118 protein-coding genes, 4 tRNA genes and 1 pseudogene (2 of these 123 running past the window's edge) are annotated in these 111,623 nt (G+C 58.7%); 49 read left to right on the top strand and 74 right to left on the bottom strand.

Going from position 1 to position 111,623, the window contains the following annotated elements; genetic code table 11:
* Positions 1–250: the start of a phosphoribosylformylglycinamidine cyclo-ligase gene (purM, locus tag OKB87_RS04405; RefSeq protein ID WP_102988372.1), read on the bottom strand. The gene continues 788 nt to the left of window position 1, outside the view; only the first 250 of its 1,038 coding nucleotides appear in the window; it begins with the start codon at positions 248–250; its stop codon lies beyond the left edge, outside the window.
* A 175-nt stretch (positions 251–425) separates the two neighbouring features.
* Between purM and upp the strand changes: the two genes are divergently transcribed.
* The 3 genes from upp to hda all read left to right on the top strand — a co-directional run bounded on the left by upp (position 426) and on the right by hda (position 3,132).
* Positions 426–1,052 (top strand): uracil phosphoribosyltransferase, encoded by a 627-nt coding sequence (gene upp / locus OKB87_RS04400; RefSeq protein ID WP_005302745.1) that lies wholly within the window; start codon positions 426–428, stop codon positions 1,050–1,052.
* 143 nt (positions 1,053–1,195) lie between these two features.
* Complete coding sequence (locus OKB87_RS04395; protein ID WP_226031497.1) at positions 1,196–2,215, top strand: DUF2066 domain-containing protein; 1,020 nt, start codon at positions 1,196–1,198, stop codon at positions 2,213–2,215.
* A gap of 215 nt (positions 2,216–2,430) precedes the next feature.
* Positions 2,431–3,132: a DnaA inactivator Hda gene (hda, locus tag OKB87_RS04390; RefSeq protein ID WP_016351307.1), complete on the top strand. Its 702-nt coding sequence runs from the start codon at positions 2,431–2,433 to the stop codon at positions 3,130–3,132.
* Between the two features lie 249 nt (positions 3,133–3,381).
* Here the strand turns inward: hda and aceA are convergent, their stop codons facing one another.
* From aceA to OKB87_RS04370, 4 genes are all read right to left on the bottom strand, one after another.
* Positions 3,382–4,695 carry an isocitrate lyase gene (aceA, locus tag OKB87_RS04385; protein ID WP_011706620.1) on the bottom strand — a complete coding sequence of 438 codons (1,314 nt, stop codon included), beginning with the start codon at positions 4,693–4,695 and terminating at the stop codon, positions 3,382–3,384.
* Between the two features lie 75 nt (positions 4,696–4,770).
* Positions 4,771–6,378, bottom strand: coding sequence for a malate synthase A (aceB, locus tag OKB87_RS04380; RefSeq protein WP_226031498.1), 1,608 nt, complete (start codon positions 6,376–6,378; stop codon positions 4,771–4,773).
* Positions 6,379–7,094: 716 nt separating this feature from the next.
* Positions 7,095–7,241, bottom strand: coding sequence for a hypothetical protein (locus OKB87_RS04375; RefSeq protein WP_165444133.1), 147 nt, complete (start codon positions 7,239–7,241; stop codon positions 7,095–7,097).
* A gap of 287 nt (positions 7,242–7,528) precedes the next feature.
* Positions 7,529–7,605, bottom strand: a tRNA-Pro gene (locus OKB87_RS04370).
* Positions 7,606–7,878: 273 nt separating this feature from the next.
* Between OKB87_RS04370 and tadA the strand changes: the two genes are divergently transcribed.
* The 9 genes from tadA to OKB87_RS04325 all read left to right on the top strand — a co-directional run bounded on the left by tadA (position 7,879) and on the right by OKB87_RS04325 (position 18,927).
* Positions 7,879–8,418 carry a tRNA adenosine(34) deaminase TadA gene (tadA, locus tag OKB87_RS04365; protein ID WP_270826604.1) on the top strand — a complete coding sequence of 180 codons (540 nt, stop codon included), beginning with the start codon at positions 7,879–7,881 and terminating at the stop codon, positions 8,416–8,418.
* Between the two features lie 206 nt (positions 8,419–8,624).
* Positions 8,625–10,862, top strand: coding sequence for an ABC transporter permease subunit (locus tag OKB87_RS04360; RefSeq protein WP_101615482.1), 2,238 nt, complete (start codon positions 8,625–8,627; stop codon positions 10,860–10,862).
* 32 nt (positions 10,863–10,894) lie between these two features.
* Positions 10,895–12,544 carry a phosphate ABC transporter permease PstA gene (gene pstA / locus OKB87_RS04355; RefSeq protein ID WP_029303969.1) on the top strand — a complete coding sequence of 550 codons (1,650 nt, stop codon included), beginning with the start codon at positions 10,895–10,897 and terminating at the stop codon, positions 12,542–12,544.
* Positions 12,545–12,653: 109 nt separating this feature from the next.
* Positions 12,654–13,472 carry a phosphate ABC transporter ATP-binding protein PstB gene (gene pstB / locus OKB87_RS04350; protein WP_011706615.1) on the top strand — a complete coding sequence of 273 codons (819 nt, stop codon included), beginning with the start codon at positions 12,654–12,656 and terminating at the stop codon, positions 13,470–13,472.
* A 90-nt stretch (positions 13,473–13,562) separates the two neighbouring features.
* Positions 13,563–14,273: a phosphate signaling complex protein PhoU gene (phoU, locus tag OKB87_RS04345; protein WP_005334097.1), complete on the top strand. Its 711-nt coding sequence runs from the start codon at positions 13,563–13,565 to the stop codon at positions 14,271–14,273.
* Positions 14,274–14,465: 192 nt separating this feature from the next.
* Positions 14,466–15,785, top strand: coding sequence for a hemolysin family protein (locus OKB87_RS04340; protein ID WP_011706614.1), 1,320 nt, complete (start codon positions 14,466–14,468; stop codon positions 15,783–15,785).
* A 19-nt stretch (positions 15,786–15,804) separates the two neighbouring features.
* Positions 15,805–16,347, top strand: coding sequence for a hypothetical protein (locus OKB87_RS04335; RefSeq protein ID WP_167297472.1), 543 nt, complete (start codon positions 15,805–15,807; stop codon positions 16,345–16,347).
* A gap of 267 nt (positions 16,348–16,614) precedes the next feature.
* On the top strand, positions 16,615–17,517 hold the full coding sequence (locus OKB87_RS04330; RefSeq protein WP_101148972.1) for a homocysteine S-methyltransferase family protein: 903 nt from the start codon (positions 16,615–16,617) through the stop codon (positions 17,515–17,517).
* A 9-nt stretch (positions 17,518–17,526) separates the two neighbouring features.
* Entirely contained in the window at positions 17,527–18,927 is a 1,401-nt protein-coding gene (locus OKB87_RS04325; protein WP_101148971.1) for a basic amino acid/polyamine antiporter, read from the top strand.
* A gap of 85 nt (positions 18,928–19,012) precedes the next feature.
* On the opposite strand, the gene OKB87_RS04320 is transcribed toward OKB87_RS04325, so the two are convergent.
* Positions 19,013–19,852 (bottom strand): sterol desaturase family protein, encoded by an 840-nt coding sequence (locus tag OKB87_RS04320; RefSeq protein WP_045527431.1) that lies wholly within the window; start codon positions 19,850–19,852, stop codon positions 19,013–19,015.
* Between the two features lie 229 nt (positions 19,853–20,081).
* On the opposite strand from OKB87_RS04320, the gene OKB87_RS04315 reads away from it, so the two are divergent.
* Together OKB87_RS04315 and OKB87_RS04310 are read left to right on the top strand one after the other, a co-directional pair.
* Positions 20,082–20,849, top strand: coding sequence for a substrate-binding periplasmic protein (locus OKB87_RS04315; protein WP_101148970.1), 768 nt, complete (start codon positions 20,082–20,084; stop codon positions 20,847–20,849).
* A 250-nt stretch (positions 20,850–21,099) separates the two neighbouring features.
* Positions 21,100–21,561 (top strand): DUF2059 domain-containing protein, encoded by a 462-nt coding sequence (locus OKB87_RS04310; protein WP_101148969.1) that lies wholly within the window; start codon positions 21,100–21,102, stop codon positions 21,559–21,561.
* A gap of 71 nt (positions 21,562–21,632) precedes the next feature.
* Here the strand turns inward: OKB87_RS04310 and OKB87_RS04305 are convergent, their stop codons facing one another.
* The 3 genes from OKB87_RS04305 to OKB87_RS04295 all read right to left on the bottom strand — a co-directional run bounded on the left by OKB87_RS04305 (position 21,633) and on the right by OKB87_RS04295 (position 24,198).
* On the bottom strand, positions 21,633–22,376 hold the full coding sequence (locus tag OKB87_RS04305; RefSeq protein WP_011706607.1) for an amino acid ABC transporter ATP-binding protein: 744 nt from the start codon (positions 22,374–22,376) through the stop codon (positions 21,633–21,635).
* Positions 22,360–23,319: an amino acid ABC transporter permease gene (locus tag OKB87_RS04300; RefSeq protein ID WP_041213497.1), complete on the bottom strand. Its 960-nt coding sequence runs from the start codon at positions 23,317–23,319 to the stop codon at positions 22,360–22,362. The genes OKB87_RS04305 and OKB87_RS04300 overlap by 17 nt, the downstream gene beginning before the upstream one ends.
* A gap of 90 nt (positions 23,320–23,409) precedes the next feature.
* Positions 23,410–24,198 carry a transporter substrate-binding domain-containing protein gene (locus tag OKB87_RS04295; protein WP_016351298.1) on the bottom strand — a complete coding sequence of 263 codons (789 nt, stop codon included), beginning with the start codon at positions 24,196–24,198 and terminating at the stop codon, positions 23,410–23,412.
* A 501-nt stretch (positions 24,199–24,699) separates the two neighbouring features.
* On the opposite strand from OKB87_RS04295, the gene OKB87_RS04290 reads away from it, so the two are divergent.
* A complete protein-coding gene (locus tag OKB87_RS04290) occupies positions 24,700–25,839 on the top strand; it encodes a GGDEF domain-containing protein (RefSeq protein WP_101148968.1) in 1,140 nt (379 codons plus the stop codon).
* Positions 25,840–25,843: 4 nt separating this feature from the next.
* Here OKB87_RS04290 and OKB87_RS04285 read toward each other — a convergent pair whose 3' ends face one another.
* The 8 genes from OKB87_RS04285 to OKB87_RS04250 form a co-directional block, all read right to left on the bottom strand.
* Positions 25,844–27,172, bottom strand: a complete 1,329-nt coding sequence (locus OKB87_RS04285) for an MFS transporter (protein WP_045527424.1) — start codon at positions 27,170–27,172, stop codon at positions 25,844–25,846.
* 27 nt (positions 27,173–27,199) lie between these two features.
* On the bottom strand, positions 27,200–28,720 hold the full coding sequence (uhpB, locus tag OKB87_RS04280) for a signal transduction histidine-protein kinase/phosphatase UhpB (protein ID WP_029303961.1): 1,521 nt from the start codon (positions 28,718–28,720) through the stop codon (positions 27,200–27,202).
* A complete protein-coding gene (gene uhpA / locus OKB87_RS04275) occupies positions 28,717–29,307 on the bottom strand; it encodes a transcriptional regulator UhpA (RefSeq protein WP_011706601.1) in 591 nt (196 codons plus the stop codon). The genes uhpB and uhpA overlap by 4 nt, the downstream gene beginning before the upstream one ends.
* Before the next feature lie 189 nt (positions 29,308–29,496).
* The gene (gene rnk / locus OKB87_RS04270; RefSeq protein ID WP_011706600.1) at positions 29,497–29,892 is read right to left on the bottom strand and encodes a nucleoside diphosphate kinase regulator; all 396 of its coding nucleotides are present in this window, start codon (positions 29,890–29,892) and stop codon (positions 29,497–29,499) included.
* 231 nt (positions 29,893–30,123) lie between these two features.
* Positions 30,124–30,894, bottom strand: a complete 771-nt coding sequence (locus OKB87_RS04265) for a substrate-binding periplasmic protein (RefSeq protein WP_180807328.1) — start codon at positions 30,892–30,894, stop codon at positions 30,124–30,126.
* Positions 30,895–30,935: 41 nt separating this feature from the next.
* The gene (locus tag OKB87_RS04260; protein WP_101148966.1) at positions 30,936–31,619 is read right to left on the bottom strand and encodes a hypothetical protein; all 684 of its coding nucleotides are present in this window, start codon (positions 31,617–31,619) and stop codon (positions 30,936–30,938) included.
* A gap of 50 nt (positions 31,620–31,669) precedes the next feature.
* Positions 31,670–33,076 (bottom strand): alkaline phosphatase, encoded by a 1,407-nt coding sequence (locus OKB87_RS04255; protein WP_101148965.1) that lies wholly within the window; start codon positions 33,074–33,076, stop codon positions 31,670–31,672.
* 11 nt (positions 33,077–33,087) lie between these two features.
* The gene (locus tag OKB87_RS04250; RefSeq protein ID WP_101148964.1) at positions 33,088–34,479 is read right to left on the bottom strand and encodes an alkaline phosphatase; all 1,392 of its coding nucleotides are present in this window, start codon (positions 34,477–34,479) and stop codon (positions 33,088–33,090) included.
* 332 nt (positions 34,480–34,811) lie between these two features.
* Here OKB87_RS04250 and ylqF point away from each other — a divergent pair, with 332 nt between their 5' ends.
* Positions 34,812–35,762, top strand: coding sequence for a ribosome biogenesis GTPase YlqF (gene ylqF, locus OKB87_RS04245; RefSeq protein WP_016351290.1), 951 nt, complete (start codon positions 34,812–34,814; stop codon positions 35,760–35,762).
* Positions 35,763–36,136: 374 nt separating this feature from the next.
* Positions 36,137–37,285, top strand: coding sequence for an MFS transporter (locus OKB87_RS04240; protein ID WP_270826601.1), 1,149 nt, complete (start codon positions 36,137–36,139; stop codon positions 37,283–37,285).
* Positions 37,286–37,466: 181 nt separating this feature from the next.
* Here the strand turns inward: OKB87_RS04240 and OKB87_RS04235 are convergent, their stop codons facing one another.
* The 3 genes from OKB87_RS04235 to dinG form a co-directional block, all read right to left on the bottom strand.
* Positions 37,467–38,363 (bottom strand): histone deacetylase family protein, encoded by an 897-nt coding sequence (locus OKB87_RS04235; RefSeq protein WP_270826600.1) that lies wholly within the window; start codon positions 38,361–38,363, stop codon positions 37,467–37,469.
* A gap of 84 nt (positions 38,364–38,447) precedes the next feature.
* Complete coding sequence (locus OKB87_RS04230) at positions 38,448–39,107, bottom strand: YccT family protein (protein WP_270826599.1); 660 nt, start codon at positions 39,105–39,107, stop codon at positions 38,448–38,450.
* Positions 39,108–39,280: 173 nt separating this feature from the next.
* The gene (gene dinG, locus OKB87_RS04225; protein WP_270826598.1) at positions 39,281–41,353 is read right to left on the bottom strand and encodes an ATP-dependent DNA helicase DinG; all 2,073 of its coding nucleotides are present in this window, start codon (positions 41,351–41,353) and stop codon (positions 39,281–39,283) included.
* 383 nt (positions 41,354–41,736) lie between these two features.
* Here dinG and OKB87_RS04220 point away from each other — a divergent pair, with 383 nt between their 5' ends.
* The 3 genes from OKB87_RS04220 (at position 41,737) to OKB87_RS04210 (ending at position 45,331) form a co-directional block, all read left to right on the top strand.
* On the top strand, positions 41,737–42,810 hold the full coding sequence (locus OKB87_RS04220) for a porin (protein ID WP_077095399.1): 1,074 nt from the start codon (positions 41,737–41,739) through the stop codon (positions 42,808–42,810).
* Between the two features lie 213 nt (positions 42,811–43,023).
* Complete coding sequence (locus OKB87_RS04215; RefSeq protein WP_270826596.1) at positions 43,024–43,965, top strand: hypothetical protein; 942 nt, start codon at positions 43,024–43,026, stop codon at positions 43,963–43,965.
* Positions 43,966–44,140: 175 nt separating this feature from the next.
* Complete coding sequence (locus tag OKB87_RS04210) at positions 44,141–45,331, top strand: amino acid aminotransferase (protein ID WP_044799700.1); 1,191 nt, start codon at positions 44,141–44,143, stop codon at positions 45,329–45,331.
* A gap of 77 nt (positions 45,332–45,408) precedes the next feature.
* On the opposite strand, the gene OKB87_RS04205 is transcribed toward OKB87_RS04210, so the two are convergent.
* From OKB87_RS04205 to OKB87_RS04195, 3 genes are all read right to left on the bottom strand, one after another.
* Positions 45,409–46,917, bottom strand: a complete 1,509-nt coding sequence (locus OKB87_RS04205) for a helicase HerA-like domain-containing protein (RefSeq protein WP_101148959.1) — start codon at positions 46,915–46,917, stop codon at positions 45,409–45,411.
* Between the two features lie 122 nt (positions 46,918–47,039).
* Positions 47,040–47,534 carry a DUF2062 domain-containing protein gene (locus tag OKB87_RS04200; protein WP_011706586.1) on the bottom strand — a complete coding sequence of 165 codons (495 nt, stop codon included), beginning with the start codon at positions 47,532–47,534 and terminating at the stop codon, positions 47,040–47,042.
* Complete coding sequence (locus OKB87_RS04195; RefSeq protein ID WP_011706585.1) at positions 47,528–48,046, bottom strand: DUF2062 domain-containing protein; 519 nt, start codon at positions 48,044–48,046, stop codon at positions 47,528–47,530. Before OKB87_RS04195 ends, OKB87_RS04200 begins: the two co-directional genes overlap by 7 nt.
* Here OKB87_RS04195 and OKB87_RS04190 point away from each other — a divergent pair.
* From OKB87_RS04190 to OKB87_RS04140, 11 genes and pseudogenes are all read left to right on the top strand, one after another.
* Positions 47,984–50,276 (top strand): annotated as a pseudogene (locus tag OKB87_RS04190) (DNA internalization-related competence protein ComEC/Rec2). The gene OKB87_RS04195 and the pseudogene OKB87_RS04190 sit on opposite strands and share 63 nt — an antisense overlap.
* A 232-nt stretch (positions 50,277–50,508) precedes the next feature.
* Entirely contained in the window at positions 50,509–52,278 is a 1,770-nt protein-coding gene (msbA, locus tag OKB87_RS04185) for a lipid A ABC transporter ATP-binding protein/permease MsbA (RefSeq protein WP_017410454.1), read from the top strand.
* Entirely contained in the window at positions 52,278–53,279 is a 1,002-nt protein-coding gene (lpxK, locus tag OKB87_RS04180; RefSeq protein ID WP_270826595.1) for a tetraacyldisaccharide 4'-kinase, read from the top strand. Before msbA ends, lpxK begins: the two co-directional genes overlap by 1 nt.
* Positions 53,280–53,400: 121 nt before the next feature.
* Complete coding sequence (locus OKB87_RS04175; protein WP_011706581.1) at positions 53,401–53,589, top strand: Trm112 family protein; 189 nt, start codon at positions 53,401–53,403, stop codon at positions 53,587–53,589.
* Positions 53,586–54,347 carry a 3-deoxy-manno-octulosonate cytidylyltransferase gene (gene kdsB, locus OKB87_RS04170; protein WP_017410456.1) on the top strand — a complete coding sequence of 254 codons (762 nt, stop codon included), beginning with the start codon at positions 53,586–53,588 and terminating at the stop codon, positions 54,345–54,347. The genes OKB87_RS04175 and kdsB overlap by 4 nt, the downstream gene beginning before the upstream one ends.
* A 212-nt stretch (positions 54,348–54,559) precedes the next feature.
* Positions 54,560–55,204 (top strand): UvrY/SirA/GacA family response regulator transcription factor, encoded by a 645-nt coding sequence (uvrY, locus tag OKB87_RS04165; protein WP_011706579.1) that lies wholly within the window; start codon positions 54,560–54,562, stop codon positions 55,202–55,204.
* A gap of 188 nt (positions 55,205–55,392) precedes the next feature.
* On the top strand, positions 55,393–57,243 hold the full coding sequence (gene uvrC, locus OKB87_RS04160) for an excinuclease ABC subunit UvrC (protein WP_011706578.1): 1,851 nt from the start codon (positions 55,393–55,395) through the stop codon (positions 57,241–57,243).
* A 304-nt stretch (positions 57,244–57,547) separates the two neighbouring features.
* Positions 57,548–58,102 (top strand): CDP-diacylglycerol--glycerol-3-phosphate 3-phosphatidyltransferase, encoded by a 555-nt coding sequence (gene pgsA / locus OKB87_RS04155; protein WP_011706577.1) that lies wholly within the window; start codon positions 57,548–57,550, stop codon positions 58,100–58,102.
* Positions 58,103–58,283: 181 nt separating this feature from the next.
* Positions 58,284–58,359, top strand: a tRNA-Gly gene (locus OKB87_RS04150).
* A 34-nt stretch (positions 58,360–58,393) separates the two neighbouring features.
* Positions 58,394–58,467: transfer RNA gene (locus tag OKB87_RS04145), tRNA-Cys, on the top strand.
* Between the two features lie 41 nt (positions 58,468–58,508).
* Positions 58,509–58,595: transfer RNA gene (locus OKB87_RS04140), tRNA-Leu, on the top strand.
* Positions 58,596–58,851: 256 nt separating this feature from the next.
* On the opposite strand, the gene OKB87_RS04135 is transcribed toward OKB87_RS04140, so the two are convergent.
* The 29 genes from OKB87_RS04135 to OKB87_RS03995 all read right to left on the bottom strand — a co-directional run bounded on the left by OKB87_RS04135 (position 58,852) and on the right by OKB87_RS03995 (position 79,267).
* Positions 58,852–60,012: a phage late control D family protein gene (locus OKB87_RS04135; protein ID WP_041218504.1), complete on the bottom strand. Its 1,161-nt coding sequence runs from the start codon at positions 60,010–60,012 to the stop codon at positions 58,852–58,854.
* Complete coding sequence (locus OKB87_RS04130; RefSeq protein WP_017411157.1) at positions 60,012–60,503, bottom strand: phage tail protein; 492 nt, start codon at positions 60,501–60,503, stop codon at positions 60,012–60,014. Before OKB87_RS04130 ends, OKB87_RS04135 begins: the two co-directional genes overlap by 1 nt.
* Positions 60,504–60,515: 12 nt before the next feature.
* Positions 60,516–62,975 (bottom strand): phage tail tape measure protein, encoded by a 2,460-nt coding sequence (locus tag OKB87_RS04125; protein WP_041218505.1) that lies wholly within the window; start codon positions 62,973–62,975, stop codon positions 60,516–60,518.
* On the bottom strand, positions 62,972–63,103 hold the full coding sequence (locus OKB87_RS04120) for a GpE family phage tail protein (protein ID WP_041218506.1): 132 nt from the start codon (positions 63,101–63,103) through the stop codon (positions 62,972–62,974). The genes OKB87_RS04125 and OKB87_RS04120 overlap by 4 nt, the downstream gene beginning before the upstream one ends.
* 8 nt (positions 63,104–63,111) lie before the next feature.
* On the bottom strand, positions 63,112–63,396 hold the full coding sequence (locus OKB87_RS04115; protein ID WP_041218507.1) for a phage tail assembly protein: 285 nt from the start codon (positions 63,394–63,396) through the stop codon (positions 63,112–63,114).
* Positions 63,397–63,462: 66 nt separating this feature from the next.
* Complete coding sequence (locus tag OKB87_RS04110; protein WP_041218508.1) at positions 63,463–63,981, bottom strand: phage major tail tube protein; 519 nt, start codon at positions 63,979–63,981, stop codon at positions 63,463–63,465.
* A 9-nt stretch (positions 63,982–63,990) separates the two neighbouring features.
* The gene (locus tag OKB87_RS04105) at positions 63,991–65,169 is read right to left on the bottom strand and encodes a phage tail sheath protein (RefSeq protein ID WP_041218509.1); all 1,179 of its coding nucleotides are present in this window, start codon (positions 65,167–65,169) and stop codon (positions 63,991–63,993) included.
* A gap of 192 nt (positions 65,170–65,361) precedes the next feature.
* On the bottom strand, positions 65,362–65,781 hold the full coding sequence (locus OKB87_RS04100) for a tail fiber assembly protein (protein WP_080756481.1): 420 nt from the start codon (positions 65,779–65,781) through the stop codon (positions 65,362–65,364).
* Between the two features lie 2 nt (positions 65,782–65,783).
* Entirely contained in the window at positions 65,784–66,992 is a 1,209-nt protein-coding gene (locus OKB87_RS04095; protein WP_080756482.1) for a phage tail protein, read from the bottom strand.
* 1 nt (position 66,993) lies between these two features.
* Complete coding sequence (locus tag OKB87_RS04090; RefSeq protein ID WP_270826590.1) at positions 66,994–68,409, bottom strand: phage tail protein I; 1,416 nt, start codon at positions 68,407–68,409, stop codon at positions 66,994–66,996.
* The gene (locus tag OKB87_RS04085; RefSeq protein ID WP_215783712.1) at positions 68,409–68,810 is read right to left on the bottom strand and encodes a hypothetical protein; all 402 of its coding nucleotides are present in this window, start codon (positions 68,808–68,810) and stop codon (positions 68,409–68,411) included. The genes OKB87_RS04090 and OKB87_RS04085 overlap by 1 nt, the downstream gene beginning before the upstream one ends.
* Positions 68,811–68,821: 11 nt before the next feature.
* A complete protein-coding gene (locus tag OKB87_RS04080; RefSeq protein WP_270826626.1) occupies positions 68,822–69,694 on the bottom strand; it encodes a baseplate assembly protein in 873 nt (290 codons plus the stop codon).
* Between the two features lie 5 nt (positions 69,695–69,699).
* Positions 69,700–70,071: a GPW/gp25 family protein gene (locus OKB87_RS04075; protein WP_270826588.1), complete on the bottom strand. Its 372-nt coding sequence runs from the start codon at positions 70,069–70,071 to the stop codon at positions 69,700–69,702.
* Positions 70,068–70,640 (bottom strand): phage baseplate assembly protein V, encoded by a 573-nt coding sequence (locus OKB87_RS04070; RefSeq protein WP_270826586.1) that lies wholly within the window; start codon positions 70,638–70,640, stop codon positions 70,068–70,070. The genes OKB87_RS04075 and OKB87_RS04070 overlap by 4 nt, the downstream gene beginning before the upstream one ends.
* 106 nt (positions 70,641–70,746) lie before the next feature.
* Positions 70,747–71,262: a hypothetical protein gene (locus OKB87_RS04065; RefSeq protein ID WP_270826585.1), complete on the bottom strand. Its 516-nt coding sequence runs from the start codon at positions 71,260–71,262 to the stop codon at positions 70,747–70,749.
* Between the two features lie 316 nt (positions 71,263–71,578).
* Entirely contained in the window at positions 71,579–72,388 is an 810-nt protein-coding gene (locus tag OKB87_RS04060) for a hypothetical protein (protein ID WP_270826584.1), read from the bottom strand.
* 63 nt (positions 72,389–72,451) lie between these two features.
* Positions 72,452–72,904, bottom strand: coding sequence for a phage virion morphogenesis protein (locus tag OKB87_RS04055; protein ID WP_270826583.1), 453 nt, complete (start codon positions 72,902–72,904; stop codon positions 72,452–72,454).
* On the bottom strand, positions 72,886–73,356 hold the full coding sequence (locus tag OKB87_RS04050; RefSeq protein WP_270826581.1) for a phage tail protein: 471 nt from the start codon (positions 73,354–73,356) through the stop codon (positions 72,886–72,888). Before OKB87_RS04050 ends, OKB87_RS04055 begins: the two co-directional genes overlap by 19 nt.
* Positions 73,331–73,573 (bottom strand): Rz1-like lysis system protein LysC, encoded by a 243-nt coding sequence (gene lysC, locus OKB87_RS04045; protein WP_270826580.1) that lies wholly within the window; start codon positions 73,571–73,573, stop codon positions 73,331–73,333. The genes OKB87_RS04050 and lysC overlap by 26 nt, the downstream gene beginning before the upstream one ends.
* Positions 73,467–73,940: an Rz-like lysis system protein LysB gene (gene lysB / locus OKB87_RS04040; RefSeq protein ID WP_270826579.1), complete on the bottom strand. Its 474-nt coding sequence runs from the start codon at positions 73,938–73,940 to the stop codon at positions 73,467–73,469. Before lysB ends, lysC begins: the two co-directional genes overlap by 107 nt.
* Positions 73,930–74,751 (bottom strand): N-acetylmuramidase family protein, encoded by an 822-nt coding sequence (locus tag OKB87_RS04035; protein ID WP_270826578.1) that lies wholly within the window; start codon positions 74,749–74,751, stop codon positions 73,930–73,932. Before OKB87_RS04035 ends, lysB begins: the two co-directional genes overlap by 11 nt.
* Positions 74,748–75,056 carry a phage holin family protein gene (locus OKB87_RS04030; protein WP_270826577.1) on the bottom strand — a complete coding sequence of 103 codons (309 nt, stop codon included), beginning with the start codon at positions 75,054–75,056 and terminating at the stop codon, positions 74,748–74,750. Before OKB87_RS04030 ends, OKB87_RS04035 begins: the two co-directional genes overlap by 4 nt.
* Positions 75,057–75,331: 275 nt before the next feature.
* The gene (locus OKB87_RS04025) at positions 75,332–75,694 is read right to left on the bottom strand and encodes a putative holin (RefSeq protein ID WP_270826575.1); all 363 of its coding nucleotides are present in this window, start codon (positions 75,692–75,694) and stop codon (positions 75,332–75,334) included.
* Positions 75,695–75,703: 9 nt separating this feature from the next.
* The gene (locus OKB87_RS04020) at positions 75,704–75,934 is read right to left on the bottom strand and encodes a TraR/DksA C4-type zinc finger protein (RefSeq protein ID WP_319858997.1); all 231 of its coding nucleotides are present in this window, start codon (positions 75,932–75,934) and stop codon (positions 75,704–75,706) included.
* Positions 75,935–75,936: 2 nt separating this feature from the next.
* On the bottom strand, positions 75,937–76,140 hold the full coding sequence (locus OKB87_RS04015; protein WP_025327452.1) for a tail protein X: 204 nt from the start codon (positions 76,138–76,140) through the stop codon (positions 75,937–75,939).
* Entirely contained in the window at positions 76,140–76,610 is a 471-nt protein-coding gene (locus OKB87_RS04010) for a head completion/stabilization protein (protein WP_270826572.1), read from the bottom strand. The genes OKB87_RS04015 and OKB87_RS04010 overlap by 1 nt, the downstream gene beginning before the upstream one ends.
* Before the next feature lie 97 nt (positions 76,611–76,707).
* Positions 76,708–77,388, bottom strand: coding sequence for a phage terminase small subunit (gene gpM, locus OKB87_RS04005; RefSeq protein ID WP_270826571.1), 681 nt, complete (start codon positions 77,386–77,388; stop codon positions 76,708–76,710).
* A gap of 10 nt (positions 77,389–77,398) precedes the next feature.
* Complete coding sequence (locus OKB87_RS04000; protein WP_270826569.1) at positions 77,399–78,430, bottom strand: phage major capsid protein, P2 family; 1,032 nt, start codon at positions 78,428–78,430, stop codon at positions 77,399–77,401.
* Between the two features lie 12 nt (positions 78,431–78,442).
* Entirely contained in the window at positions 78,443–79,267 is an 825-nt protein-coding gene (locus OKB87_RS03995; RefSeq protein ID WP_270826568.1) for a GPO family capsid scaffolding protein, read from the bottom strand.
* Positions 79,268–79,416: 149 nt separating this feature from the next.
* Between OKB87_RS03995 and OKB87_RS03990 the strand changes: the two genes are divergently transcribed.
* Both OKB87_RS03990 and OKB87_RS03985 read left to right on the top strand, forming a co-directional pair.
* A complete protein-coding gene (locus OKB87_RS03990; protein WP_270826566.1) occupies positions 79,417–81,183 on the top strand; it encodes a terminase ATPase subunit family protein in 1,767 nt (588 codons plus the stop codon).
* Entirely contained in the window at positions 81,180–82,223 is a 1,044-nt protein-coding gene (locus OKB87_RS03985; protein ID WP_152608390.1) for a phage portal protein, read from the top strand. The genes OKB87_RS03990 and OKB87_RS03985 overlap by 4 nt, the downstream gene beginning before the upstream one ends.
* 386 nt (positions 82,224–82,609) lie before the next feature.
* Here OKB87_RS03985 and OKB87_RS03980 read toward each other — a convergent pair whose 3' ends face one another.
* The 6 genes from OKB87_RS03980 to OKB87_RS03955 all read right to left on the bottom strand — a co-directional run bounded on the left by OKB87_RS03980 (position 82,610) and on the right by OKB87_RS03955 (position 85,877).
* Positions 82,610–82,942: a hypothetical protein gene (locus tag OKB87_RS03980; protein WP_270826564.1), complete on the bottom strand. Its 333-nt coding sequence runs from the start codon at positions 82,940–82,942 to the stop codon at positions 82,610–82,612.
* The gene (locus OKB87_RS03975; RefSeq protein ID WP_270826563.1) at positions 82,935–83,285 is read right to left on the bottom strand and encodes a DUF6864 domain-containing function; all 351 of its coding nucleotides are present in this window, start codon (positions 83,283–83,285) and stop codon (positions 82,935–82,937) included. The genes OKB87_RS03980 and OKB87_RS03975 overlap by 8 nt, the downstream gene beginning before the upstream one ends.
* Before the next feature lie 274 nt (positions 83,286–83,559).
* Entirely contained in the window at positions 83,560–84,192 is a 633-nt protein-coding gene (locus OKB87_RS03970) for a P22AR C-terminal domain-containing protein (protein WP_270826562.1), read from the bottom strand.
* A gap of 458 nt (positions 84,193–84,650) precedes the next feature.
* Entirely contained in the window at positions 84,651–85,076 is a 426-nt protein-coding gene (locus tag OKB87_RS03965) for a hypothetical protein (protein ID WP_270826561.1), read from the bottom strand.
* Complete coding sequence (locus OKB87_RS03960; RefSeq protein ID WP_270826560.1) at positions 85,076–85,633, bottom strand: Panacea domain-containing protein; 558 nt, start codon at positions 85,631–85,633, stop codon at positions 85,076–85,078. Before OKB87_RS03960 ends, OKB87_RS03965 begins: the two co-directional genes overlap by 1 nt.
* A gap of 97 nt (positions 85,634–85,730) precedes the next feature.
* A complete protein-coding gene (locus OKB87_RS03955; protein WP_270826558.1) occupies positions 85,731–85,877 on the bottom strand; it encodes a hypothetical protein in 147 nt (48 codons plus the stop codon).
* A gap of 183 nt (positions 85,878–86,060) precedes the next feature.
* Here OKB87_RS03955 and OKB87_RS03950 point away from each other — a divergent pair, with 183 nt between their 5' ends.
* Positions 86,061–86,255, top strand: coding sequence for a DUF4113 domain-containing protein (locus OKB87_RS03950; protein WP_270826557.1), 195 nt, complete (start codon positions 86,061–86,063; stop codon positions 86,253–86,255).
* A 1-nt stretch (position 86,256) separates the two neighbouring features.
* Here OKB87_RS03950 and OKB87_RS03945 read toward each other — a convergent pair whose 3' ends face one another.
* The 12 genes from OKB87_RS03945 to OKB87_RS03890 form a co-directional block, all read right to left on the bottom strand.
* Entirely contained in the window at positions 86,257–87,321 is a 1,065-nt protein-coding gene (locus OKB87_RS03945; RefSeq protein ID WP_270826556.1) for a hypothetical protein, read from the bottom strand.
* A 206-nt stretch (positions 87,322–87,527) separates the two neighbouring features.
* Positions 87,528–87,848: a hypothetical protein gene (locus OKB87_RS03940; protein WP_270826555.1), complete on the bottom strand. Its 321-nt coding sequence runs from the start codon at positions 87,846–87,848 to the stop codon at positions 87,528–87,530.
* Positions 87,838–90,234, bottom strand: a complete 2,397-nt coding sequence (locus OKB87_RS03935) for a replication endonuclease (RefSeq protein WP_270826554.1) — start codon at positions 90,232–90,234, stop codon at positions 87,838–87,840. The genes OKB87_RS03940 and OKB87_RS03935 overlap by 11 nt, the downstream gene beginning before the upstream one ends.
* Positions 90,216–90,548, bottom strand: coding sequence for a hypothetical protein (locus OKB87_RS03930; protein WP_270826552.1), 333 nt, complete (start codon positions 90,546–90,548; stop codon positions 90,216–90,218). The genes OKB87_RS03935 and OKB87_RS03930 overlap by 19 nt, the downstream gene beginning before the upstream one ends.
* 113 nt (positions 90,549–90,661) lie before the next feature.
* Entirely contained in the window at positions 90,662–90,883 is a 222-nt protein-coding gene (locus tag OKB87_RS03925; protein WP_268030452.1) for a hypothetical protein, read from the bottom strand.
* Positions 90,880–91,197 (bottom strand): hypothetical protein, encoded by a 318-nt coding sequence (locus OKB87_RS03920; RefSeq protein ID WP_270826550.1) that lies wholly within the window; start codon positions 91,195–91,197, stop codon positions 90,880–90,882. Before OKB87_RS03920 ends, OKB87_RS03925 begins: the two co-directional genes overlap by 4 nt.
* Before the next feature lie 243 nt (positions 91,198–91,440).
* Positions 91,441–91,881 (bottom strand): hypothetical protein, encoded by a 441-nt coding sequence (locus OKB87_RS03915; RefSeq protein WP_270826549.1) that lies wholly within the window; start codon positions 91,879–91,881, stop codon positions 91,441–91,443.
* A 15-nt stretch (positions 91,882–91,896) separates the two neighbouring features.
* Positions 91,897–92,118: a hypothetical protein gene (locus tag OKB87_RS03910; protein ID WP_270826548.1), complete on the bottom strand. Its 222-nt coding sequence runs from the start codon at positions 92,116–92,118 to the stop codon at positions 91,897–91,899.
* On the bottom strand, positions 92,115–92,339 hold the full coding sequence (locus OKB87_RS03905) for an ogr/Delta-like zinc finger family protein (protein ID WP_017411195.1): 225 nt from the start codon (positions 92,337–92,339) through the stop codon (positions 92,115–92,117). The genes OKB87_RS03910 and OKB87_RS03905 overlap by 4 nt, the downstream gene beginning before the upstream one ends.
* Positions 92,340–92,350: 11 nt before the next feature.
* Positions 92,351–92,863 (bottom strand): phage regulatory CII family protein, encoded by a 513-nt coding sequence (locus OKB87_RS03900; RefSeq protein ID WP_270826546.1) that lies wholly within the window; start codon positions 92,861–92,863, stop codon positions 92,351–92,353.
* Entirely contained in the window at positions 92,856–93,125 is a 270-nt protein-coding gene (locus OKB87_RS03895) for a hypothetical protein (RefSeq protein ID WP_017411197.1), read from the bottom strand. The genes OKB87_RS03900 and OKB87_RS03895 overlap by 8 nt, the downstream gene beginning before the upstream one ends.
* 24 nt (positions 93,126–93,149) lie before the next feature.
* On the bottom strand, positions 93,150–93,338 hold the full coding sequence (locus tag OKB87_RS03890) for a Cro/CI family transcriptional regulator (RefSeq protein ID WP_270826544.1): 189 nt from the start codon (positions 93,336–93,338) through the stop codon (positions 93,150–93,152).
* 119 nt (positions 93,339–93,457) lie between these two features.
* Here OKB87_RS03890 and OKB87_RS03885 point away from each other — a divergent pair, with 119 nt between their 5' ends.
* Positions 93,458–94,144, top strand: a complete 687-nt coding sequence (locus tag OKB87_RS03885) for a LexA family protein (protein ID WP_270826543.1) — start codon at positions 93,458–93,460, stop codon at positions 94,142–94,144.
* A 48-nt stretch (positions 94,145–94,192) separates the two neighbouring features.
* On the opposite strand, the gene OKB87_RS03880 is transcribed toward OKB87_RS03885, so the two are convergent.
* A complete protein-coding gene (locus OKB87_RS03880; RefSeq protein WP_152608356.1) occupies positions 94,193–95,473 on the bottom strand; it encodes a hypothetical protein in 1,281 nt (426 codons plus the stop codon).
* Positions 95,474–95,710: 237 nt separating this feature from the next.
* On the opposite strand from OKB87_RS03880, the gene OKB87_RS03875 reads away from it, so the two are divergent.
* The 14 genes from OKB87_RS03875 (at position 95,711) to OKB87_RS03810 (ending at position 107,829) form a co-directional block, all read left to right on the top strand.
* The gene (locus OKB87_RS03875) at positions 95,711–96,766 is read left to right on the top strand and encodes a phage integrase (RefSeq protein ID WP_041216763.1); all 1,056 of its coding nucleotides are present in this window, start codon (positions 95,711–95,713) and stop codon (positions 96,764–96,766) included.
* Positions 96,767–96,793: 27 nt separating this feature from the next.
* On the top strand, positions 96,794–97,156 hold the full coding sequence (locus tag OKB87_RS03870) for a DUF7079 family protein (protein ID WP_026080498.1): 363 nt from the start codon (positions 96,794–96,796) through the stop codon (positions 97,154–97,156).
* 522 nt (positions 97,157–97,678) lie between these two features.
* Positions 97,679–98,884, top strand: coding sequence for a tyrosine-type recombinase/integrase (locus OKB87_RS03865; protein WP_270826541.1), 1,206 nt, complete (start codon positions 97,679–97,681; stop codon positions 98,882–98,884).
* A gap of 147 nt (positions 98,885–99,031) precedes the next feature.
* A complete protein-coding gene (locus OKB87_RS03860; protein WP_270826540.1) occupies positions 99,032–99,388 on the top strand; it encodes a hypothetical protein in 357 nt (118 codons plus the stop codon).
* The gene (locus OKB87_RS03855) at positions 99,381–99,683 is read left to right on the top strand and encodes a YkvA family protein (protein ID WP_270826539.1); all 303 of its coding nucleotides are present in this window, start codon (positions 99,381–99,383) and stop codon (positions 99,681–99,683) included. Before OKB87_RS03860 ends, OKB87_RS03855 begins: the two co-directional genes overlap by 8 nt.
* Positions 99,684–99,806: 123 nt before the next feature.
* The gene (locus OKB87_RS03850) at positions 99,807–100,499 is read left to right on the top strand and encodes a hypothetical protein (RefSeq protein ID WP_270826538.1); all 693 of its coding nucleotides are present in this window, start codon (positions 99,807–99,809) and stop codon (positions 100,497–100,499) included.
* A gap of 61 nt (positions 100,500–100,560) precedes the next feature.
* Positions 100,561–100,980 (top strand): DUF2787 family protein, encoded by a 420-nt coding sequence (locus OKB87_RS03845; protein WP_270826537.1) that lies wholly within the window; start codon positions 100,561–100,563, stop codon positions 100,978–100,980.
* 793 nt (positions 100,981–101,773) lie between these two features.
* Positions 101,774–102,151: a hypothetical protein gene (locus tag OKB87_RS03840; protein WP_270826536.1), complete on the top strand. Its 378-nt coding sequence runs from the start codon at positions 101,774–101,776 to the stop codon at positions 102,149–102,151.
* Between the two features lie 122 nt (positions 102,152–102,273).
* On the top strand, positions 102,274–102,627 hold the full coding sequence (locus OKB87_RS03835) for a hypothetical protein (protein WP_266136661.1): 354 nt from the start codon (positions 102,274–102,276) through the stop codon (positions 102,625–102,627).
* 295 nt (positions 102,628–102,922) lie between these two features.
* A complete protein-coding gene (locus OKB87_RS03830) occupies positions 102,923–103,255 on the top strand; it encodes a hypothetical protein (RefSeq protein WP_270826535.1) in 333 nt (110 codons plus the stop codon).
* Positions 103,256–103,303: 48 nt separating this feature from the next.
* Positions 103,304–103,822 (top strand): hypothetical protein, encoded by a 519-nt coding sequence (locus OKB87_RS03825; RefSeq protein ID WP_270826534.1) that lies wholly within the window; start codon positions 103,304–103,306, stop codon positions 103,820–103,822.
* Between the two features lie 149 nt (positions 103,823–103,971).
* Positions 103,972–104,985 (top strand): SIR2 family protein, encoded by a 1,014-nt coding sequence (locus OKB87_RS03820; RefSeq protein WP_266136663.1) that lies wholly within the window; start codon positions 103,972–103,974, stop codon positions 104,983–104,985.
* Positions 104,986–104,994: 9 nt separating this feature from the next.
* Positions 104,995–106,728, top strand: coding sequence for an ATP-binding protein (locus OKB87_RS03815; protein WP_266136664.1), 1,734 nt, complete (start codon positions 104,995–104,997; stop codon positions 106,726–106,728).
* Positions 106,729–106,839: 111 nt separating this feature from the next.
* Positions 106,840–107,829, top strand: coding sequence for a DUF4365 domain-containing protein (locus OKB87_RS03810; protein ID WP_270826533.1), 990 nt, complete (start codon positions 106,840–106,842; stop codon positions 107,827–107,829).
* Between the two features lie 98 nt (positions 107,830–107,927).
* Here OKB87_RS03810 and OKB87_RS03805 read toward each other — a convergent pair whose 3' ends face one another.
* The 3 genes from OKB87_RS03805 to OKB87_RS03795 form a co-directional block, all read right to left on the bottom strand.
* Positions 107,928–108,335 (bottom strand): hypothetical protein, encoded by a 408-nt coding sequence (locus tag OKB87_RS03805; RefSeq protein ID WP_266136666.1) that lies wholly within the window; start codon positions 108,333–108,335, stop codon positions 107,928–107,930.
* A 466-nt stretch (positions 108,336–108,801) separates the two neighbouring features.
* A complete protein-coding gene (locus OKB87_RS03800) occupies positions 108,802–110,313 on the bottom strand; it encodes a hypothetical protein (RefSeq protein WP_270826531.1) in 1,512 nt (503 codons plus the stop codon).
* Positions 110,310–111,623, bottom strand: the 3' portion of a protein-coding gene (locus OKB87_RS03795; protein ID WP_270826530.1) for a hypothetical protein. Its footprint extends 66 nt past the window's final position; the window shows 1,314 of its 1,380 coding nt (coding positions 67–1,380); its start codon lies off the right edge, out of view — the gene reads right to left on this strand; the stop codon is at positions 110,310–110,312. The genes OKB87_RS03800 and OKB87_RS03795 overlap by 4 nt, the downstream gene beginning before the upstream one ends.

The raw sequence follows: 111,623 nt of genomic DNA, 5'->3' as shown, positions 1-111,623 counted from the left end.
CGACGGTGTCGTGCTTCTTCAGGTCGATGGCGAGGCGCAGCTTGGTGCCCACCCCGTCGGTGCCGGAGACCAGCACCGGCTCCTTGTAGCCCGCAGGGATTTGACACAAGGCCCCAAAGCCGCCAAGACCACCAAGGACTTCAGGACGACGAGTGCGCTTTGACACGCCCTTGATACGTTCAACCAGTGCATTGCCGGCATCGATATCCACGCCAGCATCCTTGTAGCTCAGTGAGGTTTTGTCAGTCACGCGTATTCCCCGTCATATAAAGAAGTGGAGGGTAAAATTCGGGGCGTATTCTAACAGTGGCGGTGAAAAACCAGAAAGGAAATCGTTTGCGCGTTTTTGCGCGGAAATGCTCTACAAGCGGCGGCTTTTGTTGTATGATTCCGCGATTTTTTTGCGGCAGTTAGAGGAGATAATAATGAAAGTCGTTGAAGTCAAACACCCCCTGGTCAAGCACAAGATCGGTCTGATGCGTGAAGGCGATATCAGCACCAAGCGTTTCCGTGAACTGGCCAAGGAAGTGGGCAGTTTGTTGACCTACGAAGCGACCTCTGACTTCGAAACCGAGAAGGTTACCATCGATGGCTGGAATGGGCCAGTGGAAGTTGACCAGATCAAGGGCAAGAAGGTCACCGTCGTGCCCATCCTGCGTGCCGGTCTGGGCATGATGGATGGCGTGCTGGAGCACATGCCGAGCGCCCGCGTCAGCGTGGTCGGCATCTACCGCGACGAAGAGACCCTGCAGCCGGTTCCCTACTTCGAGAAGATCGTCAGCAACATCGAAGAGCGTCTGGCGCTGGTCATCGACCCCATGCTGGCCACCGGCGGCTCCATGATCGCCACCATCGACCTGCTCAAGAAGAAGGGCTGCCAGTCCATCAAGGTGCTGGTGCTGGTTGCCGCGCCGGAAGGCATCAAGGCGCTGGAAGCCGCTCACCCGGACGTGGAGCTGTTTTGCGCCTCCATCGACCAGGGCCTGAACGAGAAGGGCTACATTGTCCCGGGTCTGGGCGACGCCGGCGACAAGATCTTCGGCACCAAGTAAGCCTCGATCGCCTCATCGCGTGCCAGCAGGCGCGCAAACGGAGCCGGCACCCCGCCGGCTCCGCTGTTTCTCCCGCCCCGGCTTGCTGCCATGCGCGCCTTGCCGCTACCATAAGCACCATCTCCCATTTCGAGACTCCTCTCATGCTCAAACGTGTTGTGACCGCCCTCTGCTGCGGCTTGTCATTCATGGTGTCGGCCGCCCAGGTGACCGATCTCTATCAGGGCAAGGCGCCCACCAGCGGCGACATGGCTGCGGCCCAGTCCCAGGCCCTGGGCGAGGTGCTGATCAAGGTGACCGGCAAGCGCGACATCCTGACCCAGCCGGCGGTGGTCAAGGCGCTGGCGGCCCCCGGCGAGTTCGTGCAGCACTACGGTTATCAGGACGTGGGGCCGGTGAAGTTTCTCAAGGCCGATTTCGATGTGGCCAAGGTCAATGCCCTGGTGGCCGAGAGCAAGTTCGCCCTGCTGGGCCCGGCTCGGCCGCAGGTCGCCATCTGGCTGGTGATCAATGAAGGGGAGCGACGCATTCTGCCGGATCAGTCCAGCGATGGCTGGGCTGCCGCCCTGCGTACCCAGGCCCAGGCCATGGGGCTGCCGGTCAGCATTCCGCTGATGGACTTGGACGACAACATGGCGGTCAACGCCACCGACGTCTGGGGCCGCTTCGCCGATCCCATCCTCAAGGCGAGCCAGCGTTATGGCGCCGAGATGGTGGTGCTGGGCAAGCTGACGCCGGAGGGGGAGAAGTGGAGCATCGACTGGGGTCTCTACGGCCCCAAAGCGGGCGGTGAGCTGAGCGAACTGACCAAGGGCGAGGGCTCCGGCACCCAGGCCGAGGTGGCGCAGACGTTCGCCGATGCCTTGGCAGGCTGGCTGGTACAGAACTACGGGGCGCGCATCTCGGGGGTTGCCTCCAGCCAGACACTGGTGGTGGAGGGGTTGTCCGGCATCGACGGCATGATCACGGTGCAGAAGATGCTGCAGGGGATGGCCAGCGTCACCAAGGTGGAAATTGGCAAACTGGAGGGGGACAAGGTGACCTTCAACCTGAGCCTGCAAGGGGACAAGGCAGAGCTCATCCGCGGGCTGCAGCTGGAGAGCCGGTTGCGCCAGCTGGCGGATACCCCCGAGGGGCTGAGCTATCAATGGTCGCAGCCCTGATCCTGGCAAGGATCCTGCTTGGCTGGCCGAGCACAACCAGCGTGGGCCCAGAGTGCGGTTTTTCAAGCAGGCCAAGGAGTAGCCGCTTTCGTTAGCAATGGTCGCAGCCTGGATCCTTTATGAGGATCCACACCGCCCGGCATCGTCCGGGCGGTTCTCTATCCGCCTTCGCGATGATACACTTGCCCGCAAATGTCACAGTCAAAGCCCAACGAGTGAAGCAACCGGCCCAACTGTCTTTAGCCGTACAACTACCGGATGATGAAACCTTCGTCAGTTTTTATCCCGGCAACAATGCTCATCTGATCACCGCCCTCAAAAATGCGGCCATTGGTCAGGGCTCACCTTTCCTCTATTTCTGGGGGGCTAAGGGATCGGGCCGCTCCCACCTGCTGCACGCCACCTGCGCCGAGGTCAATGCCCGCGACGCCGCAGCCGCTTATCTCTCCCTCGATCAGTTCGAACAGCTCGACCCCAGCATGCTCGACGCCCTCGAAAGCCTGCCGCTGGTCTGCCTCGACAGCCTGGAGGCGATCGCCGGCAATGCGCTGTGGGAGCGGGCCCTGTTCGATTTTTACAACCGCTGGCAGGAGAAGGGTGAGGGTACCCTGGTGGTGACCGGCTGCAGTGCGCCGCGCAAACTGGGACTGCAACTGCCGGATCTCGCCTCACGGCTGGACTGGGGAGTGAGCTTTCATCTCGACGAGCTGGACGATGAAGGCAAGCTCAGTGCCCTGCAGCTGCGTGCCGAGCTGCGGGGCTTCAAACTGCCCATCGACGTGGGCCGCTTCCTGCTAAACCGTCTCTCGCGCGACATGCGCACTCTGCTCACCACTCTCAATCAGCTCGACAACGCCTCCTTTCGTGCCAAGCGCAAGCTGACCATTCCCTTTGTCAAAGAGATCCTCGAGCTCTGAGAACCTGGCCACGTTCTTACTGCGAGGCCGTGAGCAAGGCTCATGTGCTGCTCGGAATCCTCATGTATCCATATACACTCCGGTTCCTGCGCCGCTCTTCACCTTGCTGACGACCTCTCGTCACAGACCGTGAACAGGTTCTATCGCTTTGTTCCTTCTCCCTTCGGGAGAAGGGTCTTTCAAAAAAGAAACCCCGGCCAGTGGCCGGGGTTTTGCTATCTCAAGGACTCTCTCAACGAGTTCTGCCTATCAGTGGAACTGATCTTCTTCGGTGGAGCCGGTCAGCGCGGTCACCGAGGATTGGCCGCCCTGAATGACGGTGGTTACCTTGTCGAAGTAACCGGTCCCCACTTCCTGTTGGTGTGCCACGAAGGTGTAACCCCGCTCGGCAGCGGCGAATTCAGGCTGCTGCACCATCTCGACATAGTGCTTCATCCCTTCGCCACGGGCGTACTGGTAGGCCAGCTCGTACATGTGGAACCACATGTTGTGGATACCCGCCAGGGTGATGAACTGGTACTTGTAGCCCATGTCGGACAGCTCCTGCTGGAAGCGGGCGATGGTGGCATCGTCCAGGTTCTTCTTCCAGTTGAAGCTCGGCGAGCAGTTGTAGGCCAGGATCTTGTCCGGGTACTGGGCCTTGATGGCTTCGGCAAACTTGCGCGCCTCGTCCAGATCCGGCTTGGCGGTTTCGCACCACACCATGTCGGCGTAAGGGGCATAGGCCAGACCACGGGAGATGGCTTGCTCGATACCGGCCTGCACCTTGTAGAAGCCTTCTGAGGTGCGCTCACCGGTCAGGAAGCCAGCATCGTACGGATCGGCATCCGTGGTCAGCAGGTCGGCGGCGTTGGCGTCGGTACGGGCGATCACCAGGGTGGTGGTGCCGCAGACGTCGGCTGCCAGACGGGCCGCGATCAACTTCTGCACCGCTTCCTGGCTCGGCACCAGCACCTTGCCGCCCATGTGGCCGCACTTCTTGACGGAGGCGAGCTGATCTTCGAAGTGCACGCCGGCGGCGCCCGCTTCAATCATCCCCTTCATCAGTTCGAAGGCGTTCAGCACGCCGCCGAAACCGGCTTCGGCATCCGCCACGATAGGCAGGAAGTAGTCGATGAAGCCCTTGTCCTGCGGGCCCACCTTGTTGGCCCACTGGATCTGGTCGGCACGGGCGAAGGAGTTGTTGATGCGCTCCACCACCGACGGCACCGAGTTGGCCGGATAGAGGGACTGATCCGGGTACATGGTGGAGGAGAGGTTGTTGTCCGCCGCCACCTGCCAGCCGGAGAGGTAAATTGCCTCGATGCCCGCCTTGGCCTGTTGCACCGCCTGACCGCCGGTCAGGGCGCCGAGGCAGTTTACATAGCCTTTCTTGGCGCCGCCGTGGATCAGTTCCCACAGCTTGTCGGCACCGCGCTGGGCCAGGGTGTGCACCGGTTGCAGGCTGCCACGCAGGTTTACCACGTCTTCGGCGCTGTAGCCGCGCTTGATCCCTTTCCAGCGGGGGTTTTCCGCCCAGTCTTTCTCGATAGCCTGGATCTGTTGCTCACGGGTCAGTGCCATATCAGTTCCCTCTTTCATTGATTTCACGTTTCCATTGACTTGTTATTGGCGAGCCCCGCTGGGGAGGCCCGTAGTTCAGAGCCGCTCGTAACCGGGCAGCGTCAGAAAATCGATCAGAGTATCGGCGCAGGTGATCTGTTCCATCAGCTCGCTCGCCTCGGCGAAGCGACCAGCCTGCCAACGCTCGGCCCCCACTTCGGCTTTGACCACCTCCTGCTCCTCGGCCAGCATCTGGCGGAACAGATCTTTGGTCACCACCTTGCCATTCGACAGGCTCTTGCCGTGGCGGATCCACTGCCAGATGGAGGTGCGGGAGATCTCGGCGGTGGCGGCGTCTTCCATCAGACCGTAGATGGGCACGCAGCCGTTGCCGTTGATCCAGGCTTCCAGGTATTGCAGTGCCACCCGGATGTTGGTGCGCATGCCCGCCTCGGTGCGCTCGCCCTCGCAGGGGGCCAGCAGCTCGGCGGCCGTGATGGGAGCATCCTGCTCGCGCAGCACGCCGGTCTGGTTGCTGGCACCAGCCGGAATGGCGGCGTTGAACACCGCCATGGCGGTATCGGCGAGACCGGGGTGGGCCACCCAGGTACCGTCGTGGCCGTTGTTGGCTTCACGCTCTTTATCCGCCTTCACCTTGGCAAATACCTGTTCATTCACGGCAGGATCTTTCGCCGGGATAAAGGCCGCCATGCCACCCATCGCCAGCGCGCCGCGCTTGTGGCAGGTCTTGATCAGCAGCCGCGAATAGGCGGACAGGAACGGTTTGTCCATGGTCACGACCTGGCGGTCCGGCAGGACGCGATCAGGGTGATTCTTCAAGGTCTTGATGTAGCTGAAGATGTAATCCCAGCGGCCGCAGTTGAGGGCGACGATGTGATCCTTCATCTGATAGAGCAGCTCGTCCATCTCGAACACCGCTGGCAGGGTTTCGATGAGCACGGTGGCCTTGATGGTGCCGCGGGGCAGGCCGAATTTGTCCTCGGTCCAGGCGAACACTTCGCTCCACCAGCGCCCTTCCAGATGGCTCTGCAGCTTGGGCACGTAGAAATAGGGGCCGGAGCCCTTGGCCAGCAGCGCCTGATAGTTGTGCAGGAAATAGAGAGCGAAGTCGAACAGGCCGCCGGGAATGGGAGCCCCATCGAAGGTGACATGTTTTTCTGGCAGATGCAGACCGCGCACCCGGCAGATGAGCACGGCCGGATCGGCGTTCAGGGTATAAGCCTTCCCTTCCGGGCTGGTGTAGGAGACGGTGCCGTTGACCGCATCGCGCAGGTTGATCTGACCCTCGATCACCTTGTTCCAGGCGGGAGCCAGTGAATCCTCGAAGTCCGCCATGAATACCTTGACGTTGGCGTTGAGGGCGTTGATCACCATCTTGCGCTCGACCGGGCCGGTGATCTCCACACGGCGATCTTGCAGGTCGGCTGGAATGCCGCGCACTGTCCAGTCTCCGGCGCGGATGTGGGCGGTTTCAGGCAGAAAATCGGGCAGCTCGCCGCCGTCGATGCGGGCCTGGCGCGCCACACGTTGTTTCAACAATTCGTCCCGTTGGGGAGCAAAGCGTTCCACCAGTTCGGATACCAGGGCCACCGCATCCGGCGTCAGAATTTGCGCGTAATCGGGATGCGTCTCGCCCTGGATGCGCAGACGAGCGCTGCAGTGGGTCTGGGCCGGTGCCGACATAGGGTTCACTCCTTTGAGAATTACATTTTGAACTAATTAACTACGACTAAAGTCGATCCCTGTTTTTTCAAACTTCCCGTAACAACGGGGTAACACGATTCATAAGGTGCGAAATATTGCTCTATTCGTCAACAGATTTTTTAAAACGCACGTTTTGGCCATGATGTTAAGTTGATGTTTATAAAGAACTTATGTGATTAGCGTAAAAACTCTATGCAGATGGTTATGCTCTTGTTTTTCATCCCCTGCCGGTGGCGGATGGTGAGGGGGAGCATGGACGCAGTCATGTAAGTTATTACGTAATAAAATTACAAATGCAAAAACAAATCCCGACCTAACTCCAAGCTTCTAAAAAACACACGTATGAAATGAAAGATGTAAACCCAGCAGGCATATAACTCCTGCTGACATTAAGGAGAGAACGTTTGTTTAAAACAATCCAGGCTAAAAGGGGTCGAATGGGATCTGGTCGGCAGAGGATGAGAAAGTGAGGCGCAATAACGTAGGTTTGTATCACTTGGGTGGATGAGGCACCTGGGGGCGGGGAGGGGATGTGGTAGTTGATATGACTACTATTGTTTAGTTATGCAGCATTTTGTTGTTATTTGTGTCAGCGGGCCATCCTGGCCCTCAAAGGAGGTAAAACGGGGCGCCATTTCCAGTGCCACTGCCATTTTCTCCCGGTAGTTCAAAAGCGACATGTCTGCGCCGTCGGCTCAGTAATCATCGTCCGGGGCCGCCAGATCGACGACATCGAGCCGCACCACCGGGCCGTGTTCGGTGGCATACTGATTGGTTGCCGACTCGGTAGCCGGTTGGGGCTGGGGGGCGTACTCGGGCTGTATGTCAACTGCTTTGGTCATGGGTGCTTGCCTCATTGATTGCAAGCCGGTCGGTGACTCCATCACCCGCGCTCCCACCTCCCTGTTTGAACTGCCGGCGGAAAAGTTGCGTATCCTAGCGGGACTCTTGAAAGGTTTCAAGCGGTTCTGAATGAAATTTGTACCACAACTGTGTGGTGACTCTGCGACAGGTTCACCCTGGAAGAGCATTTAGACGGTCTGCTGATGTGCTACGACAGTTGCGGCAGGAATATTAAAGCAGGCAAAAAAATAGCCCAGTCGCGAGACTGGGCTATTTTCGGGGAAATTGGTCGGTGTGAGAGGATTCGAACCTCCGACCCTCTACACCCCATGCAGATGCGCTACCTGGCTGCGCTACACACCGACGAGGTCAGTTCGAGCTGACGGAGGGAAGTCTAATGATCTGAGCAAATGGGTGCAACTCCTTTTTTATCAGAGAGATGCTGACTGCTTCTTTATTGTGCAGGCAAGATGCGACTTGGGGCTGTGGCGCAGATTTGGCATAATCGCCGCCCCGTATTGCCGGGGATCCCGCCATCATGCTGCTTGGTGGCATTACCCGGTTGCGGCCAATGGTCGGCAGGCAATCAAGCTGCAAGTGCATCGCCGGCAACCCGTCACAGAGAGGAACCAGGGTGTGAAACCATCAGACGTCACAGAATCAGTGAGCCAGCGCGAGCAGGATGAACGCTGGATGCGCCACGCCATGGCGCTGGCTGCCAGGGCCGAGGGGATAGGCGAGATCCCGGTCGGTGCCGTGCTGGTGCTGGGGGACGAGGTGGTCGGTGAGGGGTGGAACCGCTCCATCAGCGAGCACGATGCCTGTGCCCATGCCGAAGTGATGGCGATCCGGGCCGCTGGCGTTCGGCTGCAAAACTACCGTCTGCTCGATACCACCCTCTATGTCACCTTGGAGCCTTGCTGCATGTGCGCCGGTGCCCTCATCCACAGCCGGGTCAAACGGGTGGTCTATGGCGCCCGTGACCTCAAGACCGGCGCGGCGGGCTCGGTGTTCGAGATATTGCAGGACCCGCGCCATAACCACGGGGTCGAACTGACTGGCGGTGTGCTGGCCGATGCCTGCTCGGCCCAGTTGTCGGACTTCTTTCGGCGGCGGCGCGCCGAGAAAAAGGCAGCCAGATTGGCACTGCAACAAAGCGGCGCCCCCGCCGACTGAGAACGGCGAAGTCGGCGGGGCCGCCTTCGCGTTTTATATTTTCCTTTATCTTCTTGTAAAACAGATGGTTGGCAATGCTGTCTGCCAGCGGATCCTGGTCTGAATGCCCCTTCAAAATAACCTCTTCCCAGAGGGCCTTGATGTAACAAAACTGTCATGCAACCGCCATATAATGCCGCCAAGCCTAGCTCACATTGAGGTTTTGCATGTCATCGGAATCGATAAACTTAGGTATGGCGGGCAGCAGAAAGCGCCGTATCAAGGATAAGTTGGCCAAGTACGGGGTCACCACGGGTGGTGCTCTGGTGCTGGTTGCCCTGTTGCTCATTTTCTTCTACCTGCTCTATGTGGTGAAACCCATCTTCAATGGCGCCACGATGGAGCCGACCGCGTCATTTACCTTGCCCGTGGCGGGCAAAACCGCCTGGCTCGGGGTGGAAGAGCAGAACGAGATTGGCTATCGCTTCAGCGACAAAGGCCAGGTCAACTTCTTCGCCGTCCAAGGGGATGGCAAGGTCAAGGTGGGCCAGGTGCTGGGTCAGGCGCAGGTGAAGGGTGACATCACCGCCGTCGCCCCGCCCGCGCCAGGCCAGAAGCTCATCGCCTATGGTTTTGCCGATGGCAAGGCCCAGGTGGTGCAGCCCTATTTCAAGGTCTCCTATCCCAACGACGTGCGGGTCATCGAGCCCAGCCTGCAGTCCCCCTTCGGCGAAGAGCCGGTAGTGGTGGACCCCCAGGGCAAGGCGCTGACGCTGATGGTGTTTGAAGCCACCAAGGACAAGATGGCCACCGCCGCCGTGACCGCCGATGGTCGTGGCGTGATGGCGGTGATGAGCGGCGAGGAGAACTTCCTCTCCGGTGACATCGAGTGGAGCGCCCAGAACTACAGCATCCCGTCCCTGCCGCGTCATGTGGATCAGATGCTGCTGACCCCCAACCTGCGCATTCTGTTCGTGCGCGAAGGCAACCGCCTCTCCGTCTACGACATTCACAACCTCAATGACATCTCCCTGCGCGATGTCATGGAGATCAATGCCCCCAACGCCAACGTGACCCGGGTCGAGCTGCTCTCCGGCGCCTCCTCCCTGCTGGTAGGCAACGACAACGGCGTCATCTCCCAGTGGTTCGAAGTGGCCCGGGATGGCAAGCGCCAGTTCACCCAGATCCGTGACTTCAAGGGCGATGGTGCCGTGGCGCAGCTGACTCCGGAACACTTTCGCAAGGGTTTCATCAGTGCTGACAAAGAGGGCACTGTCAGCTTCTTCCACGCCACCGGCGAGACCAAGCTGCTGAGTGAGAAGGTGGAGGGCGGCGCCCTGTCGGCCCTGGCCATCTCCCCCCGTCACAACGTGCTGCTGATGCAGCAGGGCGAGGCCTTCAAGCTGTTCGCAGTGGAGAATGAACACCCCGAGGTGACCTGGTCGGCCCTCTGGCAACAGGTGTGGTATGAAGGCTATCCCGAGCCCCAGTACGTGTGGCAGTCGACCTCCGCCAGCAACGACTTCGAAGCCAAGCTGAGCCTGGTGCCGCTGGTGTTCGGCACCTTGAAAGCCTCCTTCTATGCCATGGTGTTTGCGGTGCCGCTCGGCGTCGCCGGTGCCATCTACACCGCCTACTTCATGTCGGCGGGGCTGCGCAAATACGTCAAGCCGACCGTCGAGATCATGGCGGCGCTGCCGACCGTTATCCTCGGCTTCCTGGCCGGTCTGTGGCTGGCCCCCATCATCGAGGGGGCGCTGCCCGGCGTGGTGCTGCTGCTGATCTTGCTGCCGATGGGGATGCTGCTGACCGCCTTGATCTGGAACTACCTGCCGGAGCGCGGCAAATCCTGGTTGCCGGAAGGGTGGCACGCCATCTTGCTGATCCCGGTGCTGCTGCTGATTGGCTGGGGCGCCTTCGCGGTGAGCCCGCTCATCGAGAACGCCTTCATGCACGGGGATTCGCGCATCTGGCTGACTCACGAAATGGGCATCAAGTTCGACCAGCGCAACTCGCTGGTGGTGGGCATCGCCATGGGCTTCGCGGTCATTCCGACCATCTTCTCCATCGCCGAAGACGCGGTCTTCTCGGTGCCCAAGCACCTCACCCAGGGCTCGCTGGCGCTGGGGGCGACCCCCTGGCAGACCCTGAGCCGGGTGGTGATCCTCACCGCGAGCCCGGGCATCTTCTCGGCGGTGATGATGGGCCTTGGCCGCGCGGTGGGCGAGACCATGATAGTGCTGATGGCCACCGGCAACACGCCCATCATGGACTTCTCCATGTTCCAGGGGCTGCGTACCCTGGCCGCCAACATCGCGGTGGAGATGCCGGAATCGGAAGTGGGCAGCTCGCACTATCGGGTGCTGTTCCTCGCTGCCTTCGTGCTGTTCGTGTTCACCTTCTTGTTCAATACCCTGGCCGAGTTCATCCGTCAGCGGTTGCGTGAAAAATACAGCTCTCTGTAATGGGCTGCTCTGAAAGGACCGAGGAATCGACAATGGGTAAGTGGTTTAAATCGGGGGCCCCCTGGATCTGGATGACCGGCGGCGCCGTCAGCCTGAGTCTGGTAGCGGTACTGGGTCTGCTGCTGCTGATCGGCTGGCGTGGGCTGGTCTACTTCTGGCCCCATCCCATCTATGAGTGGCAACTGGAAGACGCCCAGGGCAACAAGAGCGTGCTGATCGGCGAAATCAACGACCGCGAGCTGGTGCCGGTAGAGCGGCTGCGGGCCGCCGGCCTGCCGCTGGCAGGGGAAGAGCGCGAGCTGCTGACCCGCTATCTGGTGAAGACCGGCAACCGCGAGTTCGTCGACCTGGATTTTCGCTGGGTATTGGAGACCGACATCAAGTCCCAGAGCCTGCCGACCGAGCTGGCCATGGTAGAGCGTGCCACCAACGGCAACTTCTACGGCTACATCGTCGGGGTGAAAGAGGATGGCAAGGCGCTGACCGAGAACCTGCATCCGGCCCTGCAGCGGGTGCTGGCGCGGGCCAACGGTCTCTCCGAGCAGGCCGACGATCTGCAAAAAGGGGACATTGGCAGCATCAACTATCAGCTGGAGCGGCTGCGCCTCAAAGAGCGCAAGGCCGAGCTGGACGACAAGCTGACCGATCAGCTTAAAGCCGAGCTGGCGAGCGAACGTCAGGCCCTCAACGACCGTTATCAGGTGCTGGAAAAAGAGCTGTTCTCCCTGCGTGCCCAGGCGGACAGAGACAGCATCACGGTCAAGGACATGCGCGGCGAGCTGGTGACCATGCCCATGTCCAAGGTGCTGGACGTGGTGTGGCCCAACGACATGAGCCTGCCGGCCAAGGTGGGCTACTGGTTCCACCAGATCGGCAAGTTCGTCTCCGACGATCCGCGCGAGGCCAACACCGAGGGCGGGGTGTTCCCGGCCATCTTCGGCACCGTGTTCATGGTGTTCCTGATGGCGATCATCGTGACCCCGCTCGGCGTGGTGGCGGCGGTCTACCTGCATGAATACGCGGGCAAGAACAGCCTGACCAAGATCATTCGCATCGCGGTGATCAACCTGGCGGGTGTGCCCTCCATCGTGTACGGCGTGTTCGGGCTGGGCTTCTTCGTTTACACCCTCGGTGGTTCGCTGGACCAGCTGTTCTATCCGGAAGCGCTGCCGAGCCCGACCTTTGGCTCCCCTGGCGTCATCTGGTCGGCGCTGACCCTGGCGATCCTGACCCTGCCGGTGGTGATCGTCTCCACCGAAGAGGGGCTGGCCCGGATCCCGAGCACCATCCGCCAGGGCTCGCTGGCACTGGGGGCCACCCAGGCCGAGACCCTGTGGCGCATCGTGCTGCCGATGGCGAGCCCGGCCATCATGACCGGCCTCATCCTGGCGATTGCCCGTGCGGCCGGTGAAGTGGCGCCGCTGATGCTGGTGGGGGTGGTGAAACTGGCGCCGACCCTGCCGATGGACGGCAACTTCCCGTACCTGCACGTGGAGCGCAAGTTCATGCACCTGGGTTTCCACATCTATGACGTTGGCTTCCAGAGCCCCAACGTCGAGGCGGCGCGCCCGCTGGTCTACGCCACCTCCTTCCTGCTGGTGACGGTGATCGTCGGCCTCAACCTGACGGCCATCGGGATCCGCAACCACTTGCGCGAGAAATTCCGGTCGCTGGAACATTGATAGACCAGCACCACAGAGACGGGCAGGGAACAGGGTTCCCTGCCAGCCAAGCGTTCCGGCCGCGGGCAATGAGAGTGCCCGCCGCCACCGACAGATTTTGAGGTAACAGATGATCAACGTAACGACCGCATCCAGCCAGCACACCGCGACCGACCTGCTCAACCTGAGCCCGGAGCAGACCGCGCTGGAAGTGAAGGATCTCAACCTGTACTACGGCAACAAGCAGGCACTGTTCAACGTCAACATGAAGATCCCCAAGGGCCAGGTCACCGCCTTTATCGGCCCCTCCGGCTGCGGCAAGTCGACCCTGCTGCGCTGCATCAACCGGATGAATGACCTGGTGGAGATCTGCCGCATCGAGGGCGAAATCCAGCTGCACGGTCACAACATCTACGACAAGAGCGTGGATGTCTCCGCCCTGCGTCGTCAGGTGGGCATGGTGTTCCAGCGCCCCAACCCCTTCCCCAAGTCCATCTACGAGAACGTGGTCTATGGCCTGCGCCTGCAGGGCATCAATGATCGCCGTACCCTGGACGAGGCGGCCGAGCGCTCCCTGCGCGGCGCGGCCCTGTGGGACGAGGTGAAGGATCGCCTGCACGACAACGCCTTCGGCCTCTCCGGCGGCCAGCAGCAGCGACTGGTGATCGCCCGTGCCATCGCCATCGAGCCGGAAGTGCTGCTGCTCGATGAACCGACCTCGGCGCTCGACCCCATCTCCACCCTCACCATCGAGGAGCTGATCAACGAGCTCAAGAGCCAGTTCACCGTGGTGATCGTGACCCACAACATGCAGCAGGCGGCGCGGGTCTCTGATCAGACTGCCTTCATGTACATGGGTGAGCTCATCGAGTACTCGGATACCAACACCATCTTCACCACCCCGGCCAAGAAGAAGACTGAAGACTACATCACCGGTCGTTACGGCTAAGTGCTGGAGATGAGCAAGATGGGCATCAACAAACAGATTACCGGTCAGTTCAACGACTAAGGCATACTCGGAGCATCAAGGATTATTTGTATGGACAATATGAACCTCAACAAACACATCTCCGGTCAGTTCAATGCCGAGCTCGAGAGCGTGCGCAACCAGGTGCTGGTGATGGGCGGGCTGGTAGAGCAGCAGCTGACCGACGCCATCGCGGCGATCCACGATCAGGATCTGGACGCGGCGCGCAAGATCGTGGCCAATGACCACAAGGTCAACGCCATGGAAGTAGCGATCGACGAGGAGTGCACCCGCATCATCGCCAAGCGCCAGCCCACCGCCTCCGACCTGCGGCTGGTGATGGCCATCATCAAGACCATCACCGATCTCGAGCGCATTGGCGATGTGGCGGACAAGATCGCCCGCATGCTGACCGACAACGCCAACAAGCCGCAACCGCCGCTGGTGTCGCTGGAGAACATGGGGCGCCGCACCATCAAGATGCTGCACGACGTGCTGGACGCCTTCGCCCGCATGGATCTGGACGCGGCCCTGGCGGTCTACAAGGAAGATGACAAGGTGGACCGCGAATACGAGTCCATCATCCGCGAGCTGATGACCTACATGATGGAAGATCCGCGCACCATACCGCAGGTACTCAACGTGCTGTGGGCGGCGCGGGCCATCGAGCGGGTGGGGGATCGCTGCCAGCACATCTGCGAGTACATCGTCTATTACGTCAAGGGCAAGGACGTGCGCCACACCAAGGCGGACGATCTGGGCACCCTGCTGGGGAAAGGGTGAGTCTGAGATGAATAAAAAGGCGCTTTGAGCGCCTTTTTTGTTGCCTTTTCAGTCAGTGCAAGATATCGCCACCCGCTTGGCGCTTTTCTGCTAGAATATGCCCCCTGTGTGAGTCCCGGATTGACTCACGGTCCGGTCTCCCGGACCCAGTTTGCCGTCTTGTGCTAAGGCGGCTGTTGCAATAGGTTAATCATGAGTTTTGCCGATAGTTTATTTTTCCTGATGCTGCTGGTCGCCGGCAGCGTGTTCTTCTCTCTCTCCGAGATCTCCCTCGCCGCCTCCCGCAAGATCAAGTTGCAGGTGATGGCCGATGAGGGCAACCGCCATGCCGAAAAGGTACTGGCACTGCAGGCCCAGCCGGGCAACTTCTTTACCGTGGTGCAAATCGGGCTGAACACCGTCGCCATCCTGGGCGGTATCCTGGGCGAGTCTGCCCTGAACCCGGCCATCAAGGAGTTCATCTCCGAGTTCTATCAGGGGCCCTGGCTGGGCGAGATCAGCTCGGCTGCCTCCTTCGTGTTCGTCACCGGCATGTTCATCCTGATCGCCGATCTGATGCCCAAGCGCCTCGCCATGACCATGCCGGAGCGGATCGCCGTGGTGGTGGTGCGCCCCATGTTGCTGTGCGTCACCCTGCTGATGCCGCTGGTGTGGCTGTTCAACGGCATGGCCAACGGCCTGTTCCGCCTGCTGCGCATCTCCATGGTGCGCAACGACGAGATCACCTCCGACGATATCTATGCGGTGATGGATGCGGGCGCCGAAGCGGGCGTCATCCAGCGCGAGGAGCACCAGCTCATCGAGAACGTGTTCGAGCTGCAGTCCCTCGGCGTCACCTCCGCCATGACCGCGCGCGAGAGCCTCATCTACTTCACCCTGCAAGAGGGCGAGGAGAGCATCAAGGCCAAGATTGCCGAACACCCCCACAACAAGTTCCTGGTGTGTGACCACAACCTCGACAGCATCAAGGGCTTCGTCGATTCCAAGGAGCTGCTGATCCGGGTCATCAGCGGCCAGAGCATCGACCTCAACAGCGGCTCGCTGGTGCAAAACGTCATCATCATCCCCGACACCCTCAACCTCTACGAGGCGATGGAGTATTTCAAAAACCACAGGGGCGACTTTGCCGTGGTGATGAACGAGTACGCCCTGGTGGTGGGGATCGTCACCATGAACGATCTGATGAGCACCGTGATGGGCGAGTGGGCCACCCACGTGGTGGAAGAGCAGATCGTGCAGCGGGACGAGAATTCCTGGCTGGTGGACGGGGTGACCCCCATCTCCGACGTGATGCGCGCCTTCGACATCGAGGAGTTCCCGGAAAACCAGAATTATGAAACCATCGCCGGCTTCATCATGTACATGCTGCGCAAGATCCCCAAGCGAACCGACTCGGTCAAATACGCCGGTTACAAGTTCGAAGTGGTGGACATCGACAGCTACAAGATTGACCAGCTGCTGGTCACCCGGGTCGAGCCCACGCCGGCCGAGAAACCCGCTCAGGAATCGTAAAAGGAGCTAGTTAGCAATCATGAAGATGCAGTCTCATTCCCGTGCGCTGGCCTGTGTGGCGCTCGCCCTGGCACTCGGTGCCTGCAGCCAGAGCGCACCGCGCAAGTCCACCACAGTCGCCAAACCGGCAGCCCCCAAGGCGGCCGTGGTGGTGCCGCAGCAGGATCCCGATGCGGTGGTGCAAAGCGCCGTGGCGGAGCCGAGTCCGGTGTTCGACGAGGAGTATCACGGCCCGGATCAAGGATCGCTCGAGTCGGTGACCGCCCTGTTTGCCCGTGGCTACATCGAATCGGCCATGCGCGAGACCATGCTGGCGGCGGTGCACAGCGACTACCCGCTGCTGGGTATGCGGGACGTGCGCCTGACCGATCCGGTGGCCAAGTTCCTCACCTCCGCCCAGGCACGCACCACGGCCCACGACTATCTCTATGCCGGGGTGCAGCGCCGGTTGGGCCGCCCGCTCAGCCCCGCCCAGTGGGAGCAGATCTGGCAGGGGTATCCCCAGCAGGGTCGGGTGTCCGACTGGGTCAAGCAGACCAAGCGGGTACTGGCCGGGCGTTGAGCCGCCAGATCCTCTGTTGCCACAAGAGGCCACCTTCGGGTGGCCTCTTGTCGTTTCTCATCCTGGTGTTGAGCCTTCAACAGCTATACCTCCCTTCCTTTGCCGCTATCTCCCTGAGCTTGTTCAGATTTGTTCGTAGCACCCGATTGCCTCTTCCTCTACTTTGAGTCATGATGCAATGGCGCTCTAGCCATCTAGATGTTTCGATGGCTTTTTGGATCAACACAATAAATACCCGTCACGACGGGAACACGCAGAGAGACAGAGATGGATACAAAGGATTTGTGGGTACTGGATGGCGGCATGGGACGCGAGCTGGCACGGCGGGGCGCGCCGTTTCGCCAGCCGGAGTGGTCGGCGCTGGCCCTGATAGAGGCCCCCGAGACGGTACGCGAGGTGCATCAGGCCTACGTGGCGAGTGGGGCCCGGGTCATCACCACCAACAGCTATGCGCTGGTGCCGTTTCATATCGGTGACACGCGCTTTGTCGCCCAGGGGGAGGCACTTGCGGCGCTGGCCGGTCAGCTGGCCCGCGAGGTGGCAGACGAGCAGCCGGGTCGCGTGCAGGTGGCCGGCTCCTTGCCGCCGCTGTTTGGTTCCTACCGCGCCGACCTGTTCGATGCGGGCCGGGTGAGCGAGCTGGCGACTCCGCTTATCCGGGCGCTCTCCCCTCACGTGGATCTCTGGCTGGCGGAGACCATGAGCCTGATTGCCGAGCCGCTGGCCATCCGGGCCCTGCTGCCCAAGGATGGCAAGCCGTTCTGGGTCTCCTTCACCTTGGAAGACGAGGCGCCGGGTAGCGAGCCGACCCTGCGCTCCGGCGAGCGAGTGGCCGATGCGGTGACCGCGCTGGCATCGGCCGGGGTGGACGCCATCTTGTTCAACTGCTGTCAGCCCGAGGTGATCGAAGGGGCGCTCAAGGTGACCGGTACCGCGTTGCAGACGCTGGGCCGCAGCGACATCCGGCTCGGCGCCTATGCCAACGCCTTCCCGCCCCAGCCCAAGGAGGCGACCGCCAACGACGGGCTGGACGAGATCCGCACCGATCTGGGGCCGCTGGATTACCTTGGCTGGGCCGAGCGCTGGCGTGGGATTGGAGCCTCCCTGATCGGCGGTTGCTGCGGCATCGGCCCGGAACATATCCAGGCCCTGGCCAGCCGGCTGCGCTAAGGAGAGCCCATGAAAGAGAGCAAGATCGGGCTCTGGTCCCTCACCGCCCTGGTGTTCAGCTCCATGGTGGGGGCGGGGATCTTCAGCCTGCCGCAGAACATGGCCGAGGTGGCCGGCGCGCGCGCCGTGCTGATCGGCTGGGGCGTCACCGGGGTGGGTATCCTGGCGCTCGCCATGAGTTTTCTGTATCTGTCGCGATTAAGACCGGATCTCGATGGCGGCATCTACAGCTATGCCCGCGCCGGCTTTGGCGATCTGGTGGGTTTTTTCTCCGCCTGGGGCTATTGGCTCTGTGCCACCATCGGTGTGGTGGGCTATCTGGTGATCGCCTTCGCGGCGCTGGGCAGCTTCGTCGACACGCCGGAGCGGGTCTGGTTTGGCGAGGGCAATACCTTGGTGGCCTTCATCGGCGAGTCCTGCATCCTCTGGGCGGTGCACCTGCTGGTGGCGCGCGGCGTGCAGCAGGCGGCCCTGTTCAACCTGGTGGCGACCCTGGCCAAGAGCCTGCCGCTGCTGCTGTTCATCCTGTTCGCCTGCTACTGGTTCGACCCGGTCACCTTCGCGGCGGATCAGCAGGGCAGTACCCTGGCAACGCCGGTTGCCGAGCAGGTGCGCAACACCATGCTCATCACCCTCTGGGTCTTTACCGGTATCGAGGGGGCGGCGGTGCTGTCGGCCCGGGCCAGACACAAGCGGGACGTGGGCACGGCCACCGTACTCGGGGTGGTGCTGGCGCTGCTGCTCTATGTGCTCATCTCGGTGTTGGCGCTCGGGATCCTGAGCCGCCCCGAGCTCGCGGCCCTGCCCAACCCCTCCATGGCGGGGCTGATGGCCCAGATGACGGGCTCCTGGGGCAAGCTGTTCATCAGCGTCGGCCTTATCGTCTCGGTGCTCGCCTCCTACGTGAGCTGGACCCTGTTCTCGGCCGAGGTGCCGTTCAGCGCGGCGCGCCACGGCGCCTTCCCGGCCATCTTCCGGCGCCAGAACCGCAACGGCACCCCCATCGCATCGCTGTGGCTCACCAGCCTGACGGTGCAGGGCTGTCTGTTGCTGGTATGGCTGCTCGGCAAGGGTTACACCAACCTGCTGCTCATCTCCACCTCGATGATCCTGGTGCCCTACCTGTTGATCGGTCTGTTTCTGCTCAAGCTCTCCTTGCGTGGGGAGGGCAATGGCCTGATGCGGGCGGTAGCGCTGGTATCGAGCGGTTACGGCCTCTGGCTGCTCTACGCGGCAGGGGTGGAGTACCTGCTGCTCTCCTTGCTGCTGTACGGGCCGGGTCTGCTGCTGTTTCTCTATAGCCGCCGCCAGCTGGGGGCCGAACTGCGACTCAGCGGGCGAGAACGGCTGCTGGCCGGGGTGACGCTGCTGAGCCTGATCCCCGCCATCTGGTCTTTTGCCCACGTCTGACCGGGTGGTTACCCAATGCAAGAGAGCGCCCAGAGGCGCTCTCTTTTTGTCTGCGACGCGCACTTGTCTTAGCGGCGGCAAGGGCTTAGCGGCTGGCAGGACCGGCCGGCTTGCCAAACAGCACCGCGAGCTTTTGCCGCCAGGGCAGGCCGCGGGCCTCTTGCAGCATGTCGCGCCACTCGTGGAAGGTGAGGGTGAGCGGGTTGAAGCTGTGGATCGGCTTGGTGATGCCGAAGCGGCACGGCTCGGCGGGGTCCTCTTCCACGAAGGTGCCAAACAGCCTGTCCCAGATAATGAGCACGCCGGCGAAGTTGCGATCTATGTATTTGGCGTTGCTGGCGTGGTGCACCCTGTGGTGGGAGGGGGTGTTGAAAACCCACTCCAGCCTGCCGAGCTTGCCCACCACCTGGGTGTGGACGAAGAACTGAAAACCCAGGCTCAAGAGCACGGTGGCCACCACCGCCTCGGGCGGGAAGCCGATGAGGATCATCGGGATCCAGAACAGCCACATGCCGGAGACCGGGTACATCAGGCTCTGGCGAAAGGCGGTGGAGAGGTTGAGCCGCTCCGAGCTGTGGTGTACCACGTGGGAAGCCCACAACCAGCGCACGTGGTGACTGGCGAAGTGGAACAGCCAGTAGCAGAGATCCTGCAACAAAAAGAGCAGCAACAGGCTCCAGAGGTTGAGATCGATATCCAGCAGCCGCCAGCCCCAGAGGGCGTCGTAGAGGTAGGCGATGGCGATGGCCGTCAGCGCGTCGCCTCCCTGATGCATCAGCGCCAGGGTGGCGTTGGCGAAGAGATCCTTCCACTGGTAGCCGGCGGTGGGATAGGCGGCGCCATGTTTGCGCAGGTAGAGCATCTCCCAGCCGATGAAGGCCAGAAAGAGCGGCGAGAGGTAGAGCAGGATCAGTTGCACATCCATGTCGGGTATCCAGTCAGAGCAATTGCTCTCCAGCATAAAGGATGAATTTAATCTTTCATTAACAATTTTCACCCGATGGCCGTCGCCATCTGACGCTGGCGGCGGGAGTCTGCAAGTGCATGGCCATGAAAGGGCGTGGTGGCCCTCTGAGCCATGGCGCAGTGACTATGCTTGATGAGGTTTTCTACCTCTGGAGTGGCAGATGATGCGGCTGTGGTGTTGTTTGTTGATGGGAGTCTGCCTGCTGGCGCAGGCCAAGACCCGGGTCGAGATCCTGGCCGATGCCAATTATCCGCCCTACTCCTGGCAGGAGGGGGAGGAGGTGAAGGGGATCTATGCCGACATAGTGCGCAGCGTGACGGCCTCCATGGATGAGTACGAGGTGGTGCTCAAGGCCATGCCCTGGCGACGGGGTCTCAGCATGGTGGAACAGGGCAGCGCCTTCGCCATCTTTCCACCCTACTACCAGCCCGACAGCCGCCCCTGGATGTGGCCCTACTCCCAGCCCCTGCTCGACGAGGAGCTGGTGGTGATGTGCGGCGCCGGGGTGGCGGTCAATACCCCGCAGGCGCAGTTTCCGGCCGACTACTACGGGCTGCGCTTTGGCATGAATGCCGGTTTCACCATAGGTGGTGCCCCCTTCTGGCAGGCGGTCCAACAGCAGAAGATCGGGCTGGAGGAGGTGAAGAGCAACCGGGAGAACCTGCTCAAGATTGTACGCGGTCGGGTGGACTGTACCGTCAACGACCGCCTCTCCCTGCTCTATGAGCTGCTCAACATGATCAAGGGCAACCAGCTGGCGGTGGCCGACATGTCCCAGCTCAAGCAGGGGCCGGTGCTCAGCAAGGAGCAGGGGTTCCTCGGTTACAGCCGCAAGGGGGAATTCGACTTCAAGGAGGACTTTGCCGAGGAGTTCGACAAGCGGCTCTACGAGCTCAAGAAGCGGGACGGGATCCGAACCATAGTGGAGCGTTATCTGGGAAAGTCCCCGCGCTGAACTGATAAGGGAGCCAGTCAGATTCAGCCGATAAAGACAGGGTTTCGGCTAAGAAAGGAGAGGGACTGTGCGTCCCTCTGCTGTTTTTGGTGGGTCACCGGTGACGGCGGCGTGAAAGGCAGTACACAGGGGTCTCCGGCACAGATCCAGGTGACCATCACAGTCCTTGCACGCATCACCACCATCTGGCGACTGGTCTGTTTGATAAATCAATGTAACCTGTTGTTTTTATGTGATTAGTGAGGTGGTTATGCAGTGGGTGAAAAGAGGGGTTGTCATCGCTCTGGTGTGGAGTGGCAGTGTGTGGGCCGATCCTGCTCAGGAACTGGTCAACCTGCTCAACAGCGAGCAGCAGGCGGAGCAGCTGCAGGCCCAGATGCAGGCACAGATGATCCCGCTGATCATCCGGGGCGCCGGTGAACATGCACAGGAGTTGGCCCAGCACCGCGATGTACTGGAGGCCTGGGTGAACCGCTACCTCTCTTGGGGGGCCATGAGTACCGAAGTGGCCGCTATCTACCGCAAGCATTTCACCGAGGCTGAGCTCAAGCAACTGATCGCCTTTTATCAGAGCCCGGTCGGGAAGAAATCCCTGGATACCATGCCGGCCATCTTTCAGGAGAGTTCGCTGGTGGGCCAATCTCTGGCCGAGCGCAACATGCCGGCACTGCAAGCCATGCTGGATGAAGCAAAACGCAAAGCGACAAAATAGATATTGTCGGCAGGGCATCAACGAAAAGAGGGAGCCATGGGCTCCCTCTTCTGCTTATACCGCCGGCGCTATTACAGCACCTGGCTCAGGAACTGGCGCAGGCGCGGGGAGGGTGGATTGTCGAAAAAGTCCGTCGGCTTCTCGTCTACCAGCAGCTCGCCGCTCTCCATAAAGAGCACGCGATCTGCCACCTCACGGGCAAAGCCCATCTCGTGGGTGACCACCACCATGGTCATCCCCTCGCGGGCCAGCCCCTTCATCACGTCCAGCACCTCGCCCACCATCTCGGGGTCGAGCGCGCTGGTGGGCTCATCAAACAGCATGATGCGCGGCTGCATGGCGAGCGCCCGGGCGATGGCCACCCGCTGCTGCTGGCCGCCTGAGAGCTGGGAGGGGTAGCTCTCGGCCTTGGCCGACAGACCGACTTTGAGCAGCAGGGCCTTGGCTCTGTCCTCGGCATCGCGACGCGACAGCCCGCGTACCTTCTGCGGGGCGAGGCAGATGTTGTCCAGCACGTTCAGATGGGGGAAGAGGTTGAAAGACTGGAACACCATGCCCACCTCTTCCCGCAATTTGTTGACGTCCCCCGGCTCGGTCAGGCTGATGCCATCCACCACGATATTGCCGTCGTTGATGGTCTCCAGCTGGTTGAGGGTGCGCAGGAAGGTGGACTTGCCGGAGCCGCTGGGGCCGACGATCACCACCACTTCCCCCTCGGCGACCTGGGTGCTGACGTTCTTGAGGGCGTGCACCTCGGTGCCGTAGAACTTCTCTACTCCGCTGGCTTTGATAATGGGATCAGTTGCTGCGCGCATATTTCACCTCCAGACGACGCACCAGGAAGGAGAGAGTGCCAGTCAGCACCAGATAGAGCAGGGCCACGGTGAACCACACCTCGAACGGACTGAAGGTGGAGCTCACCACCTCGCGCCCCGCCTTGGTGAGATCGGTGATGGAGATGACAGAGACCAGCGAGGAGTCCTTGATAAGGTTGATGAACTGGCCCGCCAGCGGCGGCAGCACCCGCTTGAACGCCTGCGGTAGGATGACGTAGCGCATGGTCTGGGCCGAGGTCATGCCGAGGCTTCTGCCCGCTTCCATCTGCCCCTTGTGGATAGAGCTGATGCCGGCACGGACGATTTCCGCCACGTAGGCGCCGGTAAAGACTGCCAGTGCCGCCACCCCGGCGGTGAATCGGTCGAGGTTCAGCACGGTGCCGATGAAGAAGTAGACGATGAAGATCTGCACCAGCAGCGGGGTACCGCGGATGAGCTCCACGTAGGTAACCGCCAGGTTGCGCAGGGCGGGGTTGGGGGAGAGTCTGGCCAGACCGGCCAGGGTGCCGAGCAGGATGGCGAAGATGCCCGCCACCAGCGAGAGTTTGACCGTGACCCAGACGCCCCAGGCGATGGGGCCGGCAGTCCAGCTCAGCTGGGTGTCGAGGGTGTCGCCACGAAAGACGGTGTCCCCTTCCGCTACCTGGCCGCCGCTGATGGCGATGGCTTGGCGCTGGTTGGGATCGAGATCGTTTTGCAAAAACAGCTTGCCCTTGTCGGCCTCGGTGGTGCCGGCGACCACGGTACCGTCAAATTCGGCGTAGTTTTTCTGTTCCGCCTGATAGGCGATGTACTGGGGGATCCGCTCCCAGCGCCAGGTGTAATCCACCGATTGCACGGCCTTGTAGATGCCAAAGATGGCGGCCAGCACGATCAGCAGGAAGATCCCGTGCCAGAGCAGTTGATTGGGTTGTTTTTCCATCTGTCTTGTTGGGTTGTGCACTGTCGCAACCTCGTTGTAGTTATTGTGTGGGGATCTGCGTGAAGGGGCGGCGGGCCGCCCCTTGCGAGGTTACTTGAGCTGGTTCAGCCAGGCGGTGGATTCGAACCACTTCTGGTAGAGGCGGTCGTAGCTGCCGTCGCCCTTGATTTGGCGCAGGTAGTTGTTGAACCAGTTGAGGGTGTCCTGGTCGCCCTTGCGGATGGCCCAGGCCAGCGGTTCGAAGGTGAACGGCTTGTCGAGGTGTACCACGGCACCCTTGTTCTGGGTGGCGAAGATGGCGTTGTAGGGCAGGTCGTAGACGAAGGCATCGACCTTGCCGTTGATCACTTCCAGCTTGGCGTCATCCTGGGTTTCAAACTGCAGCAGAGTGGCTTTCGGGATCAGACGCTTGACCGCCTGCTCGCCAGTGGTACCGAGCTTGACCGCGATCTTGTACTTGGGATCGTTGAGGTCGGTGAAGGATTTGATCTCGCCGGCCTTGTCCTTGCGCAGGACGATGGTCTGCCCGACCACGATGTAGGGGTCGGCAAAGTTGACGCGCAGGTTGCGCTGGGGAGTGACGGTCATGCCGCCCATGATGACGTCGAACTTGTCGGTCAAGAGGGCCGGAATGATGCCATCCCAGGCAGTGTTGACGAACTCGACCTTCACGCCCATCTCCTTGGCGACCATCTTGGCCAGATCCACGTCAAAGCCGATGTATTGGCCCTGCTTGTTGGTCATTTCGAAGGGTTGATAGCCGGCGTCGAAACCGACCCGCAGCACGCCGCGCTCCAGCACGGCATCCAGGGTGGAAGTGGGCGCCGCGTTGGCCAGCCCGCACAGCAGCAGGGTAGAAAGAATGAGTTTTTTGATCATAAGTGACGTCTCTGTCAAAAGTGTGTTCGGCCTTGAACCTGATCCCGTGCGACTCCGTGGCACAAGAGACTGCTGCATCCGGCAACAGGGCAAGACAGGATTATTGTCTTGATTGAGGCAAAAGCCCCATATGAGATTCTATTTGCCGCGAGCTGAGTGAAAAATGTACCAAATTCCGATTGTGCCAGATGACTCAATAGGTTAGTGGCGCTTTTTCCCCGTGGCGACACTCATAAAATCACACGAAAACAACATATCTATCTAATGAGGCGGGTTCAAGCCAAAAATGTATTCAGCACATTTTGTTACAGGCCAGCCCGCCATCAGCAGTGTCAATTGTTGCTCACCTGGCCGCCAAGTGCCAAAAAACAGATTCGAATGAATTTAGTGTGTGCGATTGCCACCCACCAAATGATTTTTAATTGAGGATTTAGTCAGACACCGCTGGGTCTTGTTTTGCGCTTCCAATATACTCAGTTACCTTCGTTTAGTGGCACTGGTATGGACGCCTCAATACTGCTCAAGCTGGATGTATTCACCCTGATGATCATGGCGCTGGGTGGCTACAGCCTCGGCTTCATCACCCTCTCCATCATCTGGTCGACCCACAGGGAGATCCCCGGACTCGGATACTGGTGGTGGTCCAGTCTGTTCGCACTGGCGGCCCAGAGCCTCTTTACCCTGCAGGCCTTCATGCCGAGTCTGGCGGGGATCTGGCTGGCCAATCTGCTGATCACCGTCTGCATCGCCCTGATGCCGCTGGCGCTGCAGCGTTTCTTCGGCCAGCCCCTCAGCTGGCATGCCAGCGGCTGGTTCATGCTGAGCTATGTGCTGATCCTGAGCTGGAGCATTGCCTTCAACGATCAGATGGCCCCCCGGGTGCTGCTGGCCTGCCTGAGCTACATGGTGCTGGGGGCGGTGATCGTCTTTCTCATCTGGCGGCACGGCTATCCCGCCTATCTGCCCGCCGTACTGGTGTTCACCGTGGTCAACATCCTGCTCTATGGCTTCAATCTGCTGCGCATGGCCTTTCTGCTGCAGGGGGACGCCAGAGTCTTGATGGATCAGAGCGGTGTCAACGTGCTGCCCTTCCTCTCCATGCTGATGGGCAGCTACCTCTCCACCTTCGGGGTGTTGCTGCTCTGTACCCAGTACCGGGCACTGGCCCTGCGCCAGCAGGCGAGCCACGATCCGCTCACCGGCCTGCTCAACCGGCGCGGCTTCATGGAGCTGATGGCCCGGCGCCGGATGACCGAGTTCGGCGCCCTGGCGGTGCTGGATCTCGATGACTTCAAGCAGATCAACGATCGCCATGGTCATGAGATGGGGGACAAGGTGCTGGCAGCGGTGGGGGCCTATCTCGGCGCTCAGCATGAGCTGGTAGCCAGTCGCTTTGGCGGCGAGGAGTTCGTGTTGCTGTTGCCGCAGGAGGATGAAACGGCGCAGCAGCAGCGCTGCGAGCAGATCATCCGCTCTCTGGCGGCGCAGGACATGCACGGGATCGGCATCACCGTCAGCATGGGGCTGGTGCGCTGCCAGCACAGCTGGCACTTCGACACCCTGTTCAGCCAGGCGGATCGCGCCCTCTATCAGGCCAAGCGGGAGGGCAAGAACCGGGTCTGCCGGCTGGCACAAGCCTAGCCGGTCAATCGGCGTCGCGGGGGCGCGGCGCCTGCGCCTTGAGGAAGGGCAGCAGCAGCAGGGCGGAGACGCCGGCGGCCACCGAGATCACCACGAAGAAACCCTGCCAGTGCCAGATCTCCAGCACCCTCGCCAGCGGATAACCAGAGAGCGCCGCCCCCATGTAGGCAAACAGACCGACGAAGCCGGTGGCAGCCCCCGCCGAATTCTTGTGGGAGCACTCCGCCGCCGCCATGCCGATCAGCATCTGGGGGCCGAACACGAAGAAGCCGATGGTGAAGAAACAGGCCGCCTGCATCACATAGCTGAAGAAGGGCATCAGCCAGAGCGATCCCACCGCCAGCAATATGCCCACCGCGAAGATGAGGTTCATCGGCCCACGGTTGCCGTTGAACAGTTTGTCCGATCCCCAGCCCGCCACCAGGGCACCGATAAAGCCGCCCACCTCGAACATGGAGATGGCCGAGTTGGCACTCATCAGATTGAAGCCGCGCTGCTCGGTCATGTAGAGATTGCCCCAGTCATTGATGGCGGTGCGCACCACGTAGACCAGCACGTAGCAGCAGGCCAGCAGCCAGATATAGGGGTTGCCGAGCACGTATTTGCGCAGGATCTGGCGATGGGAGAGGCCGGCATCCTGAGTCTGCTGGGCCAGCTCCATGGCATCGTTTCGCCACTCGCCCACCGTGGGCAGTCCCATGGCGGCCGGGGTATCGCGTAGCCGCCAGCAGAGGAACAACCCCGCCAGGATGGCGATAAGGCCGGGCACTATCATGCCGTAGCGCCAGCCGTGCTGCAGGGCCAGGGTGCTGACGATGAGGGGAATGAGCGCGCCGCCCACGTTGTGGGCCGTGTTCCAGGCCGACCACCAGAAGCCGCGTTCGCTGCGCGAGTACCAGCTGGTGAGCAGCTTGGAGCAGGGGGGCCAGCCCCAGCCCTGGAAGAAGGCGTTGGCCACCCAGAGGGCGGCGAACAGCCACAGCGACGACGAGAGCCCGAACAGTATGTTGATGACCCCGGTCGCCATCAATCCCAGGCCCATGAAGTAGCGCGGGTTGGCGCGGTCGCTGATGATGCCGGAGAAGAACTTGGAGCAACCGTAGGTGATGTAGAACAGGGTCCACAGCATGCCGATGTCGGCCTTGTTCAGCATGCCGCTGGCCAGCATGTCCGGCATGGCGAAGTTGAAACTCTTGCGGGTGAAGTAGAACACCGCGTAACCCAGATACATGGTCAGCAGGATGTGCAGGCGCCAGTGGCGATAACAGGCGTCTATCTCGGCCTGATCGCGGATGAGGGGCTGGGGCGGTGCGCTTCTCATGAAACTGAGCATCAGGCGGTTCTCCCCTGCGGCTGGGTGTTACTCATGACTCTCCTCCCGTTTGCGGCCGGGCAGGGTCACGGTCAGCTGGGTACCGTGCACGCAAGAAAGCTGCAATGCGCCTCCCAGCGCCTGCACTCGCTCGCGGATGCCGAGCAGGCCGTAGCCCTGGGGCGTGCGGTGTTCCGGCAGGCCGCAGCCATCGTCTTCCAGCAGCAGCGTCAGTCGCTCGCCCTGGCGGTGGGCCCGGATGGTGACCGAGCTGGCATTGGCGTGTTTCACCACGTTGTTGAGCCCCTCCTGACAGACCCGAAACAGGGTGACCCGCTGGGCATCGGAGAGGCCGGCGTCCGCCAGCTGCCACTCGAGCCGAGTGACGATGCCGCGGCGCTCCAGCTCCAGCTCCCGCAGCAGGCCGCGTACCGCCTGCTCCAGGCTCATGTCGTCGAGCTGGCGGGGGCGCAGCCGGCCGAGCAGGCCGCGCACCGCGTCGTAGATGCCCAGCGACAGCGTCTCGATGAGGGCGCTGCTCTGGCCGACCCCGGCATTGTCCGGGGCGAGGCGGCGCACTATGCCGGCCTGGGTGCGGATGGCGGTGATGGTCTGGCCGATGTCGTCGTGCAGCTCGCGCGCCACCTCCTTGCGGATGCTCTCTTCGGTCTCCAGCAGCCGCTCGGTGAGCTGGCGATTGTGGGCGAGCTGGCGGGTCAGCGCCTGGTTGAGCTCGCGCTGGCGCTGGATGCCGGCGCCGAGCAGCAGGCCGGTGAGGCTCTGGGCCAGCAGAGAGAGCAGCAGGTCGAGCGGATGATCGTGCCAGGCCTGGCCGGCCATCAGTGCCACCGTGTTCATCAGGGTGGCGAGCAGGGCCCCCTGCCAGCCGTAGCGCCAGGCCATGGCCATGATGGGGATGGCCAGACAAAACGGGGTGAAGCGCACCAGCGAGTCTGGCAGGCCGAGTTGCAGCCAGAGGCTCAGCACGAACAGCAGCAGATACCAGACCAGATGGCGAAAACGCCAGTCCACCGGTTGATCCACCAGGGTTGGCCCGAGCGGTACCCAGGTGGCGCGGGTGAGGTAGTGCCAGATCAGCATGCAGGTGGAGGTCAGCGTCAGCCCGCCGGTGAGGGTGAGCAGCAGCGCGGTGAGGCCATCCTCGCCGGCCAGATGCCAGAGCAGGGATTGCAGCCCCGCCGCCACCGTGACGGTGGCCAGCAGCACCAGCAGCTGTTGCCAGTCGTTGCGCACCGGCTGGCGGCGGGCGATCAGCAGCGGCAGCAGGGTGAGCAGGCTGCCGGCCTGAATTAGCGGCCACAGCGGCAGCCCCACCTCCTGGTTGAGCCAGTAGAGCAGCAGGGATTCGCACAGCAGCAGCGGCGGCCAGTAGGAGAGCGGGCTTTGCAGCAGCAGCCCCAGACGCAGGCCGAAGGGGAACAGCAGAGCTGCCAGCATGGGTGAGCCCGCCAGGTGCAGGCCGATGCTCCACAGACAGAACCAGCCGGCGGCAAAGATGAAGCAGGCCGCCAGCGAGATGGCGACATAGCTGGCAAGACGGGGGATCACCAGCTGTCCAGCATGCGGTGGGCCAGCTCCACGTTGTTGCTGACCTTGAGTTTGTCCATCAGGTTGGCGCGGTGCACATGCACCGTCTTGGGGGAGAGACCGAGCTGCTCGGCGATGGCCTTCACCTCGAGGCCACGCGCCAGCAGCTGGGCCACCTCCCGCTCCCGGTTGGTGAGCGGATCCTGGCTGTTGCAGGCCAGCTTGTGGGCGATGTCCGGGGTGAGGTAGCAGCCGCCATGGGCGGCGGTGCGCACCGCGGCGATCAGCTCGTCCGGGCTGCAGCGCTTGGAGAGAAACCCCTTGGCGCCGGCCTGCAACGCCTGCTCGATCAACGCCGGGCTGTCGTGCACCGACAGCATCACCACGGCGAGGCCGGAAGGGAGGCGCTTGAGCAGATCCAGCCCGGACTGGTCCGGCATGGAGATGTCGCACACGCACAGCTGCACGCCGCTGCCGGGCAGGCCCGCCAGCGCCTCGGCGGCGGAGCCGAATTCGGCCACCACCCGCAGGTCGGGTTCGAGATTGAGCAGTTGGGCAAAGCCGGAGCGGACGATCTGGTGATCGTCGATGAGGGCAATCTTTATCATGATGTCAGCCTGAAATCTGCGGCCAGGGTGCTGGCGCGGCCAACAAGATACCTGCCACCTCGTCCGGGCTCAAGAGAAAGCAGGGCAGGTGAGCGGGATCGGCGGCGCTTCTGTGGCAAAGCTTGATCGGGATCAGGGGCGGGCACGTGCACAGGCCTGCGCCAGCGGCTTGGCACGTACCCGGGAGTATTAGCGATGCAGCTCGCCGGCACGCTCCGGCTGATAGACCACTTCCAGGATCTCCACCTCGATGGTGCGACCGGCCGGGCCGGGCCAGGCGATGCTGTCGCCTACCTTCAGGCCGAGCAGGGCGCTGCCGACCGGGGCCAGCACGGAGATCTTCGACTCGTCACCCTGCACGTCCTTGGGGTAGACCAGGGTCAGGCAGAACTCGTTGCCGCTGCTCGGCATCTTGAAGCGCACCGTGCTGTTCATGGTGACCACGTCCGGCGGCATGTCGGCCGGCTCGCGCATCTCGGCGCGATCCAGCTCCTCCTGCAGGGCCAGGTGCTGGGGATGGTTGCCGAGCAGTTGCTCGATGCGGTCGAGATCCAGGCTGGAGATCACGAGATGAGGTTGTTTCATAAGATATTCCTTATCAATGGGTTAAAGGACCAGGATGACGGGCAAGCTGGTCGAAAAAGAGTGTGCGATACGAAAAAACAGATCGGGAATGCGATGCCCCCGAACGACTCGCTGTCGGAGGCGAGGGCGGGGGCTCAACGGGGTGTGAGCTGGCTTGATAAAATAATGAGCGCTTTCATGGGGATACCATAACCATTCTGGACTGCTTTGGCAATTATCCTGACAAGCTTGTCAGGGGGCCTGGTAATCGTACTGCTTGATGATGCGCGCCAGGCTGCCATCGTCGTGCATGGTGTCGATGGCCTTGCGCCAGCGGGTCGCCTCGGCGGCCGGGAAACGGGGGCTGGCGGCCAGATAGAGCGAGGCCCGCTGCAGGGTGTCGCCACGCACTAGATCCGCCAGCGGCAGGCCGGCCTGCTGCTGGTTGTAGCGGGCGCTGTTCCAGGCCACCGCCCAGCCCTGGATGCGCCCCAGCGCCAGCTTGCTGGCGTTGTGGATCTCCTCGGCCACCAGCGCCTGCTTCACTTGCGGGTAGGGCTGCAGCAGGCTCTGGCCATAGGAACCGCGCATCACGCCGACGGTGAGGCCGGGCAGCTCTTTGCTGGTGATGGGGGCCGGGTGGTACTGGCGATGGCTGACCAGCACGAAGGCCTCGTCCAGCAGCGGTGCGATCCACAGGAACTGCGGCTCGCGCTGGGGGCTGCGCACCGGCGGCACCAGCAGCACGTTCTGGCGGTGACGAGTCTGGCTGAGGGCGCGTGCCAGCGGCATCAGCTCGATGGTCAGCGGCTCCTTCAGGCGGCGGGCCGCCTCCTCCAGCACCTCGATGGCCATGCCGCTCGGGGCGCCCTGATAGGAGCGAATGACATAGGGGGGGATCTCGGCGGCGATCACCACCACGGCCTTAGCCTGGGTGGCGGGGAAGAGCAGGGCGCAAAGCAGCAAGAGCAGGGAAGTACGCATGGCAGGCCGGATCCGGGATGAGTACACAGAGTGTAACATCCCGTCAGCACAAATCAGCTCACCCCATTCGGGGCGTCCCGTCAGTCGAAGAAATCCCGCAGATCCAGGGTCTGGTAACCCTCCAACTGCTGCCAGGGCAGGCTCTTTGGCAGGGGCTTGAGAGTCACCTCCATCCGATAGCTGCGATAACCGTCGAGGCTCGCCGACTCCACCACCAGCGGCAACTGCCAGCGGTGCGACCAGAGGATGCGGGTGCGCTGGTTGCCCTCGCGTTTTTCATACCAGCGTGCCTGTTCGGGGGCCGCCTCGTCGAGGGGGGTCATCTCCTGCAACAGGGCCGGGTTGATGAGATGGCGGATCCGCGGCCAGTCGGGTTTGAAAGCCACCTGACCGTACTCCTCCTCCGGCACCTCCACCAGCTGGTTGTGCCAGCTGTCGGCGTAGCGCAGTTGCAGCATCCCCTGCTGGTCGCAGGTTACCCAGCGCGCCGCCATCTGGTGGGTAAAGTGCTTGTGGCCCGGGGTGGCATCGTGGGTGGCGTGATAGGCGCGGGCAAGCGGCAGCGGGATGAGCCGCTGGCTCCACACCTGATCGCCAACCCGCAGCCACTTCTCCTGCCACTGGCTCTCCTTGCTGATGCCGTCGCTGCTGGTGACCCTGTCCTGATAGCGGATGCGGGCGGCCAGATCGGGGACTTCATCGGCCAGGAGGGGAAAAGCGAGGCTGCTGGCGAGCAGCCACAATGGAAGTAACAGTCGCATCATGGGGGATCGCTCGAACGAGCAGGACCCGGCACCCTGCCGGGCCCTGTCGTTTACAGACCGAGCGCCTCCTTGAGCTTGCCGAACACCTTGGTGTTATCCAGCGTCCCCTTGAAGCGGCTGCTGCCGGCACCGTCGGCAAACAGCATCACATCGCCGCCGCCGTGGGTCTCGGAGCCAAGTTTGACCCCGGTTTCCTGCAGGTAGTCGTCCGCCATCACCTCATCGCTGGTGAGAGTGGGACGCACGTCGGGACGGTTGGGGCCGTTGCCGAACACCAGGGTGGTGAACGGCTTGCCATCCACGTCGTTCTGGGTCGAGCCATCGCCGTTTTTGACCAGATCCAGCACCTTGTTGCCCTTGGCGGAGTAGCCGTTGATGGTCATGGTGTGGTCATGGTCGGCGGTGACCACGATCAGGGTATCTTTCAGATCCACCTTGCCGAGCGCCGTCTTGACCGCGTCGTCCAGCGCCACCGCGTCGGTGAGCGAGCGCTTGGCATTGGTACCGTGCAGGGCGTGATCGATCCGGCCCCCTTCCACCATCAGGAAGTAGCCCTGGCTGTTCTGGCTGAGCAGATCGATCGCCTTGGCGGTCATCTCGGAGAGCGATGGCTGGGTATTGGCCGCCCCTTTGGCGACGCGGTCCAGCTCGTAGTCGAGGTGGGACTTGGCGCTGAACAGCCCAAGCACCTTGCCCGAGGTGACGCCAGCCAGACCATCTTTGGTGGTGACATAGCGATAGCCCTGGGCCGTCAGCTCGGCGGTGAGATCCCGCCCGTCGGCGCGGCCACCCTTGTTGCTGGTGCTGTTGTAGGGTGTCCAGTGATTGGCGCCGCCCCCCATCAGCACGTCGACCCCATCCCCCAGCGCCTGGTTGAAGCCGGCGCCGCCCGGTACCGCCTGCTCGGCGATGGCGTAGGCGGCATCCCGGTGGCAGATGTGGGAGTAGGTGGCGGCTGGCGTGGCATGGGTCAGCTCGGTGGTGGTGACGGCCCCCACCGACTTGCCTGCCGCCTTGGCCAGCTCGAGAAGGGTGGGCACCGGCTTGCCGTTGTCGCTGGCGCAGTTGTTGACGCCCTTGTTGCCGTTGGCGTCCTTGCCGGGCGCGACGGCCCTGGTGTCGCTGCTCATGGCGATCACCTCGTTGTTCATCTTGACCCCGGTGGTGTAGGCCGCCATGGAGGGGGCCGAGTCGGTGGTCTGGGCATCGTTGGAGAAGGTCTTGATGCGGGCGCTGCGGGCCAGCTTCATCATCTCCAGATTGCCCTCTTCTCCCACCTTGTAGAGGCGGGTGGCGGTGAGCACGGTGGGGCCCATGCCGTCGCCGATAAACAGGATGACGTTCTTGGCATCGCTGGCCTGTGCCTGGGCCACGCCGCCGAGGGTGGCCAGCAGGGCCGTACTGACCAGGGTTTTATGCAGGTTCTGCTTCATGGATTGGTTGATGGCTCTTTTCATGGGAATGCTCCTTACAGCCCGGCCGCAGCCTTGACCTTGCCGAACACGGCGGTGTTGTCGAGTGAGCCGTGGAAGCTGTCCGCTCCCTGGCCAATGGCGCCGAGGAAGACGTCGGTGCCGCCGTGGGTCTCGTTGCCGATTTCGCCCACCTTGACCACCACCTCCTGGTGATAGTCGTTGGCGGAGACGGTGGCGTCGTCCAGCGGCGCCACGCTGCTGCGCGGCCCGTCCACCCGGTTGTAGCCGTTGCCAAAGCCGATGATGGTGTAGGGCATGCCATCGGCATCCTTGCTCGGCTCGCCGGTTTCGTAGTTCTTCACCAGCCCGAGCACGCCGGGGTTGTCGGCGGTGGTCTTGCCGGTACGCTTGGCATAACCATTCAGGACTAGCGTGTGGTCATGGTCGGCGGTGACCACGATCAGGGTGTTTTTCAGCTCGGGATCGGTTTTCTTCACCTCGTCGAGAGTTGCCTTGATGGCGTTGTCGAAGGCGAGGGTGTCCTGCAGGGCACGCTTGGCGTTGGTGTCGTGCAGGGCGTGGTCGATGCGGCCCCCTTCCACCATCAGGAAGTAGCCCTGCTTCTGGTCTTTGAGCTGCTTGATGGCAGCCAGGGTCATCTGGGTGAGGGAAGGCTCGCTGGCGGGCCGGTCCAGGTCATATTTCATGTGGCTTGAGCCAAACAGCCCCAGCAGCGGCTTGCCCGCCTCGGCCTTGTTCAGCTCGTTCAGATTGCCGGCAAACTGGTAGCCCTTGGCCTTCATCTCATCGATGAGGTTGCGGCCATCCTCGCGCTTGCCCTTGTCGGCCTTGGGCAGGAAGAAGCTGCTGCCGCCGCCGAGCACCACGTCCACCCCCTCTTTGAGGGCGCTGTTGTAACCCACGCCGCCGGGCACCAGCTGGGCGGCGATGTCGGCTTCCAGATCCCGATTGCAGAGATGCGCATAGGTGGCGGCCGGGGTGGCGTGAGTCACCCGGGTGGTGGTGACCACACCAGTGCCGCGGCCGGCGGCCTTGGCCAGCTCCAGCAAGGTGGTGACCGGCTTGCCGCCGCTCTTGCTGCAGTTGCTCTCCTGGGTGGCGTCGCTGTCCATGCTGATGACGCCGTTGTTGCTCTTGACCCCGGTCATGTAGGCGGACATGGAGGGGGCCGAGTCGGTCACCTGGGCGTCGTGGGAGAAGGTCTTGATGAAGGCCGTCTCCGGCAGGGTATCGATGGTGAGGCTGCCCTCTTCACCGACGCCGTAGATGCGGGCGGCGGTCAGGGTATTGAGACCCATGCCGTCGCCGAGGAAGAAGATCACGTTCTTGGCGCCGGGGGCGGGCGCACTGCTGTCGTTGTTGGAGTTGCAGCCGGCGGCCAGGGCGGCGCCGATCATCAATGCAAGTCCTGCCATCTTTCTCATTGGGGTTCGCTCCTTGTAAAACCTGAGCGCAGCCTAGAGGTCGCAGATGACACTTTTAGTGAAACGGGATGACAATCCGATGAAGGTGTTGCGTGAATGTTATGTTGTATCAATAGCTTATATTAATGCAGCCGGAGCACGGGACGCCGGTGGGCGAGGGGACCGGGTGGGGGAGAATCTGGCCGGATTGCGGGCTGGTGGCTAGAATGGCCTGTCAAATCAGGGCGTGTGCAGGTAAAATGCGCCCCCTTGCGACGCCCTGCGTCCGCCACCGCTCGCCGCTCGCGCCACCGCAAGCCAGCGCCCGCAGTCCCTAGATGAGAGTAACGGATATGTCCATCAACTGGTTCCCCGGCCACATGCACAAGGCCCGCAAAGAGATTGCCGAGGTCATGCCCCAGGTCGATGTCATCATCGAGATGCTCGACGCCCGCATCCCCTTCTCCAGCGAAAACCCGCTGGTGCCCGAGCTGCGCGGCGATACTCCGGTGATCAAGGTGCTCAACAAGGCGGATCTCGCCGACCCCGAGATCACCGAGCTGTGGGTGGCCCACATGGAGCAGGAGAAGGGGATCAAGGCGTTGCCCCTGACCCAGCAGGAGCCGGAGAAGATCAAGCAGCTGCTGACTCTCTGCCACGAGATGCTGCCGGAGCGCAATCTGGAGCTGCGCGGCGTGCGTGCCATGATCATGGGCATTCCCAACGTGGGCAAATCCACCCTGATCAACACCCTGGCCGGGCGCATCATTGCCCGCACCGGCAACGAGGCGGGGGTGACCAAGTCCCAGCAGCGGATCAAGCTGGACAACAACGTCATCCTGACCGATACCCCGGGTTTCTTGTGGCCCAAGCTCAACCCGCCCTCCTGCGGTTATCGGCTGGCCATCACGGCCGCCATCAAGGACACGGTATTTGACTATGCCGACATCGCCATGTTTGCCGCCGATTACTTCATCAAGGCCTACCCGGAGCGGATCCAGGCGCGCTATCAGCTGAGCGAGCTGCCGGAGACCGAGATCGAGCTGCTGGAGCTCATCGCCCGCCAGCGCGGCTTCATGCGCAAGGGCGGCCTGGCCGACCTGCACAAGGCGTCCGAGATCCTGGTCAACGAGTTCCGCTCAGGCTTGTTGGGCCGCATCTCGCTGGAGACCCCGGCGATGGTGAGCGTCGAGATTGTGGAAGCCGAGGCGGAGGCCGAACAGAAGGCAAAAGAGAAGGCGGAGCGGGAAGAGGAGCGTCAGGCGCGGGCACGTCGCAAGTACGCCAAGAAGCGTCAGCGCTAACCGGCATTGTGTCTGGTACTCACGAAGAGGCGACCCTGGGGTCGCCTCTTCGTTTTTGGGCAGATTGAGCATCAATGACGGGGCGGCTTGGCCACTGTGGTGGCGTGTTTTTGTGTGCCGCTTCCCGTCATCATGTTCATGGCGTCGCGCAAGGTCGATGGGGATGAACGACCGGTCATGCCCTCACCAAGATCGCCAAACTACCCGTTAATCAAGGAGATGAACCGGGCTGCCGAGCAAGTGCAGCTCTGTGCCAAATGAGGATTTGTTGCCAGCGCGAAAAAAACATCCCCTGCGCCAATTAACGCCGATTGACAATGGCATTGGCGGTGGCATGATGCGCTCGCATTTTGACTCTCCTTACGGTATTACCCATGACCACCTACACCCGGCCAGTGCTGTTGTTGCTCTGCGGCCTGCTGCTGCTCACGCTGGCCATCGCGGTGTTGAACACCCTGGTACCGCTCTGGCTGGCCCATGACAATCTGCCGACCTGGCAGGTGGGCATGGTCAGCTCCTCCTATTTCAGCGGTAACCTGCTGGGCACCCTGCTGGCGGGGGCGCTGATCAAACGCTACGGGTTCAACCGCAGCTACTACCTGGCCTCCGCCCTCTTTGCCGCTGGCTGTGTCGGGCTCGGCATTACCCTTGGTTTCTGGAGCTGGCTCGGCTGGCGGTTCCTCGCCGGCATCGGCTGCGCCATGATCTGGGTGGTGGTGGAGAGCGCGCTGATGTGCAGCGGCAACGCGCGCAATCGAGGGCGGCTGCTGGCCGCCTACATGATGGTCTATTACCTGGGGACCGTGCTCGGGCAACTGCTGGTCAGCAAGCTGCCGACCGGCCTGATGGAGGTACTGCCCTGGGCGACCGGGCTGGTATTGGCGGCTATCCTGCCGCTGTTGTTCACTAGCATCGTCAGTGAGCGCAATGAGCAGCAAGGGAGCACCCGGGTCTGGCCTATGCTGCGGCTACGACAGGCGCGGCTCGGGGTCGATGGTTGCATCATCTCCGGCATGGTATTGGGGTCGCTGTACGGCCTGATGCCGCTTTATCTGAACCATCGGGGGGTGAGCGATGCCGGCATTGGCTACTGGATGGCGGTGATGGTGAGCGCGGGGATCCTGGGGCAGTGGCCGGTGGGCCGTCTGGCGGATCGGTTCGGCCGCTTGCCGGTGCTGCGGGTACAGGTGCTGGTGGTGATCCTGGGGTGTTGCGCCATGCTCAGCGGTGTGGCGATGGGCCCGGCGCTGTTTGTGCTGGGCGCCGCCGGTTTTACCCTCTACCCGGTGGCCATGGCATGGGCCTGCGAGAAGGTCGAGCACCATCAGCTGGTGGCGATGAATCAGGCGCTGCTGCTGAGCTACACCATCGGCAGCCTGCTGGGCCCGGCCTGTACCGCGCTGTTGATGCAGCACTACTCGGACAATCAGCTGTTCATCGTGATCGCCGGCGTGTCGTGCGTTTATCTGCTGATGTTGCTGCGCAAGCTGGGTGAACACCCAACGCCGGTGGCCCACGCCTGAATGGGGGCAGCAGGACCCCAATCTCGCTTCCCGACAAGGGGGGGGCAAGACGGTGCTAGGGTGCCCGATAGCAATAGGGTACCCGGTATAAAGAAGAGGCGGCCCCAGGGCCGCCTCGTTGTTTGCAGCGGTTGCCAGTTAGAGCTTCATGGAGAGGAGAGATTGACGAAGAGATAAACGGCTAGCCGTAGCGCTTTTTCGCCTCTTCAAACAAGGACATATGCAGCGGGATCAGCTGCTGCCAGTCACGCCGGTAGCCGCCGCCCGGCACGGCGGCGATGGGCAGCCCGTGCCGCAGTGCGCAGTTAAAGATCATGGCATCGCGCTGGCGTACCCCCTCATCGCTCAAGGCGAGATAGCCAAGCTCGTCGTCCTTATGCACATCGACCCCGGCCTGATAGAGGATGAGGTCGGGGGTGTAGAGCCGCAGCGCCAGGTTAAGCGCCTCTGCCAGCGTGGTGAGATAGGCATCGTCCGCCATGCCGCTTGGTAGGGGAAAATCCATGTGGGAGGCGGGCTTGTGGCGGGGGAAGTTGTGCTCCCCGTGCAGGGAGAGGGTGATGATGTCGCGCCGCCCCTGGCACAGTGCTGCGCTGCCATCCCCTTGATGGACATCGAGATCGACGATCAGTACCTGCTCGCAGCGCCCTTCGTCCAGGCACATCTGGGCGGCGATCACCAGATCGTTGAAGAGGCAAAAGCCGCTACCAACATCCCGGTGGGCGTGGTGATAGCCGCCGGAGATCTGCAGGCCGCAACCCTGCTCGAGGGCGTGGCGGCTGGCGGCCAGGGTGGCCCCCACCGAGCGCAGGGTGCGCTCAATCAACAGGGGGGACCAGGGTAAACCGAGCTGGCGAATGGCGCCGGCATCAAGGGTGCCGGCGAGGGCTGCCTCCACATAGGCGGCATCGTGCACCCGTTTGATCTGCTCAGGGGTGGCGGGGGCGGCCTCTGCAAGCGGATAGCCGAGGCGGCCGAGCCGTTCGAACAGCGCCTGGTACTTGGCCAGCGGGAAGCGATGACGCGCGGGCAGGGTCAGGGCGGAGTAGAGGGGGTGATAGAAGATGCGCAGTGACATGACGGCAGGGCCTTGCTGGAGAGGCAGATATGAAAAAGGGGAGCCAGGCTCCCCTTGTCGCACGAAACGAGTGCTCGCGCGCCATTACTGCTGCTGGATCACCCAGATCTGGAAGGCTTTGCGAGTCTCCGCATCGGCCTTGTTGTACCAGTTTTGCAGCTGGGTCAGGGCTTCCGGGTTGCTCTGAGCCTTGCTCGGGGCAACTTGTACCGGGGCGCTGTTGGCGGCCATGACGGCGGCGGTGGAGACGGCAACAGTGGCCGGCTGGTTGAAGGCCTTGCCCATGTTCAGCAGCTCTTGCTGATAGTCACGGGTCAGCTGGAAGCCTTCGACTTTCGGCAGCACGAACTGCTCGCTGGCGACGACCTGGTTGCTGCTCTTGTCTTTCAGCGCGACTTTCTGCTCTTTGACGAACAGCTTGGCTTCAGCTTCGTTGCGCGGCTTCTTGTAGTCCAGCACCAGCTTCTGATTGTCGGCGGCGGTGAAGTTGATCACCAGCGGCTCGGCGGTCACCAGCTTGATGTCACTGCGGCTGGAGAAGTTGCCTTCGAAGGCGACGACCAGCTGGTGCTTGCCAGCTTTGATAGGATAGGTACTCGTCTTGTCGAGCAGCTTGGGATTGATGGATTGGCCATCGATCAGCTGTACGACGTAGGGGTTGGTCACTTCCAATTGGGCATCGGCCAGGGCACTACCTGCCCACAACAGACCAGCCAGGGCCGGCACCAGAACAGTCAGTTTCATTTCATCTCCTTGAACAGTCGGCGAGTGCCCACTGAAAAACAGGGGCTCATTTTTACAGGTTTGCCCAAGGGCAGCAATAGGCGTTTATGGCGCCTGGGTTGCCTCTCGGCCCCGCTGTTTAAAGCGAACGCGAGCCACGGCACGGGTTCTGACCGAGCCAATCGACCCTTGCCTTACTCAATCCGACGGCTGAAGGGGGGCAGCGCGTCGAGCAGCCCCTTGCCATAACGCTTGGTCAATAGACGTCGGTCGAGGATGGTGACCCGGCCCCTGTCCGCCTCCTTGCGGATGAGACGGCCACAGGCCTGAATGAGCTTGCGGGAGGCCTCCGGCACCGTCAGCTGCAGGAAGGGGTTGCCGCCTCGCTTCTCGACCCACTCGGCGGTGGCCTCTTCCACCGGCGAGTTGGGCACCGCGAACGGCAGCTTGGTGATCACCAGGTTGGTGAGGTAGTGGCCGGGCAGATCCAGCCCTTCCGAGAAGCTGCCGGTGCCGAACAGGATGCTGGCCTGGCCGCCATCGCACTTTTGCTTGTGCAGGGTGAGCAGGGCATTGCGGGAGGCTTCGCCCTGCACCAGCAGGGAGAGCCCCTTGGCCCGCAGCCCCACCGCCACCTCGTTCATCTGCCGGTAAGAGGAGAACAGCACCAGGCTCGCCTCCTTGCCTGCCAGCAGGCGGGGCAAGGTGCTTATGAGCTCCTGGGTGAAGGCGGGGGCGCTGGGCTCGTGCTCCATTTTGGGCAGATAGAGCTCGGCCTTCTGGTAATCGAAGGGGGAGCGCAGCCGCAGATAGCGGGTGCCGTCGTGCTCTTTGAGCCCCACCTGATGGCGAAAATAGCTGAAGGAGGAGAGGGCGGTCAGGGTCGCCGACACCAGCACGGCCCCCAGACACCTGGACCAGAGCCACTCTTCCAGCAGATAGCCAACCTCGATGGGGGAGGCATGCAGCCAGATGTCGCCGTCATCGCTCTTGACCATCCAGCGAGCCAACGGTGTTTTGCCTTGTGCCACGTGCCGCCCCAGCATCTCCCACAGGGCACAAAAACCCTCCAGTCGCTGCAGATAGAAGCCGCTCTCCGCCAGCAGGGGTTCGGCCTCCTTGCGGCGGATCTCGCCATCCTTCAACGCCTCGCCAATCGCGCCCTGCATTCTGTCCAGCGCCCGCAGTGCCTTCTTGCTCGCCTCCTTGAGGTTCTCCGCCAGCATCGGTAGAGGGTCGGGCAAGACGCCATCGGCGAAGCGATAGTGTTTTTCCTCATTGAACAGCTGGTCGTTGACGGCGAGCCACTGCTCCAGCGCCTTCAGATCCGGCTGCAGGGAAGCCAGCGCATCCTGCAGCTTGAGCTGGGGATCGAGCAGGCTCTCCTTGTTGAGGGTTCTGGCCAGCTTGCCGGCACCCTGCGCCAGCTTCTCCAGCCAGCGGCGCGAACCCTTGACGCTGGCCGAGGCGGCGCCGTGATCGCGGGCGATGGTGGGCAGGTGGTGGGCCTCGTCCAGCACATAGATACACTCGTCCGGCGGCGGCAGTATGATGCCGCCCCCCATGGTGAGGTCGGAGAGCAGCAGGGCGTGGTTGACCACCAGCACATCGGCCGCATCCATGTCGTTGCGGGCGCGGTGGAAGGGGCAGTGCTGATGATGACTGAGTGCCTTGTTGCAGGTGTGGCGGTCGGCGGCGATGCGATCCCAGCAGAGATCGGTGATGGGTTTGGGCCAGTTGTCCCGATCGCCATCCCATTTGCCGTCCGTGTAGGCCTGCCACAGCGCCTGATAGCAGCTCTTATCGGCGTCTGACGGCTTGTGTTTGCTGAGGCTGCCGAAGTCTAACTCGAAGTTGGCCATCTCGCTGCCGCTTGCGGCCTGTTCCAGCAGGTGCTCGCAGCAGTAACGCTGGCGCCCCTTGACCAGCATGAAGCGAAACGGCAGCTCGCTGTGGCGATGGTAGAAGGGCAGGTCCTTGTGGATCAACTGCTCCTGCAGGGCGACGGTGGCGGTGGAGATCACCAGCTTCTTCTGGGTGAGCCGCGCCACCGGGATGGCGCCCTGGGCATAGGAGAGGGACTTGCCGATGCCGGTGCCCGCTTCGGCCACCAGGATGCGGCGACTCTTTTCATACTCTCCGGTGAGGGTCTTGGCGATTTCGGCCACCAGAAAATTCTGCTCCTTGCGCGGCACAAAACCGGGTAAACCATCGGCAATCTGTCGATAGGTATTGCGAATGGTGGCTTTGAGGCGAGTCGATAGCATGAATGGGGTGTGACCGTGTCTGGGATGAATGGTCACAGGATACCCGCAACAGGCGGCCTGGGTCGAGGCAAGGTGAGGCAGGGGTTATGGGCCGGGATCCGCACTTATGTCATGGGGTGGATTGTGCGTGCAATAAACCACCAAAAAAGGGCGTTTCAGGCAGCGCGTATCGCTGTAAACGTTTTCCCTGAGAGGGCAAACAATATGGGATTCAGCTCACAATTTTTTCCCTATGACTATGGTTTTCTCAAAAAGTTCCAAGTTTTTTCATTGCGGATTGCAAAACCCGGTGCTAGTCTCGGGCCCCATAGTGATGCAAAGAACATCGCTAACACAGGGAATAACAACAACTTAGTGTTTAATTACAGTAGGCATTGGAAACTATGAAAAAGACAATTCTGGCTATTGCTATCCCGGCTCTGTTTGCATCCGCAGCTAACGCTGCCGTCATCTATGACAAAGACGGTACCACCTTCGACATCTACGGTCGTGTACATGCCCAGTACTTCGGCGAGTACGACTCCTACGATGCAGACGCAGATTCTTACTCCAAGAATGATGGTGAGCTGACCACCTATGCCCGTCTGGGCTGGTCCGGCAAAATGGCTCTGAATGACACCTGGTCTGGCGTTGCCAAAACTGAGTGGCAACTGGCCTCCGAAAACTCCTATGGCAGCGATAAGCGTGAGCTGAAGGCTCGTCACATCTATGCTGGCTTCGATGGTTCCCAGTATGGCCAGTTCCTGTTTGGTCAGACAGAAACTGCTTTCTACAATGCAACCGTCGCCAAGACCGATATCTTCAACGACTACGGTGACATGGCCAACGTCTATGATGGTCGTCAAGAAGGTCAGGCTATCTATAACGGTCAGTGGAACGGTTTTGGCCTGAAGGGTGGCTACATCACCAACAACGGCAGCTATGATGCGAACTACGCTGGCTGGTCTGGTGTTGAAGGTAAAATGGACCACGGCTACACCCTGGGCGCAACCTATGACTTCGACTTTGGTCTGGGTCTGGCAGCAGGTTACGAGTCCAAGAGCTTCGAAGATGCCTCCACCCTCACCATCACTTCCGAAAACGGTACTTTCAGCCGTGCTGATCTGACCGACAAGAATGACTGGGCTGTTGCCGCAAGCTACACCTATCAGGGTTTCTACTTCGCTGCCCTGTATAACGAATCCACCTACAAGTTCGACGGCTTCAACGATGCCAAGGCGCGTGGCTACGAGCTGGCTGCTTCCTACAACGTAGACGCCTGGACCTTCCTGGCTGGCTACAACTTCGCTGAAGCGAAAGTGGAAGGTGTAACTTCTTACGAAGACACCGTAGATTTCACCTCCATGGGTGTTGAATACGCCTTCAACTCCAAGCTGAAAGCTTACACCGAATACAAAATCCAAGGCCTGAGTCAGCAAGATGACGAGTGGACTGTTGGTATGCAATACAACTTCTAATCACGCTTCCCTCTCGTAGGGAACGTTGAAAGAGTTGATGAAACGGCCAAGCTTGCTTGGCCGTTTTGTTTTATCTGCCTTTCACCTTATTCCCTCCGCCGTTTGGCCCTGCGCCAGGTCACGTTGTCTCTTTTCCGCCCTTGGCTCCTTAGTCGTAAATCGCTAGATTATTCAATTCGTTGAAAGATGGTCTGCCGACAGGGAAGGATGCGTGTGATCGATTTCAGTCACCCCGAGTGGCGAGCGCTGGCTCAGCAGTTGCTGGATGAGGCGCCCCAGGTTATCCGCGGTCGCCAGTGGCAGCCCCTCATCGGCATGCTCAAGGACAATCAGCTGCTGCTCCCCCTTGGCAATCACCGCTATGAGCTGACCCCGGCCGGACGGCGCTATCTCACCCGCGAGCTGATGCTGGCCGAGATCGCCACCGCTCTCCCCGAGCCTGAGGAGTGGCTTCATGCTCAGGGTTGGCAGTTGGGGGAGCAGGTTAACGAGCGGGTGCTGGCGGCGCTCTATCGCAAGTCAGATGTGAACTTCACCCCCAACGAGCAGATCGACTTTGAGGACAAGGGCATTCGGCTCTGTGCCGATCAGCTGTTGCGCTTGCGCTCCGCCCAGCCGTTCAGCCTCTTTTTTAGCAGCGGTACCCTGATCGACGCGGCGCCCTGGCTGCAGGCCCTCGGCGAAGTGGCCCTACCTGAGCGCACCCTTGAGGATCTTGGCAAGATCCTGTGGGGGGAAGGGAATATCAAGCGGGTGATCACCACCGACAGCGTCGGCGCCTTTGCCGAGCTTCTTCTTGAGTCAGGCTGCTTGCTGGTGTGGGCTCCCGCCTCGGCGCAGCAGGCGCTGCAGCAAGTGATCGCCGCTCTGCCACCCCAGGTGCAGTGGAGCCATCTTACCTCTCTCGATCCGAGCGGGGTGGATCGGGTGCTGACCCTGGCCCAACGGCTGGGGCGTCCGGCCAGCTGGTGGCTGCCCACTGCGCTGGCTCCCATCATGGCGGCCTATGCCCTGCCGCTGACCGACTCCCGTCCCTGGGAGCCGAGCCGGATCCCCAAGTCATTGTTAGCAGTTTGTAGCGGTTTGGTTGAGTCCAATGGTGGCTTGTCTGCCGAGGTGTGCGCGTTGGCGCCGCAGTGGCATGCCATCGGTTGAGATTGCCGCAGATCCGGCCGAAAAAGCGGTTTGCCCCCACCCTGCACGGTGATATAAAGAGTTGACGAAGCGCTCGCCAGATGGGCGCTTTTGTTTGCCACGTGTTTTGCGTGTCACGGACGGTGTGCCAACACGCTTTGCCAGCCAACGAACTCAACGGAATACAGGGAATACCATGTTTGAAAAGGTTGTTGCCGCCCCAGCGGATCCGATCCTGGGCCTGACCGAAGCCTTCCGTGCTGACTCTCGCAGCCACAAGATCAACCTGGGGGTCGGGATCTACAAGGATGAGACCGGTGCCACCCCCATTCTCCACTGCGTCAAGAAAGCCGAGCAGAAGCTCTTGACCGACGAGAAGACCAAGAATTACCTCGGTATCGAAGGCAATATCGAATATGGCCGCATCGTGCAGCAACTGCTGTTCGGGCAAGATTCTGCGCTGGTCGCCAGCGGCCGGGCCAAGACCGCCCAGGCACCGGGCGGTACCGGTGCCCTGCGCATCGCCGCCGAGTTCGTGGTGCGCAACGGCTTGGCCAAGACCATCTGGATCTCCGATCCCACCTGGGCCAACCACGTCAGCGTGTTCCAGGCCGCGGGTCTGACCGTCAAGTGGTACAAGTACTACGACGCCGCCAGCAAGGGCCTCGACTTTGCCGCCATGCAGGCCTCGCTGGCTGAAGTGCAGGCAGGCGATCTGGTGCTGTTGCACGGCTGCTGCCACAACCCGACCGGTATTGACCCGACCGCTGATCAGTGGCGCGCACTGGCCAAGCAGAGTGCTGCCGCCGGCTGGTTGCCGCTGTTTGACTTCGCCTATCAGGGCTTTGCCCGTGGTATCGAAGAGGATGCCGAAGGTCTGCGCATCTTTGCCGAGTGCCACGACGAACTGCTGGTGGCGAGCTCCTTCTCCAAGAACTTCGGCCTCTACAACGAGCGGGTCGGCGCCTTCACCCTGGTCAGTGCGACCAAGGAGATTGCCGATGTGGCCTTTACTCAGGTCAAGACTGTCATTCGTGCCAACTACTCCAACCCGCCGTCACACGGCGCCGCCGTCGTCACCGCCGTGGTGAGCGATCCGGCTCTCTATGCCGAGTGGGTGGAAGAAGTGGCGGCCATGCGGGTGCGCATTCGCGAGATGCGGGAGCTGCTGGTGGAGAAACTGGCGGCGCGCGGCGTGAACCAGGACTTCAGCTTTATCCGCGAGCAAAACGGCATGTTCTCCTTCTCCGGTCTCTCCAAGGATCAGGTGGAGCGCCTCAAGAGCGAGTTTGCCATCTACATCGTCGGCTCGGGCCGGATCAGCGTGGCCGGTATCACCCGCGCCAACATAGATCCCCTGTGCGATGCGATCGCCAAGGTGTTGTAAGCACCGCCATCGGCATCTGTTCAGTAAAAAGCCCGCCGGGGAGACCCGGCGGGCTTTTTCATTTCCAAGTGCTGGTCTCAGCGACGGCGTTTGCCGCCCCCCAGCAGGGAGCCGAGGACGCCGCGTACCAGCTGGCGACCCACCTCGCTGCCGATGGTGCGGGCCACGCTCTTGGCGGCGGTTTGCACCACGCCGTCGTGCTGGCCGCCACGGGGGCCGGTGCGGCCAAACAGGATGCCATTGAGGGCATCGAGCAGGCCGCTTTCCCCATTGGATGACGGCTCGCTGCCTTGCTCGCCAGTGGTTGTCACCTTGCCGCCGTTGAGCCGCTCGAAAGCAGACTCGCGATCCTCCGGTGTCTCGTAGCGACCGTGCAGCAGGGAGCCCTGAATGAGCGTCTGCCGCTCGGCCTCGCTCAAGGGGCCGATGCGGCTGGCGGGCGGGGCGATGAAGGCGCGCTCCACCATGCTGGGCCGTCCCTTCTCGTCGAGCAGAGAGACCAGCGCCTCGCCGACACCGAGTTCGGTGATGACGCCGGCGGCATCGAAGGCGGGGTTGGCCCGCAGGGTATTGGCGGCGATCCGCACCGCCTTCTGATCACTCGGGGTAAAGGCGCGCAGGGCGTGCTGCACCCGGTTGCCAAGCTGCCCCAGCACGCTGTCGGGGATGTCGGCCGGGCTCTGGGTCACGAAGTAGACGCCCACCCCTTTCGAGCGGATGAGCCGCACCACCAGTTCGATCTTCTCCAGCAGCGCCTTGGGGGCGTCGTTGAACAGCAGGTGCGCCTCGTCGAAGAAGAACACCAGCACCGGCTTGTCCGGATCCCCCACCTCCGGCAGCTGCTCGAACAGCTCGGAGAGCAGCCAGAGCAGGAAGCAGGCATAGAGCCGGCTGGATTGGGTCAGCTTGCTGGCGGCCAGCACATTGATATGACCGTGGCCAGCCTCATCGGTCTGCAACAGGTCCTGAATGTCCAGCATGGGTTCGCCGAAGAAGTGATCGCCGCCCGCACTCTCCAGGGTAAGCAGGTTGCGCAGGATGGCGCCGATGGAGGCGGTGGAGACGTTGCCGTAACGGGTGGTGAGCGACTTGGCGTTGTCACCGGCAAACTGCACCATGGCGCGCAGGTCTTTGAGATCGAGCAGCAGCAGCCCCTCGTCGTCCGCCACCTTGAACACCAGCTCCAACACCCCGCTCTGGGTATCGTTGAGGCCGAGCAGGCGGGCGAGCAGCAGGGGTCCCATGTCGGAGACGGTGGCCCGTACCGGGTGGCCCTGTTCGGCAAACAGATCCCAGAACAGGGTGGGGCTGGCGGCAAAGGCGGGGGCCGGAATGCCGAACTGGGCCAGCCTGGCGTCCAGCTTGGCCGAGCCCGCCCCGGCGGCGCCCAGTCCGCTCAGATCCCCCTTCACGTCGGCCAGAAAGACTGGCACGCCGAGGCGGGAGAACCCCTCCGCCAGCACCTGCAGGGTGACGGTCTTGCCGGTACCGGTGGCGCCGGTGATGAGGCCGTGGCGATTGGCCATGGCCGGCAGCAGGGCGAGGGGATGACCATTGGCATGGGCCAGCGTGAGCGGTTCGGCCATGGTGGGCTCCTTGTGGCAAATGGGGGGCGAAAAACAACGGGTTACAAGGAGTGTGGTGGCAGGATCCGGGGATGGCAAGGGAGTGCCTCGTCAGCGCGCCAGAGGCTGACGAGGCGGGGGGGTTAGCGACTGCGGACCAGCTTGCCGAGGCGCAACAGCAGCAGGGTGAGGAGGCCGCCGCTGGCGGCGGTCAGCACTGCCAGCAGCAGGCTGCCGAGCAGGAAGGGGGGCACCAGGGTGGCCGCCTCGTGCTCCAGCCAGTGCAGGGTCCAGCTGAGGTGAAACGGCTCCGGCGTCTTGTGCAGCACCAGACAACCGGTGCGATAGGCGTAGAGGTACATGAAGGGCAGGGTCAGCGGGTTGTTGAACCAGACAGCCAGCAGTGCCAGCGGCAGGTTGAGGCTGAACGCCAGCGCCAGCCCGACCGCGATGAGTGAATGCATGGGGATGGGAAACCAGCAGGCGAAGATGCCGGCCGCCACCGCCCCGCTCAGGGCGCGCGGCCCCCCTTGCCAGAGGGCGGGGGCGAGCAGACGCTCGCCAAACAGGGAGAACCACTTCTGCTGGCGCAGGGTATCGGGGTCAATCTTGAAGCGGGCAAACCAGCGATTCAGCATGCGCGTGCCACCTTGCGTTTCTGCCACTGACGCACGGTGCTGATGCGCCAGCAGGTACGAATGAGGGCGTAGCCGATGAGGGAGCTGAGCAGGGCGAGCACCAGCGAACCCAGCAGCAGCGGCGGGGCCACGGTCTCGAACACCGACACCAGCCAGGCCCAGGTGAACTCGATCTCGATGTGCTGGGAGGATTGCCCCAGCAGCTGGCAGCCGGTCAGATAGGCGCCGTAGAACAGTGGCGGCATGGTAAAGGGGTTGGAGAGCCAGACCAGGGCTACCGAGAGCGGCAGGTTGACCCGGCAGGCGATGGCGCCGCCGGCCGCCAGCAACATCTGGCAGGGGAGCGGCACCCAGGCCATGAACAGCCCCACCGCGAAGGCACCGGCCGCCGAGCGCCGATTGAGGTGCCACAGGTTGGCATCCAGCAGCAGCTTGCCAAACAGCCGCAAGTGCTTGTGTTCCTTGAGTGTCGCCGGATCAGGCAGCCAGCGTTGTATGAGTCGTTTGGGCATATTGAAACCTTGCTAAATACTTGCACCATGGATCTGCGTCTGTTGTCGTTTGCCCTCGGGGCAAGCTCCTCACTGCTTTGGCCATGGTTGCCTTCATGGGAATGGGGTGGCCTGATGCTGCTGCTCGCGTTCCCCCTGGCCGGTTACCGCTGCTGGCGGCTGCTGTTTTTGCTGTGCGGCATCCTCTGGATGCAGGGGAGTTTGCACTACCGGCTTGCCTGGCTGGATCAGTTCGGCAAAAAAACGAGCCACATCATAACCGCACAGCTGCAAAGTGCAGAACCCGAGGGCGATAAATTTATCCGGCTGGTGCTGCGGGTGAACAGGCTCGACGATCAGGCGCTCACTCCGGCGCCGCTGGTGCGCATCAATGCCTACCAGGCGCTGCCCGTCATGCCGGCAGGCAGTCACCTCACTCTGGTGGTCTCTCTCAAACCGGCCCACGGCCTGGCCAACGAGGCGGGGATGGATGGGCGACGCCTGCTGCTTGGCAAGGGGATCACCGCCACCGGCAACCTGCGCCGGGTGATCCAGATTGAGCCGGCGCAGGCGGGGCTGCGCGAGCGCTGGCTGGCCCGGGCTGCCGCCAGCTGGCAGGATCTGAGCCAGGGCCCGCTGCTGGCGGCGCTCACCTTCGGCGAGCAGGGCGGCATCACGGATGAGCAGTGGAGCCTGTTTCGCGGCAGCGGGCTGACCCACATCATCGCCATCTCGGGACAGCACATCGCGCTGGTGGCGGTGCTCGGCTGGTGGCTGGGGCGACTGTTCGGGCTGCGGGGAGCAATTCTGGTCGCCCTGCTGTTTGCCGCCCTCTACAGCTGGCTGGCCGGTTTTGCGGTGGCCACCGAACGGGCCCTCATCATGGTGCTGGTGTGGAGCCTGCTGCGCTGGCGACGGCGGGAGTGGCCGGCCCATCGCATCTGGTTGTGGGCCTTCGTGGTGCTCACGCTGTGGGATCCCTTTGCCCTCTATTCGGCCGGATTCTGGCTCTCCTTCCTGGCGGTGGCTCTGCTGCTGGTGGCGAGCCTGCTGGAGGCCAAACCCGGGCTCATTCGTCTGCAGGGCTTGTTGCTGCTGGGGCTGCTGCCACTGCAACTGGCGCTGTTCGAGGGGATTGCCCCGCTGTCGCTGCTGCTCAATCTGCTGGCATTGCCGCTCTTTTGCATCGGCATCATACCGCTGGCGCTCATCGGGGTGCTGCTGGCGCCGCTTTCAGGGGAGCTGGCCCACCTGCTGTTCTGGCTGGCCGATGTCGGCCTGCAGTGGGTGTTGTGGGCATTGGCCCGGCTGGCCAGCCAGTGGCAGCTCTGGTGGCCGGTGCCGGGCTGGGTACTGCCGTTCACCGCCCTGCTGACCCTGCTCTGGTGCGCCTGGCATGTGCCGGGCGGCCGTCCGCTGCTGTTGCCGGGGGGGCGTGGCCCTGCTGCTGGCGGCCTGGCCGGCGCCGACCCACTGGCAACTGAGGGTGCTGGACGTGGGGCAGGGGCTGGCGGTGCTGATCACCCGGGGCGAGCGCGGCATCCTCTTCGACACCGGCGATCGCTACCCGGGCGGCTACAACATGGCGGATGCCGTGATCCTGCCCTTGCTCAACCGGCTCGATGTGCGGGTGCTGGATTATTTGATCATCAGTCACAAGGACAGGGATCACGCCGGCAATCGGCGCGCCATCCTGCAGGCTCTGCCGGTACGCCACGAGCTCTCTTCATTCGATTTTGGCCGCTTCACGGCCCTGTGCCGGCGCGGCCAGCAGTGGCGCTGGCAGGGGCTCGAGATGGCGGTGCTCTGGCCTCAGCAACCGGGGCCTGGTCACAACAACGACGGCTGTGTGCTGCAGATCCGCGACGGGGAACGGCGCATCCTGCTCAGTGCCGACATCGAGCGACAGGCAGAGCAGCGGTTGCTGGCGCTGGAAGGGGAGGGGCTTGCCAGCACCCTGCTGGTGAGCCCTCACCACGGCAGTCGCACCTCCTCCACGGCGCCCTTCGTGGCGGCGGTGGCCCCCCGCTATGTGGTGCACAGCGCCGGCTTCATGAACCAGTGGGGATTCCCCCGCCCCGAGGTGGTGGCCCGCTACCAGGAGGCGCAGCAATGGGTCACCGGGCTGGACGGAGAAATTCTGGTGGAGCCTGCGCCGGGCGGGCTGCGGATCCGGGCCGAACGGGAGCAGGGCCCCTGGTTTCACCGCAAGGGTGACTGGTGGCGCCCCGCGCTCTGGCCGGCTCGTTGAACCGGATCGCAGGGCATCGCGCCGGTGATGTCGGGTGAAAACCCGGCTTTGGCTGGGATAACGGCCGTGATTTCCGGCCTTGGTGATGGGCACCGCTTGGTGTAATCCTGCGCTTTGGCTGGGATAACGACCGTCATTTCCTGTCTTGGCGAGGGACATGCGCTGGCGATGCTTGGTGTAATCCTGCGCTTTGGCTAGAATAGCCCGTCATTTCCCTTATTAACGGCTATTCATGCAACAAGAAACCTCACAAGACAGCTGGCCTGTCTTCAAGCGTCTGCTCGGCTATGTCCGTGACCGCAAGCTTGGCCTGATCGGCGGCATCATCGGCATGCTGGGCTACGCCGCCGTGGATACCACCTTCGTCTATTCCATCAAGCCGCTGATCGACCAGGGGATCAACGGCAACGATCCGACCGTGCTCAAGTGGATGCCCTTCTTCGTACTGGGCATCGTGGCCCTGCGCGGCGTCGCCAACTTCCTCTCCAACTACTGCATGGCCTGGGTCGGCAACCACGTGGTGATGCGCCTGCAGCAGCAGGTGTTCAATCACATGGTGGCGATGCCGATGAGCTTCTTCGACCGCCAGAACACCGGTCACCTGCTCTCCAAGGTGACCTATGACGCCAGTCAAGTCTCCTCGGCTGCCAGTACCACCCTGGTCACCCTGGTGCGGGAAGGGGCGACCGTGGTCGGCCTGCTCGGCCTGATGTTCTGGCACTCCTGGCAGCTGTCGGTGATCTTCCTGGTAGTGGGGCCCGTGGTGGGCATCATCATCGGCCTCATCAGCCGCCGTTTCCGTCAGATCAGCCGCCACATCCAGCAGGCGGTGGGTGACATCACCACCTCCACCGAGCAGATGCTCAAGGGGCACAAAGAGGTGCTGATGTTCGGTGGCCAGAAGGTGGAGGAGAAACGCTTCTTCAAGGTCAGCAACAACATGCGCCAGCAGACCATGAAGATGGTCGCCGCCGATGCCATCGGCAGTCCGGTGGTGCAGATGGTTGCCTCCATCGCGCTGGCGGCCTTCCTCTATGTGGCCACCATCGACAGCGTGCGCAGCGAGCTGACTGCCGGTACCTTCACCGTCATGATCACCTCCATGATGATGCTGCTCAAGCCGCTGAAAAGCCTGACCGACGTCAACAACCAGTTCCAGCGCGCCATCACCGCTTGCCACAGCCTGTTCGGCCTGCTCGACACCGAGCCGGAGCAGGATACCGGTACCCGTACCCTGGAGCGCGCCCGCGGCGAGATCGAGTTTCGCAACGTCACCTTCACCTACCCGACCAAGGACACCCCGGCGCTGCACAACGTCAGCTTCAAGGTGGAGGCGGGCAAATCGGTGGCGCTGGTGGGTCGTTCCGGTTCCGGCAAGAGCACCATCGCCAGCCTGTTGACCCGCTTCTACGACATCGAGCAGGGGGAGATCCTGCTCGACGGCGTCAATATCCGCGATTACCGCTTGAGCGAGCTGCGCAAGCAGTACGCGCTGGTGTCCCAGCATGTCCACCTGTTCAACGACACGGTGGCGAGCAACATCGCCTACGCCGCGGAAGAGAAATACAGCCTCGACGAGATCAAGCAGGCGGCCCGCATCGCCCACGCCGACGAGTTTGTCAGCAAGATGAGCAACGGTTATGACACCGTGGTCGGCGAGAACGGCGCGTCGCTCTCCGGCGGTCAGCGTCAGCGCATCGCCATCGCCCGCGCCCTGCTGCGCGATGCGCCCGTGCTGCTGCTGGATGAAGCGACCTCGGCGCTGGATACCGAGTCCGAGCGCCACATCCAGGCGGCCATCGACGAGCTTTGCAAGGCGCGTACCTCGCTGGTGATCGCTCACCGCCTCTCTACCATCGAGAAGGCGGACGAGATCCTGGTGATCGATGAGGGTCATATCGTCGAGCGCGGCAACCACGCGGCGCTGATGGCCCAGCAGGGTACCTATGCCCAGCTGCGCGCCATCCAGTTCGGCCATGCCACCGCTGGTGGCAACGCCTGATGCTGGAGCGGCTCTGGTATGCAAAGAGTGGCTGGCGCTGGTTGCTGGCCCCCTTTGCCCTGCTGTTCGCCGTCATCAGCGGCACTCGCCGTTACGCCTATCGTCATGGCTGGCGCAAGGGGTATCGCTCCTCCTTGCCGGTCATCGTCGTGGGCAATATCTCGGTGGGTGGCAACGGCAAGACCCCGGTAGTGGTCTGGCTGGTGGAGCAGTTGCAGGCCCGCGGCTATCGCCCCGGGGTGGTGAGCCGCGGCTATGGTGGCAAGGCGCCCCATTACCCGTACCGGCTCGATGCCGCCAGCACCACGGCGCAGGCGGGGGATGAGCCGGTACTGATTGCCCAGCGCTGTGGCTGCCCGGTGGTGGTGGCGCCCAAGCGGGCCGATGCGGTGCGTCTGCTGGAGCAAAGTGGTGAGGTGGACATCATCATCACCGACGACGGCCTGCAGCATTATGCGCTGGCCCGTGACATCGAGCTGGTGGTGGTGGATGGCGCCCGCCGTTTCGGCAACGCCTGCCTGCTGCCCATGGGGCCGCTGCGCGAACCGGTCACCCGGCTCAAACGGGTGGACGCCATCATCTGCAACGGCGGCGAGCCAGGGCGGGGAGAGTATCCCATGAGGCTGGTGGCTGACTCCCCCCGTCGGGTGCGCGACGAGGCCCCGCTGGCCACGCCGCTGGCGGGCCCGGTCGACGCGCTGGCGGGAATTGGTCATCCGCCCCGTTTCTTTGCCACCCTCGAAGGGCTTGGTTATCAGCTGGATCAGCAGGTGGCTTACGGGGATCACCACCCCTTCGATCGGGACGAGCTGGTGGGCCGCTTTGCCGGCAAGCCGCTGCTGATGACCGAGAAGGATGCGGTCAAGTGCCGCTCTTTTGCTCTCGACAATTGGTGGTATCTGCCGGTCAGCGCCGAGTTGCCCGCCTCCCTGCTCGATACCCTGCTGCACAAGCTGGGCGCGAGCGGGAAGGGGCAAGGCGCAACCAAGGCACAAGGTTAATCTCTCTCGCCAACGTGGGGGAGAAGGGGCTTATCATGCCCCGCATGCAATATCTGGTTGCTCGACATCCATCGCCGGCGTGATGAATCCGCCGGCGCGACATCGTTGAAGGAGTATCGTTTTGGCTTTGGACATCAAGTTGCTCGACATCATTGCCTGCCCGGTCTGCAAGGGCAAGCTGCACTACAACAAGGCCGTGCATGAGCTGGTCTGCCGCTTCGACAAGCTGGCCTATCCGCTGGAGGAGGGGATCCCGGTGCTGCTGGAGAACCGCGCCCGTCCGCTCAGCAGCGACGAGCTGTCGTCATGAGCTTCGTCGTCGTCATTCCGGCCCGCTACGCCTCCACCCGGCTGCCGGGCAAGCCGCTGGCCGACATCCACGGCAAGCCCATGGTGCAGCACGTGGTGGAAAAAGCCCTGCAGTCGGGCGCTGACCGGGTGATCGTCGCCACCGATGACGAGCGGGTGCAGCAGGCGCTGGCCGCCTGCGCCGGGCAGGCCGGTTTCGAGGTGTGCATGACCTCGAAGGATCACCAGTCCGGCACCGAGCGGCTGGCCGAGGTGTGCCGCCACTACGGCTTTGCCGCCGACACCATAGTGGTTAACGTGCAGGGGGACGAGCCGCTCATTCCGCCGGTCATCATCCGTCAAGTGGCGGACAACCTGGCCGCCGCCACGGCGCCCATGGCGACTCTGTCGGTGCCGATCCAGGACGCCGAAGAGGTGTTCAACCCGAACGCCGTCAAGGTGGTGACCGACCAGGAGGGCTACGCGCTCTACTTTAGTCGCGCCTCCATTCCCTGGGATCGGGATCGCTTTGCCGCGAATCGCGAGCAGATTGGCGATCACTACCAGCGCCACATCGGCATCTATGCCTATCGCGCCGGCTTCATCCAGCGTTACGTGGACTGGGCGCCGAGCGCGCTCGAGCAAGTAGAGGCGCTGGAGCAGCTGCGGGTGCTCTGGTACGGGGAGAAGATCCACGTGGCCCAGGCGCTCGAGGCGCCGCCGGTCGGGGTGGATACCCAGGCCGATCTGGACAAGGTGCGCGCGCTGCTGGCGAACTGATGCCGGCAACAGAAAAAATGACTCTGAACGGTGCCTGCGGGCGCCGTTTTTTGTGTTTAATCTTTATATAATTATTTGATTCAAAACACCATTTATGAGCACTTTCAAACTTTTCCCGGCCATGGTTTGCCAAATCAGCGAGTTTGGTTATGATGCAAGACGCCGTGTTAACCCTAACTGGCATATAACGAGATAAAAAACGGGGTGTTTGGGTGATTAATGTATTCCTGGTCGATGATCATGAGTTGGTGCGTACAGGGATAAGACGCATTCTGGAAGATGTCCGCGGGATCAAGGTGGTGGGCGAGGCGCAGAGCGGGGAAACCGCAGTCACTTTCTGTCGTCAGCACCATCCCGACGTGATCCTGATGGACATGAACATGCCGGGCATCGGCGGCCTGGAGGCGACCCGCAAGATCCTGCGGATCCGGCCCGATGTACGCATCATAGTGCTGACCATTCATTCAGAAAATCCGTTCCCGACCAAGGTGATGCAGGCGGGTGCCGCCGGCTATCTCACCAAGGGAGCTGCGCCGGACGAGATGATCCACGCCATTCGCCTGGTCCACTCCGGTCAGCGTTACATCTCCCCGGAGATCGCCCAGCAGATGGCCCTGAGCCAGTTTGCCTCGGCCGACGAGAACCCCTTCAAGTCCCTCTCCGAGCGCGAGCTGCAGATCATGATGATGATCACCAAGGGGCAGAAGGTGACCGATATTTCCGAGCAGCTCAACCTGAGCCCGAAGACGGTCAACAGCTACCGCTACCGGTTGTTCAGCAAGCTCAACATCAATGGCGATGTGGAGCTGACCCATCTGGCCATTCGCTATGGCATGCTGGATGCCGATACCCTGTAACGGGCGGCGTGTAGCCATCAAAGGCGGCCTGTGCCGCCTTTTTGCTTTTTGCCGGCCTGGCGCAGTATGCTCTGTGCCGTCTTCTGCTTTTATCCGTTGAGCTAGGTTGCCGATGAGCCTCTCTTTCGATCTTCCGTTTGCCGCGATCCTCCAGATCCTGCACCTCGATCCCCGTTGCCGGAGCCAGCATGACCTCATCTGAACCTCTCTTCGACAGCAAGGCGTTTCTCAGTGCCGTCACCCACCAGAGCGGCGTCTACCGCATGTACGACAGCGGCGGCACCGTCATCTACGTGGGCAAGGCCAAGGATCTGAAAAAACGGCTCGCCTCCTACTTTCGGGCCAACGTCGACAGCATCAAGACCCGCACCCTGGTGCGCCAGATTGCCGACGTGCAGGTGACGGTCACCCACACCGAGACCGAGGCGCTGATCCTCGAGCACAACCTCATCAAGCAGTACCAGCCTCGCTACAACGTGCTGCTGCGCGACGACAAATCCTACCCCTGGATCATCATCACCGCGCACCAGCACCCGCGCATCGGCGTTCATCGCGGCGCCCGCAAGGTGAAGGGGGAGTACTTCGGCCCGTACCCCTCCGGCGGTGCGGTGCGCGAGAGCCTGCACCTGATGCAGAAGATCTTCCCGGTGCGCCAGTGCGAGGATGCGGTCTATGCCAACCGCAGCCGCCCGTGCCTGCTCTACCAGCTCAAGCGCTGCGCCGGCCCCTGCGTGGCCGGGCTGGTGAGCGAGGCCGAATATGCCCAGCAGGTGGAGCTGGCCAAGCTGTTTCTGGCGGGCAAGAACCAGCAGGTGATAGGCGAATTGGTGGGCAAGATGGAGTCCGCCAGCGGCGATCTGCGCTTCGAAGAGGCGGCCCGCTACCGGGATCAGATCCAGGCGCTGCGTCGGGTGACCGAGCAGCAGTCGGTGAGCGGCAACGTGCTGGACGAGCTCGACGTGGTGGGGGTGGCCTTCGAGCAGGGGACCGCCTGCATCCACGTGCTCTTCATCCGCCAAGGCAAGGTGCTGGGTTCGCGCAGCTACTTCCCGAAAGTGCCGGCCGATACCCAGCTTGACGAGGTGGTGCAATCCTTCCTGCTGCAGTTCTATCTGTCGGGGCAGGGGGGGCGGCAGATCCCGAGCGAGGTGCTGCTCGACGTGGCGCTCGAAGACGAGAATGTCATCGCCGAGACCCTGAGCCAGACCGCCGGCTACAAGGTGCGGGTGGTGAGCCGTACCCGCGCCGAGCGGGCCCGTTTCATCAAACTTGCCTCCATCAACGCCCAGACCGCGCTGCGCTCGCGGCTCGCCCACAAGAGCACCACCACCGCCCGTTACGACCAGCTGGAGGAGCTGCTGGAGCTGGAGCGCCCCATCGCCCGCATGGAGTGCTTCGATATCTCCCACACCATGGGGGAGCGCACCGTGGCTTCCTGCGTGGTGTTCAACCGGGAGGGACCGCTCTCATCGGAATATCGGCGCTTCAACATCGACGGCATCACCGGCGGCGATGACTATGCCGCCATGGAGCAGGCGCTGGAGCGGCGTTTTGGCAAGCAGCAGGAGCCGGACAAGGTGCCGGACGTGCTGTTCATCGACGGCGGTCTCGGCCAGCTGCGCCGCGCCGAGGAGATCCTGGCCCGTCAGCTGGAGTTTCTGGGGGGCAAATATCCGCTGCTGGTGGGCATCGCCAAGGGGGTGACTCGCAAGGCGGGGCTGGAGACCCTGATCCTGGGGGAGAGCCACGAAGAGCTGCATTTGCCGGCAGATATGCCCGCCTTGCACCTGATTCAGCACATCCGCGATGAATCCCACCGTTTTGCCATCACCGGCCACCGCGCGAGACGGGCGAAAGCCCGCACCACCAGTACCCTGGAGGATATTCCGGGGGTGGGGCCGAAACGGCGGCAGGCGCTGCTCAAGTACCTGGGCGGGCTGCAGGAGGTGAAAAAAGCCGGGGTGGAGGAGCTCGCCAAGGTGCCCGGCATCAGCCAGGAGCTGGCCCAGTCCATCCACGACGCCCTGCACTCGCTCTAGCCATTGGTAGCCGAGAAGGGGTGAATGCGCCTCCATGTTGCCCCTGTTTGCCCTGACGGCGAACAGGAGCTGTTGCTTGGGGTATCGGCAAGGGGCGAGTTGAGTCACATCATTCACCCTGGGTTCATTCACTTCGGGGATCCCGGCACACAAGAGCCGTGACGCAGGGGGCCCGTAAATGCCATAATGGCCCGCATCCTGAGGTTGTTGATGGATTCATAGACCAAGGCGGGCGCCTGTCCGGTTGCATCCGTGATCGGCTTGGGGCTACCATGTAGCGGCATACAAGAAGTGGCTGAAAATAATGACAAATATTCCTAATCTGCTGACGTTTTTTCGGATCTTGCTCATCCCCGTCTTCGTCATCCTGTTCTACCTTCCCTATCAGTGGTCCTATCTGGCGGCGGCCATCGTCTTCATCCTGGCGGCGGCGACCGACTGGTTTGACGGCTACCTTGCCCGCAAGCTGAACCAATCCACTGCCTTCGGCGCCTTCCTCGATCCGGTGGCCGACAAGATCATGGTGGCGGCGGCGCTGGTGGTGATCGTCGAGCACTACAACACCATCTGGGTGACCATTCCAGCCATGACCATGATTGGCCGCGAGATCATCATCTCCGCCCTGCGCGAGTGGATGGCCGAGCTGGGCAAGCGCTCCTCGGTGGCGGTCAGCTGGATTGGCAAGTGGAAGACCATGATCCAGATGGTGTCGCTCACCGGTCTCATCTGGCAGTACGACATCTGGATGGTGTGGCTGGCCTATGTGCTGCTCTATGTGGCCACCGTGCTCACCTTCTGGTCCATGTTCCAGTACATGAAGGCCGCCTGGGGCGATCTGACCTACCACTCCCGCTTCTAGTCTGCGTTTGCACTAAACACCGTTTCCCCGCACTTGGGGCAGGGAAACGGTCGTGAACGTTGAAAATGCAGGAAAAGGGCAAAAAACACCCGAACGATCAGGGTATTAAACATTTTTGGTTGACTGGGCGAGGAACATCGCTAGAATGCGTCCTCGTAGTCAGGCAGTCAGGCAGACCATTGCGGGAATAGCTCAGTTGGTAGAGCACGACCTTGCCAAGGTCGGGGTCGCGAGTTCGAGTCTCGTTTCCCGCTCCAAATTTAGACAATAGAGACTTTCTCTCTTTTGCATGGCGCGTTAGCAAAGCGGTTATGCAGCGGATTGCAAATCCGTTTAGTCCGGTTCGACTCCGGAACGTGCCTCCATATTGACAAGCCCGCGGCGCGAGCTTGATACCGATTACGGTGCCCGAGTGGTGAAATCGGTAGACACAAGGGATTTAAAATCCCTCGACGTTCGCGTCGTGCCGGTTCGATTCCGGCCTCGGGCACCATTAAAATCAAAGACTTACAAAGGCCGCTAGCAATAGCGGCCTTTTTGTTTTTGGTTAAATGGCGACAGAGTGGCGACAGCGTTTTTGGGATTGGTTTATCCAGTCTTTTGTCTGGGTAGTGATCGGGTCATCTTGTATGATGCCGCTCTGCCTGATCGCGCACTTCATGCGGCACCATTCCCTGGCCATGTTTCTGTGCGCGGTTTGGCAGAAATGAGAAGGGCCCCGCTTGTGGGGCCCTTCTCGCATCTCGGAATCACTCAGGCAGTTCGTTGAGTTTCACCTCGAGCTGCAGGCGGTTGGTGTAACCCTGATTGGTGAGGTCGTGCACCACCTGGGTGAGCAGCCAGTCGGCCTCGTCTATCTGGGGCTTGAACCCCCTGACGGTGGTGGGTTGTTCTGGGTAGAGTTCTGGCCGGCCCTTGGCCAGGGTGATATCGAACTCTGCCACCCCGCGCTGGATCCGCTCCCACTCTGCCCTGGCCGCCCGCATGGCGTTGGCATGGTTGGCGTAGACGTGGCGTAGTTCCTTGACGTTCTCGCTGCTGCCGACCAGCAGCTCGTTCTCTTTCTTGTTGACCACGACGCCCGGCGGCAATGGCCGCTCTGGCTTCGGTTTGGTCTTTCTCTTGCGCTTCACCTCGACTTTCTTTTTCTCTGCGGCTTTGTTGTCTTGCCAGTAGGCCGTCACGCCGGTGTAGGCGTCGCGGTCTGCCACTGAGAAGCGGTGCTGATCGCCATCTTGGCGGGTGATGGTGATGGCTGGCAGTGGCTGGCCCTTTGCGGTGGTGCCCTGGCCTGCCTTGATGAACATCAGGCGGCCAGATTTGACGGTGGAGATGGCATCGCACTGGCCAGCCAGGCGGGTGAGAAAGGCCAGATCGCTTTCGTTGGCTTGGTCGATGTGGTCGACCAGTTGACCCTTGAGCGAGTCACCCACGCAGGGGGTGAGCTGGTAGGTGGCTGCCACCTGCTCGACGATGTTGCCGACGGTGGATTGGTGCCAGCTGCGCTCGCGCAGTTTGTTCATACCCCCACGCAGGTCTGCCGACGAACCCCGGATGGTGAGCACGTCCGGGGCACCGTTGTGCTCGACCGCGTCGATCTTGTAGGTGCCCTTGTCGACCAGGGCGCTGCCTTGCCAACCGATGAGGCAGCGCAGGGTGGCCCCCCGGCGCTGCATGTCGAGCTGACCGTCGCTGTCATCGAGGGTGATCTCGATGGTGTCGGCGGTGAAACCTCGGTTGTCGGTGATGGTCATCGACATCAGGCGCGGGCGGATGGCGGCCGAAATGTCTTTGCCATCGACCAGCACCTGGTAGGCCGGCACCGGATGGTCTGGGCGCAGGGCATCGAGCGAGCTGGTGATGCCGAGATTCTCGGCCAGGCGGCTGCCGAACTGGTCAAGTGCCCCCATCAGAGGATCCCCCCCAGCTTGCCGCCGATGCTACCCATGAGTTTGCCCACCCCCAAGCGGCCGAGCAGGTTGCCGGCGGTGCGCCCCAGCAGGGTGTTGCCCAGCGTGCTGTCGTTGTCGTCGACCCGCTTGAGCTTGATGCTGAACTCTATCTTGCGGGCGGCACCATCGCTGAAAAACTCGGTGCGGGTGGTGCTGATGCCCTCTATAACGAACGAGCCACGCATCACGCCATCGCCCTGGATCAGGGGGAAGGCTTCGCCGCTGTCACCCATCTGGCGCAGCATGTCGAGTGACACAGGCCCGCCCGTCAGCTCTGGGTAGAGCACCCCGCTCAGGGTGCTGGTTTCATCGTCAGGGCCGAGGAATTGGTAAGCCGGGCGAGCGCCGACCCGGTTATTGCCCGGGTGGCGCCATGCCCATTCGTCTTGCTGGGATTGTGGGGCAACGGTCGAGCGCATAAACACGAACCAGCCCAGGGTCATCATCATGGTGGTTGCTCCTTAGTTTCGATCGCCCAGCGTGGCGCGGCCACGGGCGGCGGCCTGCCGCTCGCGCTTGTCCAATTCGCGGCGCACCTCTTGCGCCACATCGACGGCTGATTGCCCTGGCTGCTGAATGATGTGGATGGGGGCGTTGATCTCTGTGGTTGACGATGCCCCTCTGGTTGGAACTGGCTTGGAAGTCTGCACGATGCGAGGGCCGTAGCTGTACCCGTTGGAGAGTGCTGGCGAGCCGAAGTTGCCATTCAGGTAACCCGGTGTGGATGCGGTCGGCGCAGTCCTCTGGAAGCTCGGCAACTTCTTGGCTTCCAGAATGCCAAGCGATTCGAGCAGCCATTCGATCCCTTTCAGAAAGGCCTTGAGCGGGGTGAGGGCCAGATTGAAGGCCTCGCCCAGGATACGGCCGACGAACTGGCCGGCGCTGCCGAACCCTTCCAGCGTTTCCTTGGAAAACTTGATGGGTTCTAGCAGGTCACCAAACCAGCCTGATAGCGCTTTAACCCCGGTACCGATGCCATCAATCAGCGGGGCGAACGGCTTGAAGGCTTCAAAGACTGGGGCAAGCCCGGTCATGATGCCCTGCCAGAGGCCGCTGAAAAATGCGCTGATGGGCTGCCAAAACTTGATGATGGCAATCCCCAGCGCAGCAAGGGCAGCCAATGGGGCAAGGAGTGCCCCTATCGCACCCAGCATGCCGCCAAAGGTGACCCCCAGCACCCCGAAGATGAGTTTCATGATGGCCAGAGGCCCCAGCAGGGTAGCGACTGCCAGCGATAGCCCGCCCATGGCGATGGCGATAACCGAAGTCACCGCTGCGACACGCACCAAGGTGTTGGCCAGCTCAGGGTTTTCTTCTACCCAGTGGCGAACGCCCACCACGATCTGCTTGATGTACTTGATGATGTCCATCAATGAGCCGCGCAGCTTCTCGCCAAGGTCTGCTTTCACGTTTCTTATCCCGGCCTGCAGGATCAGCCACTGCGATGAGAGCGAGTCTTTATCGATGTCTGACTCTCGCTGCATCGACCCCCTCGACTTCTCGGCGTTCACCAGTTTCAGCTGACGATAGAGCTCGTCCAGGTTGTTGGATAGCTTGGCCGCGTCTTTGCCGTATTCCTTGCCGAATATCTGGGTGGTGACCCTGAGCTGGTCTTCGACGTTGAGTTTCTTAATCTTCTCCAGCACCTTGGTGATGGTGCCCATGGCATCGGTTGCCATGGCCTTTTCTACAGCGGTTGACTGCATGCCGATCGCTTTCATCCCGGCCTGGAAGCGCTTGCTTTGCATGGTCGCGATGGAGAGCTCGCGCACCATAGCGTTGGAGGCGCTGGCGGCTATCTCCGGTGCAGCCCCCAGACTGAGGAAGGTAGAACCCAGCGCGGCGGCTTTGCGGAAGTCGAGTTTGTCGGCGACGCCGCCCAGGCGCTGCAGCACGTCGATGATGTCGGCGCCCTTGGATTGGGCGTTGTCGTCGAGGTAGTTGATGGCATCGCCGAGCTCTTCGATGTTGCCGATGGGGATCTTGTAGAGGTTGGCGATTTTGCCCATGTCTTCGGCGAGCTGGCCGGCCGGCAGTTCAAAGGCGGTGGCCGCCTTGGCGGAGGTTCTGGCGAACTTGAGCAGGTTCTCTTGACCTTGCACCCCCATGCGGGCGGCGCCTTCAACCAGTGCTGCGATGTCGATCGCGCCGTTGAGTTGGGGGATCTCTTCTGAAATGGCTTGAATCTGTTTGGCCATGTCGAAGTAGACCTTGGTCAGCTTGCCAGAGTCATCCCTGGCGCCATCGACCTGTTTTGCCACCCCTTTCATGGCGTCTTCAAAGCTGGAGTACTCCTTGATGGCGCTATAAACCGGCATGCCGATGGCGGTACCGGCTGCGATAGCGGTGGCGCCGTGTCCGGCAATCTGGCCGCGCAGCTCTTGGGTCTGTCGGTAGCTGGCTTTGACCTGGTTGAGGCGCTTTTGCTGGTCAGCCAGCTGGCCCAGCTTGGCGCGCTGAGAGTCGAGCACGGTATTAGCCGCGGCCAGATCGGTCTTTAGGCGGCGCTGAGTTTCGCTGAGGTTGCTGGTGTTGATGCCGCTCTTGCGCATCGCCTCACCCATCTGAGCGTGACGGGTGATCATTTCCCCTTCTTTGGTCTTGAGCTGGTTGAGGGCTTTCTCGGCCTTGTTGAGCTCGTTGATCATCAGGCGGGTTGGCTTGGGGGTGTCGGCAATTTTGCGCTGCAGTTCGCTGAATGAACCCTCGGCCTGTTTCAGCTTTGCCTTGGTTGCGCCAATCTGGGCGCCCAGCGTCTTGTAGCCTTCGATTTGGCCGGCTTGGGTTTCGATGTCGCGGATTTTCTTCTTGGTGTCGACCAAGTCTTTGGCGGTCAGGCGGCTCTGGCCGCTGACGGCTTTGAGGGGGGCGGTGAGCTTGTCGACCGCCCCGAGCAGGATTTGGAGTTTGAGAGGGTTCATTGTTCTTCTGCCCCGTTGATGCGGTTGTGAATCTCAACGAGGCGTTGGTGCCAGCCCATCAGCTCGCTGATTTCCATGGCCGCCATCTCGGACGGCGGCCAGTGGGCGATGATGGCGATCTCGGCCATCAGGTCGTCTATGCAGTGAGGTAGGCCTCCTGCTGCGAGCCCATCAAAAAACCGACCACCACCACCCCGGCTTTGAGCAGGTCAGCTGGGTCCATGTCGTTCACTTCCTTTTCGGTCAGGTCGGTGATGCGGGGCAGCAGTTTGATGAGGGTATCGACGTTCATCTGGACGATGTCCATGGTGTTGAGGCCGCGCAGGTGGCCCGCCTTCTTGGGGCTGCGGATGATCAGGCTGTTGAGGGTGTTCTCGCCGCGCTGGATCGGGGTGTCGAGGGTGATTTCTTTCTGGTCCATGGTGTTTGTTCCTGTTGTGGATGTGGTGAGGGCGGCAGTGTGCCGCCCGTTAGGTTGTTGGGTGGGTTAGAGGCCGATGGCTTTGCGGTGTTCGGCCATGCGGTCGACGCCGTCGGGGCCGATTTCGATCATGTTGAGCAGGTCGATTTCGTGGATGACCCGGCCATCGACGGTCAGTTTGTAATAGGTGTTGACCATGCTGACCTTGGCTTGGGTGTTGTCGCCCATTTTCGCGGTGCCCCAGTCGATCTCTTTGAAGCGGCCACGGGTGACCACTTCAACGGATTGGGTGCCGCCTACATCATCCCGCTGGATCGAGCCGTAGAAGCGCAGCGCGACGCCGTCAATCAGCCCACTCCCCATTTTGCCGATGATGTCGGCGCTGTAGCCTCCCATGGTGAACGAGGTGTCGAGGGCGCTGTCATCGAGCCCCATGTCGATATTGACGGCACCTGGCATGCCACCGCCGCGATAGGTCTCGAATTTGCGGCCGAGCTTGGGGAAGGTGAACTCTTCGGCTTCGCCGATCCAGTTGGTGCCGTCGGTGAAGATGTTGAGCTGTTTGACTTTTCTTGGCAGTGCCATGGTGGCTCCTTATGCTGCGGCCGCGACGCGGGCGCCGAAGTCGATGAGGTAGGTGTCGGTGATGCGCTGGATGAAGCCGAGGTCTTCGAGCGGTGGCATCGGGGTGTAGTTGTAATCGATGCGCAGCTTGCCGGCTTTGAGGGTGTCTTTGTCATTGAGCTCTTCGTTGAACCAGCAGTCAAAGCCGAGCAGGTAACCGCCCGCCACCAGTTCGCGGCCCTTGGCCTTGATGCCTTCGACGATGTCTTTCACCAGGGTGGGGGTGAGCGGCTTGTCGTTGGCCCACATGTGCGCCTCGGCCATGGTGTCGGCCAGGATCTGGGCGGTGCGGGTGTAGTTCTCGAAGGCGAACTGCGGGTCATCGGAACAGGTGCGGTTGCCCCAGTAGCGGAAGCCATCGGCCCGGATCAGGGCGGTGATCTCGTTGGCGTTGAGCAGGCCGACCTCGGTGTCGGGGTCTTGCAGATCCCAGAACAGGGCCTTGGTCATGCCGTCGACCCCGGTCACGCCTACGTTCGACAGGGTCTTGTGCCAGCCGATCTCTTTATCGATGAGGGCGCGCATGGCGGCGGCCTTGAGGCAGGCATCCAGTTTTACGCTGGCATTGGCTGCTACATCCCAGGCGGTCCAGTCGCCGTGGATAGGCATCAGTTCGCGGCTGGAGAAGTTTTCACGGTAGGCCAGCGCAGCCTCGACGGTCTCAGCGATGGTCGGCACGTAGGCAAAGGCGCGCAGCTTTTTGGCCACGCCACCCAGCGCGGTGGCCACCGGCAAGGTGCAGTTGTCCGGCACGCAGAGGATGCGCGGCTTGACGCCGGTCATCGGGGCGGCCCGTTCCAATGCCTTGAGGCCGGTGTAGCTGCCATCCGGCTTGATGGTGCCGATGATGTTGCTGGTCATGGCGGCCGCGTCGGCGCCATCTGCCACGCGCACGGCGATGACGATGGTGCTGACGGTGTCATAGATGGTTTGCAGCGAGCGCTTGAGGTTGCCCTGAGTACCAGCCTTGGCGATGGCCGCCGGCAGGTTGGCGATCAGCACGGGCTTGTCGAGGGGGAAGTAGGCGGCATCCGCATCGGCGCTGGTGCAGACCATTCCGATCACCGCCGTGGCGACGGTGCGGATGGTGCGGGTGCCCTCGTTGACTTCCACGACGCGCACGCCGTGGTGAAATTGGTCCAGTGCCATAGGTTCTCCTGTTGTCCGGACGGAGCTTTTGCAAGGAAATGCGAGCATGGTCAGGATGCAGGGGCAGGGGATGGCGAGCGAGCTGTTGCCATTGTGTGGCGGCGCTACACAATGGTCAGGCGATGACAAGGTGGCGACGGGCGGCAGTAACGAAAAACCCCGCTCTGGGCGGGGTGGTTGTTGGATGGTCTGCTACCCTGGTTTTACTGGCCAGGTTATGTTTTTTGGCCAGCCTTGTAGCTGGTCGACGCGGCTTACTTCAATCGTGTATTGACGCCATTTATTAAGTGAGTCAGCTTCGTTTTCAGACAAAAGCCCCAATGATTCAAGATACAACAATGGTGCGATTATTCCATTTGCTTCAATAAGGCGTTCTTTTTGCTCATTTCTTGATGCCGATATAGCGTCATTAATTGATATTTCTGATTTAACCAGTATGGGATTTCCAACTTCATCAGTTGATATTTTCATCCCCTGTTCAGCACCTTTCATTAACTCAGTGTGCTGTTCATTGGAAATCTCTGTATATGGCTTAGGTATATCAGCTTCATTGAATAATATGGTGTCATAAAACCATAATGTAGTTGCTGAAAAAACAATAGTTGATTTCATGATTATTTCCCTATAGCAATCCAGTGAAAGCCGACTGACACACTAGCAATCTGGCCAATCCAAACACCAAAGGCACCGTTATTTCTGGTCCCATTTGCTACGATTCTATTTGCGGATATGTTGTCTAATGCCCCACCCACAGTTGTAAATACAACTTTTGTTTCGACGGGCATCGTAATCGGCAGCGTGATTACTGCTGATGGCTGATTCGCTGGTATTGTTCCAGTGCCGATTTGAAATATCCATCCACCTAGCCACGATGGCAACGCTAGATATCCATCTCCGACCCTAAACCCTGCCAGCATCTTTTTCGGCGTAACAGCAACATCATCCGCAACACCGTCCTCTGTCTGGGTCTGAGTCGCAACTTTCATCATTCCTAGCACGGTTTCTGATGCTTGCTTGACCCATGCCAGTAACTTCTTTGCGGTGACGAATTTGGTGTCATCTGCGCCGGTATTTACCTCTGCCTGAGTGGCAATCTGTGCCTTTCCCTTTACCGCTTCGGTAGCCGTGGTAATGGTGACAGCACCGGTCATGCCATCGACAGATTGCACCGAGTCGGTTGGGGTGAGCAGTTCTTGCCAGTTGGCCAGGGTTGATGCACCTGTTACCCGCAAGATGAAAGACTTGTTCAGATCGGTGCGTACTGCGACATCTCCTATTTCGGCAGTCAGGGCCAGCATGGCCGCTTGTGAGCCGACGACGAAGGTGTCGACGATGGCAGTGGCTGGGAGTTGACTGACTGGCACCTTGCCGCCGCCATCCAGAGTAGCCACCCCATTGACTGCGCCTTTTTGTGAGCTGGGAACCGCATCAGTGATGCCATAGCCAGCCAGGGTGGTTGGGTTAGTGCCAGCAGTTATGTTGCCCTTGGCATCTACAGTGACCGAGCGATAGGTCCCCGCTGCGACCCCTGCGTTTTTGTAGGTCACGTTGATGATGATGTTGGCACTGCCATCGAACGAGGCTTGGCCGGTGACATCACCCGCGATCGCCACGTTGCGCGCGGTGGTGAGCTTATCAGCCTTGCCAGCAGCAGTTACCCCACCTTCGATGTCATCGACATGTTTTTTCAGGTAGGCGGTACGGTTGGCCAGGGCTTGGGCCTGCTTGTTGGATGTCCCGCCCGGGCCACCCAAGACAGGGTCGTTGGTTTCGAGCTGGTAGATGCCAAGATCCCAGCTGGTTACCTCTTGTAAATTCGCCATATCAGGAGGCTCCGTGGTTGTAGTTGCCGTTGTAGGTTGCGACGCCGTTGTAGGTGACGGGCGCCATGGTGTAGTCGAGTGCAGCTAGGTGGCAGCGGGCCGGGGCCATTTCTGCCAGTAGGCGTTTGATGCGATTGGCCTGATCGGTGGTGACCGGGCGGGCAAGAATGACCCGATACACCGCCCAGCGGGTCGGGTCGCCGTGGGTTTCATTGCCGTTGTAGTTGAGGGTGCCGTCATAGCGGCGGCCGGTGGCGCGCTCGATGATGGTGCTGTCACCAAACCCGAGCACGGATAGCGCCTCCTTGATGGCCCACGGAGTGCCCTTATGCTGGTGCAGCCGGAACGAGGCCCGGATCAGCGCGCGGCGCTGGTCTTCTGACTCGGCCAGTTCCCACCAGTCCACCGAGCGAGCCCATGCCAGCCATGGCAGCAAGGGTGCAGGGCAGGTATCGGCAAAGCGGGTGGCGGTGGTCAGCTCTGGCATCAGGTTGCTGGCCAGTGTCGCGGCGGCCAAGTGTTCCAGCCTGGTGACCGAAGGTGGCAGCAGATCCCTGGTAGTGGGTGACGGCAGGGGCAGGCGGTGCACCTTTGTGGACCCGAATGCCCCCGCGTCAATACCACGAACACCCACGCAAGCGCGGGTGGTGATTGGCGACAGCAGCGGCGCCGCCAGGGCACTGTGTGTCAGGGTGATAGTCATGGCCGGCTGGGTTGCAGCTGGCAAGGCTGGCGCCGTCGGGTAGATGATCTGGGCATACTTGGCAATCGGGGTGCCCATGGCGCCGGTGAAGACCGTTGCCGCTTGTGCCAGCTTGGTCTTTAGACGCGGGTCACCTTGTTGACCGTCAGACAGATCGCCGATGGTCTGGCGCACCTTGGCCTTGTGGCTGCCCAGGGCGCCGAGATCGAACCCAGCAGGTGCCAGCAGCTGCTGAACCGTCGGTGCCTCAATGGCGTCAGGCTGTAACCCGCCAGTACCGAGCTGGGTTCTTACCCCCGCAGTGCCGATAATCCCTGCATCAAGCCCGGCAAGGGTGATCTGTGTTGACATGTCAGCGGCCCCCATGGCGAGCAGGTCGCCCATTGTTGCAACAGTAGCCTGGGTGGTTGTCGCTGGATCACCCTGTGCGCCATCGCTGATAGAGAGGGTCTTGGTGCGGCTGGTCAGCTTGTTGGCCCCGGCAGCAAACTGGCTGATCCCGGTTGGCTTCGCGCGTTGAGTGAGCGACGCCAGCCCTGCTTGCCCTTCTTCTATCCCGGCCACTGTCAGGCTGACACTGACCCCGGCAATGGCATCTGGCGCGGGGTCATCTTCACCCTGCTGGGTGCCCCGATAGATAGCCGCCCCGTCAAAAGACAGGGTGCCGTCGTGGTAGGTCAGTGACCCGCGCCAGATGGGATAGATGGTTGCCATCAGAGTTTGAAGATCTTATTGGCGCCGCTATCCCAGGCGATGATGATGTCGCCGCCATTGGTGCTGACCGGCAGACCTGCCGCCGTGTCGAACAGGGCGATCAGCGGGCTGGTCGCGGCTGTGCCGGTGTCTTTGTAGATGGCGCAATACTTGACGGCAGCGGTGGGCACGGCGAGGAAGGTCACGTCGGCGGCATCGAACACGCCACCGGTGACCGTCTTGCTGGTCATGGTTTGCGGTGTGCCTACCACGTGGGCTGACAGCGTGCTGTAAAACTCGTCGCTGGCCAGGGTGGGGGCGTAGGTGTCTTTGAGCAGGGCGCATTTGATGGTATCGGCACTGGCGTTGATGGCACCGGTGAGAAACTTCTCGCGGCCTTTGTCATAGAGGGCGTTTGCCATGGGCTGGTTCCTTAATCGAGGTTGATGGTGGTGAGTTTGGCGGCCTGTTGTGGGCTGCATGTCACATCAGCCAGCGGAGATCGCAGGGTGACGCTGTCGATCCCTGGCTGATGTAGAGCGGCATAGATGGCTGATAGCGGTACGGTGGCCCCGACCCGGTAGTAAGCGGCGGCGGTATTGGTCATTGCTTCGTTGGCGGCGGCGAGGGCTTGCTCTTTGCCAAGGCCGATGGCGTTGAGGGTTGCGTCGACGGCATATGGCTTGATCTGGGCCGGTTCGACGGCCACCAAATCGCAGAGGGGGCGCACATCTTCTGCCGAGAGGGCCTGGCTGACCCTGTTGATGGTCTCGGCACTTGGTTGGCCCGCCGGTGACAGCAGCGTCACCCTGACGGTGCCAGGTGTTGGGCTATCAACAGCTACATCTGCCACCTCGGCACTGGCCGAGAAGGCGTGAAACTTGTAAGCGTTGATGGGGCCGGCAGTGGTCAGCCCCTCAAAAGCCATCTGGCCGCGCAGGCGCAGGCGGTCATCCGATTCATAGACCGGATCGACAGGCGGATTGGCCGCCGGATCCTCCGGGGTGACCAGCAGGCGGGCGATGTTGTACTCGGCGACCAGGTGGTCGAGGGTGGTGCCGCTGGCAAAAGCGAGCAGGGTCTGCTTGGCGGCATCGTTGATGCGGGCCCGCAGCACCACCTCCCGATAGGCGTTCTCTTGCAGCAGCTTGTTGAGCGGCTCGGATTCGAGCTCCAGGGTGGCGGCGATGGCGGCTTGCTGGTCAGCCGGGTAGTAGCTCACCAGGGTGGCCTTGCGCTCGGCCAGGATGGTCTCAAAGTCGAGGGGCTCCACCACCGAGGGCGGCGGGAGCTGGGTCAAATCCACGTTGCTCAATTGGCGGCTCCTGTGGGGATGGCGATAGTGGCGCTCTCTGTTCCGGTACTCGGCGCGCCGCCGTCCTTGCGCTGCCAGGTGAGCTCGACGGTGAGGGCGCCATCCATGCCGCCGCCCAGCACATCGACCCGGGTGATGGTGATGCGGGGTTCCCAGTTGATGAGGGCCTGCACGGTGGCGGCCATCAGGCGCAGGCGAGTGGCCTGATGCTGGGGCTGGTCGATGAGGTAGAACAGCTCGCTGCCGTAGTCACGGCGCATGACCCGCGAGCCCACCGGGGTGATGAGGATGTCGCGCACCGACTGAATGATGTGGTCGGTGGCGCTGATAGCGCGCCCGCTCGCGGCGTTCATGCCGAGCCAGTTCATTGCGGGCCCCCGGAAGTGCCGCTGCCGGTGCTGACGTTGCCGTGCTTGTGGGTGGTCACCTCGATGCCGCCAATCTTGGCGCTGGGGGCGGTGATCTTGCCGCCCGCCTCGATGGTTGAACCGACCTTGAGCGCCTGGGTGCATTCCACCAGGGGGGTAATGAGCTTGACGGTCACCGAGGCCGAGAGGGTGGCGCGCTTGATGCCGCTCGCATTGAGCGCCCCGGTGGCCGGGTTGTACTCGATGACGGCGCCATCAGCGTATTCAGTGCGGTCGAGGTCCGGATTGTCATCATCGCTCAGTGGCTCGTCTGCGGCGGCTGCGTTGAGGGAGCCCACGATGTACGCATTGCGCAGATCGCCACTGACTGACAACAACATGACCTGCTCGCCGATGGAGAGGCGATGGCGGGTGCGGTTATTCCCGGCCCGTTCGGTGATGTAGGGCCGCCAGTTGGTGATGATGTCGCCAGTTTTGACGCGACATTCCCCGGATCGCACGGCAGTGATGGTGCCGATGCGGATCAGGTTGTCGAGCTGGCGTTGGAGTTCGATCAGGGTCAGTTGCATGGGGCCATTGTTTTGGGCAATGGCGAGTAAGGCGAGGGTTTACCATTGTGTAACGGCGTTACACAATGGTGTGGCATTTAGTAATTAAATAAAAAGTAAGTCTACCCTATCTAATTTCAGGTATAACTTGCCCATTTCTTTGAATTATTTCAAAGTTCCTGGGAGACCAAAAGAAATCATGAAAATACTTATTCCCAGGGTGGCGTGCGGGGGTTGCTGTTCGTTTAAAGCTCTGTGAGGAATATAGTCTTTCTAAATTAGTGAAGTTTATATTGTTCGTATACTCCACGCCAATCTGAAGAAATTTTTCGTTCCCGAAGATGAAGTTTTTTTGAAATTCAGAAATCATCAGTTTGGCTAAGCCTTTCCCTCTAGATGGTACAGCAACATAGATGCAACGAATTACTTTGAATATTCTGTCAGTATAAAAGGCAGAGAAGCACTCCGGATTGATTTCAAAATCATCGTTAACTAGGAATGAGTTTTCATTGACTTTTTTGTCATTTATTGTCTTGGGGTTTAATATCGTCATGGTAGAGGTAAATCCCGTGTCAATGATGTTTTTTACATCATCGCTTTTCAAATATAGTGCTCTCATTTCTTTATATTTCAGTATTTTCACAAATGCTCCTTTTGAATTTTTTACCGTTATTTGTTAAGCGCTGGATTCTAAGGGGTACTATTATATATCAACTCAAATGAGGCCGGTCACGCATTTTGAATGCGTGACCGGTCACATTACCAACCGATAGCCTTGGGTTCGCGGCGTAGATGGGGGATCAGCTTGAGCCAGTCGCTGTCGCCGTGAGTATTGGGTTGGATATGGCGGGTGCGGTCGGCCAGGAGCTTGCGGGCTTAGTTTAGGATGTAGGATGGAGTAGTAGCGGCCGGCACCCCGAAGGGTTCTTACCCAACTCACCTAAGTTCGATCAGTTGGCCTACTCACCAAGGGGTTGCTCTTTCTTGTCTGGTTTAGGGGGAATGGTCACGCTATCAATCTGGTCATGCCGCAGGTAGATGGTGCCGTCTTTCACCGTCCAGAAGGTGCACTGAGTGGTGTTGCACGCGATGCGCATCGCTGAGATGCCCTCGGGATACTTGGCATAGGTGAGTTGCTCGACAAAGCTCTGAGGACCTAGTTCCATTTTCTTAGTCTGCTTTTGGGCCCAATCCTCGCCATCACGGTAACAATGAAATGCCAATGCGAAGATAATTGCGCAGGTAAGAAGTACAAAGCAAAAGCGGAGATACCAAGTAAACAACACTTCATATGCGTCTCCCAGCCATTTAGCCTCGTTGGGTTGTATTGCGTTTTTAAATAGAAGTTTTAGCAGCCTAGTTGTGAATTCGCTTTTGCCTATGTGGAAGGTCCTAGCTCGGAAAAAATCTGAGCACCTTTTGATCTGCCTGAACGTTAAAGCAATGAGAATACCAACGGTCATCAGGATTGCCATTAAAGCAATTGGATAGATTGTTAGCGGCAGTACGTTATTAGCTAATGCAATTATCCCCGCCAGCAAATTTTGCTCGGTGGATAGAGGGAACTCACCGCTATCTATGTGAAAAACACTTAAATAACCGGCATGCCACGACATGCCAAATAGATAGATGCAAGCAGTCAGTAGTGGCAGCAGGGTCAAGGCAATTTGCACTCGTACCAAAGTTTGCTCGGGAGATTTGGCTGGTTTTTTATCATTCTTGCCAGCTTGTTGACGGAGCCGCGGCCGCAGTTCGGTGCGCTGATTCATCCTTGCCTCACACGATTAAGTTTGCGCCGTATCGTATGGTTTCCAGCTTCGCTCGACAACCACCTATTGGGTCAAATGAGCCAACAACAACTCCTCCAACTTTTCCACCTCCTGATGGGTGATGCCCAGCAGTTCTCGCGCCGGATAGCGGATCTCGCGGCCCTTGATGCGGTCTTTGAGGCCGTATTGGTGAATGGTGGCGAGCCGGTTGGCGGTGCCGACAAACTCCACCACCGCCTGTTGTTCGCTGGCGCGGGCCTTGAGCCAAGTGGGGCTACTGATTTTGAAGAACATCTTGCGGCGAAGGCGGTTCCGGCCTTGCTTCAGCTTGGGCTGTGGTTTGCGCGGTGCCATGGGGCTGCCATCGGGCTGGCGGTTGGCGCGGATCCGCTGGACTTGGCTTGCGCGTAAGGTGCGGGCCATCTCGCTCGCCAACTGACGGCGGGCGGCGGGCTCCATGGCGGCCAGCAGGCCATCGGCCCAGTGGGTCAGGCGGCTCAGGTCGTCGGCGGCCATGGCTGAGGCTCCCCGTTGATAAAGAGTTCCCAGGTGATTCCGTCATAGGGGTCTTCTGGCGGCTCTGGCAGGTGTTCCCAGCCAATCCCCTGTTCGTTCTGCCAGACCCTGACCCGCTCGGTCAGCTTGACGGTGATGATGAGGTCCATCAGGTCGCTCGCGAGGTATTCTGCCTCGAAGGTGATGCCCTCCTTGCGCTGCTCGTCGTTGGTCATCAGTTCAGGCTGGTGTTGGCGCAGCCAGGCCAGCAGCGGCACCATCACTTGATCCGGGTGGCCGGCAAAGTCCTCGATGCCGATGGTGAGAGGGTATTGCCACTCGAACGAGAGCGAGCGGGCGCCGGTGCTTTCGACGTTGCCCGGGGCGATGAAGATGTGCAGCTTGTCCGGGTTGGTCTTGAGGTGGGGCACGCAGCGGGTCAGTACCTCACGGATCTGTTTTGGCTTTTCCATGTTCTCTCCCGTTCTGGTGGCGTTGCTGGCAGGTGATAAGGCTGTCGACCAGTGCGGCGCAGGTTGCCCATGCGGCCTCGGTCTGGGTCAACTGATCCATGAGGTCGCCGTTATTGACCGGGCTGGCGGCCGGCAGTCGGCAGGGCGCCGGGGCTGGACAGGTGAGCCTGATAATCTGCGGCGCCGGTGAGGGCGGGGCGCTGGAGCAACCTGACAACAGGATCAGGCAGAGGGCGATCAGCCCACTCCTTGAGTTCAGCATTTTCACGTTTGAGCCTCTTGATGGTGTCGGCCCGGGTGGTGGCCGTGATGGTCAGATCGCCAAGCTGGCGTTGCAGCGTGGCGGCGGCGGTTGCCTGGGCGTCCAGTTCGCCGGTGAGGGTATCAATGGTCCCATCTTTGGTCTTCTCCCGCTGCTCGGCCTCGACGGCCTTGTCGTTGGCGGCCTTGAGGTCGCTTTGCAGGGTGGAGACTTTGCCCTCAGCCTTGGCGGCGGAGCGGGCCGACCAGCCCCAGCCAGCCAAGGCAACGGCCAGGGCCAGCAGCAACCAGGTGAGGGGGGAGCGCAGCAGGTTAGGCCACATCCGCCACCTCCTTCACTGGATAGACCTTGGAAAAGTGGCTGTATGCCTTGGCGAGCTTGGTGTCGTAGTCGTTGTCCTTGTAGGCCGGGCCGTTGTAGCGGCGGGCAAAGTCTGCCCACTTGCGACCCTGCAGGGCCTTGTGCATGGCGGGATCTTGCTGGATGAAGCGGCACAGGGCGGTGAGGTGTTCGACCTCGCTGCGCTGCATGGCGGCCTGCCAGTCGCTGGCCGAGGCAAAGCTCAGCGCCTGCCAGTGGAAGCCCATGATCTGGAACATCCCCCAACTGGCCGACTCGATGGCTGCATCCCGGTGCAGGCTGATGGCGAGTTGCAGCCGTTCCCACTCTGCCGAGCCGCCCGCATAGCCGCCGCGCTTGGGGTTGACCAGGTTGGGGTAACTGGCGGCCATCTGGTCGGCGTTGGCCTTGCCCAGGTGCTGGGTGAGCTGCTTGTAGAACACATGTCGCTCGAACAGCACCACCGGGCGCTGGTCTTGGGTGAAGCCTTCGCCAATGCTCTCGACCTGGGCGACGGTGGCCATGGTGGCCAGCGGCAGGCCCAGCAGGTCAGCGCCAGCCTGCATGTCGCCGATGCGCAACTGGTTGCCCTGCTCGCTGCCGAGCAGGGCGGCCAGGGTGCGTGGGCCAGCCTGGCCGATGGCGGTGATCATGTAGTCCCGCTGAAAGGCGAGCAGGGCGCGCTCTGTGGCATCGCCAAACCAGCCATCCGGATCGAGCGGATAACCGGCTTTAGTCAGGCGACGCTGCAAATCGGCGACGGTGGCGCCGGTATCCCCTTTTTTCAGGCTCATGGTTGATACCTCCCGTTCAGGTGGCTGGCGGTGGTCGGTTGCTGGCGACGGCGTGGCAGCAGGCGCATGACGGATCCGCGAGAGCCGATCAGGGCGGTGAGCAGGACGGCTGCCAGCAGCACCGCGGCCGGGTCTGGTGCTGGCATGACCCCGAGCAGGACGCGCAGCGGCACGGACCCGGCGGCGACGGTGATGACCCATGCCAGCAGTGCCGGCAGGGGGCGATAGTCGCCCCCGTTGCGGTTGAAGGTGGCGATGCGCATGGCGATCGCGGTGCAGATCATGGCGTAGAGGATGGTCAGCATGTCAGTCCCCTTTGCAGGCTTGGCGCTTACGCCGAGCCCATTTGATGAACCGGATTACCACTCGCGGTAGTTCAATTACGAATGCGCAAGCCAATGCGCAAACGACCGACGTTACGAAGGAGTTCAGCGGGTTGAACGGTGCGCCTCTCACAAATTCAACCAACATCAACAACAAGCAGACTGCAGCCCATTGCCACGCTGATTTCTCAACAACTTTCAGGAGTCCCACAAGCCACAAGACCCCGGAGAAGGCTTTACTGTCCTGTTGGTGCATATCAGCCCCCTTTGCGGCGTTTGAGCAGGTCTTCCGGCGTTTTGCGCAGGATCCACTGCAACAGGTGGACGGCCAACGCCGAGGCCAGCATTGCACCGACGGCCCTGGGGACTTCGACACTGAGCGGCAGCACGCTGGCCAGCATGGCTGCAACCAGCGGGGCCGCCAGCGCGCCCGCCACGAAGGCGGCAACGAACAGGCCCGCTTTGCGCAGGTTACCCAGCTCGGCGGTGGTGGCGATGAACACCAGCGCCCCGGCGAATGCACCGAGCAGGACGCCGGGGTCAACGCCCGGGAAGAGGGACAGCAACGCCAAGGCGCTCAGGGTGCTGGTTGCTGCACTGGATGAAATGGGTTCTGGCATCGTGCTCTCCTATCGTTTGCCGCCGTAGTGGCGAGCGGTTTGAAATTCGTGGATGGTCTGGCACTCGGCGCAGCGTTCGCAGCCCCGGATCGCTTCACGGCGCGCCTGCGGGATAGTGTTTTCGCAGTCGATGCAGTAGTGCGGGCCGGTGCCACTGATGCGGGCGGCGTGGATGCGGGCAGCGAGTTGCTGCTCGCTGATGTCGGCCAGTCGTTCGAGTTCGTCGTCGAGGCGGCTCATGGTCAGTCCCATAGCTGGATCAGCGGCTGCTCGGCCTGGGTGGGGGCCGCTGGCATTGTGATGAGAGTCCCGGTTGGGAGGATGGGGCCGAGCGCGGCCAGACCGGGGTTGAGTGCGAGCACCTGCTCGGTGATGCCTGCGGTGTAGCCGTAATGCCGGAACAGGATGAGATCGAGGGTGTCACCCTGCTGGCTGCGCAGCTCCATCAGATGAGCTCCACCGTGTTGTGGGTGGTGCCGAGGATGTCGCGAATGGCAAAGCGGGCGTCGCGGTAGAGGTCGTCAGAGCTGATGATTTTGGCATCGACCCCTTTGACGCCATCACCGGTGGCGCTGTAGTCGGTGTAACGCTCCAGCAGGTTGGCGCGGGTCATGGCGTAGACGGCGCGCCGGTAGCTGTGCAGGTGCGCTGATTCGTTGTTGATGAGTTCGCCTGGCACGGCAGCCAGGGTGGCAACCCCCTCTGCCTCACGGGCGCGGCGCCAATCAGCAAGATCCCGGTTGATGCTGGTGATGGCGTCGATCACGGCATGCTTGAGGCGGGCCGTGGTGACGGTGCCATCGAGCCGGACGGTGTCGCGCAGGTCAGGCAGCGAGATCGCCGGCCAGAAGGGGCTGGAGTCTATCTCCCCTTCGGCTGGCGATGTGGGGGCATTGGCAATGAATCCGGTGCTCATGGTGCTCCTTTTCCGCTTGTTGGGCGGTGGTCGGGCCGTCTGGTATGCGCAACGCATTCGTCAGGCCCGAGCCGCCCAGGGTGCGGGGTTCGCTCGGTTAGCTGCCGCCGCCGGTGGCGTCGGGTTGCTGTTCTTTTTTCAGTTCGCGCTCGAGCACTTCGAGCTCTTTCTTGATGCCGACCTTGTCGTGCAGTTCGAGGGCGCGGCGGTAGTGCTGGGCTGCCTGCTCCTTGAACCCTTCGGCCAGGGCGGCGCGGCCCACGGCCTTGTGCAGCTTGGCGCGCACCTGGTCGAAGATGTCGCAGTGGGTCAGCAGCTCGAGGTAAGCGCACAGCAGGCCATAACTGGGGCCAGCACCTGCCTCTTGCAGCTTGATGCCGGTGTCGGCCACCTCTTCGGCGATCAGGGTGGCGGCGGTGCGCTCGTAGCGATCGGGGGTGCTGAGGCCGTGGCGGATCACGTAATCGGCCATGTTGAAGGCCCCTTCGAGATCGCCGGTGTCGAGGGTCCAGAGCATGACGGTGACGAGGACGTCATCTTGTCCGCCCCGGTCGGCGGCCAGCAGGCCATCAATCCACGGCGTGTAGACCGGCAGCATGGTGCGCTTGGCGTCGATCTTGCGCTCGATGCTCTGGATGCCCTTGAGGGTGCGGCGGTGTTCGGCCAACTGCATCAGCTGGAGTTCGTAGGCGTTGGCGCGGGCCTGGTCGAATTGGGGATTGGCCGCCCCTTGCAGAGCGGCCAGTGCTCTTTCGCGGTGGCGGCGGGCGGGAGTCATGCCACCCCCCTTACTCGCCAGGGGCCGGATTCGGCCCGATGACGATGTTTTCGACCAGGGCGGCGCAGTCGTAGTCCTCGACCACGTAAGCGTCGTTGGTGCTTTCGTAGTTGACGATGCGGTTGCGCTTGGGCTCGTCTTCGATGTGACGACGGCGGGCGCCGGTCTGCCAGTAGATGGAGAGGTTGCTGAGCTTGGTGATGAGCAGCTTGTCTTCGGGGAAGAAGGGGACGCGCACGGCCTTGAGGCCGCCGATCTGCTTCTGGCTCACCAGCACCTGACCAGCCAGTTTGTTCTGGTTGTCGCCCGCATCGTTGATGATGGGGAAGTATTTGTCGGAGAGCATCTTGCGGCCGCAGATGACCACCAGGTCGGTATCGTCCTGATACCAGGGTTTGATCAGCTCGTTCACAACGTCGTATACCAGGGCGTCGATGTTCTTGTAATCACCGTCGGTGGCATCGACGTAGATCTGGCCGCTGCCCTCGGTGCCCTCGCTCATGACCTGGGCCGGGGCGTCGGTGCGGATGTGTTGCAGCCAGCCGATGTTGACGTCTTGCAGCAGGGGGTTGGCGTTGCGGTCGGTGTCGGCGGCGGCTTTGGTGCCATGCCAGCCAATCATGATGCGGTCCAGCCCCTGACGGGTGAGGATGGCGTCACGGACACGGGTCTGGAAGTCGGGGAACTTGGCCCAGGCGTCGATCTGGCCGTAGCCGATCTGGGTGTCGAAGTTGGTCTGGGCGCATTCGTAGCTCTGGTCGTAGAGACCGTGCGGGCTGTTGGGCTGGCGGTCTTTGGTGTCGGTGTTGGTGCGACCGGCGATGGTGCTGGTGATGCCGATACCGACCTTTTGGCCTTTCATCTCATCGACAGGGATGACGCTGATCATGCCGAGGAAGGCGACCGACTCCTGCATTTTGGTTTCCAGGGTCTGCTGGACGCTGGGCTGCACGTTGAATTGCACCATGGCGCTGGTGATGGCGTTGAGTTTGGCCACCTGGCTGGTGAACTCGTTGAACTTCTGGCGGGTTTCGTTACGCATTGGGCATGGTCCTTAGCAGTCGGTTTGAATGGATGCGCTATCGCCACCGGTGGCTGGCGGGCGTTGCTGGTTGAACGCTTCCTGGCCCTCCAACTTGGCGGTGAGGTCGGCCAGCGCCTTGGCGGTGGCGTCCTGCTTGTTGGTCAGCTCGGTGAGGGTCTTGGCCTGCTCGGTGAACTTCTTCTGCAGGTCGGCATCGAGGGTGGTGACCTCTTTCGCGACGGTCTCGACGGCCTGGTGCACATCGCTGAAATCGGCGGTGGATTGCTTTTTGTGGCTGGAGAACAGCGCGGTGATGCGCTCGGCAAGGGAGGGGCCTTTCTCCTGTTCACTTTCGAATTCGATGACGGTTTCCAGCGCTTCGGTGAACAGGCACTCCTTGTGCTGCTTTCGGGAGGCCAACGGCGATTTGTCGCCTGCACCTGCGCAGAACTGGAGCATGTCGGTCCCCAGGCTGGCGGGGGAGTCGGTGATCGCCAGCCCCATCAGGTAGGCCCCCTTTTCGTTCAGGTTGGGGTGGATCTCGACCGAGGTGAACACCTTCTGGCGCTTCTTGTTCAGCTCGACCAGCTCTGGGGTCGGGTCAATCTGCACGAACAGGGCCAGGCGCTGCTCGCCTTCGATGGTGACCTCTTCGGTCTTGGCGGCGGTGATGTCGCCGTACATCTTGAACAGGCCGTTGGGGTCAATGCCCCGGATGTGCTCCATATTGACCCGGGCGCCGTAGGTGGACTGGTTGTAGCGCTGGGCCATCTGCTCAAGCCATTCGCGGGTGATGGCGCGGCCATCGGTTGTGCCCCCTTCTACGGCAACACGGAAAAATTTGGACTTTGCCATGGGCTGGGATCCCTTTGGTGATTGGGTGGTTATGTCGCGGTTATGGTCTGGGTGAGCGGCGGGATCGTGCAATCTGTCGCCATTGTGTAAGGGCGTTACACAATGGCGGTGGGGCGTTGGTGGTTGGTCTGGCTGGGTAGACTGGCGCCATGACAGCACCCTTACTCTTCCCCCATATCGAACCCCGCAGGCAGGCCATGCACCTGTACTTTCAGGGGTACAAGATCCGAGCCATTGCGGAGCTGCTGGCGACCCCCGAGGGGACGGTCGGCACCTGGAAATCCCGCGATGGCTGGGATGACATCAAACCCATTGACCGGGTCGACTTCGCCATCGAGGCGCGGATGTGCCAGCTGATCGCCAAGGAGGTGAAAACCGGCGGCGATTTCAAGGAGATTGACCTGCTGGGCAGGCAGTTGGAGCGCATCGCCCGGGTCAACAAATACAGCAAGGGCGGCAACGAGGCCGACCTCAACCCCAAGGTGGCGAACCGTAACAAGGGGCCGAAGAAAGCGCCCGAGCGCAATGTGGTGGAGCTCGATCAGCAGGAGCGGCTGATCGAGCGCTTCGAGTCCACCATGTTCGATTACCAGCGGGTCTGGTATGAGGCGGGCAAGCAGTATCGGCGGCGCAACCTGCTCAAATCGCGCCAGATTGGGGCGACCTACTTCTTTGCCTTCGAGGCCTTCATCGATGCCCTGGTCACCGGGCGCAACCAGATTTTCCTGTCGGCCAGCAAATCGCAGGCCCATATCTTCAAGCAGTACATCATCCAGTTTGCCAACGCAGAAGGGGTGGAGCTCAAGGGCGACCCCATGGTGCTGCCGAACGGGGCGCACCTCTACTTCCTCGGCACTAACGCCCGCACCGCGCAGGGCTACCATGGCAACATCTACATGGACGAATACTTCTGGATCCATGGCTTTGCGGATTTTCGCAACGTGGCCAGCGGGATGGCGATGCACAAGAAGTGGCGTCAGACCTACTTCTCCACCCCCTCCAGCCTCTCCCATCCGGCATACAAATTCTGGTCGGGTGAGGAGTTCAACAAGGGCAGGCCCAAGGCCGACCAGATCAAGTTTGACTTGAGCCACGCTCACCTGATGGACGGCAAGCTCGGTGGCGATGGTCAATGGCGCCAGATCGTCACGGTGGAAGATGCGGTGCGCGGCGGCTGCGACCTGTTCGACATGGCCCAACTGCACAGTGAGTATTCCGAGGAGCGCTTCCGCAACCTGCTGATGTGCGAATTCATGGACGATACCTCGAGCGTGTTCCCGCTCGCCACCCTGCAGCGCTGCATGGTCGACAGTTGGGAGCTGTGGGACGACTACAAGCCCTTTGCCTTGCGCCCCCTGGGCAACCGCTCGGTGTGGATCGGCTATGACCCGGCCAAGGGTGGGCAGGGCGATAGCGCAGGCTGCGCCGTGCTGGCCCCGCCAGCGGTACCGGGTGGCAAGTTCCGGGTGCTGGAGCGCCACCGCTGGAGCGGGATGGACTTCGACGCCCAGGCGCGGGCCATCAAGGCCATGTGCGAGCGCTACAACGTGGGCTACATCGGCATCGACACCACCGGGATCGGGGAGGGGGTTTACCAGTTGGTGAAGCAGTTCTACCCGGCAGTGACCGCCATCCAGTACAACCCGAGCGTGAAAATCCAGATGGTGATGAAGGCCCAGGATGTGATGAACAAGGGCCGGCTGGAATTCGACAGCGGGATGACCGATCTGGCCCAGGCCTTCATGAGCATCCGCCGAGCGGTGACCGCGGGCGGCAAGATGCCGACCTTCGAGGCGAGCCGTTCCGACGAAACCAGCCACGCTGACATCGCCTGGGCAACGATGCAGGCCCTGTTACACGAACCGCTGGCAGGTGCCACCGGTGCCAATACCAGCATGATGGAGATTTTCACATGAGAAAGCGCCGCCCACAGCGCCATACCTCGCCGATGACGGCGACCCAGAAACCCGGCGAGGCCATCGAGGCGTTCAGCTTTGGCGAGCCGGTGCCCGTTTTATCGCAACGGGAAGTGTTCGACTACCTGGAGGCCATGCACAACGGCCGCTGGTACGAGCCGCCCCTCTCCCTCAATGGGCTGTCCCGGGTCTATCGGGCCGGGGTGCATCACGCCTCCGCCATTCAGGTGAAGCGCAACATCCTGCGCTCTTGCTTCATCCCGCATCCGAAATTGAGCCCGGCCGCCTTCACCGGCCTGGTGCTGGACTACCTCATCTTCGGCAACGGCTATCTGCAGGCGGTGCAGAACCGGCTCGGCGGGGTGCTGCGCTATGACCACCTGCGCGCCAAGTACACCCGGCGCGCGCTGGATCTCAACCAGTATTGGTGGATTGCTCAACCCGGCCAGGAGCAGGCGCTGCCAGCCGGGCGGGTGGGCCATGTGATGGAGGCGGACATCAACCAGGAGATCTACGGCATCCCCGACTACGTGGGCGGGCTCAACTCCACCCTGCTCAACGAGTCGGCCACCCTGTTCCGCCGCCGCTACTACGAGAACGGCAGCCATGCGGGCTTCATCATGCACATCACCGACGCGGTGCAGAACGAGGGGGACATCGCCAAGCTCAAAGAAGCCCTGCGCCAGAGCAAGGGCCCCGGCAACTTCCGCAACCTTTTGCTCTACACCCCGGGCGGCAGCAAGGACGGGGTCAAGCTGATCCCGGTGGCCGAGGTAGCAGCCAAGGATGACTTCCTCAGCATCAAGAACGTGAGCCGGGATGACCAGCTCGCCAGCCATCGGGTGCCGCCTCAGTTGATGGGGGTGATGCCGAACAGCACCGGCGGCTTTGGCGATGTGACCAAGGCCGCCCAGGTGTTCGACATCAACGAGATAGACAGCATCAAGGCCAGCTTGCTGGCGCTCAATGACTGGGCAGGGGAGGAGGTGATCCGGTTCAATCCCTACCGACTGTCAGATCTGACAGGACAGGCGGCATAGCCGAGGCTACAGTTACATCGAACATCTGGAGTTTGTGTATGTTCAAGGTGTCACGAAAGCCCCCTCACCGAGTGGGCTTTGTTTTGCCTGGCGTTCAGCGCCCTGACGTGCCGGGGCGGCGGCCCCTCAGCACCCGGCGCGCGCAGTCAAGACCCCGCCTCGCCTGCCCGCTTTATGTGTGGAAAATCATGCAGGTGAACGACTGGGGATTGGGAGCGGCTCCCCGCGCCAGCACTGGCCGCGCGCGGGGATTCGGATCCTTTTTGCGATCCTTCACTTTCCGTCAGATCTTTTCACTTTTTAACGACAACATTGAGAGAGCAAGTGTTGGGGGCTCTTTTTACATCCAAATCAGCCGAAGTTTTTGGGCAGCAATTACTACCTTATTATTTTCCTTTACCAAACATGTAACCAAGGGCTAACGTGACAATTGGTACAAAAATTGACCATATTGTTTTTAATTGCTCTATGGGGAAGTTAGCCTCAATTGGTGGATGTACTCCTTCTGGTTTAGATGGCCACATAAATATTATCAATATAATTGAAAGTAATATTCCAAGAGAAAATGACCACTTTATAGTCAGCCAAACAATAGAATCTTGAGCATGTTTTCCTGTTCCCAGAGTCTGGCTAACAGCACCAGCAATATCTCCTGAAATTGTGTTTTTATTTTGTTTGGGCGCACTGTTTATGAAATCGCCAATTTGTATTTTACTCATCGACACCGGCTCCCTTGTAGAAGACGTATTCCAATGTCCAAGAGTTGTGATTGTCAAAAGGCTTGGAGGCGAAGTATGCCAGCCATAATTCACGACCTTCTAAGACTCCAATTTTAATTGGTTGGAATACACCAGCGCCAGTCGGTGAATCATTGTTATAAATCTCTACTTTTAAGCCCTTTAAATCATCGGAAGGTACATAGTTGCTTCTGGGACCGGAGTTATCTTTAATAAATTGAAAGTCAACCCATAAATCTTGAAAATCAAATTTAATGTTGTTGGAAAGGCCATTTCTCACTAAGCCGGATTCAATTACTTCAAGGTTGCCAGTAGTTATTTTCATACATTATCTCAAATGATTACTTTAGTGGTTATATGTGGTGCTAACTTATTCTTAATAGTCCTTATACTGCCACTTTCTTATGGCTTTTTTCGATATCTCATCCGAGCTTTGATGCATATATCACGCAGATGAACGATGTAAATAATGTTATCCATTTCTGTTCTGGCGGTAAACAAAACAATTGTGGACCCGAATAAAGCTGTATTGCCTGCTGCAAGCAGGTTACCCGTAGTTATTTATTTGGTCACGCACTTCTGTGCGTGACCGGTCACATTTACCAACTTTTTGCTGCTGGCTGGCGGTGCAGATGGGGGAGCAACCTGTTCCAGTCGCGGTTGCTGTGGGTCACGGGCTGCACATGGCGGGTCTTGTCGACCAGGATGCGCTGGGCGGCGGCCAGGGTCATAGGGTATTCGTGGATGATGGAGTAGTAGGTGCCGGCTTCACGATGCTCGGCCACATCTAGCAGGGGATAGATGCGGCGGGCGGCCCCCATCATGTAATCGGCGGCGCGCCAGAGCCAGGCGAGCGAGTGCAGTTCGTCGTCGGTCAGCATGGTGAGGGGCTGCGGGTTGGCGGCGGTCTCCCGGTCCAGCACATCGAGCACCCAGCGGCGGAACTCTTTGGCGAGTGCGGTGCGGGAGAACATGGCGATCAGATGGGCGCCGCGCAGGGAGAAGATCCGCACCTCTTTCTCGCTGCTGCCATTGCCGAACCCCTTGGTCATCGAATTGATGACCAAGGTCATGCAGGGGGTAAATTCGTCTGCATTGCGGTTGTACAGGTTACTGATGGACTTTTCGCTGGCATAGCCAAGGGCTTGGGCGATCTGGGTAGCGGTCAGCCAGGGGTGGCCGTGATGGGGGATAACGGTGAACTGGGTGTCATGGAAGCGGATGCTGTTCATGATGCGTTCCTTTGGGTCAACAAAGTAAACGTCACCAAAAGAGGTGCAAATCTCGGTCTGGTGACGAGCTGAACAGGGTTTGCACTACCGGGACCCAAAGAGACCGGCCAGCCCGAGGGCTGCCCTGCCCAGCCCGCCATAACTGAAATTGCGGGTACAACTGGGCCGCACAAAAAAACACGCAGGCGCGTGTTGTGCGCTTTGGGTTTGGCGGGGTGCAAATCCCGGCAACGGATTTTGCCGTTGCCCGCGCAGTATCGCGCAACAGCGCGGCACCAATCAACCCCAATAGTCCCCGATGCTCCCTTTTTGTCCCTTTCCGGCCCTCTGTGGCCCGCATCAGTGCTTATCATGGAAATTCGGCACCACTATCCCGCCCAGCAGCACAACACCGCCGGCAGGGTACCGGTTCTACACAAGGAAAGGGACGTTAGTTTCGGCAGGAAACATACACAAAGTCAGGGAGCGCAGGACGGCTCAGGCTGGGTAAGGCAGTATTTACGATAGAAGTTGCGGATCAATGGGGTGACGTGGGGTGACACGTCAAACCCGGCCAAGATGCGTGCAAAGGTTGGCTCTTCACAGATGGCGTGGGTTTGAATGTCACCAGCCGCGATTTGTTCGCCGACCGTTGCTGCACCGAAAATCTCGGCTTTGCGGTAAAAGACAAAACTCGGGTGGTGCACGAAAGGGTGATCCCCCACATCAAGCACACAAGTCCGATCATGCTCGATGTTGGGGGCGATGCTGCTGATATTGACCGCAAGAAAGCTTGCTTTGGTGTTTCTGGGGTAAAGAATGGGGTCGTTACAGACAAAAAACAGATGATTGGTTGCGCCCGATGGGATCAGCAGCGTGCCTCTTCGCACGAGTGCTATCGACATTAGCGCAACCTGCTGGTGATTTCATCGAGTTGGCGTTGTTCGCGCAGATGTTGCGCCATGGCGCCAGCTACTTCCGGCGACTTGCCGACTGCCAAAAACAGGTCTTCTTCCTTGATGGGGTAAGCACTGCCTCTGGGGTCTTGCCACTCCGGGCAATGGTCATGGGTGTAGTCACGGATTTGGTATCGAGTCATGTGCCCAAACTCGTGCCATACCTTGGTCAGGATTTCCAAATCCACATCGCTGAGCAAGTCGAAGTCATCCCGCCCGGTCACATTGCGACGGATTGCCACCTCGTAGTTCGCTTCGCCCGAGATCCACTCATTCCAGCCGTCAGCATGCTCACCGCCACCGCGGATCAGATTCAACGTCTGTGACAGCACGGGCCCATGGGGCATGGACACCATGAGGTCTCCGCTGATGGATTCACCGAAACGGCTCATGGACTCCCGATCACTCAGGTAGAGCAGTTTCATCAGTTTGAGGTATGCCATTCGTCCGCCCCGCTTGGAAAGCAGGAAGGCGGCCATTTGTGCCACACGCTCTTCGTTAAACATGGTTTGTTCCTTCCTCACTGAGTGAGTCTTGCATGTCTTGGCCGATAACTGGCCAGGACATGCGCAGTTCATTCATGCCGCAATCAAAACGGCAAAATCACTTCCACCGCTTTGTTTCCATGTTCTTTGCCACGGTAACAAAGCCCTCAGCCATTTTGGCTTTGAATGAGTCGTTGGTGATTCGCTTACCTTTCCCTGGGCGGATTTTGGCCTGGGGTTGTTTCTCATTGAGATGGTCGCTCATAGCGTGATCCTCTTCAATGATGGGGAGGGGCGTCACCAAACAGATGCATGGTGAGTAATATTCAAATTTGTATATTACGCAGTATCGCGCAACATTGCGCCACCAATCAACCCTGGTAGTCCCTGATTGTCCCTTATTTTCCCTTTCTGGGCCTTTTAGGGTCTTTCAGGTCTTCTCTGGTCCTTGCCGGGGAGAATCGGCGCCATCACCCCACCTAGCGAAGCGCTGATGCAGGTCATCGACAAGATCAACCAGGGGCGGTTAGGGAAGGTCTACTTCGCGGCCCGCGGCCGCGACACCCGGGAGTGGATGATGAAGCGGGAGCAGTTAAGCCCCCGCTATACCACCGCGCTCAGCGAACTGCCGGTGGTGAAGTAAATCAGCTCGACGCCTTGACTACACGTGGTAACCACACCTCTAGTTGGCCTATAGGAGAAGGTATATTAAGACGGATTACCGAGATATCAGGGAATTGAAGCTTGAGAGCATTGGCAGCCTTCTGGGCTTGCTCGCGGTCGGATTCATTGAAGAACCTAACTTGTGCGATACGGGGCATTTTGGAACTGTCGATAGATTCTATATTACTCTGAACCTTGAAGCTTGCAGCCCGCAAGTTTTTTAACACATCCTGACTAGCCGAACTGGTATCTTGCCGGTCTTTTTGTATGTAGATGCGACCTGTTCCTGAGGGAGTAGAAGGAAGTGATGTCTTAGCAATCCCCTGTTCAAATTTAACCGCGCTAATAATTTGAACAAATTTTTCTGGTTGGCTATCTGTGACTTTTAAAGCACGATTTCCAGAACCAAAATCAATGTTGAATGAGCCTATCTTCTCTATTTTACCTTTTGCATTTTTTTCTACATCACTACTGAAAATGAAAGTTCTCTTTCCAATGGCATAACCACGAACAATCCAGAGTTCTTTTCCTGACAGAACCATTTTACAAGCTGACGCATTGGTGAGTGCTGAATATGTAGTATCGTCAATGAGTTCTAGTGATGAGTCAGATACCTTTAAGCTAACCTCATCTTTATCACTGAAATTCACACCTGCATCAATTAGCTTTTTTATCAGTTCATTATCAATCCCAAGATCTGCGGATCTCTTGTATGTATTTGAATAGTCTGGGAAAATGTTTGGGGTCTGAGCACTGATAACTTTATCTGATGGGACAACACATGCTGTAGCATCCGCTGGAAAAGTAGTGCCGGGACGGAGAACTGTGCCAATGGGCCATACAGCTTCAGAAGGAATCACAATTATATCCGGAGCTTTATCTGCACCAGTCTTCGATCTGACTCTATTTGCTATCTCCTGATAAAACTGATCAACATTTTCATAGCTGGCTTTTGGTGCTGGCGTGTCAACATTTTGATTGTTTTTAGGTGTGCATCCGTTAATAAATGGAAGTAAAATAATGGGAAGAATATATTTGTTTTTCATAATCAGTTCCTTCTGAATGATTTAATTAATTATTAAGGCCGCATAGAGTGAAAAGTATGCATCACCCTATTGATTTCTATATTATTAAGGCTGCTATTGATTTTTTTGCCAGTAGTATTTATCGCCATCGGAAGAGAGAGAAAATGGTTTCGATTGAGTTTGAAAACACTTTTGAGAGCCATAGAAAACGACAGCAGTTTTCTGCTTTATCTCCATCTGCCTTCCTCCGCTTTTTTCCATATTGCCCGCTTGTACTCGGCATCGCTTTGCCCATCTGCTTGGCGGACAAAAGACTCATCGACCCAGCGTGTCAGCGCACTGCGTTCAAAGTGTTCTGGCTCTGACCTCGTGGAACGATCGCCTTGCAGCAGGCCAACGGCATACTGCCGTTCAGTGGGGGTGAGCATGTTCAGCCAGCCGTCGATTTCATGCTGAGGCCATTTCCTGTCGAGGATGATTTTGCTGCGGTTCTCTATGGCGATGGTGCCATGCACCCGAACGGCGCTATTCGGCTTGTCACTGGGCATCACGTTCTCTTTTGGCTTGTTGTTTCATGAGTGGTTGCATGCTCGGTAGGAACTCCATGACCTCTTTCCTGGTGGGCGGGTTTTCTTCGGCATCCTTGACCCAGTCGATGGCATTACGCAGCTCTTCCAGCGCGATATCCAAGTCGGGCTCGGATAGCTCGTAACCAAAAGCCAGGCTTCCTCCGGTCAACACGGCGCTGCGCACTTTCAACCGCAGCAGCTCCTTACGGTCGGACTCTGCATCAGCCAGCTTTTTCTCTATCTCGGCTTCCACCGGGGTCAGCATTTCCTTGCGACCAGTGCCCAACACACTGGCTGACCCTGGCGAGTTGCGGCTCACAATCAGCCGATCGCCGACTAGGCGCACATATTGACCGTCGGCGTGGATGATGCTGCCATGCAGCAGCAGGGCGGCGTTGCTCTCATCAAGTCCCATTCGGACCAGCTCTTTAGCCAGAGCGGATCCTTCAACCCCTGATTTGGATCCTTTCGTACAGTTATTGACAGAACTCCAAGGGGGGCGGCTGCCGCCGCCTGAGGGCAACTCGCTGCGCTCGCCCACTGCAGGCTCGCGCTGCTCGCCTAAACCCGACCCGGTGACGCCCTTGCGCACTATCTGCCAGCCCTCGGTGCGGGTGACGGCGGTGGTCTGGCCGATGTCGGTGATCACCCCCATCAGCTTGAGGACGTCCTCGCCGTATTTGTTGGCGGCTTCATCGAGGCGCTTGGAGAGGCGGATCAGGTGCTCCTTGCGGGGCAGGTCGATACCGCCCATGGCGTCGATAAAGTCGCCCCAGCGGTTGTTGTCGGCGGCGGCGCGAGCGGCTTCCAGGATGCAATCCCACTCGATCACCTCGTCCCCCAGGCGGCGCAGCTCGCGCCACACGCTCACGGCAGGGCCGCCGATCTGCTGAAACTGGCGGATGCGCCAGCAGCTCGCCCAGGCCGCGACCGCGATGGTGGTGTGGTCGACCGGGGCCTCGGCCTCGTAATCCATCCCGACCTTGTGGCCGTCGATGTTCTTGGCGATGTACTTGGCGATGTAGCCGGTGGCGCTGCCTTCGCTCTCATCGATGAACTTCCAGTTCACCCTAGGGTTGATGGCTTTGACCACCGCCGGGTTGTTCACATCCAGCAGCCACTTGATACGCGGCATCTTGTTGCGGATGTTCAGCGCGTCGAGCTGGTCGCCGTTGGGCATCTTGAGCTCGGCCCGTTCGGCGGTGGTGAAGTGGTAGGCAAGCAGGGTCAGAAAGTCGCGCTGATGCTCTGGGTTGATGAACAGCAGACAGTGCCAATGCGGGGTGCCGTCGTGGTGTGGCTCGACCACCCGAAAGCCGAAGGCCATGATCCCCTCGCGGGCCAGCGCCGCCCGAAAGCGAGCCCACTGCTTGCACAGCAGGCGGTTAGTCTCGGTCGGGGTGGCGCCGTTGAACTTGTCGTTCTGGTAGGTCTTGTTGGTATCTTTGCTGCCCTGGCGCCACGCGTGATAGCTGGAGGGAGCTGTCAGGGTCAGGAACAGACCCAACTTGCCCTGATCCTGCGCCATGTCCTCAAAGCCGCGCATGCGCACCATCAGCTCATGACGACGGATCGCCGGATTGGCGACCGACGCCATGATCGCGTCAGCCAGGTCAATCTCTTGCCCCAGCTCTTCATTGACGGCGCTCATGCCCGCCATCCAGGCCTGCTGTGCCGCCTTGCGCTGGGTGAACTCGCGCACCGCGTGGGCGCTGGCGTAGGGGCTGACCCCCTTGCGTACCTGTCCGGTGAGGATGGCAATCAGCTCGCAGTAGATGGCCCAGGCGCGATTGATCTTGCGCAGCCACCAGGACTCATCGAGCAGGCGCACCAGCAGGCTGGCGGCGGCTCCTTCGAACTTGTCCACCTCGTCGGTCAGCTTGTCGCGCTCTTCTTGGCTCAGTGGGCGGCCCAGCAGGCGTTCTACCTTGGTGCGCGGGTGAACCGGCAGAGTGGGGCAGAAGTGCCATGCCTTGGCTTGAGAGCCGATCTCAACCAGTAGCTCGGCGGCGGTGTACTCGTTACCGGCCAGCGCCAGCAACTGCTGGCAGCGGCGCGCCCACTCGGCGGCCACCAACTCGCGGCGGACGTCGTTGCGTAGGTCGATCACCGGAACCGGGAACCGGTTTTGGGCGGCGGCGCAGGCATCCACCATGCGGCGCAGCCAGATGTTGGCGGTCTTGTGGTTGGCCGGGTAACGGTGCAGGTAGTGCTTGGCCAGCGGTTTGGCAACGTGCCACTCGATGCGGGCAAGCTGTTCAGCAGCGCCGGCCATGTTGATGGCGTGGTGCCCGATCAAGTAGTGCTGGGGGAGCTGGATGCCGTGCAGGTTGGTGATGGCCTCCATCACTTGCACACCCCGCATTTACGGTCTGCATACTCGTTGGGCTGCAGGTAGCGGCCGCAATCGCTGCAGGTCGGTACCAGTTCCATCTCAGCCAGCCGATCAGACCAGCAGGTGGCCTCGCAAAAAGAGAGGCTGGTGAGGCGGTTTCCGGCCAGGATGACCGGGCGCACATGGCCGAACTCGCCGCAGCAGCTGCAGCGCATCGAGATACGGGCGGTTTCTTCTCTCACCACGGTTTCGCTGGCGGCGCGGGCCAGTGGCCAGCAGGTTTCAACGCAGTAGGGATAGGCACGGCGACCGTGCCGGCCAGTGACCGGCAGGCAAACCGCCATCTGCCGGCACTTGGTGCAGGGCTCCAGGGTGACCATTTGCGATGGGGCTGGGCGGTTTGCAGGGCGCACGATGCCCAAAGCCGGGGCAAGCCCGGCTGGTTTCTGGTGAGTCATTAGATGGCGCCTCCGGTGTAGAGAGACTGGATATTGCTCGATGCCTGACGGGCGGCCTGGCGTGCTTGGCGGCACAAGGTCAGATGGGTTCTGGCCGGCGTGCGCTGGCCATGGGGGCCATCTGCGCGCAACTCGACTAGGTCAAGCTGCAGGCCATGCAGGCGCGCTTCGGCGTTCAGCATTTTGTCGACCCACTGGTCGATCAGTTGTTGGTGGCTCATCTGATGGTCTCCCCCAGTCCGTGGAGCGGTTCGCACTCTGCCCACCACTCGGCAATCTCTTTGGCCAGCGCAACCTCGTTGCTGCCCAGAGCCAGCCAGTACACGGCGCGGATGGCACCAAGGGCCAGCAGCTCTTGGGCGATGTTGCGGTTTCGGTGGGCATCGCTGCCTGAGGTGTTGAATTCTTCCTGGGCGACTTCCCAGTGCTTGGTCAGTTGGCTTACTGGCGCCGGCGGCTGCATATGGGCCGGGCCAGATTCAGCACCACCGAGTTCGTCGAGCGGCGGTTCCAGTTCGAACAGGTCATCACGCATGCCGGCCCCCTTTGGAGTTCAGGTTCAGCCAGAGCGAGCGCCAGGCATGTGCATTGGCGGCGTGGTGCTGTGCCGCAATGTCGTCGGAGCGAGTCATATTGCGGCGTCGTGCCAGTCTGGTCAGATGCCAATGGCACTCCTTAACATTGCGTAGTGCGTTCGAAATCGCTACATTGCGCATATCAGTTACCTCAGTTGCTGATGGAAACCCCGCTGGTGCGTCAACACCGATAGCGGGGTTTTTTATTGGCCGTTCCTGGCCGCTCTTCTCAACGCCGCGATGCGGCCTTCCAATGTGCTCGCCTTCTCGTTAAGCAAGGCGCGCTGCTTGTTCTGGTGTTCTGCCTGCTCCCGCTCGCTGCCGGTCGGCATCTCACGGCCTGTGAGGCGGTGCCATTCACGGCGGTCCAGCACGCCGCCATCAAACTCATGCAGGGTGGCGAGCAACTCCCCCAGGGCGAGGCGGATCGCCTCTTGCTGGTCAAAATCGAACTGGTCCAGCTCGCGCCCGGCTTGGGTGGTCGACACTCCGGCGGCGTAGCAGATGACGGCGCGGGTCCGGGTCGGCAGGCGTGACCAGCGGCTGGCCGCCCCATTGCGGCCAAACAGGCCGCGCATCTCTGCCAACGCCTTGTCTTTGGCGCTGGGCTGTTGAACGAGCTCGACAACCTTGGCGGTGTTCATGGGGTGGCCCTCCGGTTATGCCTGCAGCAGCTTGACCAGCCAGTGGCGACGCGGCTGGCAAGCGGGCTGAAAGCGCAAGGCGCCGCGGCGGCCGTGCTGGTCTTCCAGATAACTGCCGTCAAAGCGGGTGGTGTTGCGCAGCACCGGTTCGTCGCTATCGGTGACGACCGTGGCGCGGGTGAACAGCAAAGACGGCAGCGGGATCAGCCCCGCTTGCTCGGCACGCAGCTTGCTCATTGGCTCACCGCCTTAGCCCTGCGCGGGACCATGGGCAGCACAATGGCCGGGTTGGGCATGGCGCTGGGGCTGATGGTCGCGATGATCTCGAACCCTGCCTTGAAGGTGTGGCCGCACTCCACGTTGCTGCACTGGTAAGTGGCAATGCCGCACAGTGGGCTCATCCGGGTGGAGGTGCGGGTGCTGGCGCGAGATCCGCAGTGGGGGCAAATCAATCTCATGGTCTGGTCTCCTATGCGCCGAGGGCTGCGCGGGCCATGTCGGCAGCACACGCAAGACCAGGGACGGCGTGAAAGCGGTCTTCGACCTCGGTAGCCAGCAGCACCAAGTGCTCGATGCCAGCCCAGATGCCGGAGACAACGGTGTTTCGGTTGGATTTGGTGACGCGGTCACCGGCAAGCAGGGTGGTCGCCTGAGCGGTGACGCCCAGGATCTGGGCGCCGGCATTGAGCGCCTGCTGGGCGCGTGCCTCGGGTGCGAGGGGCGTTGTGGCTGGCAGCCGAACCGCGGTCAGCTGGCAGTCAAACAGCAGACCGTCAAACAAGGTGTCATCACCGGTGGCGTGATAGATGGCTACCAGATCCCGGGCGGTGAGCTGATGAGGCTGGGCCGGGTTCAGTTTGTTGCGCAGCAACTGCTCGCCAATACCGGCAGCGCGGGCCACTTCTGCAAGGGAGTGAACGGCGGCAAAGCGGGAGCAGGCGGACTCAAAATGCGGATGTTTGCTGCAAGTTTGTTCAAACATGGCTTTCATCCTTCTGCTTGCGCGACACTTTGGGACGACGCACAGGGGCAGGAACAGGCTCCAAACCCGGCTGATTCATGGCCTGCTGGGTGTAGAGCACCAGATTGATCAGCACTTTTTCAGCGCGGCCCTGCTTGGGCATGATGGGAATGCGCCCGGCCCGCACGTAGTTTTCCACCGTGCGCTGGGTCAGGCCGGTACGCTCGGAGAAGCTCTCGACCGTGCAAACCGGGGTATCGATATGGATGGGGGCGATGATCATGGATGGTGCCTCCTGCTCGGTCATTTACGCGCGGTCTTGCGCGGTGGGGGGCTGATCGGCCTTCAACTTGCCGCTGGTCAGTACCTCGATCTGGTAGGCGCGGCCTTTGGGGATTGTTTCATCCCACTTGCTGACAGCGGCGTGAGAGATCCCAATGGCCTTGGCGATGGCAGTGATGCTGCCGAAGTGTTCTAAGACGTCATGTTTCTGCATTCCTGCCTCACTGATTATAACCTAAGGATCATTTATGGCCGAAGCGTAACTTATGTAATAAGTGGGGGTCAAGAGAGTTTGATACTTAAGTGTTATTTCGGAATGGTAACTTAGGTTTCATGAAAACGATCAATGACCGCATAACTGCCAGCCGGCAGGCACAGAAAATGAGTAAGGCTGAGCTTGCCCGACGTGTTGGAATTTCCCATGCGTCTGTTAGCAAGTGGGAGTCGGGACTTAACCAGCCGAAAGGCCGCTATCTCAATGACTTAGCGGCAGCGCTGGGGGTGACTGTTGACTGGCTGTTGACCGGTGAAGGGGAGGCGACAGCACGGCCTTCTCCAGAAGCCATGCCTGGTTATCACAACGTCGAGCCGGCGGTGATTCCCCAGGGGAACCGTATCCCGATCCTCAGCTACGTTCAGGCGGGTAACTGGCGGGAGGTGTGCGAACAGGCCACTACCTTCGACGGCAATGTCGAATATGTGACGGCCAGCGTCGATATCGGGCCCTGTGGCTTTGGTCTCTGGATCCGTGGTCGTTCCATGAACCCAGTGTTCAATGAAGGGGACCTGGTCATCATCGACCCCGATGAACAACCCCGGCCGGGTGACTATGTGGTCGCCAAGAACGGCAGCGAAGAAGCCACCTTCAAGAAGTACCGCCCCCGCGGCATTGATGAGAGCGGGCAAGAGGTCTTCGAACTGGTGCCCCTCAACGACGATTTCCCCACCATGCACTCCGACCGGCAGCACATCGAAATTATCGGCGTGATGGTAGAACACCGGATTTTCAGAAAACGATAAAAAGGGCGCTAATGCGCCCTTTGTCTACACAAGGTTATGATAATCATACTAGTGATCATTTATGAACGCGTAAGCCATTTTAAATGGTACTTTTATATTCGTTGTAAGTGCTGTCCAGCGATTATATTCAACTAGATCTTCTACAGCTGATGGGTCAACTTCATTAGTTAAAATGAATTCCCCATCATTAGATATAACCTTGTTATAGCCAATAATTGTTTTTATTTTATCTGATTTTTCTGCATACAAAGATGTGCTGAAAAGACTATATATCTCTGTCGGAGCTTTTGGTAAAAATAAATTATATGTTACGCCATTATAAGAGTATTTATGTTCACCGCCACCAATAATCTGCCATAATTCATATGGGAAGCTCTTGAAATATGATGCAGAGGAAGTGTCTGTATTGTTGGAGATCCAATCGTTGACAGAAACTTCACTAGGGTGTCCTTTGAAAATTAAGTTGTATTTTTGATGATCAATAGTTTTTTCTAGTTTTTTAAGAATTTCAATCTGATTGCTCTTGGATGTATTGATTTCATTTCTGGTATAGCTGCCTAAAAATACGGCGCTTTCTTTTGTTTCATCAAAGTTTCGACTTTTAATGAAAATGTCATCGTCTGTTATTGAAGGGTTGATTGCACCTGAATATATTGCAGTAGATAATAATCCTTCATTGGTTTTAAGGAATTTTATTTTATCTGCCATATTGGAAAAGCTAAAGAATTCGTAATTAACTCCGTTTTCTGGTAGTATTTTGATTTCAACAGATGAATTAGCAATCTCAGATTTATTTATACTATCCCACAGCATCAACTTAACATTTTTAACCCCATATTCTTTTGCTGTTTTTGCAAAAGAAATGATGTTATCTATTCTCCACTTTGGATAAACAAAAATCGATGTTCCTTCTGGAACTATATATATGTTATCTATGGCCTTGAAGGCATCAGCAGTCAATTTTTGTCCGTCTGAAATTGAAATAACACCCAAGTATAAATTGTTTTTTTTACTGGCGCTGGTATTTTCAATAATAAGATTACTAATGTTTACATAGCTATTATCCTGCCCTATGACTTTAAATTCAGCCCCATTTGGTGATCGGAATTCATACGTTGGAAAATTTAATCCAGTAGTAATTATAGTTTTTTCAACGTTCCCAGAATATGCACTTGCTAGCATAAATGCTCGACCAAAATTACCAGCGTTAGTTGCATAAAAATTAATTTCTTCAGATGGCTTTATTTCTGAAGTTGTTGCAGAACCGCCTTCTCCTCCGCATCCGGATAAGAACAAAAAGCCCAATAAAACAATATGATATATGCGCATTTTATTATCCATTCTAATGGTTTTAGAATCTAATTATACAGGTGATGTAAAAATTAATCAAATTATATGGGTGTTTGATTTAGTGGTGAACTTATAAAGTGCGAGATCTTATTTAAGTATCAATAATTGTGCGTATAGAAATAGATTACTCACTCTCCCATATATGTTTCTGACTCAACCAAACATTTCCAATTATCAAGTGTGCTGTATATAATCACAGTGTGCGCAGGAGGTGTAATGGCAGTACGAAAACAGACGTCCGGCAAATGGCTTGCCGAGATCTACCCTGAAGGACGGCCAAGTAAGGAAAGCCCCAACGCCCCCCGGATCCGTAAACAGTTTGCTACCAAGGGCGAGGCGTTGGCGTTCGAGCGCTTTGTGCAAGACCCAGACAAGGGAAAGCCCTGGTTGGAGGGGCAGGGAGAACCGACTGATGGCCGGCGCCTCTCTGATCTGGTCGGGCTCTGGTTTGGCCGCCATGGTCAGAGCCTGCGTGATGGGGAGGCCCGCAAGTCCAAGTTGCTGACCATCTGCGATGCACTGGGCGATCCCCTCGCCGAAGACTTCACCGCCCGTGACTTTGCTGCCTATCGTGAAGCCCGGCTCTCGGGCGATATCACCGACCGGCGCGCAGTCAACCAGGAGAAGCTGGGAGTCACCCCCAACACAGTGAACCGCGAACACGCCTATCTGCGCGCGGTTTTCAACGAGCTGAAGAGGCTAGGGGAGTGGCAGAGGGAAAACCCCCTCGATGGTCTGCGGGCCTACAAGGTGGCCGAGGCAGAACTCGCCTTTCTCTACCCTGACGAACTCAAGTGCCTGCTGGCTGCTTGCAAGGAAAGTCCCAACCCCGATCTGTTGTTGGTGGTGAAGCTCTGCCTCGCCACTGGTGCCCGCTGGTCTGAGGTGGAAGAGTTAACCCAGTCTCAGGTATCCCCTAATCGCGTCACCTTCACCCGCACCAAGAGCAAGAAGAGCCGCAGTGTGCCCATCAGCCCCGAGCTCTATGCCCAGTTGCCCAGAAAGCGTGGCCGCCTGTTCGGTGACTGCTATCGCGCCTTCGAGATGGCGGCAGAACGGATTGGGCTTGAGTTGCCACCAGGACAAAGCACCCACGTGCTACGCCACACATTCGCCAGCCACTTTATGATGAACGGCGGCAACATCCTGGTGCTGCAAAAGATCCTGGGTCACTCCACCATCACGATGACTATGCGTTATGCCCACTTTGCCCCAGATCACCTGGAGGAAGCTGTGAGGTTGAACCCGTTGGTTGTCTGTGGTGTAAATTGAAGCCATTGGGCTTTGTGGAGCTTGAGAGTGGAACAGCCATTGTCAGACATCGACCTGTGCGAAGCGCTATCGGACCTCTTCGTCGATAACGAGGTCGATTACGAGTACATCGCCAAGGTGGCAAGGGCTTTTCCTGTTACTCATGTGGAGAAAGTCTTGTTCGAATGGGTGGCGCCGGTTTGTTACACCAACACCCTGGCACCCGTGCCACCGATCTGGACCGGCTTTGAACGTGATTCACTTTGGGCGGAGATCCAGTGCTTGCTGGCAAGAGAGGCCAAGGCCGGGTTTGCCAAGAAGCTGTCCATCATTCTCAGGCAGTTTTATCTGAGGCAGCAGTTTGCGAAAGAGTGGCGCAGGCTGTCGGCGCTGCTGATTGAGCAGGGATAAAAGTGGCGACAGAGTGGCGACAAAATTTTAAATGGGTGGTCATCTTTAGCTGCAATTGGTTCACTAACTCTTTGATTTTTATGTAAGTGCTTGTTTTGTCATGGTGGAGGAACAGATTTAAAATCCCTCGACGTTCGCGTCGTGCCGGTTCGATTCCGGCCTCGGGCACCATTAAGATTAAAGAAAAAAGCCTTTCAGATTAAACAGATACGACGCTTTATTGCGTCGTTTTTGTTTTTACCTCTCTCCAAGATTTCTCTCCAACTTTTCCTTTCTTGTCCATTTCTTGTCTAAGCGACTTACTACTTCCTGCGACTCGTTGCGAACAACCTGCGCTTCGTCCCAACATAGCCAAGGGTACGTGGTTAGCCTGCGCTCCGGGCCTTTCCGGGGTCTGTCTCTGGTGCTGAGACAAGTGCCGCTCACTGTTACCCATTCCTCTTCACCCCCTCCCAAACCCGCATTGAATACCCTTTGAAACAGATATTAATCCCATGATCCAACCCATCATCGGAGGTATCTATGCAGACCAAATTTCGCTTTACCAATGCAGCCATCAAGGCTTTGCCCGCACAACAACGAGAGGCTGGCGCTACTGAACTGGAGTTCTCCGATACAGAGGTCATCGGCTTAAAACTCTTGTCAGGAAAAAGCCAGGGCAGTAAGCGTTTCCTACTGCGCTATACCCTCCAGGGTAAGAAACGCAGCATCGCCCTGGGGCGATTCGGCGATATCGATGTGAGCCAAGCCAGGACCATTGCCCGCAAGTACAAGGCGATGTTGGCAGAAGGCATCGACCCGGTAGCAGAGCGGGATAGCTACAAAACTGAGCCCACCCTTTCGGAGTTCTTCTGGCAGACCTTTTTGCCACACCTCAAGACCATCGGCAAACGGTCGATCAACAGCGACATTCAGCGGTTTAAACACAACATCGAACCACGCTTTGGGACCATGCGTTACCGACAGCTCAAGGCGATGGATGTCCTGCAGTTGCAATCGGAGATGGTTCACCCTAACAACCCTCAGCAGACGGCCTACGCACCGAGTACCGCCAACAGGGTATTGGCCCAGTTAAAGACCATGGGCAGCTATGCGGTGCGCTGGGGCATTCTGGACACCAACGAGGCGGCCAAGATCAAGCTGTTGAAGGAGGACAATGCCAGGACGCGTTTCCTATCGATTGAAGAGATGAAACGGGTCATTGAGGTGGCATTGCAGGATCGCAATCAAGCCGCAGGCAGTTTCATCGCGATGCTCTACCTGACGGGGGCAAGAAAATCAGAGGTGTTACTCGCTAAATGGGAACATGTGAACTGGGAGGATAAGACGCTGTTTGTACCCCTGACCAAGAATGGCAAGAGCCGGATCATTTACCTGAGTACGCTGGCTATCGATATTCTGGAGAAGCTCCCCAGAATAGCCGGTAATCCCTATGTGTTCGCGAGCCAGCATATTCGCTGCCAGGGTAAGCCCATCGGTGAACCAAGGTGCGCCTATGAGCGGGTGTTGCAGAAAGCCGGTATCGAAAACCTTGATGAGGTTTGCTTCCATACGGCTCGCCATTCGGTCGCCAGCGCCTTGGTCTCTTCCGGGCAATACAGCCTGTATGACGTCAAGGCGCAATTGGCCCACGCCAGCATTCAATCCTCCCAGCGGTATGCAAAGCTGACTTCTGAGCGCAGCCGCAATATCAGTGAAGGTCTCTCGTCGATGATCCAAGCGGAATGACCGAAAAGGTATTGTTTATAAACAGATATTAATAACCAGACAGCGCTGTCACATCGGCTGTTGGTCCACATTTCACAGTTCCCAGGCCCTTAAGTTCATCTGAGCTTAAGGGCCTTTTTGTTGGAGAGAAACACGATGAAAACTTGTATGGAATGGCCGGAGGAGACATTGCTCGCGGCCTACCCGGCACTCCATGTCTCGGTCATGGAGCAAATTATCGAGCCCCTTTCATCAGTAGAGGAGGCGAGGGCATTCTGGGTCGAGACCGGGTGCAGTCTGGTCATTATCGAGATGACGGACTCGGTGAGTGAGTTCCAGGCCATGCCACAGCATACCCAGAATCAGGTGATGTTCGGTTTGCGTTACCCGGAGCAAGAGTTCGCCATATCCGAAGATTGGCGTCTGTTGCTGGCCATCCTCAACGATGAGGGGGCGGGGATTTATCTGCTGATCCACTCAGATGCACCGCTGCTTCCCACCCTGGAGGTGATGCACCATGAGTAATCCCAGCCATAGCGACATCATGCGCAAGTTAAAAGAGATCAAGGGGATTAAGGAGCTGCTGGAGAAGGCCGTGCTCTTGTATGTCTTGCTCACGGATGGCGATCTGCCGGTCTGGTGCTATGCGCTCATCATCGGTGCGCTGGCTTATCTGGTAAATCCGTTCGACGTGGTACCAGATCCCATTCCATTTGCCGGTTATCTGGATGACTTATCGGTCATCACCTCGGCATTAGCCGCATTTCCGGTTAAGTCGCACCACCGCCAATCCGCGAAAGACCGAATGAGATCACTGTGACAGTGACGGAGTCGGTCCTGTCACGCTATCGCGTTTTCTATGACCCTTTATCTATGACCCTTTTACCGATGATCCGGGGATTATGAATCGCCGATCATCTAATCCATTTGTAAGGACATTATCATGGCAAGACCCCGTAAATACCGTGTTGAAGAGACCCCTAAACCTGCCAGCGCCACGCCAGCCGAAGAGAGCCCACTCACATCCGGAGCAAGCGGCTGCGCCGAGCCTCTCTCGCCAGCCCTTGCGGCTGACGCCGACAAGGCCAGGCCTGGACCCGGCGACACCGCAGACTCCGTGACTGGCAGCCCCGACCCACTCCATATCCCTACAGGCGTTGATGGAGCTGTGAATACTGAGCCGGTCATTGAATCAAACAATGATCTCCCCAGCGTCACAGACCCCATACATACGTTGATCCGTTATACCGCAGAGAAACTCAGTGCCAGGTCAGAAGGCTTGATCTTCTACGCTCTCGGTTGCCATGAGGAGACCGGCGAGTTGTTCCTGAAAATCACCGGCAATCAGGGTAGGGGGCTGCATAGCAAGGAGTGGATTGCGTTGTCAGAGATTGACGGCATCTTGCGCTCCTTGCCCGCAGACAAGCCGTTTAAATCCAGCGTCATGAAGCGACTGTTTAAAGGGGGCAGCGCCAATAACGCCGGATTCTTATCAGCCATTCTGCGCTCGGACGGGCTGAAGTTGATCCAGAAGGCTGACGGCAATCCGATGCTGCACGAACTGGTGCCTGATTACCTTGAGCGCTTGGGGTCGCTAACCAATGAGCTCTGTACCTTAGCTCCTACCTTCGAATAACCCCTGCATAGTGCTCACCTGTCCAAGGGTGAGCCCCCCAAACAACCAAACTGAGGTGATTATGACGATCCCATTTGCGGATGGCTTTGCCCTGCCTGTCAGTCAGGCATTGATGAGTATTCTGGATCAGGAACTGGTTAGATCTGGAACAGTGCTGAAGGGAAAATCCAGTCTGGTCTTCAACTTCCGAGATCCGGATTACGGCCCGGTTCGTGGCGGGTTTCATCCGGTGGAAATTCGGCTGCTAAAGCGTAAAGACCGGTGGCAATTCGATTACGTGACGGACTTTAGTTATCAGGGGCCGGAGGAGATGGCTGAGTTGGTCAAGGAGATCGACTTCAACTTTTTGTGCGAAGAATACTACCTGCTCCGTTACGGCCAGATGGGACCAGCGTCGGCCAGGGAGCTCTATACGATGTGGGAGTCGAACTTCGTCAGTTACTACCAGATGGGCGTGTTTACCGTCTCAGTGGCTGCGTAACCGTCGCACCGGACAGGAGAGGAACAGGAACCTGCGGCGGTTTGGTACTGGCAGTGGCGTTGTCATGTTTACCTTTCCATGCGGGGCAAGGAGCCATGGACTAACCCAACTCGAAACCGGTCAGCGGCTCAGTAGGTTAGTCCATCCCTCGGCTGTTTCAGGTGTCCCTTTCACCACCTATCCCCCAAAACAAGTATCCCCGGCCCGTGGCTGGGTGGCTTGTTTTTTTGTCATCAGCGAGGAGGGAGAAAGACAGATATGTGTGTATCCCCAATAGCGTTATTCCACCAAGCATGATTTACATTAATTATCAGTTGGTTATGTGGTTATCCTCTTATGCAACAGGGATTGATTGCGCAGTCAGTCCCAAAGTGTCTCTGCCCCCTGAACGGTCGACAACCAAGAAAGTTCGCGCAACCGCTCATAGTGTGATGACCGCAAATGTTCATCAACTCAATGAGGTGATAAGGTGGGACTCTTACGCATCATTAATTAGTGTCTGTCACAACCTGAGGTCTGAGCAATCTGGTAGCGACAGCCTAGAGCGGGTGCGTCTGGCGATTCGAGAGGTCTCAAAATTGGGTAGGTAGAAATCAGCTGTGAGCGTCAGATCGGTTAGAGCAACGAGTTTGTTTAATGCATTGATGATGCGTAATTTATGGATATGAAGTCGAATGTGGGATGCTCATGCTATGTGACATCCACCAACGCAAATATGCAGCATAACGCCAGTGAGTATAGTTGTTAGCTTTCTTTTCGTTGCATCAATCAATAAATCCAAGAGGTACTACTTATGACAATTTTTGAACCTGGTGTTCAATATAAAGATCTTGATGGGATTGTTCATGCAGATCGTGATGATAATCAGTATGCAACTGATTACTTAAGAAATAACCAAAAAATCACTAAAGAAGACTATGTATTTGGAATTCAGGTTTTTTCGTCTGTGCATAATGTTAGACAAAATACACTAACGGTCAGATTCCTACATTCTGATGTTTCAGGTTATGAGAATATCCAAGAAAAAATGAGAGTTGAAGGTGATGCTCTTACTCTAAACGTAGTTGAAATTGATATGCCGTACAATGTATTTTTCGGTTTGTTTAAACGCTTTAGTTTAACTTTATCACCAAATGGTTTATTAGAAGGTAAGTCATATACTACACTATAAAAAGCTAATAAGGCGTTCAAGCTAAAGCTCAAACAATCCTCCAAACGGCTAACAGGGCATTGCAGCGGAGCAAGCCCCTGAATGTGGTGTTATACGTAAAATATAATGTAAGGAGTATCGGTATGCCAAAGTACTACAGTGCAAAAATTAGGGTCGAGCAAACTTTTGAGGTAAACATTGTAGCCGAAGATGAAATATCGGCGAAACGGCAGGCAAGAGAAATTGATTTTGGAAAAAGCGACCCGATTTCGAGCCAACTCACTGGTGTTGAACTCGTTCTAGAAGGAGAGGCATCCTACGATGTAGGTACACGAATAAAGCACTTTCTTTTTGGTATCGGGGAAATAAAAGGTCTTGTTAGAACCACCAATGCCAATAACCACTTTGGCCATAGCGCTACAGTTGAATTTGAAAACGGTGTAATAAAAAATATTCACTTACCACTGGCGCGAGAAAAAGTTGAAATCTTGGGGTAAACGCATAACCCGTCGCTAGGTCCAATGTGGTGGTGATATGGCAGGACTCTTACGCAAATTAGTGTTTGCCGCAACCTGATGCCTGAGCAATCTGGTAGCGGCAGCCTGGGGCTGTAGCGTGGATTGCCACATTAGACAAAGCAACGAGGCAATGCCTTGATGTCGTTGATTTATAGGTATGAAGTCTTATTTTGGATACTCATGCTATGTGGCATCCACTAATGCAGGTACACGGCAAAACACCGTTGGGTATATCTGTTATCTTCTACTCGAAGAACCTCGTTCAGGAAAACATATGTCTGTGATTACGAATTCCGTCTTAACAAAGGAAAAACTCTCTACTACTCTTAAAAAATATGTAGAAGCATTAAACTGGCTTGATTCTAAAGGCTTTAACATAGGGCCTAGTCGGTTAAAAAGATATCAAACACATTATGAATCTCTTATTCATAACTGGGGGAATGAGACTATTCTGGAAATAGTCACCAACAAAAATTACGCCAGTGCTATTTATGAAGCTTATGAGGTGATTGAAATAAAAGATAAACTAGAAGAAATTGAGTGCAAGGAAGTGTATGAAAGTTTGAAAAAATCCCTTTCAGGGGTTGAGTTGTATAGTGATGAGTGAAGCATTGCCAAGCCTAGCTCTGCGAGAAATTTTTCGTTTGAACTATATATGGCTAGATATTTCAAACGTGCTGGGTACGACCTCAACTTTAACACTATTGCTGATTTTAATGCCCACAATGCTGAGGACTCCATTTTTGTAGAATGCAAAAGGCCAGCAAAAGAAAAGACTGTGGGGAAAAACATAGAAAATGCTCTCAAGCAATCTATGAAGCGTTTTATCGAGAATGATTGTAGAAATCAAAAAGGAGTCGCAGCTATTGATTTGACCGCTCTTATAAACCCAAACTTAAATTTTTTGGTTACTGATGATATAAATGCTGTACCTGCCATTTTGAAAAAATCTGATAACGAATCTTCACCTGAAGTTAAAAGGCATTTCGACAAATATGGTGAGCATTGCATCTCAGTAATGTTTCATTGGCGTGTTCCCGTTCTTCATCTCAAAGAGGAAACTGTGGGGCTTTACGAGAGGTGTTTTAGTGTACCGATTTTTAAATCAGGCACTTCCTCTGAAGAGGTATTCTATAGGTCAAATAATGAACTAGTGCGATCTGTAGGGCTATAAGCAAACAAAGTACTGCATTCACATTTTTTTTACATCTTGCACCAAGAAATCCGATGAGCACGGAGCTCTACAGTGAGAAGTGCGGTTATTCATGAAAAATTAATTTAACAAAAATGAATGCATAGAATATAGAGGAAGAGAAGAGCAATATGTCCCAGTTCGACTACAAAAAACAAGCTCAGGATTTTTATGGTAAGGCTCCTGCTATTATTCTGGGCAGTGGTGCCTCGGCCGCACACGGAATGTCTGGAATGGTGGCTCTTGCGAATCATTTGGTCATGCACACAGATATTTCTGATTTGTCCGATGCAGAGATCGTTGCTTGGAGTGAATTCTGTCGGGTTTTACAAGAAGGGATAGACCTCGAGACTGCATTGCATAAAGTCACTCTTTCCGACACGCTGACCGCAAGAATTATTAAAGCAACTTGGACACTCATTAACCAGGAAGATATTTATATTTTTCAAAACTCTCTTCAAAACAATGCCATGTTCCCCTTGAGTCGCTTACTTGAGCATATGTTCAAAAGCAGTCTCAAGATGATAAACATCATCACTACAAATTATGATCGTTTGGCAGAGTATGCTTGTGATCAAGGCAGAATACATCACTACACCGGCTTCACACATGGTTACTTTCGTCAACTATCAACCCCAACTGAAATAACTGCTTCCCGCCGGGTTAATATATGGAAAGTACACGGCTCTCTAGACTGGTTTCAGTCCCCTCTCGAAGATACTGTTGCTCTTGTTAACATCCATTCTATACCAGAAAATTACGAAGCGCAGATCGTTACGCCAGGGGCGCATAAATATCAAAAAACACATTTAGAGCCTTTTCGCTCAATTATAAACAACGCTGATGAGGCCATAAAACATGCCAATTCGTATCTGTGTATTGGCTACGGCTTCAATGATGAACATATTCAGCCAAAGCTTGTAGCGAAATGCCTGCGTCAGAAAACGCCGATTACAATTATTACTTATGCTCTTTCTGCTGCCGCCAGAAAACTCATTATAAATGGCAATGCACAAAATTATTTGGCAATAGAACGAGGCGAAACTGACAATCAGTCGATTGTCTACTCTTCCCTGAGTAAGTCTCCAGTGGTCGTTGATCAAAATATCTGGAGTTTCGAAGGATATATGTCACTAATTATGTAGGAATGAGAAATGTCTATTTTTAACTTTAAGGACGAAGAAGCCCTTGGAAAGGTGGCTTCTGTAGACACAACAAACGTGATCGTGGAAGTGGAAAACGTTGACCAACTCAAAAGATTACAAGTTAATCATCTCGCTGTCCTCCAAAGCAGTCGCCCTGGGCAGCACCTCATTGGCCTCATCACGCAGGTGACCCGCAAGCGCGTCATCGAAAGTATTATCAATGATGGAATCAACGACCAGAACTCGGAGCTCAATTTGTGCCGTATCACCCTGATTGGCACCATGCTGGATCGTGACGGAGTGAGGGAAAACGTATTTCGTCGCACCCTCGAAAGTGTTCCTGAAATCGATGCTAATTGCTTTTCGCTGGAAGGCGAAAACCTCACAGGCTTCATGCGGACGCTTTCCAATGTAGCAGCAGGTGGCAACTCATTGACACTTGGGAAATACACGCTGGACGAGCATGCAGTTGCCTATCTAAATGGCAATAAATTCTTCCAACGTCACGCATTCATCGGTGGTAGCACTGGTTCGGGTAAGTCCTGGACGACCGCAAAGATCATCGAGCAGATGTCGGGACTCTCAACGGCGAATGCCATTGTCCTAGACCTTCATGGAGAATATGCGCCTCTAGTCGGTGATGGTCTTCAACACTTCAAGGTCGCCGGACCGGCGGATGTTGAGGCAAAGCGTACTATTGATGATGATGTGCTTTACCTACCTTATTGGTTGCTTTCATATGAAGCGCTCGTGTCCATGTTCGTTGATCGCAGTGACCAAAACGCGCCTAACCAAGCCATGATTATGGCTCGTGAAATCAACCAGGCGAAGCAAAAGTACCTAGAAGATAACGATCAGCAGGAAGTGTTGAAGCATTTCACTGTCGACAGCCCGGTTCCATTTTCTCTAGATGTCCTTATTGGGCGGTTGAATGAAATCAACGTAGAAATGGTTCCCGGCGCCAAGGCTGGCACAGAAAAACAAGGCGATTTCTTCGGTAAGCTTGCCCGCATGATTTCCCGGCTTGAGAACAAAATCTCCGATAGACGCCTTGGCTTCATGTTCAATGGCGGCGGAGATATTCTGGATTTTGGCTGGCTTGAGAAGTTCACCAATGCCGTTCTGGGCAGCACTGGTGAGAATGGTAAGGCCGGGATCAAGATTATCGATTTTTCAGAGGTTCCATCAGACGTCCTGCCATTGATCGTTTCCCTCGTCGCACGGGTCACTTTCTCCGTCCAGCAGTGGACTCCCTCTGAGTTACGCCACCCTATCGCACTCCTCTGCGATGAAGCGCACCTCTACATGCCTCAGCGCAATATGGCAGATTCTGCCGATGATATCTCACTGGATATTTTCGAGCGAATTGCTAAAGAAGGCCGTAAATACGGCGTTAGCCTTGTGGTGATAAGCCAGCGTCCCTCCGAGGTGAATAAGACGATGCTTAGCCAATGCAGCAACTTTGTATCCATGAGGTTGACAAACGCTGAGGACCAGGGGGTTATCAAGAGATTGCTTCCTGATAGTCTTGGCGGGTTCAGTGATATACTTCCCACACTTGACACCGGCGAGGCTTTGGTTGTCGGTGATGCGAGCTTACTTCCGAGCCGAATCAGGATCGATGAGCCCAAAAATAAACCGAATAGCGGTACGGTGAATTTCTGGGATGAATGGCAAAATCCAGTCAAGGAGAAACGGTTGTCGATAGCCATCGAAAATTGGCGCAAGCAGAGTATTCAATAGAGTTTCAATCTGAACTCGTATTAACAATTCGTTCCAGCCCACAGCGGTCGCGCTAAAGTGCGCCGCTGATCGCTAGCATTACAAAAAAACAAACTAGAGAATCAATGATAGATGGATTTCCCAAAGAGAATTAAACAACACAAAGCAGAATCCGATTCTTACGCTATTCTACTTTATAAGTTAAGGGATTTAGGGATATTTAGAAATTTAACCGACAATGACTATGGCATCGACTTTGAGATTGAGTTGGTTGAAGATGATAAAGTAACAGGGAAATATATAAAAGCACAGGTAAAGTCTTCAGACTATTTAACTATTAGGAAAACAGACTCAGTACCTACAGTAGGTGGCATTAAACAGAGTACATTAAATTATTGGGCGGAGTTGAGTCATAAAACACATGTTATTGCATATGTTGTCGACCTTAAAACGGAAAATATATACATATCAAAGCCTCTTTTCTGGCAGGTGATAAAACTTATAGACGGTTCTAATAAAACTAAAACAATCGAATTTGTGCAACACGATGACAAGCATCACGCAATCATCCCATCATTATTTACTAAACTATATGCACACTCACCATCCTTGATGGATGAAATTTACAGCCACAGAATGGCACTAAAAAATTTAAAGCATTTCTTTGATCTCTATGCGGATGTATTTCATTATGACTTCCATATGCCAGTTGACCAATTAGATATATTCGAGACATTCTTGGAAGTCAGTAAAGTTTTGCTTTGGTCCTCCACTATTGCATACGGAGACTTAAAAGAAGAAGAGAGGAGGTATATTTATTCTTTTTCTTACTGGAAGAGAGTCACAGAAAATGCAGGCGGAGAAGATGTAGCCAACTATGTTGCTCAAAGGCCATTAAAATTATTAATGCCACATTTACTGGATGTGTTACGGAATTATGAAGGTCGTGTATTTGACAGCAAGTACTATTGGAAGCACAAGTCTCTTACTTATCTAAAGCTAGTTTACGATTTTCCAATTCCTCAGGTTTCAGGTCATGATGAAATTATAAATGTTGGATATAATCAATATGAGCGATATAGAAAGGATGGCGGCTTTGAATATTTAATTTCAAAGTGCTAACAATATAATACTGCTGGAAAACATTTCCGCCGTGCTTAAGATTTACTGTAGAGCACGGCGTTATGGCTTAGAAAGTTTTAAACTGTACCATATTGATTTTATTTCCCGCTAAGAGTTCTTGATACTTCCGGTTGTTTCATACCAAAAAGCTTTCCAGCTCTTTCTTGACCAATTTCTTTAGCTTTCTTAGCTAAGTGTTTTATATCTCGTTCAGTTAGTTCTTCACTCACATTTTCGTGAAGTTGTTTGGCTAGCTGCTCAATTTGTCCCTGAACATCGTTTAATTTTACAAAATAACTGGGTATTTGGTCTGTTGGTATCACTTGCGAAGACATATCACGAATTAGTGATTCTTTTGTCTGTGTTAAGATATCAACAGTTTCACGAGCAAGAGCTTGAGTCGTTCTACTTACTTTAATTTCTTGTTGTTGATGGTTTTCAACATTAACTTGGTAGCCTGTATTTGTTGGGTTACTTGTATCTGATGGGTTAAACGGATCTGCCATTGGTAGTTCTCCAAGCCTTACAATCAATAGTCCAAAGTATACTTGCATGAAAGTTTTATGCAAAATAAAATATTTCAATGAAAAACAATGTGTTACGGTTTAAATTGTGAATAGTGCAATGGCGTTCAACACACAGTGGGCTGTTAACGCATGGCATTTCCAATGCCTAATGAGTCGAAGTGATTATGGTCGTTGTAGTTGAGTCTGGGGTAGTCCCATAGCAGGGCGTTAGGCGATTGCCTCGAGAAGCGGTTTTAACCATCCATCTCGCCGTTTTACCCTGCGTTGCTGCCATTCATGCCCACGGGTCACACTGATAGGCTATCGGTCGTCTAAAGCGGCTCAGGTGGTTCGTCTTCTGGAGCGCATGTCATCATCACAGAGCCAGTTAAAAAGAGAAGGGGAAGCAACCATTATGTTGCTTCCCCAATCGCCTTATTACACCAACCAGATATTGCTATATCAATCAGTCGGTTATCACTTCATGACTCGGCGCATCCAGCGTGATTTGCGCTATCTCGGTCTTGGGGTTATTCAACCGGCCTTGGAGCTGTGGCAGGTCCTCGGGCTTGAACAGCGCCCCCAGCTCTAACCCTGGACACTCTTGCTGGATCACCCGCACCAGGCGGACGGTGCGCGTTGTCACCGGTACACACTGCCCGACCAACTTGGCGCGTTTAGCGGATTTGCAGTCATCCACGCTGGTTGGGCAGCCATTGATCGTCAGCCATTCGGCCAGCTCATCGTACCCCATCGTTTTCGTCATGCCGAAGGCGGACTGGGTATAAGCACGCAGGAAAACCCTCTTGAGGATGCCAAGTGACCCTTCATCTGTCATACGCATTGGCAATCCTTTTATCGACGCCTTGCAGGCGAAGTAATCCTCCCAGTTTTCCCAGTCATCGAGGGTCTTCAGACAGTTCGTCCGCCGCCAGTTGTCGAATACCACACGTTGCTCCATAGCGGCGGCTACCGTCGGCCAGGGGCGAGTATCAAAACAAATATGCTCGGTGCCCAGCACGTGCTGCATTGATGGCAGCATGGGTTGCCGCTTGAAGTCGAACTCAAGATTCAGAGTCTTTGACCTGCTCACGGAGACAAGATCGCGTTCATTGATCCACATTTCAGTCGTAGATATTAAATGGTCACTATCGACTTTTTGGCCGGGGGTACGATTCAGATACAGGTCAAGCATGTACGCCTGATGCAGCTCCTTAGTGCAGGGGGGCTTAACCCCAGCCTTGGCCAGGGTCTGGGGCTGACCCTCAACGCCTTCTGGGGTGAGTTGACCACGAGTCTTCATCGCGATGACCTGTTTAACCTGATGTTTTTGCTCCAGCATCCGAAAGCCAGGGCCATCCAGTCGCTCGCCCAGTTCCTGAAAGCGGCGGCATATCGGGCCAGTCAGCACAAGTTCGTCATAGGTTGCATCGGTGAGGAAGCCATCCGTGGTGACACTCACCACTGTCCTGTGGGTGGGGATAGAGGCGAGGATTTCTCCTAGTACAGCGCGGATCAGACCGGTTGTATGCGCGGCAAAAAATGCGTTGGTGATGGCTGAGCGCTCAATGGGCTTGCTCAATCCACTGGATGTATCGAAGGCTGACTTGCCCCTCAGACCTTGAGCCAGCTTGCCATAGAGAGAGTTACCGATTTCTTTCCAAAGTAGCTCTTCGAAGGATTTCTTCACATACGATTGGCGTTTTTCCCGAACCTGCGAGACAAAGGGCTCAAACAGGCGCTGCGTCGTATCTGCCCAAGGAATGATGACACCCTGATGTATCTCAATCTGGCAACCCATACGGAGTGCGACCTCTATCTCTGGTGCGGTACAGAAAGATTCACCAGTGAGGGGAAACAACAGGCCAATTCCAGTACGCACCGGTAGGCTGGGATAACGTGTCCCGTATGGAAATTTAAATTTAACGCGAGCAAGACCAAAGACATGGCCACAGAAGTCGGCTGTGTTCGTGGTCATTCGTCCTCGCTCATAATCAAGGGGAAAAGGTCAACGAGCCCTGTGGTATAGGCTCCGCTGAGGTCAAAATCGTTGAAGAGCGATAGTGGGGTCGGGCCACCCCAAAAGCATTCATTCCGTCCACCGTGGTAGCAATCGATGGCAAAACCCTCGAATAGCTTTGCTTCAGGGGCCATTTCCCGAGCCTTCTTGGTCACAGGTCTGGATGCATTTTTGCTCCATCCAGTTTGCACCACCTCATGGGTTCCAAATAGCAGGTCCCGGTCTTGACCTGTTTCGCGCAGATGTTTCAGGAACACCGATGTGGCACAGCCGCCAATCGTCTTTGGCAGGGATGAAAGCCCCAGTGTCTTAGTGAATTCATGGAGTTGTAGGCCATATTTGACCGCGATTTCGGCATCGCGCAGGGCATAAGCTTCAAAGGCTGCCTTGTTGCTGGCAAGTAGTTCATCCATGCGATCAATAGAGTGACCCGCAGGGAGAGACAATTTGGGTAAGCCAATGAGATCACCAACGGCGGCAAGACCAGCACCACCAGGGGTGTGCAGCATAGTATCGACAAAGGTGATCAAGGTTCTTTGTGCTTTACGCTGCTTGTCTCGCAAAATCAGCGGGGCCGGTTTTGCTTGACGGTGCAAGACGTTCTCAAGATCGATGCCATAGGCATTGTTTACTGACGCCACTGTTCGGCGAATACCATTAACCTGAGTTTTGAACCGCCAGAAGTCGCCAAACGAGGCAAGGTCTGCCCGCAGGAAATGGGCATACACAAAGACATGTTTGGGCCACTCCGTGAGTATCCCTTTTTCCTTACATACCACTACGATGTGGCCGAGGAATTTATCGAAACTCAGGCGATCAGATATCCGATTGGATGCGGGGTAAATGATGTCTGAATGTTCTCCTTTCTCTGTCATAGCAAAGAACTGGTAGGAGAGAATGTCGTTACGCTTTGTCGCGGGATTGTAAACGTATTCGCTGTCTATGCCGATATGGAGCCTAGCGCCTTTGGCCGGGGTTACTGTCTCTCCCGGTTTGAGATAATGCTGAGTGCGTAACCGCAGTGCCTTGTTGGTAGAATTCTCCTGCACGGGTAGCAGGTAATCAGGTATGTCGGGGTCTCCCGCAATCACATCAGAACTCAGGCCATCTATCATCCAGTCAGGAAGGCGTGAGGGAGCATTCATGTACTGGCAGGGGTCGAGTGCGCTTTCAATCGCGAGCGCCAATGCGCTCTGGTGTTGCTCGTCGTTGAGCATGCCGTAGTCATCGGGAAAGGGGCTGTTATTAAGCTCCGGCAGCAGGTCGGT

It is taken from the genome of Aeromonas sp. Y318-1, assembly GCF_027706125.1.
In the GTDB taxonomy this organism is placed as follows: Bacteria; Pseudomonadota; Gammaproteobacteria; order Enterobacterales; family Aeromonadaceae; genus Aeromonas; species Aeromonas hydrophila.
The sequence above is the reverse complement of the archived record's forward strand: the minus strand, read 5'-3'. Positions and strand labels throughout refer to the sequence as shown.

Bases quoted from the DNA above. Each gene is read 5' to 3' on its own strand.
- upp (WP_005302745.1), top strand. From the start codon at position 426: ATGAAAGTCGTTGAAGTCAAACACCCCCTGGTCAAGCACAAGATCGGT.
- OKB87_RS04395 (WP_226031497.1), top strand. From the start codon at position 1,196: ATGCTCAAACGTGTTGTGACCGCCCTCTGCTGCGGCTTGTCATTCATG.
- aceA (WP_011706620.1), bottom strand. From the start codon at position 4,695: ATGGCACTGACCCGTGAGCAACAGATCCAGGCTATCGAGAAAGACTGG.
- aceB (WP_226031498.1), bottom strand. From the start codon at position 6,378: ATGTCGGCACCGGCCCAGACCCACTGCAGCGCTCGTCTGCGCATCCAG.
- OKB87_RS04375 (WP_165444133.1), bottom strand. From the start codon at position 7,241: ATGACCAAAGCAGTTGACATACAGCCCGAGTACGCCCCCCAGCCCCAA.
- OKB87_RS04360 (WP_101615482.1), top strand. From the start codon at position 8,625: ATGTCATCGGAATCGATAAACTTAGGTATGGCGGGCAGCAGAAAGCGC.
- pstA (WP_029303969.1), top strand. From the start codon at position 10,895: ATGGGTAAGTGGTTTAAATCGGGGGCCCCCTGGATCTGGATGACCGGC.
- pstB (WP_011706615.1), top strand. From the start codon at position 12,654: ATGATCAACGTAACGACCGCATCCAGCCAGCACACCGCGACCGACCTG.
- phoU (WP_005334097.1), top strand. From the start codon at position 13,563: ATGGACAATATGAACCTCAACAAACACATCTCCGGTCAGTTCAATGCC.
- OKB87_RS04340 (WP_011706614.1), top strand. From the start codon at position 14,466: ATGAGTTTTGCCGATAGTTTATTTTTCCTGATGCTGCTGGTCGCCGGC.
- OKB87_RS04335 (WP_167297472.1), top strand. From the start codon at position 15,805: ATGAAGATGCAGTCTCATTCCCGTGCGCTGGCCTGTGTGGCGCTCGCC.
- OKB87_RS04330 (WP_101148972.1), top strand. From the start codon at position 16,615: ATGGATACAAAGGATTTGTGGGTACTGGATGGCGGCATGGGACGCGAG.
- OKB87_RS04325 (WP_101148971.1), top strand. From the start codon at position 17,527: ATGAAAGAGAGCAAGATCGGGCTCTGGTCCCTCACCGCCCTGGTGTTC.
- OKB87_RS04320 (WP_045527431.1), bottom strand. From the start codon at position 19,852: ATGGATGTGCAACTGATCCTGCTCTACCTCTCGCCGCTCTTTCTGGCC.
- OKB87_RS04315 (WP_101148970.1), top strand. From the start codon at position 20,082: ATGGGAGTCTGCCTGCTGGCGCAGGCCAAGACCCGGGTCGAGATCCTG.
- OKB87_RS04310 (WP_101148969.1), top strand. From the start codon at position 21,100: ATGCAGTGGGTGAAAAGAGGGGTTGTCATCGCTCTGGTGTGGAGTGGC.
- OKB87_RS04305 (WP_011706607.1), bottom strand. From the start codon at position 22,376: ATGCGCGCAGCAACTGATCCCATTATCAAAGCCAGCGGAGTAGAGAAG.
- OKB87_RS04300 (WP_041213497.1), bottom strand. From the start codon at position 23,319: ATGGAAAAACAACCCAATCAACTGCTCTGGCACGGGATCTTCCTGCTG.
- OKB87_RS04295 (WP_016351298.1), bottom strand. From the start codon at position 24,198: ATGATCAAAAAACTCATTCTTTCTACCCTGCTGCTGTGCGGGCTGGCC.
- OKB87_RS04290 (WP_101148968.1), top strand. From the start codon at position 24,700: ATGGACGCCTCAATACTGCTCAAGCTGGATGTATTCACCCTGATGATC.
- OKB87_RS04285 (WP_045527424.1), bottom strand. From the start codon at position 27,172: ATGCTCAGTTTCATGAGAAGCGCACCGCCCCAGCCCCTCATCCGCGAT.
- uhpA (WP_011706601.1), bottom strand. From the start codon at position 29,307: ATGATAAAGATTGCCCTCATCGACGATCACCAGATCGTCCGCTCCGGC.
- rnk (WP_011706600.1), bottom strand. From the start codon at position 29,892: ATGAAACAACCTCATCTCGTGATCTCCAGCCTGGATCTCGACCGCATC.
- OKB87_RS04265 (WP_180807328.1), bottom strand. From the start codon at position 30,894: ATGTTACACTCTGTGTACTCATCCCGGATCCGGCCTGCCATGCGTACT.
- OKB87_RS04260 (WP_101148966.1), bottom strand. From the start codon at position 31,619: ATGATGCGACTGTTACTTCCATTGTGGCTGCTCGCCAGCAGCCTCGCT.
- OKB87_RS04255 (WP_101148965.1), bottom strand. From the start codon at position 33,076: ATGAAAAGAGCCATCAACCAATCCATGAAGCAGAACCTGCATAAAACC.
- OKB87_RS04250 (WP_101148964.1), bottom strand. From the start codon at position 34,479: ATGAGAAAGATGGCAGGACTTGCATTGATGATCGGCGCCGCCCTGGCC.
- ylqF (WP_016351290.1), top strand. From the start codon at position 34,812: ATGTCCATCAACTGGTTCCCCGGCCACATGCACAAGGCCCGCAAAGAG.
- OKB87_RS04240 (WP_270826601.1), top strand. From the start codon at position 36,137: ATGACCACCTACACCCGGCCAGTGCTGTTGTTGCTCTGCGGCCTGCTG.
- OKB87_RS04235 (WP_270826600.1), bottom strand. From the start codon at position 38,363: ATGTCACTGCGCATCTTCTATCACCCCCTCTACTCCGCCCTGACCCTG.
- OKB87_RS04230 (WP_270826599.1), bottom strand. From the start codon at position 39,107: ATGAAACTGACTGTTCTGGTGCCGGCCCTGGCTGGTCTGTTGTGGGCA.
- dinG (WP_270826598.1), bottom strand. From the start codon at position 41,353: ATGCTATCGACTCGCCTCAAAGCCACCATTCGCAATACCTATCGACAG.
- OKB87_RS04220 (WP_077095399.1), top strand. From the start codon at position 41,737: ATGAAAAAGACAATTCTGGCTATTGCTATCCCGGCTCTGTTTGCATCC.
- OKB87_RS04210 (WP_044799700.1), top strand. From the start codon at position 44,141: ATGTTTGAAAAGGTTGTTGCCGCCCCAGCGGATCCGATCCTGGGCCTG.
- OKB87_RS04205 (WP_101148959.1), bottom strand. From the start codon at position 46,917: ATGGCCGAACCGCTCACGCTGGCCCATGCCAATGGTCATCCCCTCGCC.
- OKB87_RS04200 (WP_011706586.1), bottom strand. From the start codon at position 47,534: ATGCTGAATCGCTGGTTTGCCCGCTTCAAGATTGACCCCGATACCCTG.
- OKB87_RS04195 (WP_011706585.1), bottom strand. From the start codon at position 48,046: ATGCCCAAACGACTCATACAACGCTGGCTGCCTGATCCGGCGACACTC.
- msbA (WP_017410454.1), top strand. From the start codon at position 50,509: ATGCAACAAGAAACCTCACAAGACAGCTGGCCTGTCTTCAAGCGTCTG.
- lpxK (WP_270826595.1), top strand. From the start codon at position 52,278: ATGCTGGAGCGGCTCTGGTATGCAAAGAGTGGCTGGCGCTGGTTGCTG.
- kdsB (WP_017410456.1), top strand. From the start codon at position 53,586: ATGAGCTTCGTCGTCGTCATTCCGGCCCGCTACGCCTCCACCCGGCTG.
- uvrC (WP_011706578.1), top strand. From the start codon at position 55,393: ATGACCTCATCTGAACCTCTCTTCGACAGCAAGGCGTTTCTCAGTGCC.
- pgsA (WP_011706577.1), top strand. From the start codon at position 57,548: ATGACAAATATTCCTAATCTGCTGACGTTTTTTCGGATCTTGCTCATC.
- OKB87_RS04135 (WP_041218504.1), bottom strand. From the start codon at position 60,012: ATGGGGGCACTTGACCAGTTCGGCAGCCGCCTGGCCGAGAATCTCGGC.
- OKB87_RS04130 (WP_017411157.1), bottom strand. From the start codon at position 60,503: ATGATGATGACCCTGGGCTGGTTCGTGTTTATGCGCTCGACCGTTGCC.
- OKB87_RS04125 (WP_041218505.1), bottom strand. From the start codon at position 62,975: ATGAACCCTCTCAAACTCCAAATCCTGCTCGGGGCGGTCGACAAGCTC.
- OKB87_RS04120 (WP_041218506.1), bottom strand. From the start codon at position 63,103: ATGGCCGAGATCGCCATCATCGCCCACTGGCCGCCGTCCGAGATGGCG.
- OKB87_RS04115 (WP_041218507.1), bottom strand. From the start codon at position 63,396: ATGGACCAGAAAGAAATCACCCTCGACACCCCGATCCAGCGCGGCGAG.
- OKB87_RS04110 (WP_041218508.1), bottom strand. From the start codon at position 63,981: ATGGCACTGCCAAGAAAAGTCAAACAGCTCAACATCTTCACCGACGGC.
- OKB87_RS04105 (WP_041218509.1), bottom strand. From the start codon at position 65,169: ATGGCACTGGACCAATTTCACCACGGCGTGCGCGTCGTGGAAGTCAAC.
- OKB87_RS04100 (WP_080756481.1), bottom strand. From the start codon at position 65,781: ATGAAATCAACTATTGTTTTTTCAGCAACTACATTATGGTTTTATGAC.
- OKB87_RS04095 (WP_080756482.1), bottom strand. From the start codon at position 66,992: ATGGCGAATTTACAAGAGGTAACCAGCTGGGATCTTGGCATCTACCAG.
- OKB87_RS04090 (WP_270826590.1), bottom strand. From the start codon at position 68,409: ATGGCAACCATCTATCCCATCTGGCGCGGGTCACTGACCTACCACGAC.
- OKB87_RS04085 (WP_215783712.1), bottom strand. From the start codon at position 68,810: ATGGCAAACGCCCTCTATGACAAAGGCCGCGAGAAGTTTCTCACCGGT.
- OKB87_RS04075 (WP_270826588.1), bottom strand. From the start codon at position 70,071: ATGAACTGGCTCGGCATGAACGCCGCGAGCGGGCGCGCTATCAGCGCC.
- OKB87_RS04070 (WP_270826586.1), bottom strand. From the start codon at position 70,640: ATGCAACTGACCCTGATCGAACTCCAACGCCAGCTCGACAACCTGATC.
- OKB87_RS04060 (WP_270826584.1), bottom strand. From the start codon at position 72,388: ATGAATCAGCGCACCGAACTGCGGCCGCGGCTCCGTCAACAAGCTGGC.
- OKB87_RS04055 (WP_270826583.1), bottom strand. From the start codon at position 72,904: ATGGCCGCCGACGACCTGAGCCGCCTGACCCACTGGGCCGATGGCCTG.
- OKB87_RS04050 (WP_270826581.1), bottom strand. From the start codon at position 73,356: ATGGAAAAGCCAAAACAGATCCGTGAGGTACTGACCCGCTGCGTGCCC.
- lysB (WP_270826579.1), bottom strand. From the start codon at position 73,940: ATGTGGCCTAACCTGCTGCGCTCCCCCCTCACCTGGTTGCTGCTGGCC.
- OKB87_RS04035 (WP_270826578.1), bottom strand. From the start codon at position 74,751: ATGAGCCTGAAAAAAGGGGATACCGGCGCCACCGTCGCCGATTTGCAG.
- OKB87_RS04030 (WP_270826577.1), bottom strand. From the start codon at position 75,056: ATGCTGACCATCCTCTACGCCATGATCTGCACCGCGATCGCCATGCGC.
- OKB87_RS04025 (WP_270826575.1), bottom strand. From the start codon at position 75,694: ATGCCAGAACCCATTTCATCCAGTGCAGCAACCAGCACCCTGAGCGCC.
- OKB87_RS04020 (WP_319858997.1), bottom strand. From the start codon at position 75,934: ATGAGCCGCCTCGACGACGAACTCGAACGACTGGCCGACATCAGCGAG.
- OKB87_RS04015 (WP_025327452.1), bottom strand. From the start codon at position 76,140: ATGGAGCTGCGCAGCCAGCAGGGTGACACCCTCGATCTCATCCTGTTC.
- OKB87_RS04010 (WP_270826572.1), bottom strand. From the start codon at position 76,610: ATGAGCACCGGATTCATTGCCAATGCCCCCACATCGCCAGCCGAAGGG.
- gpM (WP_270826571.1), bottom strand. From the start codon at position 77,388: ATGACTCCCGCCCGCCGCCACCGCGAAAGAGCACTGGCCGCTCTGCAA.
- OKB87_RS04000 (WP_270826569.1), bottom strand. From the start codon at position 78,430: ATGCGTAACGAAACCCGCCAGAAGTTCAACGAGTTCACCAGCCAGGTG.
- OKB87_RS03995 (WP_270826568.1), bottom strand. From the start codon at position 79,267: ATGGCAAAGTCCAAATTTTTCCGTGTTGCCGTAGAAGGGGGCACAACC.
- OKB87_RS03990 (WP_270826566.1), top strand. From the start codon at position 79,417: ATGACAGCACCCTTACTCTTCCCCCATATCGAACCCCGCAGGCAGGCC.
- OKB87_RS03985 (WP_152608390.1), top strand. From the start codon at position 81,180: ATGAGAAAGCGCCGCCCACAGCGCCATACCTCGCCGATGACGGCGACC.
- OKB87_RS03980 (WP_270826564.1), bottom strand. From the start codon at position 82,942: ATGAGTAAAATACAAATTGGCGATTTCATAAACAGTGCGCCCAAACAA.
- OKB87_RS03975 (WP_270826563.1), bottom strand. From the start codon at position 83,285: ATGAAAATAACTACTGGCAACCTTGAAGTAATTGAATCCGGCTTAGTG.
- OKB87_RS03970 (WP_270826562.1), bottom strand. From the start codon at position 84,192: ATGAACAGCATCCGCTTCCATGACACCCAGTTCACCGTTATCCCCCAT.
- OKB87_RS03965 (WP_270826561.1), bottom strand. From the start codon at position 85,076: ATGTCGATAGCACTCGTGCGAAGAGGCACGCTGCTGATCCCATCGGGC.
- OKB87_RS03960 (WP_270826560.1), bottom strand. From the start codon at position 85,633: ATGTTTAACGAAGAGCGTGTGGCACAAATGGCCGCCTTCCTGCTTTCC.
- OKB87_RS03955 (WP_270826558.1), bottom strand. From the start codon at position 85,877: ATGAGCGACCATCTCAATGAGAAACAACCCCAGGCCAAAATCCGCCCA.
- OKB87_RS03945 (WP_270826556.1), bottom strand. From the start codon at position 87,321: ATGAAAAACAAATATATTCTTCCCATTATTTTACTTCCATTTATTAAC.
- OKB87_RS03940 (WP_270826555.1), bottom strand. From the start codon at position 87,848: ATGCCCAGTGACAAGCCGAATAGCGCCGTTCGGGTGCATGGCACCATC.
- OKB87_RS03935 (WP_270826554.1), bottom strand. From the start codon at position 90,234: ATGCGGGGTGTGCAAGTGATGGAGGCCATCACCAACCTGCACGGCATC.
- OKB87_RS03930 (WP_270826552.1), bottom strand. From the start codon at position 90,548: ATGGCGGTTTGCCTGCCGGTCACTGGCCGGCACGGTCGCCGTGCCTAT.
- OKB87_RS03925 (WP_268030452.1), bottom strand. From the start codon at position 90,883: ATGAGCCACCAACAACTGATCGACCAGTGGGTCGACAAAATGCTGAAC.
- OKB87_RS03920 (WP_270826550.1), bottom strand. From the start codon at position 91,197: ATGCGTGATGACCTGTTCGAACTGGAACCGCCGCTCGACGAACTCGGT.
- OKB87_RS03915 (WP_270826549.1), bottom strand. From the start codon at position 91,881: ATGAACACCGCCAAGGTTGTCGAGCTCGTTCAACAGCCCAGCGCCAAA.
- OKB87_RS03910 (WP_270826548.1), bottom strand. From the start codon at position 92,118: ATGAGCAAGCTGCGTGCCGAGCAAGCGGGGCTGATCCCGCTGCCGTCT.
- OKB87_RS03905 (WP_017411195.1), bottom strand. From the start codon at position 92,339: ATGAGATTGATTTGCCCCCACTGCGGATCTCGCGCCAGCACCCGCACC.
- OKB87_RS03900 (WP_270826546.1), bottom strand. From the start codon at position 92,863: ATGTTTGAACAAACTTGCAGCAAACATCCGCATTTTGAGTCCGCCTGC.
- OKB87_RS03895 (WP_017411197.1), bottom strand. From the start codon at position 93,125: ATGATCATCGCCCCCATCCATATCGATACCCCGGTTTGCACGGTCGAG.
- OKB87_RS03890 (WP_270826544.1), bottom strand. From the start codon at position 93,338: ATGCAGAAACATGACGTCTTAGAACACTTCGGCAGCATCACTGCCATC.
- OKB87_RS03885 (WP_270826543.1), top strand. From the start codon at position 93,458: ATGAAAACGATCAATGACCGCATAACTGCCAGCCGGCAGGCACAGAAA.
- OKB87_RS03880 (WP_152608356.1), bottom strand. From the start codon at position 95,473: ATGCGCATATATCATATTGTTTTATTGGGCTTTTTGTTCTTATCCGGA.
- OKB87_RS03875 (WP_041216763.1), top strand. From the start codon at position 95,711: ATGGCAGTACGAAAACAGACGTCCGGCAAATGGCTTGCCGAGATCTAC.
- OKB87_RS03865 (WP_270826541.1), top strand. From the start codon at position 97,679: ATGCAGACCAAATTTCGCTTTACCAATGCAGCCATCAAGGCTTTGCCC.
- OKB87_RS03860 (WP_270826540.1), top strand. From the start codon at position 99,032: ATGGAATGGCCGGAGGAGACATTGCTCGCGGCCTACCCGGCACTCCAT.
- OKB87_RS03855 (WP_270826539.1), top strand. From the start codon at position 99,381: ATGAGTAATCCCAGCCATAGCGACATCATGCGCAAGTTAAAAGAGATC.
- OKB87_RS03850 (WP_270826538.1), top strand. From the start codon at position 99,807: ATGGCAAGACCCCGTAAATACCGTGTTGAAGAGACCCCTAAACCTGCC.
- OKB87_RS03845 (WP_270826537.1), top strand. From the start codon at position 100,561: ATGACGATCCCATTTGCGGATGGCTTTGCCCTGCCTGTCAGTCAGGCA.
- OKB87_RS03840 (WP_270826536.1), top strand. From the start codon at position 101,774: ATGACAATTTTTGAACCTGGTGTTCAATATAAAGATCTTGATGGGATT.
- OKB87_RS03835 (WP_266136661.1), top strand. From the start codon at position 102,274: ATGCCAAAGTACTACAGTGCAAAAATTAGGGTCGAGCAAACTTTTGAG.
- OKB87_RS03830 (WP_270826535.1), top strand. From the start codon at position 102,923: ATGTCTGTGATTACGAATTCCGTCTTAACAAAGGAAAAACTCTCTACT.
- OKB87_RS03825 (WP_270826534.1), top strand. From the start codon at position 103,304: ATGGCTAGATATTTCAAACGTGCTGGGTACGACCTCAACTTTAACACT.
- OKB87_RS03820 (WP_266136663.1), top strand. From the start codon at position 103,972: ATGTCCCAGTTCGACTACAAAAAACAAGCTCAGGATTTTTATGGTAAG.
- OKB87_RS03815 (WP_266136664.1), top strand. From the start codon at position 104,995: ATGTCTATTTTTAACTTTAAGGACGAAGAAGCCCTTGGAAAGGTGGCT.
- OKB87_RS03810 (WP_270826533.1), top strand. From the start codon at position 106,840: ATGGATTTCCCAAAGAGAATTAAACAACACAAAGCAGAATCCGATTCT.
- OKB87_RS03805 (WP_266136666.1), bottom strand. From the start codon at position 108,335: ATGGCAGATCCGTTTAACCCATCAGATACAAGTAACCCAACAAATACA.
- OKB87_RS03800 (WP_270826531.1), bottom strand. From the start codon at position 110,313: ATGACCACGAACACAGCCGACTTCTGTGGCCATGTCTTTGGTCTTGCT.